The organism is Neobacillus sp. NPDC097160, from assembly GCF_044762155.1.
Lineage (GTDB): Bacteria > Bacillota > Bacilli > Bacillales > Cytobacillaceae > Neobacillus.
The window spans coordinates 255,562-369,801 of record NZ_JBIWDU010000003.1; the positions used below are offsets into that span (position 1 = coordinate 255,562).

The 114,240-nt window shown below is 39.0% G+C and carries 123 protein-coding genes, 2 tRNA genes and 2 other annotated features (1 of these 127 only partly in view); of the genes, 97 read left to right on the forward strand and 28 right to left on the reverse strand.

The window, feature by feature from the left end; all coding sequences use genetic code 11:
- The first annotated feature begins 50 nt into the window (after positions 1-50).
- The 12 genes from ACIQXV_RS05660 (at position 51) to ACIQXV_RS05715 (ending at position 11,981) form a co-directional block, all read left to right on the forward strand.
- Positions 51-830 carry a TerC family protein gene (locus ACIQXV_RS05660; protein ID WP_402956821.1) on the forward strand — a complete coding sequence of 260 codons (780 nt, stop codon included), beginning with the start codon at positions 51-53 and terminating at the stop codon, positions 828-830.
- A gap of 75 nt (positions 831-905) precedes the next feature.
- Positions 906-2,093: an HpcH/HpaI aldolase/citrate lyase family protein gene (locus ACIQXV_RS05665; protein ID WP_402956823.1), complete on the forward strand. Its 1,188-nt coding sequence runs from the start codon at positions 906-908 to the stop codon at positions 2,091-2,093.
- Positions 2,044-3,399, forward strand: coding sequence for a phosphoribosyltransferase family protein (locus ACIQXV_RS05670; protein ID WP_402956825.1), 1,356 nt, complete (start codon positions 2,044-2,046; stop codon positions 3,397-3,399). The genes ACIQXV_RS05665 and ACIQXV_RS05670 overlap by 50 nt, the downstream gene beginning before the upstream one ends.
- 1 nt (position 3,400) lies before the next feature.
- A complete protein-coding gene (locus ACIQXV_RS05675; RefSeq protein ID WP_402956827.1) occupies positions 3,401-4,522 on the forward strand; it encodes a cysteine protease StiP family protein in 1,122 nt (373 codons plus the stop codon).
- Positions 4,519-5,331 (forward strand): HAD family hydrolase, encoded by an 813-nt coding sequence (locus tag ACIQXV_RS05680; protein WP_402956829.1) that lies wholly within the window; start codon positions 4,519-4,521, stop codon positions 5,329-5,331. The genes ACIQXV_RS05675 and ACIQXV_RS05680 overlap by 4 nt, the downstream gene beginning before the upstream one ends.
- Positions 5,332-5,787: 456 nt before the next feature.
- Positions 5,788-7,428, forward strand: a complete 1,641-nt coding sequence (locus ACIQXV_RS05685) for a YceG family protein (RefSeq protein ID WP_402956831.1) — start codon at positions 5,788-5,790, stop codon at positions 7,426-7,428.
- A 3-nt stretch (positions 7,429-7,431) separates the two neighbouring features.
- Positions 7,432-8,535, forward strand: a complete 1,104-nt coding sequence (locus tag ACIQXV_RS05690) for a toxic anion resistance protein (RefSeq protein WP_402956833.1) — start codon at positions 7,432-7,434, stop codon at positions 8,533-8,535.
- 46 nt (positions 8,536-8,581) lie between these two features.
- Positions 8,582-9,193, forward strand: a complete 612-nt coding sequence (locus ACIQXV_RS05695; RefSeq protein ID WP_402956835.1) for a TerD family protein — start codon at positions 8,582-8,584, stop codon at positions 9,191-9,193.
- 32 nt (positions 9,194-9,225) lie between these two features.
- Positions 9,226-9,804: a TerD family protein gene (locus tag ACIQXV_RS05700; protein ID WP_402956837.1), complete on the forward strand. Its 579-nt coding sequence runs from the start codon at positions 9,226-9,228 to the stop codon at positions 9,802-9,804.
- A 138-nt stretch (positions 9,805-9,942) separates the two neighbouring features.
- Positions 9,943-10,644, forward strand: coding sequence for an anthrax toxin lethal factor-related metalloendopeptidase (locus ACIQXV_RS05705; RefSeq protein WP_402956839.1), 702 nt, complete (start codon positions 9,943-9,945; stop codon positions 10,642-10,644).
- A gap of 57 nt (positions 10,645-10,701) precedes the next feature.
- Positions 10,702-11,496, forward strand: a complete 795-nt coding sequence (locus tag ACIQXV_RS05710; RefSeq protein ID WP_402956841.1) for a thymidylate synthase — start codon at positions 10,702-10,704, stop codon at positions 11,494-11,496.
- The gene (locus ACIQXV_RS05715; RefSeq protein WP_402956842.1) at positions 11,493-11,981 is read left to right on the forward strand and encodes a dihydrofolate reductase; all 489 of its coding nucleotides are present in this window, start codon (positions 11,493-11,495) and stop codon (positions 11,979-11,981) included. The genes ACIQXV_RS05710 and ACIQXV_RS05715 overlap by 4 nt, the downstream gene beginning before the upstream one ends.
- A gap of 54 nt (positions 11,982-12,035) precedes the next feature.
- On the opposite strand, the gene ACIQXV_RS05720 is transcribed toward ACIQXV_RS05715, so the two are convergent.
- A complete protein-coding gene (locus ACIQXV_RS05720) occupies positions 12,036-12,275 on the reverse strand; it encodes a hypothetical protein (RefSeq protein WP_402956844.1) in 240 nt (79 codons plus the stop codon).
- Positions 12,276-12,583: 308 nt separating this feature from the next.
- Here ACIQXV_RS05720 and ACIQXV_RS05725 point away from each other — a divergent pair, with 308 nt between their 5' ends.
- The 13 genes from ACIQXV_RS05725 to hypE all read left to right on the forward strand — a co-directional run bounded on the left by ACIQXV_RS05725 (position 12,584) and on the right by hypE (position 24,030).
- Positions 12,584-12,778: a twin-arginine translocase TatA/TatE family subunit gene (locus ACIQXV_RS05725; RefSeq protein ID WP_149870705.1), complete on the forward strand. Its 195-nt coding sequence runs from the start codon at positions 12,584-12,586 to the stop codon at positions 12,776-12,778.
- Positions 12,779-12,935: 157 nt separating this feature from the next.
- A complete protein-coding gene (gene tatC, locus ACIQXV_RS05730; RefSeq protein WP_402956846.1) occupies positions 12,936-13,688 on the forward strand; it encodes a twin-arginine translocase subunit TatC in 753 nt (250 codons plus the stop codon).
- A 225-nt stretch (positions 13,689-13,913) separates the two neighbouring features.
- Positions 13,914-14,993: a hydrogenase small subunit gene (locus ACIQXV_RS05735; protein ID WP_402956848.1), complete on the forward strand. Its 1,080-nt coding sequence runs from the start codon at positions 13,914-13,916 to the stop codon at positions 14,991-14,993.
- Positions 14,986-16,707 carry a nickel-dependent hydrogenase large subunit gene (locus ACIQXV_RS05740; RefSeq protein ID WP_402956850.1) on the forward strand — a complete coding sequence of 574 codons (1,722 nt, stop codon included), beginning with the start codon at positions 14,986-14,988 and terminating at the stop codon, positions 16,705-16,707. The genes ACIQXV_RS05735 and ACIQXV_RS05740 overlap by 8 nt, the downstream gene beginning before the upstream one ends.
- A 119-nt stretch (positions 16,708-16,826) precedes the next feature.
- Positions 16,827-17,510 (forward strand): Ni/Fe-hydrogenase, b-type cytochrome subunit, encoded by a 684-nt coding sequence (gene cybH, locus ACIQXV_RS05745; protein ID WP_402957146.1) that lies wholly within the window; start codon positions 16,827-16,829, stop codon positions 17,508-17,510.
- Positions 17,500-17,988: a HyaD/HybD family hydrogenase maturation endopeptidase gene (locus tag ACIQXV_RS05750; protein ID WP_402956851.1), complete on the forward strand. Its 489-nt coding sequence runs from the start codon at positions 17,500-17,502 to the stop codon at positions 17,986-17,988. The genes cybH and ACIQXV_RS05750 overlap by 11 nt, the downstream gene beginning before the upstream one ends.
- Positions 17,985-18,428 carry a hypothetical protein gene (locus ACIQXV_RS05755; protein WP_402956853.1) on the forward strand — a complete coding sequence of 148 codons (444 nt, stop codon included), beginning with the start codon at positions 17,985-17,987 and terminating at the stop codon, positions 18,426-18,428. The genes ACIQXV_RS05750 and ACIQXV_RS05755 overlap by 4 nt, the downstream gene beginning before the upstream one ends.
- Complete coding sequence (locus ACIQXV_RS05760) at positions 18,418-18,780, forward strand: hydrogenase maturation nickel metallochaperone HypA/HybF (protein ID WP_402956854.1); 363 nt, start codon at positions 18,418-18,420, stop codon at positions 18,778-18,780. Before ACIQXV_RS05755 ends, ACIQXV_RS05760 begins: the two co-directional genes overlap by 11 nt.
- A complete protein-coding gene (hypB, locus tag ACIQXV_RS05765; protein ID WP_402956856.1) occupies positions 18,777-19,436 on the forward strand; it encodes a hydrogenase nickel incorporation protein HypB in 660 nt (219 codons plus the stop codon). The genes ACIQXV_RS05760 and hypB overlap by 4 nt, the downstream gene beginning before the upstream one ends.
- Positions 19,421-21,733: a carbamoyltransferase HypF gene (hypF, locus tag ACIQXV_RS05770; protein ID WP_402956858.1), complete on the forward strand. Its 2,313-nt coding sequence runs from the start codon at positions 19,421-19,423 to the stop codon at positions 21,731-21,733. The genes hypB and hypF overlap by 16 nt, the downstream gene beginning before the upstream one ends.
- Positions 21,703-21,939, forward strand: coding sequence for a HypC/HybG/HupF family hydrogenase formation chaperone (locus ACIQXV_RS05775; protein WP_402956860.1), 237 nt, complete (start codon positions 21,703-21,705; stop codon positions 21,937-21,939). Before hypF ends, ACIQXV_RS05775 begins: the two co-directional genes overlap by 31 nt.
- Positions 21,911-23,023 carry a hydrogenase formation protein HypD gene (gene hypD, locus ACIQXV_RS05780; RefSeq protein ID WP_402956862.1) on the forward strand — a complete coding sequence of 371 codons (1,113 nt, stop codon included), beginning with the start codon at positions 21,911-21,913 and terminating at the stop codon, positions 23,021-23,023. The genes ACIQXV_RS05775 and hypD overlap by 29 nt, the downstream gene beginning before the upstream one ends.
- Positions 23,023-24,030, forward strand: a complete 1,008-nt coding sequence (hypE, locus tag ACIQXV_RS05785) for a hydrogenase expression/formation protein HypE (RefSeq protein ID WP_402956864.1) — start codon at positions 23,023-23,025, stop codon at positions 24,028-24,030. The genes hypD and hypE overlap by 1 nt, the downstream gene beginning before the upstream one ends.
- 83 nt (positions 24,031-24,113) lie before the next feature.
- Here the strand turns inward: hypE and ACIQXV_RS05790 are convergent, their stop codons facing one another.
- Positions 24,114-24,296: a hypothetical protein gene (locus tag ACIQXV_RS05790; protein WP_402956866.1), complete on the reverse strand. Its 183-nt coding sequence runs from the start codon at positions 24,294-24,296 to the stop codon at positions 24,114-24,116.
- Between the two features lie 218 nt (positions 24,297-24,514).
- Between ACIQXV_RS05790 and ACIQXV_RS05795 the strand changes: the two genes are divergently transcribed.
- Together ACIQXV_RS05795 and ACIQXV_RS05800 are read left to right on the forward strand one after the other, a co-directional pair.
- Positions 24,515-24,766, forward strand: a complete 252-nt coding sequence (locus tag ACIQXV_RS05795) for a DUF2535 family protein (RefSeq protein ID WP_402956868.1) — start codon at positions 24,515-24,517, stop codon at positions 24,764-24,766.
- A gap of 112 nt (positions 24,767-24,878) precedes the next feature.
- Positions 24,879-25,721 (forward strand): DegV family protein, encoded by an 843-nt coding sequence (locus tag ACIQXV_RS05800; RefSeq protein WP_402956870.1) that lies wholly within the window; start codon positions 24,879-24,881, stop codon positions 25,719-25,721.
- A 36-nt stretch (positions 25,722-25,757) separates the two neighbouring features.
- On the opposite strand, the gene ACIQXV_RS05805 is transcribed toward ACIQXV_RS05800, so the two are convergent.
- Entirely contained in the window at positions 25,758-26,648 is an 891-nt protein-coding gene (locus ACIQXV_RS05805; RefSeq protein ID WP_402956872.1) for an MBL fold metallo-hydrolase, read from the reverse strand.
- 212 nt (positions 26,649-26,860) lie between these two features.
- Between ACIQXV_RS05805 and ACIQXV_RS05810 the strand changes: the two genes are divergently transcribed.
- The 6 genes from ACIQXV_RS05810 to ACIQXV_RS05835 all read left to right on the forward strand — a co-directional run bounded on the left by ACIQXV_RS05810 (position 26,861) and on the right by ACIQXV_RS05835 (position 32,818).
- Positions 26,861-28,375 carry a spore germination protein gene (locus ACIQXV_RS05810; RefSeq protein WP_402956874.1) on the forward strand — a complete coding sequence of 505 codons (1,515 nt, stop codon included), beginning with the start codon at positions 26,861-26,863 and terminating at the stop codon, positions 28,373-28,375.
- An 11-nt stretch (positions 28,376-28,386) separates the two neighbouring features.
- Positions 28,387-29,508, forward strand: a complete 1,122-nt coding sequence (locus ACIQXV_RS05815; RefSeq protein WP_402956876.1) for a GerAB/ArcD/ProY family transporter — start codon at positions 28,387-28,389, stop codon at positions 29,506-29,508.
- On the forward strand, positions 29,492-30,649 hold the full coding sequence (locus tag ACIQXV_RS05820) for a Ger(x)C family spore germination protein (protein ID WP_402956878.1): 1,158 nt from the start codon (positions 29,492-29,494) through the stop codon (positions 30,647-30,649). The genes ACIQXV_RS05815 and ACIQXV_RS05820 overlap by 17 nt, the downstream gene beginning before the upstream one ends.
- 79 nt (positions 30,650-30,728) lie before the next feature.
- Entirely contained in the window at positions 30,729-31,304 is a 576-nt protein-coding gene (locus ACIQXV_RS05825) for an SCO family protein (RefSeq protein WP_402956880.1), read from the forward strand.
- A gap of 110 nt (positions 31,305-31,414) precedes the next feature.
- Positions 31,415-32,239, forward strand: a complete 825-nt coding sequence (locus ACIQXV_RS05830; protein WP_402956882.1) for an SGNH/GDSL hydrolase family protein — start codon at positions 31,415-31,417, stop codon at positions 32,237-32,239.
- Positions 32,240-32,818, forward strand: a complete 579-nt coding sequence (locus ACIQXV_RS05835; protein WP_402956884.1) for a YpmS family protein — start codon at positions 32,240-32,242, stop codon at positions 32,816-32,818.
- A 28-nt stretch (positions 32,819-32,846) separates the two neighbouring features.
- Here ACIQXV_RS05835 and ACIQXV_RS05840 read toward each other — a convergent pair whose 3' ends face one another.
- Positions 32,847-33,599: a DUF4397 domain-containing protein gene (locus ACIQXV_RS05840; protein ID WP_402956886.1), complete on the reverse strand. Its 753-nt coding sequence runs from the start codon at positions 33,597-33,599 to the stop codon at positions 32,847-32,849.
- A 334-nt stretch (positions 33,600-33,933) separates the two neighbouring features.
- Between ACIQXV_RS05840 and rsgA the strand changes: the two genes are divergently transcribed.
- The 3 genes from rsgA (at position 33,934) to msrB (ending at position 36,079) form a co-directional block, all read left to right on the forward strand.
- Positions 33,934-35,001: a ribosome small subunit-dependent GTPase A gene (gene rsgA / locus ACIQXV_RS05845; RefSeq protein ID WP_402956888.1), complete on the forward strand. Its 1,068-nt coding sequence runs from the start codon at positions 33,934-33,936 to the stop codon at positions 34,999-35,001.
- A 114-nt stretch (positions 35,002-35,115) separates the two neighbouring features.
- On the forward strand, positions 35,116-35,658 hold the full coding sequence (msrA, locus tag ACIQXV_RS05850) for a peptide-methionine (S)-S-oxide reductase MsrA (RefSeq protein ID WP_402956890.1): 543 nt from the start codon (positions 35,116-35,118) through the stop codon (positions 35,656-35,658).
- On the forward strand, positions 35,648-36,079 hold the full coding sequence (msrB, locus tag ACIQXV_RS05855) for a peptide-methionine (R)-S-oxide reductase MsrB (RefSeq protein ID WP_402956892.1): 432 nt from the start codon (positions 35,648-35,650) through the stop codon (positions 36,077-36,079). The genes msrA and msrB overlap by 11 nt, the downstream gene beginning before the upstream one ends.
- Before the next feature lie 26 nt (positions 36,080-36,105).
- Here the strand turns inward: msrB and ACIQXV_RS05860 are convergent, their stop codons facing one another.
- A complete protein-coding gene (locus tag ACIQXV_RS05860; protein WP_402956894.1) occupies positions 36,106-36,702 on the reverse strand; it encodes a DUF502 domain-containing protein in 597 nt (198 codons plus the stop codon).
- A 119-nt stretch (positions 36,703-36,821) separates the two neighbouring features.
- Between ACIQXV_RS05860 and ACIQXV_RS05865 the strand changes: the two genes are divergently transcribed.
- A complete protein-coding gene (locus ACIQXV_RS05865) occupies positions 36,822-36,995 on the forward strand; it encodes a YjcZ family sporulation protein (protein WP_402956896.1) in 174 nt (57 codons plus the stop codon).
- A 61-nt stretch (positions 36,996-37,056) separates the two neighbouring features.
- On the opposite strand, the gene ACIQXV_RS05870 is transcribed toward ACIQXV_RS05865, so the two are convergent.
- The gene (locus ACIQXV_RS05870) at positions 37,057-38,418 is read right to left on the reverse strand and encodes a TrkH family potassium uptake protein (protein ID WP_402956898.1); all 1,362 of its coding nucleotides are present in this window, start codon (positions 38,416-38,418) and stop codon (positions 37,057-37,059) included.
- A gap of 188 nt (positions 38,419-38,606) precedes the next feature.
- Here ACIQXV_RS05870 and ACIQXV_RS05875 point away from each other — a divergent pair, with 188 nt between their 5' ends.
- The 10 genes from ACIQXV_RS05875 to ACIQXV_RS05920 all read left to right on the forward strand — a co-directional run bounded on the left by ACIQXV_RS05875 (position 38,607) and on the right by ACIQXV_RS05920 (position 48,116).
- A complete protein-coding gene (locus ACIQXV_RS05875; RefSeq protein ID WP_402956900.1) occupies positions 38,607-39,962 on the forward strand; it encodes an aspartate aminotransferase family protein in 1,356 nt (451 codons plus the stop codon).
- Positions 39,963-40,655 (forward strand): CoA transferase subunit A, encoded by a 693-nt coding sequence (locus tag ACIQXV_RS05880; RefSeq protein WP_402956902.1) that lies wholly within the window; start codon positions 39,963-39,965, stop codon positions 40,653-40,655.
- Entirely contained in the window at positions 40,640-41,305 is a 666-nt protein-coding gene (locus tag ACIQXV_RS05885) for a 3-oxoacid CoA-transferase subunit B (protein ID WP_402956904.1), read from the forward strand. Before ACIQXV_RS05880 ends, ACIQXV_RS05885 begins: the two co-directional genes overlap by 16 nt.
- A gap of 29 nt (positions 41,306-41,334) precedes the next feature.
- Positions 41,335-42,603 carry a peptidase gene (locus tag ACIQXV_RS05890; RefSeq protein ID WP_402956906.1) on the forward strand — a complete coding sequence of 423 codons (1,269 nt, stop codon included), beginning with the start codon at positions 41,335-41,337 and terminating at the stop codon, positions 42,601-42,603.
- A gap of 165 nt (positions 42,604-42,768) precedes the next feature.
- Positions 42,769-43,623: a putative beta-lysine N-acetyltransferase gene (gene ablB, locus ACIQXV_RS05895; RefSeq protein WP_402956908.1), complete on the forward strand. Its 855-nt coding sequence runs from the start codon at positions 42,769-42,771 to the stop codon at positions 43,621-43,623.
- A 64-nt stretch (positions 43,624-43,687) separates the two neighbouring features.
- Positions 43,688-45,082 carry a sigma-54 interaction domain-containing protein gene (locus ACIQXV_RS05900; RefSeq protein WP_402957147.1) on the forward strand — a complete coding sequence of 465 codons (1,395 nt, stop codon included), beginning with the start codon at positions 43,688-43,690 and terminating at the stop codon, positions 45,080-45,082.
- A gap of 144 nt (positions 45,083-45,226) precedes the next feature.
- Complete coding sequence (gene kamA / locus ACIQXV_RS05905) at positions 45,227-46,657, forward strand: lysine 2,3-aminomutase (RefSeq protein WP_402956910.1); 1,431 nt, start codon at positions 45,227-45,229, stop codon at positions 46,655-46,657.
- A gap of 11 nt (positions 46,658-46,668) precedes the next feature.
- On the forward strand, positions 46,669-46,953 hold the full coding sequence (locus ACIQXV_RS05910) for a YokU family protein (protein WP_402956912.1): 285 nt from the start codon (positions 46,669-46,671) through the stop codon (positions 46,951-46,953).
- 108 nt (positions 46,954-47,061) lie between these two features.
- Positions 47,062-47,283 carry a YozE family protein gene (locus tag ACIQXV_RS05915; RefSeq protein ID WP_402956914.1) on the forward strand — a complete coding sequence of 74 codons (222 nt, stop codon included), beginning with the start codon at positions 47,062-47,064 and terminating at the stop codon, positions 47,281-47,283.
- A 137-nt stretch (positions 47,284-47,420) separates the two neighbouring features.
- Positions 47,421-48,116, forward strand: a complete 696-nt coding sequence (locus ACIQXV_RS05920; RefSeq protein ID WP_402956916.1) for a hypothetical protein — start codon at positions 47,421-47,423, stop codon at positions 48,114-48,116.
- Here the strand turns inward: ACIQXV_RS05920 and ACIQXV_RS05925 are convergent, their stop codons facing one another.
- The gene (locus ACIQXV_RS05925) at positions 48,117-48,284 is read right to left on the reverse strand and encodes a hypothetical protein (protein WP_402956918.1); all 168 of its coding nucleotides are present in this window, start codon (positions 48,282-48,284) and stop codon (positions 48,117-48,119) included.
- Between the two features lie 190 nt (positions 48,285-48,474).
- On the opposite strand from ACIQXV_RS05925, the gene ACIQXV_RS05930 reads away from it, so the two are divergent.
- Positions 48,475-48,648, forward strand: coding sequence for a YozD family protein (locus ACIQXV_RS05930; RefSeq protein ID WP_402956920.1), 174 nt, complete (start codon positions 48,475-48,477; stop codon positions 48,646-48,648).
- A gap of 253 nt (positions 48,649-48,901) precedes the next feature.
- On the forward strand, positions 48,902-49,210 hold the full coding sequence (locus ACIQXV_RS05935) for a YodL domain-containing protein (RefSeq protein WP_402956922.1): 309 nt from the start codon (positions 48,902-48,904) through the stop codon (positions 49,208-49,210).
- A gap of 50 nt (positions 49,211-49,260) precedes the next feature.
- On the opposite strand, the gene ACIQXV_RS05940 is transcribed toward ACIQXV_RS05935, so the two are convergent.
- Positions 49,261-49,389 carry a hypothetical protein gene (locus ACIQXV_RS05940; RefSeq protein WP_402956924.1) on the reverse strand — a complete coding sequence of 43 codons (129 nt, stop codon included), beginning with the start codon at positions 49,387-49,389 and terminating at the stop codon, positions 49,261-49,263.
- 153 nt (positions 49,390-49,542) lie between these two features.
- Here ACIQXV_RS05940 and deoD point away from each other — a divergent pair, with 153 nt between their 5' ends.
- From deoD to ACIQXV_RS05965, 5 genes are all read left to right on the forward strand, one after another.
- Positions 49,543-50,247 (forward strand): purine-nucleoside phosphorylase, encoded by a 705-nt coding sequence (deoD, locus tag ACIQXV_RS05945; protein ID WP_402956926.1) that lies wholly within the window; start codon positions 49,543-49,545, stop codon positions 50,245-50,247.
- Positions 50,248-50,381: 134 nt separating this feature from the next.
- Entirely contained in the window at positions 50,382-52,574 is a 2,193-nt protein-coding gene (locus tag ACIQXV_RS05950) for a heavy metal translocating P-type ATPase (protein WP_402957148.1), read from the forward strand.
- Positions 52,575-52,819: 245 nt separating this feature from the next.
- The gene (locus ACIQXV_RS05955; protein ID WP_402956927.1) at positions 52,820-54,331 is read left to right on the forward strand and encodes a lmo1851 family serine protease; all 1,512 of its coding nucleotides are present in this window, start codon (positions 52,820-52,822) and stop codon (positions 54,329-54,331) included.
- Between the two features lie 66 nt (positions 54,332-54,397).
- Positions 54,398-55,312, forward strand: coding sequence for a CobW family GTP-binding protein (locus ACIQXV_RS05960; protein WP_402956928.1), 915 nt, complete (start codon positions 54,398-54,400; stop codon positions 55,310-55,312).
- Positions 55,313-55,376: 64 nt separating this feature from the next.
- Positions 55,377-56,198, forward strand: coding sequence for a hypothetical protein (locus ACIQXV_RS05965; protein WP_402956930.1), 822 nt, complete (start codon positions 55,377-55,379; stop codon positions 56,196-56,198).
- 58 nt (positions 56,199-56,256) lie between these two features.
- On the opposite strand, the gene ACIQXV_RS05970 is transcribed toward ACIQXV_RS05965, so the two are convergent.
- Positions 56,257-56,499 carry a DNA alkylation repair protein gene (locus tag ACIQXV_RS05970; RefSeq protein WP_402956932.1) on the reverse strand — a complete coding sequence of 81 codons (243 nt, stop codon included), beginning with the start codon at positions 56,497-56,499 and terminating at the stop codon, positions 56,257-56,259.
- A 95-nt stretch (positions 56,500-56,594) separates the two neighbouring features.
- Between ACIQXV_RS05970 and ACIQXV_RS05975 the strand changes: the two genes are divergently transcribed.
- Positions 56,595-56,873, forward strand: a complete 279-nt coding sequence (locus tag ACIQXV_RS05975; protein WP_402956934.1) for a hypothetical protein — start codon at positions 56,595-56,597, stop codon at positions 56,871-56,873.
- 12 nt (positions 56,874-56,885) lie between these two features.
- Positions 56,886-57,359 carry a FixH family protein gene (locus ACIQXV_RS05980; protein WP_402956936.1) on the forward strand — a complete coding sequence of 158 codons (474 nt, stop codon included), beginning with the start codon at positions 56,886-56,888 and terminating at the stop codon, positions 57,357-57,359.
- Positions 57,360-57,416: 57 nt separating this feature from the next.
- Here the strand turns inward: ACIQXV_RS05980 and ACIQXV_RS05985 are convergent, their stop codons facing one another.
- Together ACIQXV_RS05985 and ACIQXV_RS05990 are read right to left on the reverse strand one after the other, a co-directional pair.
- Complete coding sequence (locus tag ACIQXV_RS05985; RefSeq protein ID WP_402956938.1) at positions 57,417-57,893, reverse strand: Hsp20/alpha crystallin family protein; 477 nt, start codon at positions 57,891-57,893, stop codon at positions 57,417-57,419.
- A gap of 74 nt (positions 57,894-57,967) precedes the next feature.
- A complete protein-coding gene (locus ACIQXV_RS05990; protein ID WP_402956940.1) occupies positions 57,968-58,444 on the reverse strand; it encodes an Hsp20/alpha crystallin family protein in 477 nt (158 codons plus the stop codon).
- A gap of 211 nt (positions 58,445-58,655) precedes the next feature.
- Between ACIQXV_RS05990 and ACIQXV_RS05995 the strand changes: the two genes are divergently transcribed.
- A complete protein-coding gene (locus tag ACIQXV_RS05995; RefSeq protein WP_402956942.1) occupies positions 58,656-59,429 on the forward strand; it encodes an SDR family oxidoreductase in 774 nt (257 codons plus the stop codon).
- Between the two features lie 118 nt (positions 59,430-59,547).
- Positions 59,548-59,706: a hypothetical protein gene (locus ACIQXV_RS06000; RefSeq protein WP_402956944.1), complete on the forward strand. Its 159-nt coding sequence runs from the start codon at positions 59,548-59,550 to the stop codon at positions 59,704-59,706.
- Between the two features lie 56 nt (positions 59,707-59,762).
- On the opposite strand, the gene ACIQXV_RS06005 is transcribed toward ACIQXV_RS06000, so the two are convergent.
- A complete protein-coding gene (locus tag ACIQXV_RS06005) occupies positions 59,763-60,323 on the reverse strand; it encodes a GNAT family N-acetyltransferase (protein ID WP_402956946.1) in 561 nt (186 codons plus the stop codon).
- 306 nt (positions 60,324-60,629) lie between these two features.
- Positions 60,630-61,757 (reverse strand): amidohydrolase, encoded by a 1,128-nt coding sequence (locus ACIQXV_RS06010; protein WP_402956948.1) that lies wholly within the window; start codon positions 61,755-61,757, stop codon positions 60,630-60,632.
- A 190-nt stretch (positions 61,758-61,947) separates the two neighbouring features.
- Here ACIQXV_RS06010 and ACIQXV_RS06015 point away from each other — a divergent pair, with 190 nt between their 5' ends.
- The 7 genes from ACIQXV_RS06015 to dapF all read left to right on the forward strand — a co-directional run bounded on the left by ACIQXV_RS06015 (position 61,948) and on the right by dapF (position 67,204).
- Positions 61,948-62,271, forward strand: a complete 324-nt coding sequence (locus ACIQXV_RS06015; protein ID WP_402956950.1) for a DUF4870 domain-containing protein — start codon at positions 61,948-61,950, stop codon at positions 62,269-62,271.
- Positions 62,272-62,373: 102 nt separating this feature from the next.
- Positions 62,374-62,571, forward strand: coding sequence for a PLD nuclease N-terminal domain-containing protein (locus ACIQXV_RS06020; RefSeq protein ID WP_402956952.1), 198 nt, complete (start codon positions 62,374-62,376; stop codon positions 62,569-62,571).
- Positions 62,571-63,479, forward strand: coding sequence for an ABC transporter ATP-binding protein (locus tag ACIQXV_RS06025; protein ID WP_402956954.1), 909 nt, complete (start codon positions 62,571-62,573; stop codon positions 63,477-63,479). The genes ACIQXV_RS06020 and ACIQXV_RS06025 overlap by 1 nt, the downstream gene beginning before the upstream one ends.
- Positions 63,476-64,255, forward strand: a complete 780-nt coding sequence (locus ACIQXV_RS06030; RefSeq protein ID WP_402956956.1) for an ABC transporter permease — start codon at positions 63,476-63,478, stop codon at positions 64,253-64,255. Before ACIQXV_RS06025 ends, ACIQXV_RS06030 begins: the two co-directional genes overlap by 4 nt.
- Before the next feature lie 135 nt (positions 64,256-64,390).
- A complete protein-coding gene (locus tag ACIQXV_RS06035) occupies positions 64,391-65,245 on the forward strand; it encodes a patatin-like phospholipase family protein (protein ID WP_402956958.1) in 855 nt (284 codons plus the stop codon).
- A 116-nt stretch (positions 65,246-65,361) separates the two neighbouring features.
- The gene (locus ACIQXV_RS06040; RefSeq protein WP_402956960.1) at positions 65,362-66,147 is read left to right on the forward strand and encodes a hypothetical protein; all 786 of its coding nucleotides are present in this window, start codon (positions 65,362-65,364) and stop codon (positions 66,145-66,147) included.
- A 73-nt stretch (positions 66,148-66,220) separates the two neighbouring features.
- The gene (dapF, locus tag ACIQXV_RS06045) at positions 66,221-67,204 is read left to right on the forward strand and encodes a diaminopimelate epimerase (protein ID WP_402956962.1); all 984 of its coding nucleotides are present in this window, start codon (positions 66,221-66,223) and stop codon (positions 67,202-67,204) included.
- 17 nt (positions 67,205-67,221) lie between these two features.
- Here dapF and ACIQXV_RS06050 read toward each other — a convergent pair whose 3' ends face one another.
- Entirely contained in the window at positions 67,222-69,051 is a 1,830-nt protein-coding gene (locus tag ACIQXV_RS06050; protein ID WP_402957149.1) for a DNA ligase D, read from the reverse strand.
- A 131-nt stretch (positions 69,052-69,182) separates the two neighbouring features.
- Between ACIQXV_RS06050 and ku the strand changes: the two genes are divergently transcribed.
- The 4 genes from ku (at position 69,183) to ACIQXV_RS06070 (ending at position 71,899) form a co-directional block, all read left to right on the forward strand.
- Positions 69,183-70,013, forward strand: a complete 831-nt coding sequence (gene ku, locus ACIQXV_RS06055; RefSeq protein ID WP_402956964.1) for a non-homologous end joining protein Ku — start codon at positions 69,183-69,185, stop codon at positions 70,011-70,013.
- Positions 70,014-70,139: 126 nt separating this feature from the next.
- Positions 70,140-71,102, forward strand: a complete 963-nt coding sequence (locus tag ACIQXV_RS06060; RefSeq protein WP_402956966.1) for a nucleoside hydrolase — start codon at positions 70,140-70,142, stop codon at positions 71,100-71,102.
- A gap of 254 nt (positions 71,103-71,356) precedes the next feature.
- Entirely contained in the window at positions 71,357-71,557 is a 201-nt protein-coding gene (locus tag ACIQXV_RS06065) for a cold-shock protein (RefSeq protein ID WP_402956968.1), read from the forward strand.
- Between the two features lie 138 nt (positions 71,558-71,695).
- Positions 71,696-71,899: a cold-shock protein gene (locus ACIQXV_RS06070; RefSeq protein WP_402956970.1), complete on the forward strand. Its 204-nt coding sequence runs from the start codon at positions 71,696-71,698 to the stop codon at positions 71,897-71,899.
- 43 nt (positions 71,900-71,942) lie between these two features.
- Here ACIQXV_RS06070 and ACIQXV_RS06075 read toward each other — a convergent pair whose 3' ends face one another.
- Positions 71,943-72,227: a DUF6509 family protein gene (locus tag ACIQXV_RS06075; protein WP_402956972.1), complete on the reverse strand. Its 285-nt coding sequence runs from the start codon at positions 72,225-72,227 to the stop codon at positions 71,943-71,945.
- A 249-nt stretch (positions 72,228-72,476) separates the two neighbouring features.
- Here ACIQXV_RS06075 and ACIQXV_RS06080 point away from each other — a divergent pair, with 249 nt between their 5' ends.
- The 4 genes from ACIQXV_RS06080 to ACIQXV_RS06095 are packed head-to-tail and all read left to right on the forward strand — an operon-like array spanning position 72,477 to position 77,051.
- Positions 72,477-73,142 (forward strand): TorD/DmsD family molecular chaperone, encoded by a 666-nt coding sequence (locus ACIQXV_RS06080; RefSeq protein WP_402956974.1) that lies wholly within the window; start codon positions 72,477-72,479, stop codon positions 73,140-73,142.
- Positions 73,135-75,528 carry a DMSO/selenate family reductase complex A subunit gene (locus tag ACIQXV_RS06085; protein WP_402956976.1) on the forward strand — a complete coding sequence of 798 codons (2,394 nt, stop codon included), beginning with the start codon at positions 73,135-73,137 and terminating at the stop codon, positions 75,526-75,528. Before ACIQXV_RS06080 ends, ACIQXV_RS06085 begins: the two co-directional genes overlap by 8 nt.
- 12 nt (positions 75,529-75,540) lie before the next feature.
- On the forward strand, positions 75,541-76,128 hold the full coding sequence (locus tag ACIQXV_RS06090; protein ID WP_402956978.1) for a DMSO/selenate family reductase complex B subunit: 588 nt from the start codon (positions 75,541-75,543) through the stop codon (positions 76,126-76,128).
- 17 nt (positions 76,129-76,145) lie between these two features.
- Positions 76,146-77,051, forward strand: a complete 906-nt coding sequence (locus tag ACIQXV_RS06095) for a 4Fe-4S dicluster domain-containing protein (RefSeq protein WP_402956979.1) — start codon at positions 76,146-76,148, stop codon at positions 77,049-77,051.
- A 62-nt stretch (positions 77,052-77,113) separates the two neighbouring features.
- Here ACIQXV_RS06095 and ACIQXV_RS06100 read toward each other — a convergent pair.
- Together ACIQXV_RS06100 and ACIQXV_RS06105 are read right to left on the reverse strand one after the other, a co-directional pair.
- A tRNA-Ser gene (locus ACIQXV_RS06100) sits at positions 77,114-77,202 on the reverse strand.
- 4 nt (positions 77,203-77,206) lie between these two features.
- Positions 77,207-77,280, reverse strand: a tRNA-Gly gene (locus tag ACIQXV_RS06105).
- Positions 77,281-77,501: 221 nt separating this feature from the next.
- Between ACIQXV_RS06105 and ACIQXV_RS06110 the strand changes: the two genes are divergently transcribed.
- From ACIQXV_RS06110 to ACIQXV_RS06120, 3 genes are read left to right on the forward strand one after another with little or no spacing between them, the layout of a single operon-like run.
- Positions 77,502-78,254, forward strand: coding sequence for a DeoR/GlpR family DNA-binding transcription regulator (locus ACIQXV_RS06110; protein ID WP_402956980.1), 753 nt, complete (start codon positions 77,502-77,504; stop codon positions 78,252-78,254).
- Positions 78,251-79,165 carry a 1-phosphofructokinase gene (pfkB, locus tag ACIQXV_RS06115; protein ID WP_402956981.1) on the forward strand — a complete coding sequence of 305 codons (915 nt, stop codon included), beginning with the start codon at positions 78,251-78,253 and terminating at the stop codon, positions 79,163-79,165. Before ACIQXV_RS06110 ends, pfkB begins: the two co-directional genes overlap by 4 nt.
- A 13-nt stretch (positions 79,166-79,178) precedes the next feature.
- Entirely contained in the window at positions 79,179-81,047 is a 1,869-nt protein-coding gene (locus tag ACIQXV_RS06120; protein ID WP_402956982.1) for a PTS fructose transporter subunit IIABC, read from the forward strand.
- A gap of 46 nt (positions 81,048-81,093) precedes the next feature.
- Here the strand turns inward: ACIQXV_RS06120 and bcbE are convergent, their stop codons facing one another.
- Positions 81,094-82,371, reverse strand: a complete 1,278-nt coding sequence (gene bcbE / locus ACIQXV_RS06125; RefSeq protein ID WP_402956983.1) for a bacillibactin exporter BcbE — start codon at positions 82,369-82,371, stop codon at positions 81,094-81,096.
- Positions 82,372-82,625: 254 nt separating this feature from the next.
- Positions 82,626-82,878 (forward strand) — a binding site (T-box leader).
- A 38-nt stretch (positions 82,879-82,916) separates the two neighbouring features.
- Positions 82,917-83,174, forward strand: a binding site (T-box leader).
- A gap of 60 nt (positions 83,175-83,234) precedes the next feature.
- Here bcbE and trpE point away from each other — a divergent pair.
- From trpE to odhB, 10 genes are all read left to right on the forward strand, one after another.
- Complete coding sequence (gene trpE, locus ACIQXV_RS06130; protein WP_402956984.1) at positions 83,235-84,623, forward strand: anthranilate synthase component I; 1,389 nt, start codon at positions 83,235-83,237, stop codon at positions 84,621-84,623.
- Positions 84,620-85,231 (forward strand): anthranilate synthase component II, encoded by a 612-nt coding sequence (locus ACIQXV_RS06135; protein WP_402956986.1) that lies wholly within the window; start codon positions 84,620-84,622, stop codon positions 85,229-85,231. Before trpE ends, ACIQXV_RS06135 begins: the two co-directional genes overlap by 4 nt.
- Entirely contained in the window at positions 85,203-86,228 is a 1,026-nt protein-coding gene (gene trpD, locus ACIQXV_RS06140; protein WP_402956987.1) for an anthranilate phosphoribosyltransferase, read from the forward strand. Before ACIQXV_RS06135 ends, trpD begins: the two co-directional genes overlap by 29 nt.
- Positions 86,229-87,017, forward strand: a complete 789-nt coding sequence (gene trpC, locus ACIQXV_RS06145; RefSeq protein WP_402956989.1) for an indole-3-glycerol phosphate synthase TrpC — start codon at positions 86,229-86,231, stop codon at positions 87,015-87,017. It begins immediately after the preceding gene.
- The gene (locus ACIQXV_RS06150) at positions 87,017-87,658 is read left to right on the forward strand and encodes a phosphoribosylanthranilate isomerase (protein WP_402956991.1); all 642 of its coding nucleotides are present in this window, start codon (positions 87,017-87,019) and stop codon (positions 87,656-87,658) included. The genes trpC and ACIQXV_RS06150 overlap by 1 nt, the downstream gene beginning before the upstream one ends.
- Positions 87,633-88,838, forward strand: coding sequence for a tryptophan synthase subunit beta (trpB, locus tag ACIQXV_RS06155; RefSeq protein ID WP_402956993.1), 1,206 nt, complete (start codon positions 87,633-87,635; stop codon positions 88,836-88,838). The genes ACIQXV_RS06150 and trpB overlap by 26 nt, the downstream gene beginning before the upstream one ends.
- Entirely contained in the window at positions 88,835-89,620 is a 786-nt protein-coding gene (trpA, locus tag ACIQXV_RS06160; RefSeq protein WP_402956995.1) for a tryptophan synthase subunit alpha, read from the forward strand. Before trpB ends, trpA begins: the two co-directional genes overlap by 4 nt.
- A gap of 253 nt (positions 89,621-89,873) precedes the next feature.
- Positions 89,874-90,947, forward strand: coding sequence for a tRNA 2-selenouridine(34) synthase MnmH (gene mnmH / locus ACIQXV_RS06165; RefSeq protein WP_402956997.1), 1,074 nt, complete (start codon positions 89,874-89,876; stop codon positions 90,945-90,947).
- Positions 90,948-91,102: 155 nt separating this feature from the next.
- A complete protein-coding gene (locus ACIQXV_RS06170) occupies positions 91,103-93,952 on the forward strand; it encodes a 2-oxoglutarate dehydrogenase E1 component (RefSeq protein WP_402956999.1) in 2,850 nt (949 codons plus the stop codon).
- Entirely contained in the window at positions 93,945-95,198 is a 1,254-nt protein-coding gene (odhB, locus tag ACIQXV_RS06175) for a 2-oxoglutarate dehydrogenase complex dihydrolipoyllysine-residue succinyltransferase (RefSeq protein ID WP_402957001.1), read from the forward strand. Before ACIQXV_RS06170 ends, odhB begins: the two co-directional genes overlap by 8 nt.
- Positions 95,199-95,289: 91 nt before the next feature.
- Here odhB and sda read toward each other — a convergent pair whose 3' ends face one another.
- Entirely contained in the window at positions 95,290-95,418 is a 129-nt protein-coding gene (gene sda, locus ACIQXV_RS06180) for a sporulation histidine kinase inhibitor Sda (protein WP_402957150.1), read from the reverse strand.
- Positions 95,419-95,651: 233 nt separating this feature from the next.
- Here sda and ACIQXV_RS06185 point away from each other — a divergent pair, with 233 nt between their 5' ends.
- Positions 95,652-97,289, forward strand: a complete 1,638-nt coding sequence (locus ACIQXV_RS06185; RefSeq protein ID WP_402957003.1) for an AMP-binding protein — start codon at positions 95,652-95,654, stop codon at positions 97,287-97,289.
- Positions 97,290-97,389: 100 nt separating this feature from the next.
- Positions 97,390-97,593, forward strand: coding sequence for a DUF6501 family protein (locus tag ACIQXV_RS06190; protein WP_402957151.1), 204 nt, complete (start codon positions 97,390-97,392; stop codon positions 97,591-97,593).
- A 71-nt stretch (positions 97,594-97,664) separates the two neighbouring features.
- Here the strand turns inward: ACIQXV_RS06190 and ACIQXV_RS06195 are convergent, their stop codons facing one another.
- Positions 97,665-98,249, reverse strand: a complete 585-nt coding sequence (locus ACIQXV_RS06195) for a YhcN/YlaJ family sporulation lipoprotein (protein ID WP_402957005.1) — start codon at positions 98,247-98,249, stop codon at positions 97,665-97,667.
- A 145-nt stretch (positions 98,250-98,394) separates the two neighbouring features.
- Here ACIQXV_RS06195 and crcB point away from each other — a divergent pair, with 145 nt between their 5' ends.
- Together crcB and ACIQXV_RS06205 are read left to right on the forward strand one after the other, a co-directional pair.
- Positions 98,395-98,784 (forward strand): fluoride efflux transporter CrcB, encoded by a 390-nt coding sequence (gene crcB, locus ACIQXV_RS06200; RefSeq protein WP_402957007.1) that lies wholly within the window; start codon positions 98,395-98,397, stop codon positions 98,782-98,784.
- Positions 98,781-99,140 (forward strand): fluoride efflux transporter FluC, encoded by a 360-nt coding sequence (locus ACIQXV_RS06205; RefSeq protein ID WP_402957009.1) that lies wholly within the window; start codon positions 98,781-98,783, stop codon positions 99,138-99,140. The genes crcB and ACIQXV_RS06205 overlap by 4 nt, the downstream gene beginning before the upstream one ends.
- A gap of 41 nt (positions 99,141-99,181) precedes the next feature.
- Here the strand turns inward: ACIQXV_RS06205 and yidC are convergent, their stop codons facing one another.
- The 5 genes from yidC to ACIQXV_RS06230 form a co-directional block, all read right to left on the reverse strand.
- Positions 99,182-99,976 carry a membrane protein insertase YidC gene (gene yidC / locus ACIQXV_RS06210; RefSeq protein ID WP_402957011.1) on the reverse strand — a complete coding sequence of 265 codons (795 nt, stop codon included), beginning with the start codon at positions 99,974-99,976 and terminating at the stop codon, positions 99,182-99,184.
- Between the two features lie 30 nt (positions 99,977-100,006).
- Positions 100,007-100,297, reverse strand: a complete 291-nt coding sequence (locus tag ACIQXV_RS06215; protein ID WP_402957013.1) for a hypothetical protein — start codon at positions 100,295-100,297, stop codon at positions 100,007-100,009.
- A gap of 144 nt (positions 100,298-100,441) precedes the next feature.
- On the reverse strand, positions 100,442-101,191 hold the full coding sequence (gene pflA / locus ACIQXV_RS06220; protein ID WP_402957015.1) for a pyruvate formate-lyase-activating protein: 750 nt from the start codon (positions 101,189-101,191) through the stop codon (positions 100,442-100,444).
- Positions 101,192-101,258: 67 nt separating this feature from the next.
- Positions 101,259-103,484 (reverse strand): formate C-acetyltransferase, encoded by a 2,226-nt coding sequence (pflB, locus tag ACIQXV_RS06225; RefSeq protein WP_402957017.1) that lies wholly within the window; start codon positions 103,482-103,484, stop codon positions 101,259-101,261.
- Positions 103,485-103,818: 334 nt separating this feature from the next.
- Positions 103,819-104,271: a cupredoxin domain-containing protein gene (locus ACIQXV_RS06230; protein ID WP_402957152.1), complete on the reverse strand. Its 453-nt coding sequence runs from the start codon at positions 104,269-104,271 to the stop codon at positions 103,819-103,821.
- A 253-nt stretch (positions 104,272-104,524) separates the two neighbouring features.
- On the opposite strand from ACIQXV_RS06230, the gene mprF reads away from it, so the two are divergent.
- Positions 104,525-107,053: a bifunctional lysylphosphatidylglycerol flippase/synthetase MprF gene (mprF, locus tag ACIQXV_RS06235; protein WP_402957019.1), complete on the forward strand. Its 2,529-nt coding sequence runs from the start codon at positions 104,525-104,527 to the stop codon at positions 107,051-107,053.
- 180 nt (positions 107,054-107,233) lie between these two features.
- Positions 107,234-108,400, forward strand: coding sequence for a D-alanyl-D-alanine carboxypeptidase family protein (locus ACIQXV_RS06240; protein ID WP_402957021.1), 1,167 nt, complete (start codon positions 107,234-107,236; stop codon positions 108,398-108,400).
- A gap of 336 nt (positions 108,401-108,736) precedes the next feature.
- Here the strand turns inward: ACIQXV_RS06240 and ACIQXV_RS06245 are convergent, their stop codons facing one another.
- On the reverse strand, positions 108,737-108,979 hold the full coding sequence (locus tag ACIQXV_RS06245; RefSeq protein ID WP_402957023.1) for a YkuS family protein: 243 nt from the start codon (positions 108,977-108,979) through the stop codon (positions 108,737-108,739).
- Positions 108,980-109,079: 100 nt separating this feature from the next.
- On the opposite strand from ACIQXV_RS06245, the gene ACIQXV_RS06250 reads away from it, so the two are divergent.
- The gene (locus ACIQXV_RS06250) at positions 109,080-109,220 is read left to right on the forward strand and encodes a YuzL family protein (protein ID WP_149870610.1); all 141 of its coding nucleotides are present in this window, start codon (positions 109,080-109,082) and stop codon (positions 109,218-109,220) included.
- A gap of 56 nt (positions 109,221-109,276) precedes the next feature.
- Here ACIQXV_RS06250 and ACIQXV_RS06255 read toward each other — a convergent pair whose 3' ends face one another.
- Entirely contained in the window at positions 109,277-110,902 is a 1,626-nt protein-coding gene (locus tag ACIQXV_RS06255) for an ABC-F family ATP-binding cassette domain-containing protein (RefSeq protein WP_402957026.1), read from the reverse strand.
- A gap of 181 nt (positions 110,903-111,083) precedes the next feature.
- Here ACIQXV_RS06255 and ACIQXV_RS06260 point away from each other — a divergent pair, with 181 nt between their 5' ends.
- Positions 111,084-111,218 carry a hypothetical protein gene (locus ACIQXV_RS06260; RefSeq protein WP_402957028.1) on the forward strand — a complete coding sequence of 45 codons (135 nt, stop codon included), beginning with the start codon at positions 111,084-111,086 and terminating at the stop codon, positions 111,216-111,218.
- 56 nt (positions 111,219-111,274) lie between these two features.
- On the opposite strand, the gene ACIQXV_RS06265 is transcribed toward ACIQXV_RS06260, so the two are convergent.
- The gene (locus tag ACIQXV_RS06265; protein ID WP_402957030.1) at positions 111,275-111,877 is read right to left on the reverse strand and encodes an SCO family protein; all 603 of its coding nucleotides are present in this window, start codon (positions 111,875-111,877) and stop codon (positions 111,275-111,277) included.
- Between the two features lie 165 nt (positions 111,878-112,042).
- Between ACIQXV_RS06265 and ACIQXV_RS06270 the strand changes: the two genes are divergently transcribed.
- The 3 genes from ACIQXV_RS06270 to ACIQXV_RS06280 all read left to right on the forward strand — a co-directional run.
- A complete protein-coding gene (locus tag ACIQXV_RS06270; protein WP_402957032.1) occupies positions 112,043-112,435 on the forward strand; it encodes a CidA/LrgA family protein in 393 nt (130 codons plus the stop codon).
- Positions 112,419-113,096 (forward strand): LrgB family protein, encoded by a 678-nt coding sequence (locus ACIQXV_RS06275; protein WP_402957034.1) that lies wholly within the window; start codon positions 112,419-112,421, stop codon positions 113,094-113,096. The genes ACIQXV_RS06270 and ACIQXV_RS06275 overlap by 17 nt, the downstream gene beginning before the upstream one ends.
- A 371-nt stretch (positions 113,097-113,467) precedes the next feature.
- On the forward strand, positions 113,468-114,240 hold the 5' end (the start) of the coding sequence (locus ACIQXV_RS06280; RefSeq protein WP_402957036.1) for an endonuclease MutS2. Its footprint extends 1,153 nt past the window's final position; only the first 773 of its 1,926 coding nucleotides appear in the window; it begins with the start codon at positions 113,468-113,470; its stop codon lies off the right edge, out of view.

Here is a 114,240-nt window from a genome sequence, read left to right on the forward strand (position 1 = left end):
GAAGTGAGGGTCTTTTTGAAAAAGGAACCATTCTAGGAGGAATTCAGTTAATGACGGTTTTACAACATATTATAGATACGTATGCCCAGTTTTTTAATTGGGAAATGTGGGGAGAAGTGTTATCAAACCCGGTAAGCTGGGGGCTGATTGGTACCCTGGTAATTCTTGAAGGATTACTTTCCGCGGATAATGCGCTTGTTTTGGCGGTTATGGTTAAACATTTGCCGCCGGAAAAACGGAAGAAAGCCCTTTTCTATGGCTTATTAGGTGCCTATATTTTCCGATTTATTGCGATCGGAATTGGTGTTTTCCTCATCAAACTTTGGTGGGTGAAAATATTGGGGGCAGGATACCTCGCATGGCTGTCCATCAAGTACTTCTTAGATAAGCGAAAAGCTGCTGGAAATGATGATGATGAACATGCTGAAGGAATGAATCAAAGTGGATTGCTGATCCGGTTATTTGGAACCTTCTGGGGAACCGTTGCAGCTGTTGAATTAATGGATATTGCCTTCTCAGTAGATAGTGTTCTTGCAGCATTTGGTGTGAGCGAAGAGGTTTGGGTTTTATTAATTGGCGGTATGCTCGGTGTGTTAATGATGCGTGGTGTTGCAGGTGTGTTCTTGACATTAATTGATCGTGTACCTGAGTTGGAAACAACGGCCTATATTTTAATCCTAATTATTGCTTTAAAAATGCTACTTGCCGTAGCCGGAATTGATATGGGACATGTGACTTTCTTTATTATTCTATTAGTTACATTTGGAGCTACTTTTATTGTTCACTATATGAACAAGAAAAAGGAAGGCAGCAAGGAAAGTAATTTATAATATGTATCAAAAAAATGGGGAGCTGACGAGAGTCCGTCTCCTCTATTTTTTACCTTAAAAGAGGGGAACCTTATTATGGAGTTATTTACATATTTTTACGAGGATGAAATCAAGCGATTTTTCTATCAAAAGCCACAAAATTTCAATAAATATTCCAATCATGAGTTGTTGTCATATGGTTTAGGAGCGACACTCTATATGCCTGCCACACGCCCAAATATTCATCAGGAAATCCTCTCAAAGAAGCATGAAGGTTTAACCTCGCTAGTCATTGATCTTGAAGATGCGGTCGGCGACAATGAAGTTTATCGAGCTGAAGAACTGCTTATCAAGGAATTGTTAAAATTATTCGGAGAGTTGAATAAGGGATTTTTAAGTTTTGGCGATTTACCGCTCCTGTTTATCCGGATTCGTAACTTGGATCAGCTGAAGCGGGTAACAGGACTATTAGGCGATGCCACTACACTAATGACAGGGGTAGTCCTGCCAAAGTTTTGTGCCGATAATGGCGAGGAATTATTAGAAATGGTGCGCCAAATTCACACGCAGGAGCATCCGTTTTATGCGATGCCGATTTTAGAATCCGCAAGTGTTATCCAGAAAGAAACAAGAATGGAAGAATTAATAAAGATCAAGCTGCTTCTCGATCATTATAAGGAGCAAATTCTGAATGTTCGAATAGGGGCGACTGACTTTTGCGGTTTGTACGGGATTCGCCGGAGCGCGGACACCACCGTATATGAGATTGCTGTTTTAAGAGATTGTATCGCTGATATTATCAATGTCTTTCAACGGTTTGATAGTCCCTATGTCGTTTCAGGACCTGTTTGGGAATATTTTTCCACGAAAAACAGGATGTTAAAGCCACAGCTCCGTCAAACTCCATTTCGCGATCGATATGGGGATGAAGGGCTGAAATGGAGAGCAAAATTAATTGATGAAAATATGGATGGGTTGATTCGCGAGATTCTTATGGATATTGCTAATGGTTTGACGGGAAAAACAATTATCCATCCTTCACATATTAAAATCGTTCAGGCACTTAATGTCGTTTCCTATGAGGAATATATTGATGCCAGCAATATTGTAAAATCCGCAACTGGAGAGATTGGGGTTATGAAGAGTATGTTTGCGAACAAAATGAATGAAATTAAGCCCCATTATTTTTGGGCAAAGAAAATTCTCTTAAAATCGCAGCTTTACGGGGTGTTACATGAAGACTTTACAAACATTGACCTTATCAAAAAAGAAGTATACGTTTAATATCCTTGATTCCATTGAAACAGAGATAGATGTAGCAGAAAATCCGTATGAACTCCCAATCGAAGAGTTATTTACGATGGCAGCACGAATCAATAAGAAACGCTCATTTTTGTTTGTCAGTAAAGTATTAGGCAAGCATTTGCCGATTGATCCGAGTAAAGGGCTACTTACAGCTGCCCTTTTAGCTGCAAGATATTTAGAATCGGTAAAGAGCTTGGAATGTGTGGAAAAAGAAAGACTGTTGTCCACCTTTCTTGGGGGAGGTTCCTTTAATGGCTATGCCTTCGTTCCGGCTTCCATTAATCCCGTTGTAATTGGTTTTGCTGAAACGGCAACTGCTCTCGGACATGCTTTCTTCGATTGTTTTCAAACTGCTGAGTATTTCCACACAACCAGGGAAGAACTCTTGAATGAAAAACCTGTGATTACCTTCGAAGAAGAGCATTCCCATGCAACATCGCACCGTTGTTATATACCATTAGAGATGATTCATAATGACCGGGAAATCATTCTAGTAGACGATGAAATGACAACGGGAAAAACTGCGTTAAATATCATCCAATCCATTCATGCTAAATTTCCAAGACGGGAATATACAGTAGTAAGTATCTTGGATTGGCGTTCACCAGTACATAAACAAAATTTTTCAAAGCTTGAAGAGTGTCTCGAGATAAAAATCCATGTCGTCAGCCTGTTATCCGGTCATGTGCAGGTGCGGCAATTAAAAGAAATCGGGATTCAAGCTGTAGAAAATGAAGCGAAAGAGAATCGGGAACCGTCTGTAGAAATTCTGCAGCTTTCGTCCCAGTTTACTGCCACTGGATTTTCCTCTGCAAATCCTTTGACCAAGGCAGTATTTATTGCAGAGACTGGAAGATTCGGCTCGATGAGCCTTGGAAATCCTCCACTAAATAAAAGGGTTTCTGCTGCTGCATCATTCTTAAAGCAAAAAAGAAGTGGGGAAAAGACTCTATGCCTTGGAACCGGAGAATTCATGTACTTGCCAATGAAAATAGCGGCTGAAATGGGCAGTGGAGTGTATTATCAATCCACAACAAGAAGCCCGATTTATATCGAAAATAAAGAGGGCTATGGGGCGAGGTACGGGGTGAACTTCCCCAATCCTGAGGATCAGGAAGTTTCTCACTTTGTATATAATATTCCACAAGGTCATTACGATGAATTATTTATCTTTTTCGAAAGAGAAGTAGAATTTGAGAATCTACTGCCAATGCTGAAAGAATTGGGTAAAGCAGCCATTAAATCAATAAAGATTGTCTTTTTTTCGAAAGTCAGAGGTGAATAACATGCAAAAAGCAGTCAACAAACCGGCAAAAATCGGAAGCTATCATGATGACGACGTGCTTTTTTTATTAAAGGATTTAAGTGAAATAAAGCTGGAAGATTCTGCAATAAACCGGGAATCGAAGATCCAATCGGGAGGACATTATAGTGAATCCTTGCCGATTGAGTACCAGCCGCCGATAGAGTATGTCAATTTATTCTGGAAAACACTCCATGAATACAAACAAAAAGTGGCTTTGTGTGTAGGGATTGTTGCAGAACAAATCTACCAAGTAAAAGGAAATAACGCCATCCTCGTTTCGCTTGCGCGAGCAGGTACACCCGTGGGGATTTTAATCAAAAGATATATTAAGATGCGCTACGATGTTTCCTTAACGCATTACAGTATTTCGATCATCCGTGATCGCGGGATTGACGAGAATGCACTTTTCTATATTCGTAGTGAACACCCTGATGGGAACATTCAATTTGTAGACGGCTGGACAGGCAAAGGTGCTATTTCGATGGAATTAACAAAGGCATGTGCTTATTTTAAACAAAAATATGGGATTCCGCTGGATGACACACTTGCCGTCATTGCAGACCCCGGTTACTGTACCACCTTATTTGGGACAAGAGAGGACTTTTTAATCCCGAGCGCTTGTTTAAACTCGACTGTTTCAGGGCTTGTGAGCCGGACGGTTTTAAATGAACAATATATCGGCAAGGATGATTTTCATGGGGCTAAATATTACCGGGATTTGCTTGCTGAGGACGTCTCGAATGAATTCATTGATGTAATTTCTCAAGAATTTGAGCATGTTTGGGTAGAAGCAGCGGCGGCCGCTTTTCAAAAGAACCATGAGAAAATTGAAACAGGATTTTTGGGAATGGCGGATGTGAAGAGAATTCAAGCAGAATTTGCAATCGAAAGCCCTCATTATATTAAGCCTGGAGTAGGGGAGACGACGAGGGTTCTTCTTCGCAGGATTCCATGGAAAATTTTAATGCGTGACCCTTCAAGTCCATTTGTTAAACATATCCTCATGCTTGCGGAAGAAAAAGGGGTTGAAGTCGTGCCATATCCAAATTTGAATTATTTATGCTGCGGCTTGATTAAGTCGGTAAAGGAGATGCAAAAATGATTTTTGCATCTGACCTTGACCGCACATTGATGTATTCTAAACGAGCAATTGAAGAACTTGGAGTACCAAAAGAATCCACACTTAAACCCGTTGAACAAAAGGATGGCAGGTGGGTTGGCTTTATGACAGAAGCCTCCTATTGGGCATTAAAAGAGCTTTCCCTTCATAGTTTATTTGTACCGGTGACAACGAGGACAACAGAGCAATTTAACCGATTTGTCATTTTTTCGCAAGATATTTCGATTAAATACGCGATTACCGCTAATGGTGCAAACATCCTCTATCGCGGCGTAAGGATGGAGGAATGGTCAAACCATATTCTTAATCGTTTGCACTCGGAGTCGGTTTCACAAGCTGAATTACTGTCTATTTTGCAACGAGAAGGTTTCCATCTTGATGGGGAAAAGAAGCAGGCAGAGAATCTATTTTTCTATTACATATTATACCGCCTCCCAGCTGCTTCTGATAAAGTATTGATTCATGATTTAGCTGAAAAATATGGCTGGAGGATTTCCTTACAAGGGCGGAAGCTTTATTTTATTCCACATGCGATTAGTAAAGGAAGCGCACTTGAATATATTTGTAACCGTGAAGGGGTGAAAGCGATTGCGGGTGCGGGGGACTCCATCCTTGATTGGGACTTTCTGCAGAACTGCCACTATCGATTCGTTCCTAACCACGGAGAACTTGCAAAAGTGCTAGCAGGGGTGTCAGGCACCAGTAACCATATTCTTACCAAAAAACATGGGGTAAACGCAGGAGAAGAGATTCTCCAGCAGTTTCTTAAACTATTACCATTAAAAATCTAACCTTTTTCCTTGATTCGACTAAACAAAAAATAGTAAAGGCATGAAAATATAATATAGCTAGCAATGAAGAATAGAATGGACAGGGCTAATGAATTTATTTTTGTCGATAACAGCATCGTAAAGATAAAGCTGAATACAAATAAATCCAGATAGACAAATAGATCGGAAACCATTACGTCCATAAGTGTATTTAATTCCTCTTGAACGTGTTCTATCCTTGGCCGTTTATATAAAAATCTCATTCGAGTCACCTACTTTAGTGTCGTACTCATTAGTATGTAGGGACAGAGAAAAAGGTGAAAAATGAGTATACACCCCAAAATGTTGAAACATTTTTTTAAGACTTTCGTATAAACAAATGAACCAATTAATTAACTGTGTTATGATGATATAGTAACCTTACATAATTTGCTAAACGGAAAAAAAGCTTTCGCTTTTAGAGGGAAGGGATTATGAATGTATCCACTATTAAATCAATTGAACGTCCGCCCTATTAGCTCCCTCTCATATGAAAATTGGCACGGCTTGCTGAACAAAGCATTGCCGGAAAGGCCAAATTATTCAATAGAAAATGGAGCAATTCAAATTGGGCAAGTACTTGGGAAGTTTTTTGGAGTACCAATTGACGCGGATGAATATTATAACCAGTTATTTGATTACGTCAATAATAAGGAATGGAACCTGCAGCTGCTAAGTGAGGAGTCACTTGATAAAACGATTAATAATGCTCATTTCCAATCTATTCAAAAAGTGATCAATATTAATAATGAACAAAAGCTGTCGATCAACCGGTTTACTGCATTTCTCGATGGAGAGCAGCTACTGTTGAAGTCAAGTGTACCTGTGATCCATCGCAAACTAAGAGAAGCAATGATTGCCACGCTTGAGTTGTATTCGAAATTTGAACCTTCAGGGCTAAAAAACCACGAACTTAGAAGGATTCTCGTGGATATTGTTAAGTGGTCCATCAACCATTTACAGCCAGAACTGGAGTATGCTGACCCGCAAAAAGCGATGCCTAAATTCCTGTGGTATGGAGACTTTAAAAGAAGTCATCAATATTTTTTATATTATTTAATTAAGCTTGGCTGTGATCTCGTTATTTTTCATCCAGAAGGCAACGATATGTTAGCCGGGCTTATGGACGAACCAATCTTCACCCATCAATTTCAAAATAAACAGCTTGCAGAGCCTTTTCCGAAAGAAAAACGCACCAGGAAAACAACAGTTGCATACCGAGCGTCAAAAGAAATTGAGACGATTTTAAACCAGGAAGGCTCCGGCCTGTACAAACCATGGCAATTAAGGGATTATACGCCTTCCTCGATTACGTTGAAAACGACCTATGACGAGCTTTTTATTCTTAGTAAAGAAATAGCGATGATTCGCCCAGATTTTGTTGTCGAGAACGGACAAGTTAAAATCCCTTCTATTTTTGCTAAAGTACAGGGCGTAAGTAAAAATCGTAAAGAATACTGGGATCGACTGCAATCTCTGAGTCAATTGGAACATAGTTTACTGATTCGAAAGCTTCCATATACGATTCCAAGCCACAGTGATTTTCGCTTTCATTATCGAAACGCACTCGGCAAGGATGGCTTAATTGTTCCCGAAAAAATAATGCAATCACACTACTGGCCATATTCTTTTTTAGCAACAGGTCTGCAAAAAGGAATTGCAAATGCTATTAGCAGAATCTGCGATAAACCGGGTTTAAAGCCTATACAGATGGAAAGTCCCGATGATGTAAAGATGTATTTGTTTACACAGGCAATGTTTATGCCCAAAAATATCATTCAATTGATGGAGAGGTTTGATTATTCTCAGCATGTTCCGAAACTAATCATATACAATAACGAAGCAACCGGACCCCTTTCAAGGTCAGATGCGGCACTGCTGCTGCTTCTTAATCAATTCGGAATTGATATCATCTTGTATAATCCGCCAGGGCATAATGACATCGAAAATTATCTTGATGAACGATTATTTGATAAACACTGGCTCGATGACGTTGTGTTTGATCAAGAATTCAAAGAGCCATCACTTTTCAAAAAAGGGCTTTTTCAAGGAATCTTAAAAAATTTAAGGGGAGATTAAACAGTGAATCTATCACCAAATCCATCCAGCGGTTTAACACCTGCGAATGCCGAGGATGTCCTTACAGAAACAAAAGTATCCGATATAAAACTGGCACTTCGCAAAGAACCTGAAATTCAAAACTTAGCCCGCACCATCGATGAACGCGACCAGATTCAAATATTGGAGTTTGGGAAAGAGCCGGCCGTGCAAATATCTCGTTTCTCTGATCAAATCTTAAGCAATATGCGGACAACAAAAGTGGAAGATTCGGGTGAACTTCTGAAGCATCTTGGCCGGATTATGGATAAATTTGATGCTAAGGATTTCCAAAAGACTTCTGGGGGCATCTTTGGCAAGCTCTTTAAAAAGGGCGAGAAAATGGTGGAAAAGCTATTTGGGAAGTACCAGACCATGGGTTCCGAGATTGATAAAGTATATGTAGAAATTTCGAAATATCAGCATGAAATGGTCGATTCCACAAACATGCTTGAGCAAATGTATGAACAAAACTACCAATATTATTTAACCTTGGAAAAATATATTGTTGCTGGTGAATTAAAGGTAGAAGAACTGAACAATAACCAACTGCCGCAACTTGAAGCCCGTGTTGCATCAGGTGATCAGCTTGCCTCCATGCAACTGGACTCATTGAAAAATGCGATTGAGCTGCTAGAGCAGAGAATTTATGATTTAGAAATGGCTAAAATGGTTTCGTTGCAAACAGCACCGCAAATCCGCTTATTGCAAAGAGGGAATACAAAGCTAATTGGAAAAATCAATTCTGCTTTTGTTACGACAATTCCTATTTTTAAAAATGGCTTAATTCAAGCCGTTGCGGCGAAAAGACAAAAGCTTGTCGCTGATTCCATGAGTGAGCTTGACCGCAGAACAAATGAGATGCTCCTTAAAAATGCCCAGAACATTTCACAGCAAAGCACAGATATCGCAAGGCTTGCTGGCGGCCCAAGCATTAAAATTGAGACGATTGAGGAATCTTGGAATATTATCATCAAGGGGATGCAGGAAACAAGAGCGATTGAAGAAGAGAATAAACGAATGCGTATCGAGGGTACAAAACGTTTAGAGCAATTGCAAGACAACTTTAAAAAATTGAAACAATCATAGTAACAATATTGAAGAAATTCAAAAATTTTTAATTGGAGTGATTGGCATGGCTATTAATTTACAAAAGGGTCAACGTGTTGATTTAACGAAGGGTAATCCAGGGCTTTCTAAAATCTTGGTAGGCTTAGGCTGGGATCCTGTCCAAAGCAGCGGTGGCGGCGGTTTGTTCGGCGGTTTATTCGGCGGCGGTGGGGCTGCTAATATCGACTGTGATGCTTCTGTGATTATGTTAGGTGCGAACGATAAGCTGCAAAACAATAAAGATGTTGTTTATTTTGGGAACTTAAAAAGTAATGACGGCAGTGTCCAGCACTCTGGAGATAACTTGACAGGCGATGGGGATGGCGATGACGAGCAAATTATGGTGGATCTAAGCAGAGTACCATCCCATATCCAAAAACTTGTTTTCGTTGTAAATATCTATGATTGTATAAAACGAAAACAACACTTTGGCATGATTCAAAATGCATTTATTAGAATCGTAAATCCTAGTAACAATCAAGTGTTAATTCACTACAATCTAAGCGATAATTATGGTGGGCTTACCTGTCTTGTGACGGGCGAACTTTATCGACATGGCAATGAGTGGAAGTTCGCTGCAATCGGCAGCGGTACAAATGCAGCGAGCCTTAGTGAAGTTGTTCGTTCTTATAGCTAATAGGAAAAATTGTTCTTGATGAGGTGATTTTATTGGGTATCAATTTAGCAAAGGGACAAAGAATTGATCTAACAAAAACAAACCCTGGGTTAACAAAGGTTATTGTTGGCCTTGGTTGGGATACGAACCGCTATCACGGTGGTCAGGACTTTGATTTGGATGCTTCTGCTTTTTTAACAGATGCAAACAGTCGAGTGACTCAGGATTTGGATTTTATTTTTTATAATAACTTAGTCCACTCCTCAGGAGCGGTCGAACATACAGGAGATAACCGCACGGGTGAAGGGGACGGCGATGATGAGCAGATCAAGATTGATTTCAGTAAAGTCCCTTCCCATGTGAACCGGATTGCGATTTCGGTTACAATTCATGATGCCGAAGCAAGGAGCCAAAATTTTGGCCAAGTCTCCAATGCCTTCGTTCGTTTAGTTGACGAGGAAACAGGTGGAGAAGTCCTAAGATATGATCTTGGTGAGGACTTTTCCGTTGAAACGGCTGTTGTTATTTGTGAGCTTTACCGCCATAATGGTGACTGGAAATTCAATGCTGTCGGAAGCGGTTTTGCAGGCGGTTTAGCCGCGCTTTGCCGGAATTTTGGGTTAGAAGTTTAAATGTATTGTATGGAGAGGCTGCCGATGTCGTCAGCTTCTTTATTTGTATAATCTTCCATTATTACCTTGAATACTCCAAAATTTCTGCTATTTCCTATGTTATAATTCTATTAAATATAGACAAAAATGGGGAATAGTATGCGGAAATGGGTCGTTTCTATTATCATAACTGGTTTGTTCTTATCATCAATAACAACATCACAAGCCTCTTTTGACGGTACAATGCTAGGAGATTTTCCAAGCAATTCTGTCCTCTATCAATCTTTTAAAGATAACAAATCGAGACAATTGTTAAATCAAATCATTATATTGCCAAAGCAATCTTTCAATCAAAAAGAAGCTGCCGCAATGATTTCACGAATTGGTTCATTATCAAGTTCTCTATTGGAAAAAGTTAATCAAAATGGAATAAATGTAAAGCTTTTTACAGGAAAGCTGACGGATAATCCAACGGCCAGTCAATTAGCTGGACAAGTTCCAAGAGGGTATCAAGCTAACATAACCTGGGATGACGTCCCTGGTATTGGAGGTTCAAAGGTTGTACTTGCTAAAATTGGTTCAAGTGCACAAGGAAAAGGACATGGCTCCGTGAATTTAGAATTACATGAACTGGCACATTCTATCGACCGCTATGTGTTTGGTGACATAAGTGGGTCGGAAGAATTTCACAGAGTGTGGGAGAAAGAGCATGAACAGCTGTTTCCTGGGAATGGTTATTTCCTTTTTCCAGAGGAATATTTTGCTGAGGCCTTTGCAATGTATCATTTAAATAAAGATACAAAAGAACAATTACTTTTGAAAGCACCTTTAACATATAAATTCATTAAAAGCCTTCACTAAGCTCTCGGTGATTGTTAAAATAGTATGATATGAATGGCTGCAAAGGGAGTGTCCAAAGTGAAGCAATATTTAGAATTATGTGAGCATGTGCTTATAAATGGTACTAAAAAAGGTGACCGTACTGGAACAGGTACCATCAGTACCTTTGGTTATCAAATGAGATTTAATTTAGAAGAAGGTTTTCCACTGTTAACAACCAAAAAATTGCACCTAAAATCGATTATCTATGAATTGCTTTGGTTTTTGAAAGGTGATACGAATGTTCGTTACCTGCAGGAGAATGGTGTGCGGATTTGGAATGAATGGGCCGATGAGAATGGAGAACTAGGGCCTGTTTACGGTCATCAATGGCGTTCATGGACTGGTGCCGATGGAAAAACAGTGGATCAAATCAGCGAATTAATAGAACAGATAAAGACAAATCCAAGTTCACGAAGATTGCTTGTCAATGCCTGGAATGTAGCCGAGATTGATAATATGGCACTGCCGCCATGCCATTGCATGTTCCAATTTTATGTAGCGGATGGAAAGCTGAGCTGTCAGCTATACCAGCGCTCGGCGGATGTGTTTCTCGGTGTACCGTTTAATATTGCTTCCTATGCACTATTAACATGTATGATTGCACAGGTGTGTGATTTAAAACCGGGAGAATTTATTCATACTTTTGGGGATGTTCATATTTATCAAAACCATCTTGAACAAATAAAGCTGCAAATGGAAAGAGAGCCGCGTGCGTTGCCAGTCCTTAAAATCAATCCGAATGTAAAAGATATTTACTCATTCGAATATGAAGATTTCACTTTAGAAGAATATGATCCACATCCACACATTAAAGGAGTGGTCAGTGTATGATTTCCTTTATCGTTGCAATGGATGAAAACCGCGCGATAGGCAAGAACAATCAATTGCCATGGCATTTGCCGGAAGACTTAAAATTTTTTAAAAGAGTGACAATGGGTCACCCGATTGCCATGGGTAGAAAGACGCATGAATCGATTGGCCGTGTACTACCGGGCCGAGAAAATATCATCATTACCCGCCAGCACGATTACAAAAGCGACGAATGCACTATATTTAATTCAGTTGAGGAATTTGTAAGGTATTGCCAAAGAAAGGACGATGAAATTTTTGTTATTGGCGGGGCGGAAATTTTTAAAGCGACATTTCCTTATGCAGATCGGTTATACATAACCTATATTTATAAATCATTTGATGGAGACACCTTTTTTCCAGAATTCAATTTAGACAAGTGGGAATTAAACTCCTCTGAAAAAGGAATCAAGGATGAAAAAAATCCTTACGATTATGAATTTAGGATATATGATCGAAAGGCTTAGCATATTGAAAGAAGCACCAGCAGACACTGGTGCCTCTTTACGTAAAACTTACTATTATAAATATGAGCCATTTAATTCATATTCTGCCATTTTTGCTAGCATACCCCTGAATTCATGTGGATGGCAAAATTCTTCCTCATGGAAATGAGTTTTCACCCAGGCAATTAATTCAATTGGACTGTTGAAATATTCTCCACTCCGATCGCTCTTACGAATGGTGTATCTCCCGTTGTCATCATCAATTGTTACCTCAACAGGGAGGGCTCCATCAAAACTGCATAGTGAAAATTCCATCCTCATCACATCCAATCCGTTGGTTTAATAATTTTCATTAGTATATGTTCCTAATGTTCAAATTATATGCAAAAAAAAGACAGTTGTCAAAATATTTTAAAAATTTCATCAAAAAATTGGACATTGACTTTAGAAATAGTAATTGTTAAATTGTCTATAGTGATTTAAAATGCTAAAAATCACTTTGAAGGTATTTTTATTAGATTTTGTGAAATTACTATGAATTATTGAAGATAATTAACGCAAAAGGGTTTTTCAATACTATAATCATAGTAGAAATACACAACATTTGAAGGGGATGTAAATCCATGTTTTCTAATATCGGAGTACCCGGATTAATTTTAATTTTAACACTTGCGCTGATCATTTTTGGGCCTAAGAAACTGCCGGAAATCGGAAAAGCTTTTGGACAAACTTTAAAGGAATTTAAAAAGTCAACCCGTGAACTTACGGATGATGTAATGGAAGACATCAAGGAAGAAAAGAAAAACTTGACTAAATAAGGTGTAAGATTAATGTCTTGCACCTTTTTCTTCTCGGTGTTTTTAACTTAAGGATGCGTGAAATCATGTTTATCTCCCAAACGAGCATTCTTTTTGCTGTTGGGAGATACATACACGCACCCATTTTTTCAACCTTTGAAATTGGCAGGGGAAGTAAATGGAAGATAAAGAACTAAATTTAGTTGATCATTTAGAAGAATTGCGCAAACGGATTATCATTTCGGCTCTGGCATTTGTTGCTTTTTTTATCGTCGGTTTTATTTATGTTGATGATATTTATCGCTGGTTTGTAGGCGATACAAAACTGATGGTTCTTGGGCCAAGTGATATTATGTGGATCTATTTCATGCTTGCAACTGTTGTTGCTGTTGCAGGAACCATCCCTGTCTTAGCGTTGCAAATTTGGCTATTTGTAAAGCCGGCGTTAAGACCAATCGAGAGAAAAATTACCCTATCATATGTACCGGCTTTATTTTTCTTATTTATTAGTGGCCTTGCTTTCGGATACTTTGCCATTTTTCCAATGGTATTGAACTTTTTGGTAAACATTGGTCAAGATATGTTTGTTACTAACTTCACTGCCGAAAGGTATTTTAGCTTCATCATGAACATGACTCTTCCATTCGGAGTGTTATTTGAACTTCCGGTGGTCGTTATGTTTTTAACTTCACTGGGAATTATTAATCCGTTTGTTTTATCTAAAATTCGTAAATATGCCTACTTTGTTCTGATTATTATTGCCGTTGTGATTACACCGCCAGACTTTATGTCTGACTTTGTCGTAACATTACCACTCTTGCTCCTGTATGAAGTTAGTATTAATTTATCGAAATTCGTTTACCGGAAACGGTTAAAGAAGCAGCAAGAAGCAGAGCAGGATGAAGAAAAGGAAGAAGCAGTAGAAGTATAATGGTAAATGGAAAGGCCTTAAGGGATTAAACAATCTCTTAAGGCCTTTTTGTTATGTTTATAAAATATTATTTTCAACGTATTTAAAGAAAATATCGTAAAAATGCAGTTAAGGATTCTTTGTGTACTTTTTGGAAATTTCAGGACGAATGACCCGCCAATATACTACAATTTTCTTGAAATCAAGTTTTTTACTTATTTATTTGATAAGTGGAGGGGTTAGCGGATGAAGAGACAGAAAACAGTATATGAAGCCGCAATCGATCATGGTTTTAGCCGTCGTGACTTCCTGAAAATGTGTACGGCATTAGCTGCCACACTAGGGTTTGAATTTACACAGTCGGATCAAGTTGTTAAAGCCATGGAAACGAAGACAAGGGTACCAGTTGTATGGCTGCAATTCCAGGATTGCACCGGTTGCTCCGAATCATTTATTCGTTCATCACAACCAAAGACAGAAAGTGTTTTACTAGAAATGATTTCACTAGAATATTCTGAAGTCCTTTCCGCACCATTGGGCCATCAGGCAGAAGTTTCTATGAAACAAGTATTAAAGGATTATAAAGGAGAATATGTGCTTGCAGTAGAAGGAAGCATCCCTGATGATGATGCCTTTTTAACGGTGGGAGGCCAATCGGCAAAGGAAACCTTCCTGGAAATGGCTGCCGGAGCCATGGCAATTGTCGCCTATGGCTCTTGTTCATCTTGGGGTGGAATTGCTGCTGCACACCCGAATCCAACAGGTGCTAAACCGGTCACAAGCTTTGTGAAAAATACACCAACAATACTAGTTCCCGGCTGCCCGCCAATAGCAGAGGTTATGACTGGTGTGATAGCTCATATCATTACATTTGGGAAAATTCCGGAATTAGACCAATATGGCCGGCCAAAGGCTTTTTATCGACACCGAATCCATGATAAATGTAACCGCCGTGCCTATTTTGATGCAGGTTTATTCGTTGAAAATTTTGATGATGATGGTGCAAAACACGGTTATTGCTTATATAAGGTTGGCTGTAAGGGTCCGACAACATATAACTCATGTGCTGAAATGCGCTGGAACGGTGGGGTAAGCTATCCAATCCAATCCGGTAACCCATGTTTCGGCTGTGCCGAAAAAGACTTTTGGGACAACGGTCCGTTTTATACCAGAAGGGCAAAGATTCCCGGAACGCAAACAACAATTAATCCAGATGGTATCGGCTTAGCTGTTGTTGGCTTAGCCTCAGCAGGTGTTGCAGTTCATGCTGTAGGTACAGTAATCAAGAAAAAGATAGATGACAAACGAGGTGAAGAACATGAGTGAACGCATTGTAGTTGATCCAATAACAAGAATTGAAGGGCACCTGCGTGTAGAAGTGGATGTAGATGAGCAAGGTGTCATTAAAGAAGCATTTAGCTCTGGAACATCTGTCCGCGGACTAGAGTTGATTGTCAAAGACCGTGACCCGAGGGATGTTTGGGCATATGTACAGAGAATATGCGGTGTATGTACAACGGTACATGCGCTCACTTCGATTCGAGCAGTAGAAGATGCATTAAAAATAAAAATTCCGAGAAATGCTCATTTAATTCGTGACATTATGAACGAAGCCCAATTTGTCCATGACCATGTCGTCCATTTTTACCATTTGCACGCTTTGGATTGGGTCGATGTTCTCAGTGCCATCAGTGCAAATCCGGCAGAGACCTCCAAACTGGCACAGTCCATTTCAAGCTGGCCCAAATCATCTCCTGGTTATTTCACAGATGTCCAAAATAAAGTGCAGAAGTTGGTACAAAGCGGACAGCTGGGAATTTTCGCAAATGGCTATTGGGGCCATAAAGCCTACAAACTTCCACCTGAGGTAAACTTACTTGCTGTTGCCCATTACTTGGAAGCATTAGATTGGCAGAAGGAAATTGTCAAAATCCATACTATTTTTGGTGGGAAAAACCCTCATCCGCATTATGTTGTCGGCGGAATGGCCACACCGCTTGATATTAACAGCGACAATGGGGTGCACGCAGAAAGATTAATGCATGTATCACAGCTCATCGATCAGGCGAGGGAGTTTGTTACTCAGGTATATATTCCTGATTTACTCGCAATTGGTTCATTCTATAAAGATTGGACATATGGCGGCGGTTTAAATAATTACTTATGCTATGGAGATTTTTCAACCGGTGATATTTATGATACAAAGCTTTATCGGATGCCGCGCGGAATTGTCTTAAATGGCAACCTAAAAGAGGTGTTAGATGTTGACCTTAAGGACCCTAAACATGTTCAAGAGTTTATTGAGCATTCCTGGTACACCTATGATGGAAAAGAGGGCGGCAAAGGGAAGCATCCATTTGATGGAGAAACCACACTTAAATACACGGGTCCAAAAGCACCGTTTAAAACATTGGATACTGACAAACAGTATAGCTGGTTAAAAGCTCCACGCTGGAAGGAGCACCCGATGGAAACAGGTCCTCTCGCTAGGATGATTGTCGGCTATGCAGCAGGAAAAGAAGAGATTGTTACGATCGTGGACGATACCTTGAAAAAGCTTGACCTGCCAATTACTGCATTGCAATCAGCTCTAGGCCGTACCGTTGCCCGCGGTCTTGAAACCGTTTTAATTTCAGGCTGGCTACGTAATGACATGGATGAACTTTTGAAAAATGTGAAGAGCGGCAACCAAACGACATTTGACCGCTCAAAATGGGAACCAAGCACATGGCCTGAACGTGCTAAAGGTGTTGGCTGGATGGAAGCACCACGCGGGGCGCTCGGGCATTGGATTGATATTAAGGATGGGAAAACACATAACTATCAAGCTGTTGTACCATCAACTTGGAACGCATCACCGCGCGATCATAATAATAAAATCGGTGCATATGAGGCAGCTCTTAAAGGGACCCCAATGTTAAATAAAGAACAACCGCTGGAAATCATGCGGATTATTCATTCTTTTGACCCATGTCTTGCCTGTGCCGTTCACTTAACCGATTTGGAAACAAATAAAACGACTGAAATTCGTTTAGGTTAGGAGTTGAAAAAATGGGTGCGCCTAAATTACCGACTCAAACGCCAGGCCTGTTCCCTGAAAACCCGGTGATCAACAGCGAGAACTCGTATCATAAGGATGAGCCAATCATTTATTCAACTATGGAAAATGATGTAAAAGCATATGTGTGGGAATTGCCGGTCAGAATTTACCATTGGGTAAATGCCGTGGCAATTGTCATCTTAATGGTGACGGGTATCTATATTGGAAAACCTTTCGCCGGAGCAGGAATACCCGAGGAAGCCTATTATTCCAACCTGATGGGCTGGGTAAGATACATTCACTTCTTTACTGCATTCGTCTTTACTGCAAGTTTTATCTATCGAATGTATTGGTGCTTTGTTGGAAATAAGTTTGCTAAATTTAATCCATTTCGCTGGGTATTTTGGAAGGATACATTCCATACGGTTAAGTTCTACCTGTTTTTAAAAAATAAAAAGCCACACTTCGTGGGACATAATCCGCTGGCACTGTTAAGTTATTGGATCTTTAATTATCTTGGTTCAGTAATTGTAATCCTTACCGGTTTCTTTATGTATTTTGAGCCACAGAAAGAAACTATTTGGGCAAAATTGTTTGCATGGGTTCCTTATCTTTTCGGGGATAGCTTTATGATGCGTTCATGGCATCACTTGACTGCTTGGGCCTTCATGATCTTTATTGTACTCCATGTTTACTTAGCATTCCGTGATGATTATCTTGAACGCTGCGGTTCCATTTCATCTATGTTTACGGGTTATAAAACAGAACCGAAAAAGGCAGTTGGTGAAAAAAATGATAAATAAGGATAACGTACAAAAGATTACTATTTTAGGTATTGGCAACACCCTCTTCTCTGATGAGGGTGTTGGCATTCACCTTTTGCCCTTACTTGAGGAAACATTAAAAGACTATGAAAATATCGAAATTGTGGAAGGATTAACAGACGGGATGAAATTGCTCGGACCAGTTGAAGATGCAGAAAATCTCATTATCATTGATGCGATTAATGCAGGAAAGGCAGGCGGAACTATCATTACCTTGAAGGGGGATGAGATCCCAGCCTATTTTGGTATTAAAATGTCCATCCACCAGCTTGGTTTCCAAGAGGTATTATTAGCCGCGAAAATGCGAGAACGATATCCAAAGCAAATTGTGATGTTCGGGATGCAGCCAACATCGCTGGAGTTAGGCATCGGACTGACAGAGATGAATCAAAGTAAGCTCGAAGAACTTGCTAAAACGGTAGTGGATCAAGTTAATCAGTGGAGAATTGTTTCATGAGACGGGGCGATTTTTTAAGAGAAATGGCAGGGGGCCTTTTCCAAACGGTTAAATCTGCATATGAGCCTTTTTTAAGCGAGGATTTGGAAAAGGTAGAAGCCGCCGCAGATCGAGCTCTGGGAATTACATGGCATCCTTTTTTAAAAGAACATGAGCATTACAGCAATCTTGAAATGAAGTTTATTGGCGGAAAACCCGTAATAGTTACACACAACGGAACGAACATACAGGCATTTGATGGAGTGTGTCCTGGGTGTTCGAATATTATTATCGTAACAACGCTATATTCAAGTGGGAAATGTTTGAATTGTCAAAAAGAATACAATTTTAAGACACAATCAGGAGATTTACAGCTCAACTCAAACCCAATAAAACGAAAAGAAGACTCGTATTTTATTGGGTTTCAGAAGTATATGAAACAGGGTGATCATGATGCATGAAATGTCATTGATGGGGGATATTCTTCAGCTTGTACAGGAAGATGCGGCCGTTAATGGAATCCAAAAAATAGAAAAGGTTGAATTAATTGTTGGGGAAATCGCAAACGCCATGCCTGATGCTTTAAAAATGGCCTTTGATATTTTTAGCAATCAAAATTTGCATCTTTTTTCAGAAAATGCGGAACTGGTGATTCATCTTGAGGAAGCAAAAGCAAAGTGTATCCTTTGTGGCGAAGAGTACAGACCAGATCAAAAAATTGCATTATGTCCTATCTGTCACGTTCCTTCAGGCCAGCTGCTGACTGGAGAAACATTTCAGGTTTTATCATACGAAGGGAGTTATGGAAGATGAAAGTGACATTAAGAACAGATGTGTTAACAAATAACAACAAGGCTGCAGACTTCAATCGAGAACTGTTCCACAACACCAAAACCTTGGTGATTAATCTTATGAGTTCTCCGGGAGCAGGTAAGACGACCTTATTAGAAGAAACGGTCAGAGAACTATCAGGAAAATATCGAATTACCGTCATCGAAGGGGATTTAGCGACGGAAAGGGACGCAGTCCGGATTCGAGCCATGGGTGCTAAAGCAGTCCAAATAAATACCCATGGGGGCTGCCACCTTGATGCCCGTATGATTGCAGCTGCATTAGGAGAATTCGATTTGGATGCTATCGACATTCTTTTCATCGAAAATGTCGGTAATCTCGTTTGTCCATCAGGATACGACCTTGGTCAGCAGCATAAAGTTGCCGTATTAAGTGTCCCTGAAGGTAATGATAAAATCCCGAAATACCCGCAAATGTTTATGCGTACGGAACTTGTTTTATTAAATAAAATTGATTTATTGCCATATCTCGATTTTAGTGTCGAGGAAGCAAGAAAGGATCTCTCTGAAATCAATCCCGAGTCCAATTTATTCCCACTCTCTGCCCGTACACAGGAAGGACTGCATGAATGGTTTTCTTGGATTGAAGGAGCATTTCTGAAATGTGTACAGCAGTAAAGGTTGCCGTTCGCGGCAGGGTCCAGGGGGTCGGTTTCCGGCCATTCGTCTTTCAGCTTGCCGACAAATACAAGCTAAACGGCACCGTTCAGAATAACATGGACGGTGTCAAAATCCACCTTGAAGGGAATTTAGAGTCGGTTCAAGCCTTTTTATCGGACTTGAACAACAGGGCTCCAAGACTTTCAAAAACTCATGAGATATTGATCGAGGAAACGGTACCTCAAAATGTAACTGAGTTTACGATCATTCCGAGTGAACGAAGCGGAACATCGATGCTCGTCATTCCGATTGATTCGGCTGTTTGTGACGATTGTCTAAATGAAATGAATGACCCGAATAATTTTCGCTATCAATACCCGTTTATCAATTGCACCCAGTGCGGTCCACGCTACACGATAATCGAGGAGCTGCCGTATGATCGGCCCTATACATCGATGAAAAGTTTTCCGATGTGTGATGATTGCAGGAGGGAATATGAAGACCCGACCAACCGACGCCATCATGCCCAGCCAATTGCCTGTCCGATATGCGGCCCAAAGGTGCAGTTGCTTGATAAAAATGGGACCGAAACAGATTCAGAGAATCCGATTAAGACAACGATAAAATTATTAAAGGATGGCAGGATTTTAGCGATAAAAGGAATTGGGGGCTATCATTTTTGCTGCGATGCTCGTAATGAACAGGCAGTGGCAGAATTGCGAAAAAGGAAAAACCGGCCACTAAGGCCGCTGGCGGTGATGGCGGCATCCATTTCCGCAGTAGAAGGTATTGCTAAAGCGGATAAGGATGAACGTGACCTTTTAAAAAGTCCGGAATCACCAATTGTGATCGTAAAGAAGCATGAACAAAATTCACTCGCTGAGAGTGTGGCGCCGGAAATGAGTACGATTGGGGTGATGCTGCCATACACACCGCTCCATCACTTACTTTTTACAGATACCGATCTATCTTGTCTGGTGATGACCAGCGCCAACCCATCAGGCATGCCGATTCTTTATAAGGACGAGGAAGCTTTTCATTATTTAGCGGGTATTGCTGATTTTTATCTCATTCATAACCGGGAGATTCTCCATCCTGTTGATGATTCCGTTGTTCAAATAAATGATGGAATGCTCGATTTCCTGCGCAGGTCAAGGGGATACGTCCCTGACCCATTTTCGACAAGTCACGATGTGACAGGAATCGTCGCTTTCGGCGGTCAACAAAAGACAACATTTACGATTGGTCGAAATGAGCAGATTTTTGTCGGTCCACACATCGGAGATTTGGAAAATATTGAGACAATTGACTATTACAAACAAGAATTAGAACACTTGTTAAAATGGATTGATATACCAAAAAACATAGCTGTCATCGATGCCCATCCTGGCTATAATGTTCAAAAGATGGTAAAAGAGTACGCGTTTGCAGAAATAATTGAAGTCCAGCACCATCATGCCCATATGGCGGCCTGTATCGAAGAACACCAAATCCCCGGGAAGGCATTTGGAATTATCTTGGACGGTACGGGGTATGGTCTTGACGGTAACATATGGGGTTTTGAAATCTTCTATGGTGATGCCGGAGAATTTGAACGCATGGCCCATTTACACTATACTCCCCTTCCAGGAAGTGAAAAGTGTATTCGTGAACCATGGAGGAATGCTGCTGCCATGCTCATCTCGCTATATGATGATGAGGGTTTGGCCATTGCCAAGGCAATTTTTGCAGACAAAGTTTCAGAGATTGATTTATTAAAAATTATGATTGAAAAGAATGTGAATACCATTTATGCCGGAACATGCGGCAGGCTGTTCGACGCTGTTAGTGCCATGTGCGGTATTACTCAAGTGTCAAGCTATGACGGCGAAGCGGCGATCCGGTTAGCGGAACTGGCGGACGATCGCTGCATCTTTGAGCCATATTCCTATGAATTAATAGACAAAGAGATTTTAACGATTAATTTTTCTACAATGTTGAAGGAAATTGCTTTCGATGTTTTGGCGGGCAAAGATGTTCATTTAGTAAGTGGAAGATTCCATGAAACAGTAGTCCAAGCGATTGTCTGTGCCATGGTGGATTTGAATAATAAAAATCCAGATGCAGAAAAAAAGGTAGTTTTATCTGGGGGAAGTATCCATAACCGTTATGTTAGAAAAAGACTTGCAGCTGAATTGAGGGAAAAGTCTTTTGATGTACTTGTTCCAGAGCAGGTACCATGTAATGACGGAGGATTATCTTTTGGGCAATTAGTGGTTGCCGCAGCAAAAAGGAGTGCAAACCAATGTGTGTTGGAGTACCAGCAAAAGTTGTGAAAAAGATGGAATATAGTGCGGTCGTCGATGTCTTGGGTTCTCAGACGACAGTTGGAACCATTTTTGTTCCTGAAGTCAAGCTTGGTCAATATGTGATCGTACATGCCGGTCAGGCGATGAGTATTGTCGATGAAACCTATGCATGGCAGAGTGTGGAAGAATGGAGGAAGCTCGTCGATGCTCGAAATGCAGAAACAGTCAAATAACCCGGAAATTTGTAAACCGCTTGTCGAAGCCGTTATTGAAAAAGCAAATGAATTCCAGCAAAAGTTTGGAAGGAAGCCTGCATTTATGGAGGTATGCGGCTCCCATACCATGTCACTTGCCCGCACAGGGGTTAAGCAATGCTTGAAGAATGACGTGAATCTCATTTCCGGCCCGGGTTGTCCCGTCTGTGTAACAGACCAGCGATCGATCGATGCTATGATTGCCTTAGCTGAAAGTGAGAACCGGATTATTTGTACCTTTGGCGACATGATGAGGGTGCCGGGTTCAAGCAAAACGCTGCTGGATTCCAAGATTGCCGGAAAAGATATCCGCGTTTTATATGCACCTGTTGATGCAGTGAAGATTGCGGAAGAAAATCCTGACAAAGAAGTGATTTTTCTTGGCGTCGGTTTTGAAACAACGATTCCGATTCTGACCTTAATGGTTGGGGAAGCGGAAACACGTGGGATCAAGAATTTTTCCATTTGGATGACAACTAAACTTGTCGAACCGGTACTCCGCTTTTTATTAGATGCCGGTGAAGTCCAAATGGACGGCTTTTTGCTTCCTGGTCACGTCTCTATTGTTTTGGGAGAAGATTCCTATCAGTATTTAGTCGATGAATACTGCATTTCCGGCGTAATTACAGGCTTTGAGACAGCAGAATTACTCTCCGGGATTTATAAATTAATCGATATGGCATTGACAGGCAGGGTAGCGATTGAAAATAACCATCCTGCCGTTGTCACTAAGACAGGGAATCAAGTCATCCATCAGTGGATTAAACATTATTTAACAGAATGTGATGAGGCATGGCGCGGCATGGGAGTCATTTCCAAAAGCGGTCTAGATCTTAAACCTGAATTTGAACAATATAATGCGAAAAAAAGGTTTACGGTGGAAGTCGGAGAGACTAAAAAAACAAAATGCCGCTGCGGCGAAGTGATACGCGGCCTGATCTCACCGAATGACTGCCCGCTGTTTGGAAAAGCCTGTCATCCAATGAACCCAATTGGACCATGTATGGTCTCGGCAGAAGGCAGCTGTGCCGCCTATTATCAATACATGAGGGAGAGCTTTTAATGGAGAAATATATCAGTCTAGCACATGGTGATGGCGGGGAATTAAGCCATCAATTAATCAAGGACGTTTTCATTGAAGCTTTTGGTGATGGAAATGCGGCACTGTTTGATGCGGCAGCGATTACAATGACAACGCACAGGATTGCTGTGACAACTGATTCGTTTGTCATCAAACCGATTTTCTTCCCAGGCGGTTCGATTGGTAAATTGGCAATCGCAGGGACTGTCAATGATTTGGCCGTAAGTGGGGCGAACCCGGCATTTTTAACATGCGGCTTTGTCATTGAAGAAGGATTTCCAATTTCCGATTTAAAGCGAATCGTAACAGACATGGCAGACGAAGCGAAGAAAACAGGCGTAACCATTGTGGCCGGTGACACGAAGGTTGTCGAACGAGGTAGTGCTGATGGCGTATACATCAATACGACCGGAATTGGTATCTATGAAGATACGCGCGGTTGCAGCCTTGAATTTGAAGAAGGTGATGCCATCATCGTCTCTGGTACGATTGGAGATCACGGGATTGCTGTTCTTGCGGCGAGAGGTGAACTGGGAATAACAGTGCCAATAAATAGCGACTGTGCCTCATTGAATAAAATGCTGTCAGAGGTTCTCAGGTCTACTGATGGTGTTCGGATTATGCGCGACCCAACGAGAGGGGGCATTGCTACCACCCTCGTGGAAATTGCTGAAGATTTTCATTTGACGATGAAAATTAATGAGCTCGATTTGCCGATTAGAGAAGAGGTTCATGGGGTTTGCGATATATTAGGATTTGATCCGCTTTTTCTCGCCAATGAAGGAAAAGCAATTATTGTCGTTGCTGATCGAGAAAAAGAAAAAGAAAAAGTAATCGATATTTTACGAGAGTTCCCTGAAGGGAGAGATGCGGCTGTCATTGGTTCCATCATCGGAAAAGGAAAAGGCCAATTATTATTAGAAACCCCACTAGGCTCCAAACGCTTATTAACCAGATTATCAGGAACGATGTTTCCAAGAATATGCTAGAACAAAAGACCCTCATTCCGCTTGTGGATGAGGGTCTTTTAAATCTCCCTCTTGCATAACTTGTATAGTAGAAAAGCTTTTTACTACAAAAACAGGAGTTGTGAAATATGTACAAAAAGCTCTGCCCAAACTGCCAAAAGCCATCCTTCAGCAGCTGTGATACCGGAAAGTGGATCTGCCCCAATTGCAATCAAAACCTCACCTACGCTAAACTCCACGATGCTGAAAGCCGCAACCCAGATCATCCTCACTTGTTTCTTGTCCAAAAACGTTATTCCCTACACAACCCTAAATCGCTACCACTGGTCAGACCTTACATTTTCAAATCATATGATTGACATAACAGGCCATTACATGAAATTCATGACTTATTTTTGTTGCAAATATTTCACAAATATTTTTCTAAACCAAGCATAATTAGACACCTTTCGAGTTCTAATAGGTGTATAATATAGTCAAACGGGTGAAAAAGAGGATTGATATTTTGTTATTCAAAAGCCTAGAGTTCAAAAATGATGTTGGACAGAAGGTTAAAGTCATGGATATTCCTGTATTGGAGGAAGATAGTACTTATAAATTTATGATCCAAGTCCGTTTACAGACGTTTCTTGCGTCCATTGATCAAGAAAGAAAGCCAAAGAGATGCTACTCATTTAAAGAATATTTGAAAAAGGTCATGAAATGGCCGGATTATGAGCAGCTTTTTAAAGTGGGAGAATTAAAAAATAACGCTTAATTTCATTCGAGCATCGGGCGACCGTTGCTCTTTTATTTTTTCAATATAATATATTTCATTCAAATCATGAAACCTGTATAATACATAGCAGTAATGGTAGGGATGTGACGTTATGAGCAAAATAAAAATTGTAACCGATTCAACTTTGGATATATCAAATGAAATGGCTGCCAAGCTTGGTATTATTATTGTACCTTTGACTATAACGATAAATGGAGAAACTTTTTTAGATCGGGTAGAAATGAATCCGGTTGAATTTATTGAAAATATGAGTGGTTCTAAAGAATTACCGAAAAGCTCACAGCCTTCCACAGGAGCCTTTCTTGAAGTCTATGACCGGCTTGGGGCAGAAGGTTATGAAGTATTATCCATTCATATGACCGGAAAAATGAGTGGTACAGTGCGCTCGGCCGAAAGCGCTGCCCAAATGACGGAGACAAAAGTTACTGTTGTTGATTCCAAATTTATTTCGAAAGCCCTTTCCTTTCAAGTAAGGGAAGCTGCCGAAATGGCAAAACAGGGGAAGAGTAGCGAGGAAATTCTTGAGCGTCTTGAGGCAATTCGTGAGCATACTAAATTATACATTATGGTTGACACGTTAGAAAATCTTGTAAAGGGCGGAAGAATCGGGAAAGGAAAGGCGTTTATCGGTTCCCTTTTAAATATCAAACCGATTGCCTCACTTGAAGGTGCTGAATATACACCCGTGACAAAGGTCCGCAGCCATTCACAGGTTGTTAAGTTTATGGCTAAGCAGTTTGCAGAAGATGTAAAGGGGAAGACCATCCGTGGTGTTGGAATTGCCCATGCGGAGGCACATGAGCTGGCTGTGAAAATTAAAGACAGTATTTTTGAATTAACCGGATTTCAAGATGTGGAAATAGATTATACCGGACCCATTGTCAGTACACATACCGGGCCTGGTGCACTTGCATTGATGTATTATGTTGAATAGTGAAGAAGATAAAAAGGATGGGGCCTTGACCCCATCCTATTTTGCCTTGACAAGTTCCCCTGTGGATTCTGGTAATGAAATTCCAAGACGGTGTAAATGCTTTCGAATACCGCTTCGCTCCCAAGTTGTTAAGATCGGGTTTTCCAAACTTTTTCTCGGATAAAAAATCCCGATATTAGTGATTTCCTCAAAAGTCAGCCCTTGGCGGACACACTGTTCAATCGTTTCATCTCTGCGATCGATGATATCGAGAAATTTTTTCATCGCTTCACCGAATTGCTGCTTGGAGAAGATGCCTTTTTGGTGTCCCGTAATATAGATGTCCGCATCAAGTGTTAGCAGCCGTTTGCCTGAGGCAATAAAATCTTCAATATCACCATCAGTGCCGTTATACCATGGACCAAATGAAGTCATGTCGTAATCGCCAACAAAGACAACGCCTTCGTCCGGAAAATATGGGCATGAAAGTCCGCTCGTGTGTCCCGGGGTGTGTAAAAATATTACCTTTACATCACCAAATGAATAGTCTGTTTCATACTCATATGTTCCTGAAATTTCCCCCAGATTTTGGACCCATTCTTGCGGTAGTGATTGCTTCCACTGTTTAAAACCGAGAGGTTCCAATTCCTGATAGACCCCATTTGCCCGGGCAACCCCTTCTAGAGTTCTTGCCGTTTCAAATTCAATCGGATTAATCCATTTTTTTGCATCCTTAAATAGGTAGTTATGACGGGTATGGTCAGGATGATAATGGGTATTGATGATTAAGTTAATCCCATATTCCTGATTCATTTCTAACAGGATATTGGCGTCCGCCCCGCTATCAATTAACACTTTTTCGGGACAATCGATGAACAGACTGCGCGAATAGGGTACCTTACTGTGCTTTGGACCTTCTAAAATCATAATGGGGCCAATTTGCTCCATTGTCATCACCTCTGCCTTTCAGCTCATAATCGAACTTCAGAATATTCATAAATTTAACTCTTGAGTGAATACACATTCATAATACCATATTAGTTTGGTACGAGGAAAAGCTTTATTTGATTAAAAAACAGGATGGGCACCATCCATTTTTATGGGTAATAACTGGTATTTTGGAAAAGATAAGGAAAATTGAATCGTAAAAGGTGTTGCGAATGTTCAAATGGTTAGCTGGAAAGAAGTCCACTGAAGAATCGAAACCACATAGTTTAACTATAGATGGATTAAAGGAACAGATCAAAAGTCAACTCAATGTGGGTTCCGACCTAGCATTTAGAAACTTAAAACGTGATGGACAAAAACTTGTTTTATGTTATATGCATAGCTTAATTGATAAAAATGCCCTTGATGAATTTATTTTAGCGCCCATTCAAGAAAATACCCAAACCGAGTGGACATGCGATGCAATTGCGCAAATCCTTTCTATTTCCGATTTATCCGCTCAAAATCAACTAGATGATGTTGTTGAAGGAATAAATGTAGGAAAGGTATACATTTACGTGGAAGGGCAGCCTTATGGCATACTCGGTAATGTAAGTAAAACGGTAGAAAGAGGAATTGAAAAGGCTGAAACCGAGTCACTTGTTTATGGGCCCAAAATCGCTTTTACCGAATCCCTTAGCGGCAATTTAAATATTTTAAGACAAAACATAAAAGATATAAACTTATGCATGGAAGATTTGACGGTTGGAACAAGAACAAAAGCAGAGGCAAAGCTTATCTATATAAAAGACATAGCGGCTGAAGAACATGTTAATGCTTTTCGAGAAAGAATCAATCAATTAGAGATAGACCATGTTGCTGGCACCACGGTCCTTGGTCAATTAATTGAAAATAATAGTTGGACTGTTTTTCCACAATTAGTGACAACAGAGCTTCCTGATCGAGTCTCGATTGCATTGATGAGAGGGAAAGTTGTTGTGTTAATGGACAGGAGTCCTGATGCTTTATATGGACCAACTCCATTTTTTACCTTTTTTGAGTCCACCGAAGATGTGTATATGCGCTGGAACATGGGGCTTGCTCTAAGATTTTTACGGTTGCTGGCAGCTTTTATGTCCGTTCTTCTTACACCTGCCTATGTAGCCGTTTTGACCTATCATTATGAAGTCATTCCATCGGCATTGCTGGTTTCATTGGGACAATCTAGAGCGAACGTACCATTTCCACCTATGTTTGAGGCACTTTTGCTTGAATTTTTTATTGAGCTATTACGAGAGGCGGGAGCTAGGCTGCCAACGAAGGTTGGTCAAACAATGGGTATCGTTGGCGGTATTGTCGTTGGTCAGGCAGCGGTGGATGCCGGTTTTACGAGTAATATTTTAATTATTATCATTGCCCTGAGTGCGCTTGGCTCATTTACCACTCCTAGTTATATAATGAGTACGGCAATTCGGATGATACGGTTTCCAATCATTCTGCTAGCGGGCTTTTGGGGAGGAATCGGGATCATGGTCGCTTTTTGTTTTTTCCTCATTCACCTATTAAAATTGGACACGATGGGAGGATCCTATCTTTCACCTGTCTATCCGTTAAGGTGGAGGGATTTAGGATACAGTTTCTTCCGCGTTCCAACTCAATATCTTTCAAAGCGGCCAATAACGAACCACCCAATCGATGTGCAGCGGTTTTCCGCGCAAAAAGCGAAAAAAAAGGATGTAGATGAATAGGAGCGAACAAAATGAAGGTGAATTTACATCCAAAGAAAAATATCTTGTTTAATGCTTTTTTTCTCATATTTATTATTTACTCAGTGCAAGCTGGAGTGGGGGTTGTCGGGCTGCCTAGAATCGTTTATCTAGAGGCAAAGCATGATGCCTGGATCTCTGTGTTACTAGGCGGGGTTTTCGTTTCCATTGTTTTGTGGTTTGTGATGATGATGCTAAAACAATATGATAGTGCTGATTTATACGGGATTCATGTGGATGTATTCGGAAAATGGCTGGGTAATTTTCTGAGTACTCTTTACATGCTCTATATGTCCGCCGCTTTTTTTATTATTATGATGAATTATATTGAAATTGTTCAGGTATGGATCTTCCCCAATTTACCCACTTGGCCGCTTGCTTTCGTTCTGATACTTATCGCCGTTTATGCTGTTTATGGTGGAATTAGAGTGATTGTTGGGGTGGCTTTTTTATCCGTTATAGGAACGGTGTGGCTGATTTTGATTCAAATTGTAGCATTACGGTATTCGGACATTGCGCATATTTTTCCGATTATGAATGTGGATATAAAACACCTGCTAAAAGGCGTTAAAAGTACTACTTACTCGATGATGGGCTTTGAATTAATCTTATTTGTCTATCCCTTCATTAAGGAAAAACGGAAAGCCCATCTTTATGTCCAGCTTGGAAATGCTTTTACGACCATCACATTTACGATTCTTACATTCATTTCAATTATCTTTTTTGCAGAAGACAGCCTTAAAAATGTTATATGGCCTGTGATTTCGATGTTTAAAGTTGTCAAGCTTCCCAATTTAGAAAGGTTTGAGTTTATTGTTGTTTCCTTTTGGATGCTGGTGATATTACCTAATTTGTGTACTTACCTATGGGCGGCCTCAAAAGGTTTTTCAAGAATTTTAAAACGAAAGCAAAAATGGGGGGTATGGATCATTGCCTTACTTGCTTTTAGTACCACTTTTTTCATAAAAGCAAGATATCAAGAGAATGAGGTTACAGATTTAATTGCAAAAATAGGGTTTTATGCGGCTTATTGTTACCCAATTGTTCTTTCCATTATAGTTTTCGTGAAAAAGCGACTATCAAGGAGGAAAAAATCACATGCAGAAGTGCCCTAAGTGGAACCTGCTGGTTGCTCTACTTTCTTGTGTCATTTTTTTATCGGGATGTGTAGAGCGTAAACAGTTGGAAAAGTTAGGATTAATGACGGCTGTGGGGTATGATTTGGAACAGGAAAATCGGATTAAGGGTACTGCAGTTGTCCATAAATTTGATCCGTTAGCAAAAAATCTAACGAAAATCATAACAGTTGATGGCAATACAAGTAAGGCAATCCGGCAAGAGCAAAATCTTGAAACAGACCAAAGACTAGTCATGGGACAGCTTCGCTGTGTAATCTACAGCAGGGAATTAGCAAAACGTGGAATTATTCAGCTTGTAGATGCCCTGAATCGCGATCCAAGCATTGGAAATACGGTTTACTTAACGGTTGCTGATGGTGATGCTTCATCCATTTTTAATACCGAACAGAAGAATCTTAAAACTGACCTTGGGACGTATTTATATAATTTAATAAAACAAAATGTTGAAAGTGAACAGCTCCTTTCTCCCACACTTCATGACTTTAATCATTTCTTTAGTGATCATGGAAAGGATCCAGTCTTGCCCATTTTAACAATAAAGAATGGGACCATTATCATATCGGGGATTGCCCTTTTTAAGGAAGACAGGATGGTTGATACACTTAATAGTGACGAACTTTTTTACTTAAAAGTCTTATCAGATAAATATCAATCCGGGTCATTCGAACTTGGATTTACCCGATCCCGATTTAAAAAAGTCATCAGGAAAGAAGAAGGTATTGCTTATCGAACAGTTTACAATAAATTTTATCTTAATCTTGATAATATTCGCAGTCACTCTAAAATTAAATTAGTCGACAAACAAAACCTTCGTTATAAGATAGAAATAGACTTGGCATCAATATTGTTGGAAGCGACAGAGCCATTAGATTTGTCTACTCCAGAGAATATTAAGTATATTGAAAAAGAAGCAAATAGGGAAATGGAAAAGGAGATAAAAAAATTACTCCTAGGTTTTCAAAAAAATGGTGTGGATCCTGTAGGATTTGGGGAAAAATATATCGCCAGGACACGGGGGAAAAGGATTTCTAAAAAAGGATGGAAAGAAAAATACAAAAATGCAAAATTTGAAGTTCAAGTGAAAAATACGATAACTAAGACCGGTTCTATTGATTAAAGCCCATTTACTTTCTTCTTTTTCAATTCTTTGTTACACTATTCACGTTATGGAATAGAAAAAGGTTGCAGGTGATATCATGAAGGCTCGGTTTTTGTTAGTATTTTTAGTGATTAGTACGTTGTTAATGGCCGCATGTGGGAAGAAAGAAATAGAAAATGCCGTGAATTGGCCGATAAAGAATTTTACGGCGACAACCCAGGAAAACAAGCCAATAAGCTTAAAGGATTTAAAGGGTAAGATATGGATTTCTAACTTTATGTTTACCAGCTGTCCAGATGTGTGCCCGCCGATGACTTCCAATATGGTGAAATTACAAAAAATGGTGAAGGATGAAGAATTAAAAAATGTCGAATTTGTTTCCTTCAGTGTGGATCCTAAAGTAGATACACCAGAGGTTTTAACACGCTATGCTACGCAATTTGGTGTTGATTTTAAAAATTGGAACTTTCTAACTGGCTATTCTCAAGAATTTATTGAAGAATATGGACCGAAAAACTTTAAAACAATTGTTAAAAAGATGTCAGAGGGTAATGTCTTGCACCAACCGTATTTTTATCTAGTAGATCAGGATGGGAACATAAAAAAAACCTATAAAGGGGACCAAGAAGTTCCGTTTGATGAAATCATCAACGATATTAAAACATTGCAATAGACCTTTACATAGGTCTATTTTTTTGCCAGGAATAGGATATATTACATATTTGTTTTGAATGAATAGAGTCGTGGTATAATAAAATTACTTTAGAAGGCAGGTGAATAAAAATGAAAAAGTATTTCACCCCTCTAATTCTCTCGGTATTATTATTAGGTTCATGCAGTCAATCTAAACCTTTAGTGCTCCATCAGGAAAAGAAGGTGGCAACACAGGTTTTTGCACAAATCCCCGCCGATTTTTACCCGCGAAAATTGACGGTTCTATCTGCTGGTGATTCCTTAACGCAAGGCGTTGGCGACAGTACGGAGCGAGGCGGATACTTACCTTACTTAAAAACAATGCTAGAAAAAGAAAAAGGAATCCAAGAAGTTGATTTCTATAATTTTGGGGTAAAGGGTAATCGGACAACTCAGCTGTTAAAAAGACTCAAAACCCCGGAAATGAAGGAAGTAATACAGAAATCGAATTTGGTGGTTCTAACCATTGGCGGCAACGATATTATGAAGGTCGTAAAGGACAATATTTCAAACCTTCAAATATCTGATTTTATCAAGGAAAAAGAAACCTATCGTACCCATTTAACACAAATTATGGAGGCGATTGTCCAAGAAAATCCAAACGCGTCCATCGTGCTTGTTGGCTTGTACAATCCATTTTCGAAGTTGTTTTCTGATATAAAAGAGATGGATCAAATAGTTGCCGACTGGAATCAAGCTGGTCAAAGTGTGATTGCCAATTATCCCAATGCCTATTTTGTTGAAATCGAAGACGTGTTTTTGAATGCAGCTGAAGAACTTTTGTATACCGATCATTTCCATCCAAATGACAAGGGATACGAACTGATTGCTGGAAGGTTGAACGAGACCTTGGGTGAGCGAGTAATACCTGACCTGGAGAAATCGTCCTATACGGTCAGTACAGAGGAGAATTAGATGAAAAATAAATGGAAATTTGGGTTCCTTCTTTTGCTAGGACTCAACCTTTTGTTCGCAATTATTATTTTATCGCTACTATTGGCTCCGTCGGATAGCAACGAAATCAGCAAATTGAATAGTCCAACAGGTGACCATGTTTCCTTCCATGTAAATTCAAATAAGTATGATTTAAATAGGCTTATTAACCATTATCTAAAAGAGGAAGCAGCTGATTCTCCGATTGATTATCGGGTCATATTAGGGGATGAAGTTGAATTATATGGGACATTGCCATTTTTTAGTGAAAAATTAAATTTAAAATTGACCTTTGAACCAATCGCGCAAAAAAATGGTGATTTGATCTTAGAGCAAAAATCAATGGCGGTCGGAAAGTTACATCTTCCAATTTCATACGTTCTTAACTTTATTAGTGAAAACTACAAGCTTCCAAAAGGAGTCGATATTAGACCGAATGATCATCTTGTTTATATCCACATGCAGCAATTAAAACTGAAAAGTAATCTAAAAATCAAAGCCGATAAATTTGATTTAAAGAATGATGATATCGCTTTTACTATATTAGTACCAGTAAAATAGGTGCCTAGTCCGGGCACCTATTTTTGGGTTAGTCCTTAATGGTGATAAATTGAAATTCTGGTGTGCCTTTTGATAAGCCGAGAAATACAATCGTGTAACTCTCATTTGCCTTAAACTGTACTTTTGGCATTGGCAAAAGTACATCTTTACTTCCTGCAGCTCTTCCTTCTAGGTCTACTGTCATCGGTGTTAATCCTAAATAATTGGTGGTTTGTTTATAGGAAACTTTAGGGAAAATCACATCTCGACCCTTCACGGCGATATCAAGTGGCGGGGTATCTGGAGATAAGTGAATAAAGCGTACTTTTGCTTCATTTAAAGGTACACCTTGCTCGTTCAAAAACACAAGCAGGCGCATCTTTTTAACAGAATCAATCGTTGTCAGTGTATACGATTTTCCCGCCTCCACCGTTACATTTTTATTTAAGACACTGTCAACCATATTCCCGGATGGATATATATCAATATGGTACTTCCCAGGATTTAAGGAAAGTTCCAGACTGACATGCATATATGACAGATCCTTTATGACCTTTTTTCCATTTATATAAACATCAACATTGGGGGAATCATGGGAGGTGTGAAGCAGGCGGACTTTTGCTTCTCCTTGTTGTAATTGAGAATTCGTACGCATGATGTTCATAGCTTTATTGATGTTTTTATAATGTTTTAAATAGAAATGAATGTGTAAATTGGGGTTTGTGTATTTATAATATTGGGCTAACAAATTATACATGGCAGCTTTTTGAAGATAATTGGCTTGGTTTCTTGTCTCGGACATTTTATCAACTCCTAACTAGTGGATTACACTATAAATTATTCAATCTGAAATAGGTAGGTGTCTACATTCCGTTTGCGAAAATTGGCATTTTTGTTTACAAGTGGATAAATTTTGCATATACTATTATTAAATATGTTGGAAAGTGGGTGACGTGCAATGTTAATTGAAACGATGAGAGTAACAGCTAAGATGAATATTGTTTGCACAGCCCAAAGATTTTTCGATTAGGCAGGGTCTTTTTGATCCCCCCTTATTTGACGATGCGAATCAACCATGGGCTGTGTGTCTATGGTTTTTTATTTTTTAAAAAAATAAATTCGCTGGAGGAATATGGATGAATTTAGTAACAATGGGTTTAACTGAAAAGGTAAAGAATGATTTTAATACTATAAAAACAAGTGATGATGTGATTATTGGCCGCGTGGCCCTTGAGCACAAGAGGATGTACCGGGTATGGACAGAGCAGGGTGAATTATTATCTGAGGTTTCGGGTAAGTTTAGTTTTCAGGCTCACTCAAGAGAGGATTTTCCTGCGGTGGGTGATTGGGTCTCTCTGAAACCAAGGTTTGAGGAAGGAAAGGGAACGATTTTTGCAGTCTTGCCGCGAAATAGTAAGTTCTCTAGAAAATCAGCTGGTGGCACCGCTGAAGAACAAATAGTTGCCGCAAACGTTGATACTGTTTTCCTTGTCAACTCATTAAATGAAGATTTAAATTTACGAAGGATTGAACGCTATCTTTTGCTTACATGGGAAAGTGGGGCAAATCCTGTTATTGTTCTAAGTAAAGCAGACCTTTGTCAAGATCTGGTGGAGAAGTTAGCTGAAATCGAAGCCATTGCTTATGGTGGTGTCCCTGTTATACCGATTAGTTCCGAGACCATGAGTGGTTTTGAAAAATTAGATGCTTTTTTGCAGCCAGGCAAAACGATTGCTTTACTTGGGTCATCTGGGGTCGGGAAATCAACGTTAACAAATCGGTTATTAGGGGAAGAAAAGCAATTGGTTCAAGAGATTCGTGCGGACGATGCGAAAGGAAGACATACGACAACCCACAGAGAACTGATTTTATTGCCAAATGGCAGTATTTTAATCGACACTCCGGGCATGAGAGAATTGCAGCTATGGGAAAGTGCTGATGGATTAACTGAAACCTTTTCAGAAATTGACGAACTTTCTTCCCAGTGCCGCTTCCGTGATTGCCAGCATAAGGATGAACCGGGATGTGCAGTCGTGAAGGCAATTGAAGAAGGTTTCGTGGCGGCTGAACGGCTGTATAGCTATAACAAGCTGCAAAAAGAGCTGGCGTTCATTGAACGAAAAGCTGACAAACGAGCACAGTCGGAGGAACGAAAACACTGGAAAAATTTAAACAAACAAATGAATCAGTGGAAAAGCCGATAAGTATGGAGTGCCGAACCGGGAGGAACTGGTTCGGCTTTCTTTATGTAGGTTCCAATATTTTATTTTGAAGCAAACATTTGTTATACTTTTAGTAAGACGAAAAGGGGTGGGAACATGGAAGAGAAACATCAATTAGCAACATTTGCGGGCGGCTGTTTTTGGTGCATGGTGAAGCCGTTTGATGAACAGCCGGGCATAATAAGTGTTTTGTCCGGATATACCGGGGGAACAGTCGAAAACCCGACCTATCAGCAGGTCTGCACAGATACCACCGGACATTATGAAGCCGTTCAAATCACTTATAATCCGAACATTTTCCCGTATGAAAAATTAGTTGAGTTATTTTGGCAGCAAATCGACCCTACAGACGCAGGCGGCCAGTTTCATGACCGGGGCCAATCATATCAAACAGCAATTTTTTACCATGATGAAACACAAAAGAGGATTGCTGAAGAGTCTAAGCAAAAGCTGCAAGAAAGCGGCCGGTTTAACAAGCCAATCGTGACACCAATTTTGCCAGCGCAACCCTTTTATCCTGCTGAAGAATATCATCAACACTACTATAAGAAAAACAGTGCCCATTATCAGTCCTATCATGTCGGGTCAGGCAGGGCTGGTTTTATTGAGAGGAATTGGGGGAATCATCATGGGAAATAAAGATTTGAAAAAGGAATTAACACCCATCCAGTATGAAGTGACACAAAATAATGGTACGGAGCCGCCGTTTCGCAATGAATATTGGAATGAAACCCGAGAAGGGATATATGTCGACATTGTTTCCGGTAAGCCGTTATTCAGTTCTCTTGATAAATTTGATGCCGGCTGCGGCTGGCCGAGCTTTACGAAACCGATTGAAGACGAAGAAGTGTTGGAAAAAGCAGATCATAGCCATTTTATGGTGAGGACAGAGGTAAGAAGTAAATCAGCGGATTCTCACCTAGGTCATGTATTTAATGATGGCCCAGACCCAACAGGCTTGCGCTATTGTATCAACTCCGCCGCATTACGGTTTATCCCGAAAGAAAAGCTTGAAGAAGAAGGGTACGGAGAATTTACAAAACTATTTGATAAAAAATAAAAGCCGCCAATTTGCGGCTTTTTATTTTATGAATGTTTCCCCTTTTGTTTTGAAGTAGATGTCATTCCGCCTGAGAGGACAAACTTCATTGCATCTTCGGCCTTAACATCGATAATCTCAACTTGCTCCTTTGGGATTAAAAAGGTAAATCCTGCTACCTGGAATGTTTGCGGAATATAGACCGCAACATGATCCTTTAAGGGACTATAAAAATCCTCTAATTGCTCCGAAGTAATAAAGCCGATACTGCGCATTTCAGTACCTGGAATGACAACTAATGCCACCTTGGAAAACGATTTCTTATCGCCTAGGAAGGATTGAACCGTATCCTTAATGACGGAATAAATCGTTTTTACTACCGGGATTTTTTCAAGAAGACGATCAATTAGTTTAATGATTTTCCCCATTACATATTTTGTGGACAGCCATCCTAAAATTGTAATCAAAACAATGGTTGTTAATAAGCCGATTCCAGGTATGTAATCTTCCCTCAGGTAAGGTCTCAATATATTGCCTAATAACCCGTCCAAAAATAAAAACGTTTTATAAATGACATAGATTACAAGAATAATCGGCACAATCGTTAAAATACCATTAATAAAATTCTTTAAAATTGCTTTCATCCTATCACCCACAAATTTATCATTGTCTCTCATAATATAGGCGAATGCACATACAGGTCAAGTACCAAGTACATAAAGTAACATGGAATAGATACAATTTATCGAGGAGTGAAGCGTGTATGTATGGAGGATATGGTGGATGTGGATATGGATATGGATATGGATATGATGGCTGCTGCGGTTATCCGGCATACCCTGTAGGTGGATGCGGAGGCTTTGGCTTTGGAGGCTTTGCTTTAATCGTTGTCTTGTTTATTTTGTTAATCATAATCGGTGCAAGCTGGAACTTTTAATAAAAGAAAAGGGGCTGACTCACAAAGACGAGTCAGCTTTTTCTTTGCTAAGGTAGAAATATTATCCAATTGTTACCTTTTCCTTTGGATAATTGAATTTCTCCTTGCTGCCTTTGCCTCGTAAGATGAGTAAACATGTTACAATGCCAACTCTTCCGATAAACATTAAGCTAATGATAAGGATCTTTCCAAAAGTTGTTAATCTAGATGTTAACCCCATTGATAATCCATTTGTACCGAAGGCAGAAGAGACTTCAAAGATAACCTCAATTAATGTGCCTTGCTCTGTAATGGATAAAACGATGATTGAGCTCAAACAGAGGAAGGCAGCAGTTGTTAGCACAATAAATGATTTAAGCACATCTTCGCTATGAAGTTCCCGCCTAAATATTTTGATTGAGCTTTTTCCTTGAGCATAAAAAATAATCGATAATATCACTATGGCGAAGGTAGTTGTCCTGATCCCTCCGCTTGCACTGCTGGGCGAGCCGCCAATAAACATCAAAATTGACAGGAACAGCTGGTTGCTTGGAGTAAAATCATTGATATCCATTGTCGTTAATCCAGCGCTTTTGGTTGTTGCTGAATGAAAAAGGGAGTAAAAAAACGATTCATGCCATGCCTTATTTACAAAAAAGTGATGACTGTCTAAAAGATAAATAACAATCGCGCCAACTACAGTAAGAATGACAAAGGTTAACGTTGTTAATTTCGTAAACAAGGTAAAATGAAATCTTTTCTTCCGCTTTAGACTTAAAAAGAATTCATAAATCTCCACCATTACAGGGAAACCAATGGCACCAACAATCATTAAAAAGATAATTACCGTTTGAACAAAGTAATCATGACTAAAAGGACTAAGAGACTCATCCGTAATATCAAATCCTGCATTGGTTGTGGCGCTAATGGAAGCAAAAAATCCATGTTTAAAGGCAGTAAAAGGGCTATCGTAATAACCCTTGAACCAAAAGCCTAAAATAAGACCGCCTATTAATTCAAATGAAACAAAAATAATTAAGATCCGTTTTGCCAACTGGACCAATCCTGCAAGATTTGATTGATTTTGGTCAATCATGATCAGCTGTCTTTCTTTCAAACCCACTTTTTTCCCCAGCATAATCCATAAGAAAGTACTTAAGGACATGACGCCTAGTCCGCCTAATTGCAGAATCAAGCATAAAAGAAAGATTCCAAAGTTACTAAATGTATCTTTTAAGGAGATGACGCTCAATCCTGTTACACTGATGGCGCTAGCTGAAGTGAACATGGCATCAATAAAACTTAACGAAACATTTTCACGATGGGCTAGAGGAATTTTTAATAAGAGTGTAGAAGCGATTAATGCAGACAAATAAAAAATCACGATCAACTGTATAGTGGATAGTTCTTTCGTTTTTAATTGAATTTTTTTTATTGTGTTCATATGACCCTTTCCTTCTGTAATCTACAGTCATTCTATAATACCCTTGCCAAAAAGTAAAAGAGAGATTACTAAGAATGCATTTTATAATTTCTTCGTTATAACCTTACCAAATCAGATGATAGAATGAAAAATCACTTCATATAATGACATAAGGGACTGACCTATTTTGATAAAGAAAGTGGTGTCATATGGAAAAATCTTTTTTAATCAAACCTTTGCTCGATGAACTATACCCTGTCATTGATTATGGCAAAGGGGTTTATCTTTTTGATAAAGAAGGGAACAAATACCTTGATGCGGCTTCAGGTGCTGTTACAGCCAATATCGGTCATGGCACAACCGAAATCATTGAGGCGATGCAGGAACAGGCAAAAAAAGTTTCCTTTGTGTATCGGTCCCAATTTACAAGCGAAGCAGCTGAAAAGCTAGCTAAAAAAATTGCCGAATGGACACCGGGCGAACTAAACTGGAGTTTCTTTGTGAATAGTGGCTCTGAAGCTACTGAGACGGCAATGAAAATGGCGATTCAATATTGGCAGGAGCAAGGGATTCAATCAAAGACGAAAGTTTTATCAAGATGGGTCAGTTATCATGGAATAACATTGGGAGCGCTTTCGATGTCTGGTCATACAGGAAGAAGGGCTAGATTTGTTCCGCTTTTAGAAGACTTTCCAGTCATCAACCCGCCATATTGCTACCGCTGTCCATACAGTCTTGAGGCACCGTCCTGCGGTTATATGTGTGCCAATGAATTGGAAACGGCAATTAAGCGGATTGGAGCTGACCAAATCGCTGCATTTATTGCTGAACCCGTTATTGGGGCTGCTGGCGGGGCGATTGCACCTCCAAAAGGTTATTTTAAAACCATTAAAAAAATCTGTGAGGACAACAATCTTCTCTTCATAGCGGATGAAGTCATGACAGGTTTTGGACGGACTGGAACGGTTCTTGCATGTGAGCAATGGGACGTTGTACCTGATATTGTTGCATTTGGAAAAGGGATGGGTGCAGGATATGCACCGATTGCTGCAGCAGTTGCGAGTGAAAAGGTAATGGCGCCGATTTTGGCCGGAACAAAGTCAGTAATGAGCGGACATACATTGAGCGCCAATCCCCAATCATGTGCCGTGTCTTTAGCTGTTCTGGAATACTTAGAAAAAAACGAGATAATAAAAGAAGTAGAATGGAAGGGAGTTTATTTGAAAAATCAGCTTGAAATACTAAAAGGACAATTTTCGTTTATCGGTGATGTTCGCGGCAAAGGCTTGCTGCTCGGTATCGAATTTGTGGAGGTACGCGAAACGAAAACGCCATTCCCGAGGCAAGCCATGATTACACAAAAAATAGTAGCGCTTGCTAAGGAAAAAGGGCTCCTATTATACCCTGCAGGTGCTGGAATTGATGGGGTGAACGGTGATGCAATCATTGTCTCTCCACCATTAACGATTACAAAAAGAGAGATTGAGAGCCTAGTATTTTTATTGAAGGAAACATTTGCAGCCTTTTCAAACCAAATGAATGTAGGAACGGTGGGTGATAGTTAAATGGAAAATTCATTCGGAAAAATAACCACCTTAGAGGCGGTTCTGGAATTTTTTCATAACGGTATGACAATCATGTTTGGCGGTTTTGGCGGGGTCGGATCTCCTCCGACATTGATTGATGGAATTTTGGAGAAAGGCATTCGTGAGCTCACCTTGATTGGAAACGATACAGGATTTCCGCATATTGGTATTGGGAAACTAATCAGCAAGGATCTGGCCAAGAAGGTCATTGCCTCACATATTGGCTCCAACCCGATAGCAGGACAGCTTATGCATGATGGAAAGCTGGAGGTAGAGTTTTCTCCACAGGGCATTTTAGCAGAAAGAATCCGTGCCGGTGGTGTCGGTCTGCCAGCTTTTCTTTCAGATATCGGCATGGATAATGAAATGGTGGCGAAAAATAAACCACTTTTTGCGATTGACGGAAAAAATTATCTTGTTGAAACTGCCTTAACAGCAGAGGTTTCCATCATTTATGCGAAAAAAGCGGATGAGTATGGCAATTTAGTTTATGACAAAAGTGCTCGGAATACGAATCCACTCGTTGCGATGGCAGGGGATATAACGATTGCAGAGGTAGAAGAGATTGTTCCAATGGGAAGCCTGAACCCTGATGAAATTATTACACCTGGAGTGTTCGTTGATTATCTCATTCCATCGAAGGGAGTGAATTGGAAATGGGCATGGGAGTAGATGTTCGCAACCAAATGGCGAAAAGGGCTGCGGAAGAAATTCAAAATGGAATGGTGGTCAATCTTGGCATTGGGATCCCTTCACTTGTTCCAAACCATTTGTCAAAAGAGACAATGGTGATGTTTCATGCGGAAAATGGGATTACCGGGATGGGACCGAGTCCTGAAAAAGGGAAAGAGGATGAAAATTTATGCAATGCCGGCGGATTTCCAGTCACACTAAACAACGGTGGCTCTTATTGTGACAGCGCCATTGCGTTCGGAATGATTCGCCGTGGCAGGGTTGATATCACCATATTAGGCTCCCTTCAGGTAAGTCAATATGGCGACCTTGCAAACTGGATAGTTCCTGGGAAAAAGGTTCCAGGCATGGGAGGGGCGATGGAACTCGCACAAAAAGCGAAAAAAGTCATTGTCGTGATGAATCATTGTGACAAACATGGTCATCCGAAAATTGTTCAATCATGCTCATTACCATTAACATCGGCGCGCTGCGTCGATCTAATTGTCACCGATTTAGCTGTGTTTATGGTAACTGAAGCTGGTTTGCTATTGATAGAGCTGTTTGCACCATACAGTTTAGATGATGTGGTAAATAAAACCGGGTGTGAATTTAAAGTAGCTGAAACTGTTCGGAAAATCCCGTATTAAGCGTAAATCTGCCTGGAGGAGTGAATCAATTGAAAAAATATGAAAACCAAATAAAGCAGTGGCTAAAAGAGAATCGTGCTCGAGGGGCAAGACTGTTACAAATCCTTGTTCGTGAAAATAGCACGCGGGGAAACGAAAGCAGCACCCAAGCGCTTGTGATTGAAAAATGTCGTCAGCTTGGGTTAGCACTTGATATTTGGGAACTTAATGGTGTTGAATTAAAAAAACACCCTGCTTATTGCTGCGACCGTCAAAGCTTCGATGGGAATCCCAACCTTGTTGCGGTGTTAAAAGGCACAGGCGGAGGTAAATCCATCATTTTAAACGGACACATTGATGTCGTTCCAGTTGGGAAGGAGTCGAGCTGGGAACATGATCCATTTAGCGGAATAATTGAGTGCGGCAAGCTGTATGGCAGGGGTGCAACAGATATGAAAGGCGGGAATGTTGCACTGCTAATGGCAATTGAATCGTTGGTTGCCAATGGAATTAAGTTAAAAGGCGATGTTATTTTTCAAAGTGTAATTGAAGAGGAAAGCGGCGGAGCCGGTACCCTTGCTGCAGTTTTAAGAGGGTATCATGCAGATGGGGCCATTATTCCCGAACCAACCAATTTGAAGATGTTTCCGAAACAACAAGGGTCGATGTGGTTTAGAATTACCGTGAATGGTAAAGCGGCACACGGCGGAACAAGGTACGAGGGTGTCAGCGCCATCGAGAAATCTCTCCTAGTGATTCAACGATTACAACATTTTGAGAAAGACAGAAATGCTAATATCTCGGATCCTCTCTATGAAAAGATCCCTATCCCGATTCCGATTAACATTGGCAAGATTACAAGCGGCGAATGGCCATCATCAGTGCCTGACACTGCTGTTATCGAAGGAAGAATGGGTGTTTCGCCGGAAGAAACGATACAATCAGCACAGTTCGAAATGGAAAATTGCTTGCATGAATTGACAAAAAATGATGTGTGGCTGCAGGAGCATCCTCTTAAGCTAGAATGGTTTGGCGGCAGGTGGCTGCCAGGAAGTCTTGAAAGTGACCATCCTTTGATGAATGAACTGACAAAAAGTTTTGTAGAGGTGAAGGGGGCACACCCTGTTGTCGAAGCAAGTCCGTGGGGAACTGATGGCGGTATTCTTTCTACTGTAGGAAATACCCCCGTGGTTGTTTTTGGGCCTGGTATAACCGAAACAGCTCACGATGCTAATGAGCATATCAATTTGGATGATATGTTTATTGCCAGTGAAATCATTGCTTTAACACTATTGAAATGGTGCGAGGTGGATGTGTAGGGTAATTTAATGATGTTATTGACAAGGAAGGAATCAAATATGTCAATGATGAAATAAAGGAACTATAGATATTTTAATGCGGGATGAAATGTCTGGCTTTATTCGAGGCCAGACATTTTTTCAAATAACCTTAATTGCGAATATTGTCGTAAAGGAGTGACCTGGATGAATCAAATGGCATCTACAATTTTTCTAGAGGAGAGCAGCTATTTCCTCGAAGTGTATCTTGACCCGTTTAATAAGCGAATTCGCGTTGATGATTATCGTGGGAATACGAGATTACTGCTTGAAAAAGCGGAAGAGCTCGTACTGGAGCACCAAGCGGAAAAGCTAATTATGAAAGCCCGCAGTGAAGATTTTCATCTGTTTTTTGAAAAAGGACTTCAGCCGGAAGCGGTGGTCGACCGCTATTTTCTTGGTTCCGATGCCCATTTCTTTTCTAAATTCTATACACCGGACCGCAAACGAAATGACCATTGGATTACCGAAGATGGAATGATTCATAGTATATATCAATTAAACACTACAGTGGAAAAAACGTACCCACCAAAAGAATACGAATTAAAAAAGGCTGATGAAAGCTGTGCCGTGGAGCTTTCCACCCTATATAAGCAAGTATTTCAAATCTATCCAACCCCATTGCATGATCCGGAATATGTAAAAAAGACGATGCAAGAGGGAACCATCTATTACGTCTTTTTCCATCAAGGGAAAATTGTCAGTGCCGCATCTGCCGAAATCAATACCTTTTATAAAAATGCCGAATTAACGGATTGTGCCACATTAACGGAACATAGGAAATATGGACTTATGAAGATTATTCTACAGGAGCTTGAAGGTGAATTGAAACGTAATGGAATCTTTTGTGCTTATTCGATCGCGAGGGCTTTATCCTTCGGCATGAATGCCGTTTTATTTCAACTTGGATACTCGTACAGGGGTAGGTTTGTAAATAATTGCTATATTTATGACAAGCTCGAAAACATGAATATGTGGGTAAAGAATCTGGCAAGCTGCTAAAATTTCGGCTTAAGATGCCAATTTTTCGGCACCTAACATGATGGCAGAAGGGCAGGTGAAAGAAATGGTTCATTTAACAGCTTTAACGCAAGAAGTTCTGACAGCCATACTTAAGAGCATTGATGAAGGAATCCATGTTGTCAATACAGAAGGAAGAACGATTTTTTATAATGAAGTAGCAGCAAAGCATGATGGCATGGAGGTGAAGGAGGTGCAGGGGAAGCATTTAATTGACGCATTCCCCTCCCTGACAGAAGAATCTAGTACGCTTTTAAAAGTAATAAAATCAGGGAAACCCATTTACAATCAAACACAGGTGTATCTAAATTTACATGGGACTAGAATTGATACAATCAATACCACGCTTCCAATCTTTCTTGGGGATGAGATTATCGGTGCGGTCGAAATTGCAAAAGATTATTCGCGGATGAAGCTGCTGGCAGAAAGACTTTTAGATTTACAAAAAGGCTTCAATAACAGTAGAAAGAAAAAAACTGTAAAGCAAGTAAACTATACGTTAAGTGATTTAATGACGGTTAGCCCTGATTTTATAAGGTTGATTGACGAGGCAAGGAAACTGGCAAAATCAGATTCTCCCATTCTCGTCTATGGCGAGTCCGGGACGGGGAAGGAACTATTTGTTCAAGGTATTCATCATGAATCGCTTCGTTCAGGTGGTGCCTTTATTGCCCAAAATTGTGCGGCCATACCGGAAACTTTGCTGGAAAGTATCCTTTTTGGCACCGCTAAGGGCAGCTATACAGGGGCAGTTGACCGCAAAGGGTTATTTGAACTTGCTGACGGCGGCACCCTTTTCCTTGATGAACTACATACAATGCCGATTGAACTTCAGGCAAAACTTTTACGGGTTTTAGAGGACGGGATGGTGCGAAGAGTTGGAGGCTCGCAAAATATTTCCGTTGATGTACGTGTTATCGCAGCGATGAATGTCCACCCAACCATGGCCCTTCAGGAGCAGAAGCTACGCTCCGACCTCTATTATCGCTTAAATGTATTCACTTTTTCCCTCCTTCCCTTAAGGAGCCGGAAAGAGGATATTTTGTTTTTAACGGATTCCTTCATTCAAGAATTTAATAAAAAACTAAAAAAGAGCATTCAAGGTGTAGAAAAGAAGCTTGAAATATTCTTTATGGACTATCAATGGCCTGGGAATGTTCGGGAACTTAAACATACGGTTGAATATATGATGAATGTTTGTGGGGAAATGCACTTGAGGTATGAGGATTTACCAATCATGCTGCGGCAGCATCCTGCTGCATCAAAAGGAAGGAGTACTCCTCTTAAAGGGTTATCATTAAGGGAAAATCTCGAAACTATAGAGAAAACACTGATCACCGAGGCCCTTGACCAAAGCGCGGGGAATATTAACCAAGCAGCAAAGCTATTAGAGATTCCGAGGCAGACATTACAATATAAATTGAAAAAAATGATTGAGTAAGCCGCCGGGTTTTCGGCGCCTTTTTTATGCAAATTTTTATAAAGATTGTGAATTTTCCACTAAAACCAATTCTAAAGCCGTTTCGAGATGTTGGCGTGATTCTTGCATGATAGATAACTAAAGCAAGATTAGGAGGAATGGGTGATGAAGCAATTTTTATATAAGCCTAAAAGACATTGGCAGGATATAGAGCTATGGAAGGATGTTACTGAAGAGCAGTGGAATGATTGGCTCTGGCAATTAACCAATACTATCCGGACCTTAGATGACCTAAAAAAGGTTATTAACCTAACCCCTGATGAAGAAGAGGGCGTAAGGATCTCGACAAAAACGATTCCCTTAAATATTACTCCTTATTATGCTTCCTTAATGAATCCTGACGATCCAAGGTGTCCAATCAGAATGCAATCCGTGCCAATATCAAAGGAAATTTATAAAACCAAATATGACCTTGAGGATCCCTTGTATGAGGATGAGGATTCCCCTGTGCCAGGGCTGACGCACCGCTATCCTGACCGTGTCCTTTTCCTAGTTACCAATCAATGCTCGATGTATTGCCGCTATTGTACAAGAAGACGTTTCTCAGGGCAGATTGGGATGGGTGTGCCGAAGAAACAGCTAGATGCTGCAATCTCGTATATAAAGCAGACTCCACAGGTTCGGGATGTGTTAATTTCCGGTGGTGATGGGCTACTAATCAATGATAATATTTTGGAATATATCTTAAAAAATTTGCGGGAAATTGACCATGTGGAAATCATCCGTATCGGAACAAGGGCACCTGTTGTGTTCCCGCAGAGAATCACAGAAAACCTCTGCAATATTCTGAAAAAATACCATCCTGTGTGGCTGAATACTCATTTTAATACTTCCATTGAAATTACCGAAGATTCTAAAAGGGCATGTGAAATGCTGGCAAATGCCGGTGTTCCGGTTGGGAACCAGTCTGTTATTCTGGCAGGAATTAATGACAGCGTCCCAATCATGAAAAGGTTGATGCATGACCTTGTGAAAATTCGTGTCCGGCCATACTATATATATCAATGTGACCTGTCTGAAGGTATTGGCCATTTCCGGGCGCCTGTTTCTAAAGGACTCGAAATTATCGAGGGCCTACGCGGACATACCAGTGGATATGCTGTTCCAACTTTTGTCGTTGATGCCCCTGGCGGCGGTGGGAAAATTGCCCTGCAGCCGAACTATTTAATTTCCCAAAGCCCAGAAAAAGTGGTTCTCCGCAACTTTGAAGGCGTTATTACTTCCTATCCGGAACCTGAAAATTATCTACCAGGCAGGGCGGAAGGTTATTTTCAAGAAATTTATCCTGAAATGGAAGCGAAGAGATCGCTTGCCGGGATCGCGGGAATCATGAATGATCAACATTTCAATCTTGTTCCGGAAGGTATCACAAGACTTAATCGCCGCAGTAATTATAGTCAGGATCCTGCCCACACATCGTTAAAGGATAAGCGGAGTAAACGAGATGAGTTAAAGGAAAAGAAGTTACAAGCCTTGATTGAGAAGGAAAAGGGTAGTCAAGATGCTAACAATACAGCAGAGACAATTAAGGAATAGGGGGAGTATTCTTGAAAAGTAAATGTGAATGGTGCAGCCGTACCAATCTAGAACAAACTGCGGATTCCGTTTTTTGGGAATTGCCGGACGGCTCAAGGGCGATTGAAATCGCCGCAACCCCCACATATCGGTGCCCTGACTGTGACATGAGTTATCAGAGCGAGGTGGTTGTAAAAGAAATCGAGAATCATTTGTATTTAATTGATTGTAAGCAAATTGGGAAAGTGATTACATTTGATGAATTAATGGGAATTCCAAGATTATTGAAAAAAAACTACTTTGATTTTTCGTCATAATTAAGGGCAGTCTGAAAACTCAGGCTGTTTTTTTCTATTGTACTTCTGGACGATATCTGCTGAATCCGCTATAGTATGTCATATAAAAAATAAGAAGGGTATTCAAATATGAGGAAATCATTTTATCATTTTTTAATGAAATATAGACATCCAACCCCAAAGGATGCGATTAGTTCGTTTGCTAACGCAGCATATTTGGATCATGGCTTTCCGAAAACAGCGGAGGATTATCATGAGCTCAGTTCATATCTGGAGCTAAATGGTCATTATTTAAATTCAATGACGGTTTTTGATGAAGCGTGGCAGCTATATCTTACTTCTGAAGGTTGAATAATGCTGAAAATATCGTCGCCTCTACTTTGGAGGCGATTTTTTCATTTTGTAAATGACGTGCGCGATATCGATTGCCACGCATATACTATTGTAATCAAAATTTTCGACTAATCCAATTGAGGGGATGGGAGGACATGGCAAAGAGAAAAAAACCGAAGTATCAGATCGGTGATACGGTCGTGATTACAATTTATGGGACAGTCGGCAAGATTACAGATGTTAAATGGCTTGATGGAAATTATGTATATGAAGTAAATAAGAGTGATGGGCTGTTCATTGAGGAAGCCTTACAATTACTCTCGGAATATGATGGAACAGTTATGGAGCAAGAACAAATCGATATTGAATATAAGTTTTTTTTCGGAGATTTAGTCCAAGTAAGTGGATATGGTGCCGATTTATTTAAAGTAGTTGGTGTTCGAACAGAAATTTGGCGCTACAAAGAGGATGCCTGGGAAGATGTCATTTATGAGCTATCAAGAGTCAGTGATGGGGAATGGCTTGAAGCAGGTGAAGAGGAATTGACACTTGTTGCCGATGCAGAGAATGCGGATACGTTCATTCAAAAACTAGGTCTCCTATACTTAGTAAATAAGCAGGAAAAAGCAGAAAAAAATCCAAAAATTCAGAATATGGTAAGAAAAGCAGAATTTGAAGAAATTGAGAAAAAGAAAGAAAAAAAGGAATTAATCGACAATTTATTGGACATTTTTAATGATTACCGAATTTTATATGAAATGTTCCATGACCAAGAATACTATCAAGTGATGCGGGTAATCCTCAGGAAATTAGAAAGTTTGGGAAGTAACGATGGCAAAAGCCATGTATAGCTACCAGCTCGTAATCTGAAATAATAAATACAAAACAAACGGAATCCCTGCACATTTAATCAGGAAAAACAATGTGCTAGTAATCTTCTCAAATAAATGGAGGGTGAGACCATCCTCACGGTTAACGTCTTCTATAAACGCCTCTAATTTCAATTGTAAATTTGACATTTGATCACCTCATAATGTTCTTTTCATCATCCTATGCTTGTCCAATCAAAAAAAGACATGCTCTCTTTTTATAAATTATTTTTTTTTTCAATATATGTTTATTGGTTAAATCAAATGGCAATGGTATATCAAAGTAAATAGCATGAAAAAGCCATGTACATCATACATTCTGTAAAAAGGGGGCGATGCTATGAGAGAAATTGAAGTATTTATTGATACAGAAGAGATTGCCGAATTTTTCTTTCATGAGCTTGTAAAAAGGGGATACGTTCCTAGCGAAGAAGAATTGGAAGAACTTGCAGACATAACCTTCGAATATTTAATTGAAAAGAGCATTATCGATGAAGAGGAACAGAATGAATAATACTAATCAATTAAGGTGAGGAGAAAACCTTCTCCAATTATGATAAATGAACACGAAAGACAAGCATTCGATGCCAACTTTTTGATTTACAGCTAAATATTGACCATAATTTTCTAAATTTCTCCAAGTATCCTTTCATCATTTAAATAAAAATGAAAATCGACAAAAATAGTGCGATTCCTATGGAGGAATCGACAATGTCCATCGCTAATTATTAGAATAGACAATTAATTCTAATAATTGGGGTGATTTGATGATCAAAATGTTAACAAAAAGGGCATGTATTCATTATGATGTGACGATCTTTCAGACTCCAAAGTACCGTGAACATAAGGGCTATAAGGAGGTTTATCGAATCACTATTCCCGCTGCTAACCGTGAACATTGTTTAAAGGAGACCTTTAGCCGCTTTAATGTAACCGACAGAATTCCTACAAATTATAAAGGGAGATTCCTTGCAACTGGAGACATTATATTAATTGACGAAGACCGCGGCGGACAATATTATTATCAATTAAAACCCGGAGGCTGGTCTCCTATAAATCGAATCGTACTTCGCTAACAAAACGAATAAATAAACCTAAGGGCTTTTCCTTAGGTTTATTTCCAGGTTTATCTTTTTCTCCCGCCGGTTGCGTTATGTTCTTTTGCATGTGCTTCATGTTCAGCCACAATTGCTTCAGCAGGGATGTGATTATTTTTCTTTTGTCCATTAATCCGGCTGCGGTGTTTTTTTCCCATCCTTAATCCCTCCTTTTTGTCTAGAAATAGCTTCCCTCAAATTTGAAAAAACATGTCCAAATCATGATACGATTTTAATTAAAATACGTTTGTGATATAGTGTCTATGGTACAGATTTATACCTGTCCTTACTTTTTGATTGGAGGTTTATTTATGAGTGTACATATTGGTGCGAAAGAAAATGAAATTGCAGAGACGGTATTGCTTCCAGGAGACCCGCTTCGAGCTAAATATATTGCAGAGACATTTTTGGAGGATGCTAAATGTTATAACGAAGTTCGAAATATGTTTGGTTATACCGGAACATATAAGGGAAAGAGAATTTCTGTTCAAGGGACAGGAATGGGTGTTCCCTCAATTTCTATATACGTAAATGAATTAATGCAAAGCTATAATGTCCAGAATTTAATCCGTGTTGGTACTTGTGGAGCAATCCAAAAGGATGTAAAAGTACGTGATGTCATTTTAGCCATGACCAGTTCTACAGATTCAAACATGAACCGTCTAACCTTTGGCCATGTTGATTTCGCTCCAACTGCCAACTTTGATTTACTCAGAAAGGCTTATGATGCAGGGATTGCCAAGGGCCTTCATTTAAAAGTAGGTAATATTTTCACGGCAGATTCTTTCTATAATGATAATGCCGAACTTGAGAAATGGGCTAAATATCAAATTCTTGCGATTGAAATGGAAACAACGGCACTTTATACGTTAGCAGCGAAATTTGGCAGAAATGCCCTTTCTGTCCTAACGGTTAGTGACCACATCTTAACAGGTGAAGAAACAACAGCTGAAGAACGGCAATTAACTTTTAACGACATGATTGAAGTAGCATTAGAAGCTGCGACAAAGGAATAATGACGCTCAAGGCCTTTTCCATAATTGGAAGAGGTTTTTCTTTTTCGAAAAAGAAAAGGAACTATGGCACACCATGGAGAATTATTAAAGACAATTGCAATGATGTGTGGTTGAAGGTTAGAGAGGTGAATGAAATGAAGGAGCAGCTCAAATTGGATATTACCGGTATGACCTGCGCTGCCTGTTCAACGAGAATTGAAAAAGTGCTGAATAAAATGGATGGCGTCGAAGCAAATGTTAATTTGGCGATGGAAAGTGCGGCCATTTCCTACGATAACGAATTCGTATCTAGCAGCGATATTGTCATGAAGATTGAAAAACTTGGTTATGGTGCCAGAGAGAAAGTGTTAAGGGCAACGAAACAGCAATTAAAAGAGGAAGAAATAAACCAGAAAAAGCGGAAATTTTTTCTTTCAGTCATTTTGTCCCTGCCACTTTTGTATACCATGCTTGCCCATTTACCCGTTGATTTTGGCTTCCCAATGCCGCGGGTTTTCATGAACCCGTGGTTTCAACTGCTCTTATCCACCCCTGTACAGTTTTACATTGGCGGCCAGTTTTACATAGGAGCCTATAAAGCCCTTAAAAATAAAAGTGCAAATATGGATGTCCTTGTTGCATTAGGAACTTCAGCTGCTTATTTCTATAGTCTTGCCGAGGGCATGAAAACAATTGGAAATCCTTTTTACACGCCGCATCTTTATTTTGAAACGAGTGCAGTTCTTATTACCTTGATCCTTTTAGGTAAATTATTTGAAACGATGGCAAAAGGAAGGACAACAATTGCGATATCTAAACTGTTAAACCTTCAGGCAAAGGAAGCTACTCTAATAGGAGAAGGAAAGGAACTTCAAATCCCAATCGAAGAGGTAAAGGTAGCTGATCGATTACTTGTGAAGCCAGGAGAAAAAATTCCTGTAGATGGCCTGGTCCTATTAGGAAAATCTTCTGTGGATGAATCAATGATCACTGGTGAATCGATACCGGTGGAAAAATCCGTTGGTGATATTTTAATTGGTTCAACGATTAATAAAAATGGAACTTTGACAATGAAAGCGACGAAGGTTGGGAAAGACACTGCACTTGCAGGCATTATTAAGATTGTTGAGGAGGCTCAAGGAAGTAAAGCACCAATTCAACGACTTGCGGATACCATTTCAGGTTACTTTGTCCCTGTTGTTGCCTCCATATCTTTAATAACATTTTTTATTTGGTGTTTATTTGTCAATCCTGGCGATTTTCCTTTAGCGTTAGAAACAGCGATTGCGGTTCTTGTGATTGCTTGTCCTTGTTCTCTGGGTCTTGCAACACCAACATCCATAATGGTAGGTACTGGCAAAGGGGCCGAAATGGGTATACTTTTTAAAGGTGGAGAGCATTTGGAGACTGCCCACAAAATAAATGTGATTGTCCTGGATAAAACTGGCACGATTACACAGGGACAACCTATTGTCACTGATTTTATCGCTTATCAGGAAGAGAAAAAAGTTCTCCAATACTTAGTTTCGGCTGAGAAGTCATCGGAACATCCGCTTGCAGATGCTATTGTACGGTATGGGATGGAAAAAAGATCGAGTACTCTTCCGGTAAAACGGTTTAATGCCATACCTGGATACGGGATTGAGGCGAAAATTGGGAATGACGAAATATATGTTGGAACTCGTAAGCTGATGGAGTTAAAGTGTATTGACTACGCTGAGATTGAAAAAGACCTGCTTCGCTTTGAAACTGAAGGGAAGACAGCTATGTATATTGCGATAAATTCTATCATCGTGGGAATTGTGGCTGTGGCTGATACTGTAAAAGAAAATACTAAGCTGGCGGTACAGCAATTAGCTCAACTGGGTATTGATGTGTATATGCTTACTGGGGATAATGAACGTACTGCTAAAGCAATCGCTGCCCAGGTTGGTATAAAAAATGTTATTGCTGAAGTCCTCCCGGAAGAAAAAGCTAATCATGTCAAGGAACTACAGCTTAAAGGGATGGTCGTCGCAATGGTCGGTGATGGAATTAACGATGCACCAGCACTTGCTGTTGCAGATATAGGCATTGCCATTGGCACGGGGACAGATGTTGCCATTGAAGCGGCTGACATTACGATTCTTGGCGGTGAACTAACTTTAATCCCGAAAGCAATCGCTTTAAGTAAAAAAACGATGCAGAACATCCGTCAAAACCTTTTTTGGGCACTCATTTACAATTCCGGCGGGATACCGATTGCTGCCCTCGGACTGTTGGCTCCATGGGTGGCAGGTGCGGCCATGGCCTTTAGTTCCGTATCCGTTGTGACGAATTCGCTTCGGTTGAAGCGGGTAAAAATATAAAAACTAAAAGTAAAATATATGCGGCACTTACCTTATTAGGGAGGTGCCGTTTAAACTTAAAAGCAATTTCGATGCTTTCTTATTATTTTCACTAACTTTTCTTTGTTAATTTTATTAAAAAGATGTTATTCTAATCACTAAGGGTTTACTTTTTAAAGTATCTGAAAATAGCTTTTGAAAATGATGAGAACAATCTAGCTGTTAAGATTTTTTTAATGATTGTACAATTCATATTTTTATGGTGAATGAAAGTGGTGAAGGCTTTGGATGAAAAGAATGTGGAACAAAAGAAAGATGACGAAGTTAAGGTAGAACAAGAGCAAATGATAGAAAACAAATCCGGTTATATACGCTTAAAAAAGTTTCACTTTATTATGCTGTTATTTTTGCTTGTATTTCTATCAGCGGGAATTACTACCTTTGCTCTCGCATTTGGAAAAGAAAAAATAGTAACAGTAGCGCCTGAAAGGTCAGAATTCAATAAACTATACGAAGCATTTGATACATTGAAAAAAGGTTACTACAAAGATGTGAACCAACAAAAACTCGTTAATGGAGCAATTGATGGAATGGTCGCTTCACTTGATGACCCATATTCTGACTACATGAGTAATGATGAAGCGAAAAGCTTTCACAGTAGTATCTCTTCTTCGTTTGAAGGCATTGGTGCTGAAATTCAGGAAAAAGAAGGCCACATCATAATTGTTTCTCCTATTAAAGGGTCTCCCGCGGAAAAAGCAGGGTTAAAACCAAATGATATGATTATATCTGTAGATGGAAAAAGTCTGCAGGGAATGAATTCGACTCAAGCAGTTACATTAATCAGAGGCAAAAAGGGAACAAAGGTGGAGTTAACGATTCAAAGACCGGGAACGGATGCACCGATGACAGTACCAATTGTTCGGGATACAATCCCAATCGAAACTGTTTATGGTGAAATGCTCGATGACTCTATTGCAAAAGTTCAAATTACCAGTTTTTCCACTAATACGTCTAAAGAGCTTGTGTCCACATTGAATGATTTACAGAAAAAGGGCATGAAGGGTCTTGTCTTAGACTTGCGTCAAAATCCGGGGGGATTATTAGACCAAGCAGTCAGCATTACGAGCATGTTTGTTCCAAAAGGAAAAATCATTGTTAAAGAAGAAGACAGGAACGGAAAAATTAAGGAAATCGCTTCGCAGAATACTGGAAGTCCAGATCTTCCATTGGTTGTTTTAATTGATAAGGGAAGTGCGAGTGCGTCAGAAATTTTCGCTGCTGCAGTAAAAGAATCGGCTGGCGTGCCGCTTGTCGGCGAGAAATCATTTGGGAAAGGCACGGTGCAAACCGCAGCAGATTTCAAAGACGGCTCAAACCTTAAATATACAATAGCAAAATGGTTGACACCAAATGGGAATTGGATTCATAAAAAAGGAATCGTACCGGATGTAGAGGTTTCCCTTCCGGATTATGCAACATTACCGATTATTAATCCGGATAAGGAACTAGTATTAGCTACCTCGTCGACGGAAGTGCAAACAGCACAAAAGATGTTAAAAGCTGTTGGGTATGACCCGGGACGTGAAGACGGATTTTTTGATGAAAATACAAAAGAAGCGGTTATCGCCTTCCAAAATGCACAAGGTCTACCTGCTGATGGGGTGTTAAAAGGTGATACCACCATGAAACTCATGGATCTTTTACGAGAAAAAATCAAAAATAGTGATACCCAAGTACAAAAGGCCGTTGAGGTTTTAAAAGGAAAAATGAAATAGTCAATGAACCCGATTCCGTAAGGAGTCGGGTCAACTTTTTTTGACTATTAAAAGAGGGAATAGAAGATGAAAAAAGCGGAAGTTTATATTTTATCAGGATTTTTAGGTAGTGGAAAAACCACTTTGTTAAAACGATTGCTAGAGGATGAACGACGTGTTGGCAGAAGAGTAGCGGTCATGATGAATGAATTAGGGAAGGTATCGATTGACTCTGATGCCATCAATGATGATGTTGCATTGAAAGAACTGTTAGGTGGGTGTATTTGCTGTTCGATTCAGGACAAACTGGAAGCACAGCTTCAAGGTTTATTAATAGATGAGCAGCCAGATGTTATCTATATTGAAACCACAGGAGCGGCCCATCCCGTTGAGGTATTGGATGCCATTCTTTCCCCTTTAATTGCAGATAAACTAGTGATTAAAGGCATTATTACAACGGTCGATGGTATGAGGTGGAAAGAGCGAAAATCGTTAAGTCCGCAGCTGCAGCAATTGATTTTAGAGCAGGTAAGACACGCGGATTTCATTATTATAAACAAAATGAACGAATTAAAAGATTTGGAACAGGCAAATATCACTTTTGAAATTCAGGGGATCAATCCGCAGGCAAGGTGCTTGCTGACAAATTATTCAAACCTGTCGATTGCCCAGCTTAGAAAACTATCTGTATCATTTGAGAAAGAATCACAAAAGATTGATTTGAATTTAACAACCTTTGTATACAGATTTGAGAAAGCAATCAACTCTTTGCGATTCGAGGAGTTTTTAAAAGAACTGCCTGTTACTATTTACCGGATTAAGGGATATGTGAAGTTTGATTATTCGGAGCTGCCATTTTTATTTCAATATTCCTATGGGATGCCGCTATACATGAAGGAAGATATGAATATGCCGTTAAACCTTGTATTTATCGGCGAAAATATTGATTGGATTGTAATCCAAGAAAAACTTGCCAATCTCGAAAAAATCAGTCTTGAATGAATGATAATTCTCTCTTCAGGTAACTCTTTTAATGTAGCAAAAATCCATTAAAAGGGGGTCTTAAATGAAAAGGGCAGCTAGTTTCATCATTTTAATTCATTTCCTCCTTTATGGGCAAGGGGTTAAGGCTGCATCAGATATCAGTTATAAAATTGAAATGCTGGAATGGAAAGAAGTGAATCATGTATTACCAAAGTACACCAAATTCACGGTTTTGGATGTGGAAACAGGAAAGCGATTCAAGGTTCAAAGAAGAGCTGGAAGTCATCATGCTGATGTTCAGCCATTAACTGCTAAAGACACAAAAATAATGAAAAAAATATACAGTGGGAAGTGGAGCTGGAAACGCCGGGCTATTATTGTTATTCACAAAGACATTTGGATTGCGGCATCGATGCACGGGATGCCCCATGGTGCAGGCGCACTGCAAAATAATTTTCCCGGGCATTTCTGCATTCATTTCTATGGGAGCACAACCCATCGCACCAATTCAATGGATCTATCCCATATGCTCATGGTTCTGAAGGCTTCAGGTAAATTAGATGATTATCTCGGTAAGGCAAACCCCTACGAGGTGATAAACGCTTATGTTGCCGGCTTTAAGCAGCAGGATGCCCGGATTACTTCCCAGGTTTCTTTGCAAAAAATAAAATGGAAGCCTATTTTGGGGAAGGTTGAAAATGTTAATATAGCGCGAATAGAGCTTTTGCCCCCGGAGGATTTAACCGAAGAAATTAGTTTGGATGTTCCTGCTGTGATCGATTGGTACATAGAAGACAGGGGCAGTCAATCCTTTAGAGGGGACATTCATTTGGTTAGATTTTCACCTAATGATGCTTGGAAAGTGGATTCGTTGGATTTTTTAAAAGAAAATCATCTACCATAAGAAAAAAACACCTTTATATGAGGATTCTCTCATGAATAAAGGTGTTTTTGTAGCGTATTTATGCTTGTTCTCCGAATTTGATAAAGGTTCGTTCATCTTCAATTAAGCCGCAGGCACCGCATTGAATTCGATAATCCGGTCCATTGTAGGGCAGGTGAAAGGGTTCCAACTCATTTTCATCATACTCCCGGACAACAACCCCTGATTGAGGGTCAAGCTTAACAGATTGTGATACTTGTTGAATGATATTAAACCGGCTGCGATTTGTTTTGCAATTTGGACATTTGTATGGAGTGGACATAGATTTCTCCTTTTGTAATATGGTTAACATCTATTTTTTGCAATAATGTTAGGAAATATGTAACAATGCATGTGAAGGGTAAAGGGGGGATTTGTTTGGAGAAAGAAAATGTAAATTATAAGGTTTTATTAGAGGAATACCGCTCGATTTGGAACAACCGATTATTACCAGCGGAGGATCTAACGAGTGAAGAGACGTTAACCATGGCGATAAAACGGGAACTTTTGGATGAAAATTCCCATCCAAGAATCAGAAAAAATAAATACGAAAAATATTATTCAGCAGTAAAGAGGGTATTGGATTCACCACTCTCTCTTGAAGCTAAGGTACTTTTAATAAACATACATATAGAAATCATGGAAGAAATTAGTTAGGAGAGAATGACTATGAAGAAGTTTTTATCTATTTTTTTAACTGTCCTATTTCTGAGCATTGCCGTATCTTGTGATCAGCAGCAAAAAGAAAATGCAGGTAAACCACCTGAAATGATAGATGTAGTCTTGTCAGTTAAACCCTCGACAGAAGAGTTAAATAAACCCATTACCTTTGAAGCGAAGGTAACACAGGGAAATGAAAATGTAAATGATGCGGATGCAGTAATTTTTGAGATTTGGCGTGCAAAGGATGAGAAACACGAAAAGATAGAAATTAAACATGCGGAAAATGGGGTTTACCGACTCGAAAAGACTTTCCAGCAAGAAGGAACATATTATATTATTTCACATGTAACGGCAAGAGATATGCATAATATGCCGAAAAAGGAATTTATCGTTGGGACGCCAAGTGAACCGGAAGATCCTAAAGCAAAAGATTCGATGGATGATATGAACATGGATGATCATTCAATTGAGGGGCAATAATTAAAAAGACAGCCGTGGCGGCTGTCTTAACTTTGACTTTTTTTCATGTAAAATTACCTATTCAGAAACTATTTGCTTAAATGCAATAGGGATATTTTCAATATCGTCTTGATGAAAGGGCATAAAAATGTATAAGACACCTTGGCGCATTTCCGATTTGACATTATTAATCTGGATAGGATAGGGGAGTGTTAATTCTTTTTTAAACTGTCGATTGGTACGTTCCTTTAGAAAATATTGACGATTCTGATTTAAGGATTTAAATTCACCTGTGATTGTCAAAAGCTGCTGTTGAACGGATAGGTGAAGATCTTCTTTAGTCAATCCGGGAATTTCAGCCTCAACCACAAGCACTTGTTCCACTTCGTATAAATCACATTTTGGAAAAAGTTCTTTAACTGTTGTTAGGGGATTTAGGGAGAATTGTTTGTCTGAACTATTTTTACTATTTTCATCAAAAATTTGATTCCAAAATTTATCTGATTGAAATTGTTGGGCCACATTCAGCCATTTTTTTAGTTTATCTACTTCCATCTCATCCACCCCTTATGTGAATCCCTATTGTCATCATATTTTTTAATATGAGAAACATGCAAAAAAAACGACGCTCACATTATTTCTGTCACGTCAATTTGTGAAAACTGCATATCAACATTTTTGGGGATTTTTACTTCGAGCATGCCGTCTTTAAAGTTTGCCGTTGCTCCTTTCTTTTTGACAATCGCCGGAAGGGTAATAGTGTGTTTATCCTCTTGCTGCGGGATATGTTCCACGATCAGTTGATTGGATGTATGATAGATACGGATTTGTCTGATCCATTCCTCATTTTTTATCGGGATCCTCACAAAAACAAAGTCGTGGGTTTCAAAGGCCGTTGAACTCAAAATACCTGTTTCTGACTGCTGCTTTGATACCGAAGATTGAAAACCGCCGAACATATCCTGTGGGTTCATCATTCCTCTCATGTTTGAAGGCATGATTTTGCCCATGATGTCCTGTACATATTTGTCTATTTCCTCTGGCTTCATGTTTTGCATTGTATCCTTCATATCCTTATTAAAGGGGAATAAATTCCAAGGGAACATCAACTTTCATCCTTTCACGAAGCTAAAATTGATACGCTATTTGATATCTCATCATATGCAAATTCTTGCCCATCCGTTATTAAAACTTCCGATAGCCGTTTCCTGAGACAATTTTATCAATAGTTCGTTTTATTTAAAATTTGCATATATAAACAATTCTTTTTAACATATAGTAAAGAGAGAATTTTTAATTTTAGAGAGGTAATGATTTGTGAATAAGAAAACGGCTTTGATTACAGGAGGAGCTTCTGGTATCGGCAGAAAAACCGCAATACAGCTTGCAGAAAATGGGTATCAGATTGTGATCAACTATCGAAATAGTGAATCAGAAGCGGTTTTCCTAGCAAAGCAATTGGATGATTGTTTTGGTACGAAAAATATTACCGTTCAAGGGGATGTGGCCAACCAGGAAGATTGTTTCCGCATTGTTAATGAGGTCCTTATGGCTTATTCAACCGTCGATGTTTTAGTTCATAATGCCGGCCCGTACATGCATGAAAGAAAAAAATTAATAGACTACACATTTGAAGAATGGAATTACTTAATTCAAGGAAATTTATCGGCTGTTTTCTATTTGTCAAAGCTCATCATTCCGATAATGCGGAAACAAAAATGGGGCAGAATCATTACACTTGGTTATGACAGGGTTGAAACTGCACCAGGGTGGATTTATCGCTCAGCCTTTGCTGCAGCGAAGACAGGACTCGCTTCACTAACTCGAACTATTTCAATCGAAGAAGCAGAACATGGAATCACGGCTAATATGGTCTGTCCCGGTGATATAACAAACGAGTGGAAGGAAAGAAATATTGAGGAGTCTTTCGAAGCAAATAACGGAAATCTTTCGTTTGGAAGACAGGGTACGGGTGAGGACATTGCCCGAGTGATTACCTTTCTTACAGAGGAGAAATCAGACTTTATTACAGGGAGCATTATTCCGGTAACAGGGGGAGTAGATGTGCTCGGAAAGGCATTTAAAATCTAGCTTAAAGGTGGTCAAAAAGTAATCATTTATCATTTTTCAAACTATTCGATTTTCAGGAATGAAATCTGTTCCTTTTGTGGATAATAGAAAGTAATCATCTATGAAAGGAGCAAAGAGAATGAGTTTTAACATGAACAGAATCAATCCAAATCAAACCCAGGTTTTTTTTCATGATGGCCGCTTTGAAACATTAACAAATGAGGAATTAGAAGATTTTTTGCTCCAAATGGGTCTAAGCGATGTTAATGAAACATTTGAACAAAATGTATTGGAATAACTGGAATTATTTTTATAGTCATAAATAAAAGCAATCGGCATGATGCCGATTGCTTTTTAAGCTTCTAATAATTGTGAAGAATCTGTTTGGTGTGAGCCATTCCGCAACAAATGGAAAGTGTATAAATCTTTTGGGATTTCATATAAATCGTAAATTTCACCATTTGCATTCAATTGCTCATAAACAGATTTCCGCGTCTCATTTGCTTTCACAACATATGGCAGTTTTTCTGCAGCTTTGATGGAACGAATATTTACTTTTCGAATCCGCATAAAAACTGTTTCAATCCCCACTTCGTAAAATAGCTCTTGAAAAAAGGCATCTTTAGCAGGGCTGTTATAGCCTTTGCCATGATAGGATTTTCCCAGCCAAGTTCCTAAAAATCCGGCATTGTCTTCAATATCATACAGATTTATCGTACCAATTGGAGCACCCCATTCATCGAGAATCGTCCGTGAAATTAATTCACCGCGCTCTTCCGCTTCAATGGTTTGTTTTGTAATAAAAATGAATTCTTCATAGGAATCAGCTTTTTGACGTACAAAAGGGAAGACATCAGGGTGTGTCATTAATTCGTACAATGTGTGGCTGTCTTGAAGATCACGTTTCTTCAGCATGAATATCCCTCCATTAGGGCATACCGATCCCGTTATCTTAAGAAGCGGCCCACCCTCGAAATTTTTTATAAAGTTGCGTAAAAAATTTCGGGGTGGGAATCGAACCCACTAGAACCAGTAAAACTGGTGGCGCACCATTTGCCTTCCCTATATCATTTTTTTGTTATCAGAATATGTCCTTAAACCCCCAAATTTTTCAGGTCTAAAACAGTTTCATCTAGAGTATGATACAAGAAAAAAAGAAAAAAATAAATAGTTTTTTTGTTGGTTTTTCGATAATATTTTTTACCAATTTTCAACAAAATTCTACTCTTCGGTGTAGACGATCTCGCCCCCAATCATCGTCCATTTTGGCTTTGCTAAGTAATGGAAAGGGTGATGGCTCCAAAGTACTAAATCCGCATCTTTTCCTACTTCAATACTACCAACATTTTTGTCTATTTTTAAGTTTCTTGCCGGAAGGATGGTTATTCCTTCAAGAGCTTTTTGTTCCGGTAATCCTTCACGAACGGCAATGCCGGCACATATATTCAGGTATTGAATTGGCGTGTAGGGATGATCTGTTGTAATCGATACTTCGACACCGTGATTTGTCAATTCCTGATACGTCTTCCATGTTTTATTTTTTAATTCGACTTTGGATCTTCTGGTCAATGTGGGCCCAACGGAAACCTTTAAATCCATTCTGGTTAACTCACTGGAAATTAAATGTCCTTCTGTACAATGTTCAATTCGTAGATCAAGATTAAACTCCTCAGCGAACCTAAGGGCAGAAATGATATCATCGGCACGGTGGGCATGGATTCTTACCGGAATTTCTCTTTTTAATGCCATCACAATTGGAGTAATCCTTAGTTCCTCAGGGTTATCAGCATGAATGGCTTGGTAGAATGCTTCCCTGAGCATCCCCATAATCCCCATCCTTGTAATCGAATCACTATTGCCATTACTGTGAATTCTCTTTGGATTTTCCCCTAATGCGATTTTTAATCCGGCAATCTCCTGGACAATCATTTTTTTAATGTTTTTTCCCGTCGTTTTGATTACAGAAGTAGTTCCCCCAATCACATTAGCACTTCCTGGCATAATGTGAACAGTGGTTATCCCACTTTTTACTGCATCAGTGAAGGCAGGATCCAATGGATAAACCCCATCCATTGCCCGAATATGAGGTGTAAGGGCTTCAGCGGTTTCATTGGCATCATTTCCGGCCCAGCCAGTGCCTTCATCATAAAGTCCTAAATGGGTATGAACATCAATAAAGCCCGGAAAAAGGGCTAATTCCCAACAATCGATGATTTTAACAGTTAAATCGGTCGTGAGATTTCTTCCGATTTTTTTGATTTTTCCATCTTCAATTAGAACATCGGTATTTTTTAGCGGTTTAGATGTTACCGGATATATAGTAGCATTTTTTAAAAGTATTTTTGTCATAATAAAACCTTTCTATATGTTGTTAATTGTATTTTATCTATTTTAGCAACATATGTGCCTAAGGAATAGTAAGAAATCTGTTCGTTTTCAAAATTATTTTGCGGAATTTTTTGTAATTTATGAAACCTTTATAGGGACATTGAGTAAATAGTATGGTATGGAAAAAATATTTCCAATGGGGGAAATGATCATGATAAAAAGTGAAGAAAGGTTAATGGGTGCAGGTATTTACGTTTTAAGCTTATTTTTTCCAATTTTAGCACCACTGATAATTTGGTTAATAAAGAAGGATGAGTCATCTTTTATAGATTATCATGGGAAAGAATATTTTAATTTCTTTATTTCATATTTCGTATATTCAATCGTAGCGGGAATCTTAACCATTGTCATTATTGGTATTTTTCTATTGTGGGCACTTGGGATTGCAGCACTTATTTTTAGTATTATCGCAGCCGTTAGGGCATACGAGGGGGAAGAATATCAATTTCCCTGGATTTTTAGGTTAATTAAATAAAAACCCTTATTGAAACCCGGCAAAAAAAATTTGCCGGGTTTTTGAACGTTTATCTGGTTCAAACGTCATATAAATGTAAAAACAAACAAAGGGGGAAAAAATATGGATTCTTTAGCAAGTTATATGCCAATTATCGCTCCAATTCTTATTATTCAGCTTATTTTATTAATTGTAGCCATCATTGATCTCGTCAAAATAGAGAAAACGAATGGTCCTAAATGGTTATGGGTACTGATTATACTTTTCATTAACATCATTGGGCCGATTCTTTATTTTGTCATTGGAAGGAGAAGTAACTGATGTCCCTTATTCAAATAAAAGATTTAAAAAAGAATTTCCAAAGGACAGAAGTAATAAAGGGGCTTGATTTTACATTGGAAAAAGGGCGATGTATTGCTCTATTAGGTCCGAATGGTGCGGGGAAAACTACCACACTTAGGATGCTCTCTGGACTAATGAATCCGACGAGTGGAAGCATTATTTTTACTGATGCTAAAAAAGGTGAGGATATCCGCGAATTAATCGGTTACCTGCCACAATTTCCTGTGTTTTACGAATGGATGTCGGGCCTAGAATTTTTATCTTATGTTGGCAGATTAGCTGGATTATCAGGCAAGAAAGCAAAAGAACGATCACTGGAACTACTGCATCTTGTTGGAATTTTAGAGGCGAAAAATAGGAAGGTTGGTAAATATTCAGGTGGGATGAAACAAAGGCTAGGTATTGCCCAAGCCCTTATCCATCGTCCACAGCTAATCATGCTGGATGAGCCCGTTTCTGCCTTGGATCCAATTGGCAGAAGGGAAGTCTTGGATCTTCTTGAAGGATTAAAAAAAGAAACCACCATTCTCTTCTCAACACATATTTTAAGTGATGCTGAAGAAGTTTGTGATGAAATTCTGTTTTTACATAAAGGAGATATTGTTGAATCGGGGACGATGACAGAACTCCGTGAACGGCACCAACAAGCCAAAATTGACTTGTACTTTAGTGGGAAAGCAGATGCCTATATTCCATTCTTCTCTTCCCATGAACTAACAAATTCCTTAATGAAGGATGGAAATCGAGTTAGTATTTATGTTGAGGATATCGCTTTGGCAAGACAGTCATTCCTTAAGTGGATCTCCGAACAAAATTTGCCGCTGGAGAAATTTGAAATTAGCAGTATGACCCTTGAAGATGTGTTTATGAAGGTGGTGGGGAAATGAGCCAATGGATGACATTACTGCAAAAAGAAATAGTAGAAATGTGGAGAAATTTTAAATGGATTTGGGTGCCGATAACCTTCATTTTAATTGGAGTTCAGCAGCCAATTACGACGTATTACATGCCGCAAATTCTTGATTTAGCTGGAGGACTGCCTGAAGGGGCAGTTATCAAAATCCCTACGCCATCCGCTGGAGAAGTGTTGATTCAAGGCCTTGGACAATATACTACTCTCGGTGTATTAATTATTGTCCTCTCAACGATGGGGATATTAGCTGCGGAAAGAAAAAGCGGTGTCGCTGCGATGATTTTAGTAAAACCTGTTTCCTATCGTTCCTTCGTAACCGCAAAATGGGCGGGAGGGGTGTTGTTAGTATGGTTTTCCTTTTTGATCGGCTATCTTGCTACATGGTATTATACAGGTATTTTATTTGAATGGATTCCTATTGAGGACTTTTTTCAATCTTTCTTTTTTTATGGTTTATGGCTTACGGTTATCTTAACGATTACCATATTTTTTAGTGCGTCACTTTTAACACCAGGAATAGCGGGATTTAGTTCATTAGCGGTTGTTATTGTTGTTAATCTAGTAAGCAGTACCATTTCAAATCTGCTTGAATGGAGTCCGTCACAGCTAACTGGATATGCAGGTGAAATACTTTTAGGTAAGGGAATTTCGGATGATACCCTGCCGGCTAGTATTATAGCTGCTGGCTGCATAGTAATTTTGCTGGCATTAAGTGTGGTCATTTTTAAGAAAAAAGAACTAGCGTCCTAGATTAGTGCGCTTCATTGCACGGCTATAATCAGTGATCTGCCCCGAAAAGTCTTTTCGTTTTGCAAATTATTAAGGGTATTTTATAATGATTATTATGTATTTTTGCAAAGGTTAAGATAGAGAGGACGAGGCAGTGTGATTGATCAAGTCGGATTGGTATTAGAAGGCGGCGGGATGCGCGGTGTTTATACTGCAGGGATCCTTGAATATTTTTTAGAACGAGACTTATTTTTCCCATATGTAATTGGTGTTTCTGCAGGTGCTTGTAACGCTGCTTCCTATTTGTCAAAGCAAAAAGGAAGAAATAAAATTGTCACGATTGAATATGCTTCAGATCAAAGATATATTTCATGGAAGAACTATTTTAAAAATCGGCAATTTTTTGGAATGGATTTCATTTTTGATGAAATTCCCAATAAACATGTACCATACCATTATGATGAGTTTTATAATAGTCCTTCAGAATTTGTCGTCGGGACGACAGATTGTCTGACAGGAGAGCCTGTTTATTTTAAAAAGCAAGATTATGAGAAGGATCTTCTAACCGTTTTACGAGCATCGAGCTCATTGCCGTTTATTGCTCCGGAAATTCGGTATAAGGACAAAATTTTACTAGATGGCGGTATTAGTGATCCAATTCCCATCAAAAAAGCACAAATGGATGGTTTTAAAAAAAATATCGTCATTTTAACAAGGAATGAAGGGTATTTGAAAAAACCTTCTAAATTTCAGTTTCTTGTTGGTCGGAAATATCCTGAATATAAAGGCTTGCAACAGTCACTTAGGAAAAGATACCAAACTTACAATGAAACAGTTGCTTACTTGGAAGAAGAAGAGAAATCCGGAAATGCCCTTATTATTCGTCCGACAGAGCCGTTACAGGTCGGAAGAATGGAAAGAAATCCGAAAAGGTTAGATGACTTGTATAATCAAGGTTATGAGGATGCGAAAAACTCGATTTCGTCCATCCTTAACTATATTAATGCATAAGAGAAGAGCCTCAAATGAGTTTCTTCTTTTTTTGTTTGGAATCAGAAAAATTCTATCATTTTTTTAATTACTAGAAAATAAACTGATAGTAGAGGAATTGATAAGGAGTTTTATGGATGAAAATAAATGAATATTACCGGGATACAGCTAATTTGAACTTAAATGGTAGTATTGCAGCACTAGTTCCGACAATCATGATAGTGGCTTTAAATCTTTCTATTATTAAGCATAGGGACATCATGCTATTTACCATTCCATTTCTTATTTTTAGCATGATCAATTTTCAACTCTATCTGTTTAGAATGAAACAATCGATAGGAATAAGCAGGAATATCGTTAAATCAGAGAGCTGCAAGCAGTCAATATTTGAAGCACGACATCTTTTGTTGATGTATATGAACACCCAATCCTCACGGTTACATTTCTATTTTCCAAACGGTCATTTGGCGGGGATGGTAAAAAAGTACCGTGGAAGCGGTTGGGAACGGTTAAAGCCTTCGAGCACATTTGCCCTTTACAATATTAATAATGAAGTACTTGGGTTCTTTAAAGTTAAAGGGAAAAAATCTATGAAGATTGAAGTATTCGGTCGTAATAGATTTTTGTTGGGCAGATTTGAAAAAAAGAGTCAGGGATGGAGAAAAGCCCAAAAGGAATTGTTCGACGGCTTTGGACGGTATGTTGGTTCTATAGAAGGATCTTCTGTTTTTATGGATGAAAAGGTGCTGGATCACCGTCATCAAGATATAGGACGGCTTCGCAGGGGATGGATGCCGTTGGAATGGGATCCGCTGTTTCCAGAACCAAATACGCCCGTCCTTTCATTTAGTGATGTCTTATCTGAAGAGGACAAGCTCCTCCGAATGTCATTTCTCATTAACGAATATTTTATCGAAAGATAGCGGATTGGATAGTTCCCCTCAATAGCAATGTTTGATATGATGATAAATAAAACAATATTGTGGGGGTTTTACTGTGCAAATCGACTTAATAAAAGGTCATGGTTCAGGAAATGATTTTCTAATCATTGATGAAATAAAGAATGATTATTCTTTTTCTGATGACGATCGATCACAACTTGCTCGATTGTTATGTAATCGGAATGCTGATTTGGGTGCCGACGGGATTCTTTTTGTAATGAAGAGCGATCACGCCGATGGAAGAATGCGTGTATTTAACGCTGACGGCTCAGAGGCATCCATGTGTGGTAATGGACTCCGCCTTGTGGCAAGATATGTTTGTGAACATCAAGGATTAAATGAAGCAGTGATTGAAACCATGAAAGCAAATCTTAAGGTAAGTAAACAAATTGACCTCTTCCAAGATGTCCATACTTATCAAGTGGAAATTTCTCCGGTACAATTTGAATTAAAGGCGTTACCATTAAATTTACATAAACCAACGCTATTCAATGAAAGAATTACTGAACTGTCCGAAGAATTAAGATTTACGGCGCTTGCGGTACCGAATCCTCATTTAATTGCGATTGTAGAAGCCAATCAGCTGCAAATTGATCTTCAACAACAACTTAGTGAAAAAGTAAATGGACCTAATGACTTATTCCCGGATGGCGTAAATGTAAGCTTTGTAAAACCGCTGCAGGATGGCCCTATCTATGTTAAAACCTATGAACGTGGTGTAGGTTTTACAAATGCATGTGGTACAGCCATGTCAGCTTCCTCGCTTGTTACTTGTTTAACAGGACTTAATGAATTTGAGAAGACAATAGATGTATATAATAATGGTGGCAGAGTTCAATGTGTTGTCCATAAATATGAGGGGACCTATTCAATTGATCTAATTGGAAATGCTACCTATCTTTATCAAGCTTCAATCGTGGTTAACCTTGATGAGGAATCATATAGTCTAGACTCGAAAAATGATTTTACTGAACAGCAAACATATGAGCTGCTGCAGTCAGAGGCACAGCAAGTAATCGAAAAGATGATGAAAGGATAAGGCTTGCCTTATCCTTTTTAACCTTTTTTTAAAATTTCTAGAACGGGTGCAAACGGTTGGATTTGTTTTGTTTGAAAATAATTCCTAAATGGATCACCCTGATCGCGAATTCGCTTGAGGGCATTTTCCATATTAAACGAAACAAGCTCCAGTTTTTCATCCACCTCATCCCAATAAAGCGGGGTGGCAACACCAGCATGTTCATTTCCCCGTAATGAGTAAGGGGCAACAATTGTTTTTCCTTCACTATGTTGTACATAATCAACATATAACCTTTTCCCGCGATTTTTTTTCATTCGTTCAATTGTAAAAGAATCAGGGTCCTTGGATATTAAATACTCTGCAACAAAGCTTGTAAAAAGCCTTGTATCCTCATAGGAGTAAACATTTTCCGGGAGAGGAAGGTAAATTTGCAGCCCTTTATTACCGGATGTTTTGATGAACCCGATTAAATTCAATTGGTCAAGTACTTCCTTTATTAAAAGTGCTGCTTTTATTGCCAATTTGAATGCCTCCTTTGAGGGAGGATCCAAGTCAAAAACAATCTCGCTTGGTCCCTTACTGTTAATGGTTTGAAAGGGAACATGGAATTCAATCGCCAGTTGGTTCCCCAGCCAAACGAGTGTCTTCAAATTATTGCACAGGATAAAATCAATTCCATCAGCCAGGTATGTCTGAATAAATTCTGGTGCATAATCGGGACAATTTTTTTGATAAAAGGCCTCGCCAAACATTCCATGCGGATAACGAATGACGGTTAATAAGCGATTCGTTAAAAAAGGCAGCATGTAAGGAGAAATTTCGCGCAGATACAGAATATAATCCGCTTTCTGAATGGCAAGTTTTTCCCATAACGGTTTATCAGGATGGGTAATTTCCAAGTCCTTAGGCAGGTTTTTCTGTGCAAACACAAAGTGGTCATATGTACATTCAGCTGGCTCCAATTCAAAGCGGAAGCGGTCAAAATGGGGCTCACGCAGCTGGTTATCATATAGCTCTAAATATTTCACTTCGAGGCAGATTCCAGGATTCACATAAATAAATTGGGTATCCTCGCCTATCTGATTTTGTTTAATCGTTTGCTTTAGTGCATCCTTTTCTTCAGGTTTAAAGCCGAATAGAACTTGACCAATTGGAAAGATCTTCTTTTCTTTATACACCCCAAGGTGAAAATAGCCATTGGTTTTCTCAAAGGAAGTAATGAAACAGCTGACATATTTCCAATTCTTATACTTTAGCCAGTGTAACGTGCGTTTACCTTCCTCCCAAAGACTGTTTTTAGATTTGGCAATTATGCCTTCTCCATCATATAGTACCACTTTTTCCCATAGCTTATTAAAATCCTCAGAGGCTGAAACAAACTGGAGCAGCTGGTCACTATAGGGATCAGGGTCCAATTTAAACCCAATCGTCTTAAAAAAATTACTAAGTTCAGCTTTTCGTTTATGAAAGGCCAGGGAATGGAGCGGTTTCCCTTTTAACAATAGTAAGTCAAAAACCATAAGGCGGCAGGGAGAATGGGTTGCCTGCTCGATAATTTTTTTGGCGGACTTTAACCTGCCTCGTACCTGGATGGCAGAGAAATTCGCTTTGTATGTGTTTTCAAGGGATACTAGCTCTCCATCAAGCTGCAGTGGCCAAAATGGTTTTAAATGTTTTTCATGTTTGGATAAAAACTCTTTTAATTCAGGGAACTGTGGAAAAAGCTCTTTTCCGTTTCTGCTTGTTAATTCGATCCCCTTGGAATTCCAGGTTAATATGGCTCTAAATCCATCATATTTAACCTCGTACAACCGATCAGGCCGGACAGGCACATCAAAGGTTAAACTTGGCAGCATCGGCTTCATTGATTTTTTATCCTTCCTTTTTTCAATATTTTGCTTCATTATGGACGACTTCATCCACTTCCAATTGTTTTTAGGAATGTATCTGATGGAAGAATCACAAAATAAAAAACAAAAAGATTGGAGAATTTCCTATGCATACGATGTGGAAAGGAAGTATCAGCTTTGGACTTGTAAACATCCCTATCAAACTTCATACGGCGACAGAAGATAAAGATATAAAACTAAGGACCCTGCATAACAAATGCCATGCACCAATTAAGTATGAAAAAATTTGCTCTGTTTGTGAGGAAGAGGTTAAACCAGAAGATATCGTCAAGGCGTACGAGTATACAAAAGGAAAATTTGTTGTACTTGATCAGGAAGATTTAGAAAAGCTGCGGAAGGAAAATGAAGAAAAGGCAGTAGAAATCATTGATTTTGTCAAAATTGAAGAAATTGATCCGATTTACTTTGATCGGAGCTATTATATGTCTCCCAACGATGGCGGAGGAAAAGCTTATTCGTTGTTACGCAAGGCGTTACAGGAATCCCAGAAGGTTGGTCTAGCTAAAATCATCATCCGTTCTAAGGAACAGATGGCTGTCATCCGTGTGTATGAAAATACTTTAGTCATGGAAACTATTCATTATCCTGACGAGGTTCGCAAAGCCGGGGATGTCCCAAATGTTCCTGCAGAGGATAAAGTAACGAAAAGAGAATTAGATACGGCCATATTATTGATTGACCAGCTAACAACCGAATTTGAGCCTGAAAAATATACAGATGAATACAGGACTGCACTGCTTGAACTTATTGAATCGAAACGCAGCGGCAAAGAAACAGTGACTGCTGCAACAAAGGAACCTGCTTCAAATGTCACTGATTTAATGGCAGCATTGCAGGCATCAATCGACCGAACCAAGCCCAAAAAAGCAGCGGCACCAAGAAAAAAGGCAGCTCCAAAGATAAAAAAAGAAGCATAATTAAATAAAGCTCAGAGCCGATTCGAATTGCTCACGAATCGGTTTTTCCTTTTCGTCATGTTCTTTCATTAACGTTTTTTTCATAATGTTAACAAGGAAATGATAAAAAATAATGGAGGATGGGAAATGGCCTATAATGTACTTATGATTGCAGACCCTGGTATCGATGATTCGTTTGCAATCATGTATGCCTTACTTAATCCGAAAATAAATTTAGTGGGTATTGTCAGTGGCTATGGAAATACGCCCAAAGAGCAATCTGTAAAGAATACAGCTTATTTATTAAGGTTAGGTAAAAGAGAGGATATTCCGATTATTGCCGGTACAGCAGGCCCTTTATCTGGTGAATCAATCCAGTATTATCCAGAGATTCATGGTAAGGAAGGTTTGGGCCCCATTAAGCCGCCGGATACGATAAAAAATGTCAACGTTTATGATATCAACAAAATTCTTGAAATTGTTAATCAATATAAAGGAGATCTTGTGATCGTTTCTGTTGGAAGATTAACAGAGTTAGCATTGATGTTTATCTTATATGGGAATAACGCCTTAAAAGATGTCGCCGCTTTTTATATCATGGGAGGGGCATTTCTAGTGCCCGGGAATATTACCGCTGAAGCGGAGGCAAACTTTTATATAGACCCGATTGCAGCAAATACCGTAATGGAAAAAGCACACAATATCTATTTACATCCGTTAAATATTACGAATAAAGCCATCATTACACCGGATATTATTAATTTTCTTAGCGAAAACAGCCCAACTCCATTTAAACCCTTATTAAAACCGGCTTTTGATTATTATTTTAAGGCATATCAAAAAAATGTTCCAGGAATTCATGGAGCACCACTGCATGATGTTCTCCCTCTCATGGCTTTAACCATCCCTGATCTCGTTAAATATTTTCCCCGTCGTGTCACAGTAGAGGAATTTGGCAATGCCAAAGGCAAAAGTATTGCTGATTTTCGCCCAAAACCTGATAAAGAGCCGCCGGAAAGTTTAGATTACATTGGTATGGAGGCAGACATACAAAAATTTATCGTCAATTTTATGGAGATCTTTTTGCAAGGGGATTTTCACAAAAAATGAAACCCAATATGGTTTCATCTTTTTTAATACAAAATATTTTCAGTATTTCCTAGTTTTAGAAATTCAATTGACTTTAGAAGCAAATTACGATAAAATAGAGTTACGCTTTAATGTACGTTAATATTTATTGTGTTAAGTTCGTAACTGCACGAACATGTGGGTGATATCCTTTACCCAATCGTGTAATTACGTCTTTTTTATTATTTTAAATAGACGATTAACTTAAAGTGAACAAATTGTTGGGGGTAAAATCCATGAATAACGGTAAAGTAAAATGGTTTAATGCAGAAAAAGGTTTCGGATTTATTGAAGCTGATGGCGGTCAAGATGTATTCGTTCACTTCTCAGCTATTCAATCAGAAGGCTTCAAAACATTAGAAGAAGGCCAATCGGTTTCTTTTGAAATCGTTGAAGGCGCTCGTGGACCACAAGCAGCTAACGTAAAAACAGTTTAATTTTCTTAAAATAAATGGGTGATGCATAAATGAAGGCATCACTTTTTTATCTATATAATGATTTCTAGATTAATAGAATCAGAACTTACAAACAAAGTGTTCAAAAACAGTCATAACTAATTATAAGGAGTGATCGTTTTGGCGTTTGGTAGAAAAAATGATGAAGAAATCAAATTGGAAGAGACTAAGATTTGGGTATGTAATTCAGAGAATTGTAAGTGCTGGGTTCGTGATAATTTTAAAAGCAGTGAAGTTCCCCTTTGTCCCATTTGCAAAAGTGAAATGAGTCAATCAACTAAAGAACTTCAGGTTATTCATAATCATAGTAAGAATTTTATGTAATGAAATATGTTAGCAGGGAGTATCCAAACTCCCTGCTTTTTCATTATTCTTCTCGATGCTGACAGCAATAGGTCAGAACTAGTACTTCCTCGTCTTCTTCAAGCGCGAAATCAAAAACCTTCTCGCTCCCGCGTTCATAAAAATAATAGTTGGTAATTTTGTCACCACTGTCATCACTGACGTAAATCACTTTTAAGCCAACACCTTTTTCAGAGTAAAGTTCATCCTCCGCGTCAATTTCAAGTTCGAGGAAAAATTCATAGCGGTCACCTGATAATAAACCAAATGGGTCTTCTAGTTTTTCAACTTCATGGCCAATAATATTCATGGGGATCATCCTTTGCTGTTTAGTAGACCCTCCTATTATACACATTTTCTTTATAACTGAAAAAATTCTTCTCCATTATACTCATCCTCCGGATTATGACTATAATGTGAATAATTGCACAAAGTGATTCCAACTTTGGCAAAATGAGGTAAGATAAAAATATAAGGTCTATCTGAAGTAATTAGGAAAAGTGGTGAAAAAAATTTGAATAATTATGTGAAATATTTCACAATCGAGGGGAATGAGGGCATGGCGACAACAACTGAACCTTTACATAATCAATTACATCCATTTTTATTATCGAGGAAAAAACTTTATCAATTCCTCCATCTGATATTTTTACCACCAACAAATATGTTATTAGGAGAAATTCGGAATAGCGCTAATTTCCATGAATTAGAAGAAGTTTATGAGGGTGGAAAAATTCTTTGCCACTTTTTTGACCATCTATCTACTGAACAAATTAAAAAGGAGAATGAAGAATATCAAAGGCTATTCGTTGGTCCAGGGCCATTTACGGCACCCCCTTGGGAGTCTTATTACAGGAGTAAGGATCAGCTGTTATTCGAAGAATGGATGTATCAAATCAGAGAGCAATACCATCAATTTGGTCTTCAAAATATAAAAGAAAATAATGAGCCTGATGACCACTTATTACTTGAATTGGAATTTATGATCTTTCTTACGGATTTAAGCTTGCAAGAGACCAAGCCTGAAAGGATCCTGGAATTAATCGCCAGCCAAATTCATTTTCTGGAAAAACATCTAACTGTCTGGATTCCATTCTTTTGTGAAAGAGTCATTGAGAATACCAAAAGTCATTTATATTTGGGGGCAGCAATGCTTCTCGAAGACTATTTAATCCAAGATTTAACATACTTAGTGGAAATAAGGGAGGTATTGACCGGTGACTGAAAATAACCATTTAACGAACTTTTTAACGAATAAAATGCAGCGGCGGACTTTTTTGAAATGGTCCGGGGCTATTGGGATTCCCGTTATCGCTGGGGGAATTGGCACAAAGATGCTTGTGGAACGTAAAGAAGAAACGAAGATTGTGAGTGCCAAGGACACCGAAAAAATTATTTCAACCTGCAGTATTAATAATTGTGGGGGCCGCTGTGTCATTAAAGCTCATGTGAAGGATGGCGTGGTGGTTCGTGTCAGTACAGATACACAGGAAAGCGGTGATTTATCTACACCGCCCTTAAGAGCCTGTGTAAGAGGTAGAAATTATCGAAGTATGCTCTATCACCCTGACCGCCTTAAATATCCGATGAAACGAGTAGGTAAACGTGGTGAAGGGAAATTTACGCGCATTTCATGGGATGAGGCAATCGAAACCATTGCATCCGAGGTAAAGCGAATTGGTGATCAATACGGTCCAGAGTCTAGATATGTCAACTATGCATCAGGGCAAAGCTGGGGTTTACATGGAGGTAAGAATGCCGCTAGGAAACTATTATCACTTGCAGGGGGCTATTTAAATTATAGTAATGACTATAGTTCTGGGGCGGGAAATGTAGCCACGCCATATACATACGGGACGAATAATTCCGGAAGCAGCTTTGATTCTCTTTTACACTCGAAATATATCATTTTGTGGGGACAAAATCCGTCAGAGATGATTTTTTCGACACCGTACCGTGAATATTTGATGCAAGCAAAGAAAAATGGTGCAAAAATCATTGTGATTGATCCCCGATATACGGATACTGCAATTGCGTTTGCCGATGAATGGATTCCGATTCTCCCCACGACTGATAATGCGTTGATGGATGCAATGGGGTATGTCATTATTACGGAGAAATTACATGATCAAGCATTTCTTGATAAATACTGTATTGGCTTTGATGGAGAGCATATGCCTGATGGGGTAGCGGGGGAAGAGTCTTTAAAAAGCTACTTATTAGGTGTTAGTGATGGCTTTGCCAAAACACCCGAATGGGCTGAAAAGATTTGCCGTGTACCAGCAGATAAGATTCGTGAAATTGCCCGAGAATATGCGAAAACGAAGCCTGCAGCACTTATTCAGGGTTGGGCGGCACAACGGCAGGCATATGGTGAGCAATTCATGCGCGGTGGTGCCCAGCTTGCCTGTTTGACAGGAAATGTGGGGAAGCTTGGGGGCTGGGCAGCAGCAACTGGCTATTGGAGCCGTTCAGATATTGTTTATCCGTTTTCATACGAAAATCCAGTCAAGGCATCCATCCCTTGTTTCCTTTGGACGAAGGCAGTGGAGAAAGGGACAGAAATGACAGCAGCAGATGGGTTAGTCGGCACAGAAAGATTAACAACAAATATTAAATGTATTTTTAATATGGCTGGAAATATGCTGATCAATCAGCATGCTGATATCAATAAAACGGTTAAGCTGCTTGAGGATGAAAGCAAGGTTGAATTTATTGTTGTCAGTGATCTCTTTATGACGCCAAGTGCCAAGTTTGCCGATATTTTATTACCTGGTACAACGTTCTTTGAACGCTATGATATTGGTGTCCCATGGTGTTTTGGCGACTATGTTGTTTTTGGCGATAAAACAATTGACCCACTCTATGAATGCCGTGATGAATATGATGTGTTTGCAGAAGTGGCAGGAAAATTAGGAGTAAAGGAAAAATTTACAGAGGGAAAAACAACCCTTGATTTGGTTAAAGAAAGTGTGGAAAGGACGAAAAAAGAGCTGGATCCAAACTTCCCGATTTTTGAGGACTTCCGTAAGAAGGGGGTACATCACTTTAAATATGATGCACCACTTGTCGCTTTTAAGGAACAAATCGATGATCTTGAAAATCACCCATTTGAAACTCCATCGGGAAAAATCGAATTATTCTCAAAGACATTATGGGACATGAATAGGCATGACGAAATTCCGGCGATCGCGAAATATATTTCTTCCTGGGAAGGACCAGAGGATCCATTAAAAGAGAAGTACCCATTACAGTTAATAAGCTGGCATTATAAGAGGAGATGTCACTCAACCTATGATAATCAGCCGTGGCTGGAGGAAGCGGCAAAACAAGAAATGTGGATGAATCCAAAGGATGCAGAAAAACGGGGGATTAAGAATGGTGACCGTGTCCAGGTCCAAAATGAGCGTGGATCTCTATTTATTGAGTTAAAGGTAACGTCACGTATCACTCCCGGAGTTGTGGGGATTCCTCAAGGTGCATGGTACACACCTGATAAAGATGGGCTGGATCAACGGGGGTCGGTAAATGTACTTACGTCGCAGCGGCCAACACCGCTTGCCAAGGCAAATCCACAGCTTACAAACCTTGTTGATGTGAAAAAAGCATAAGGAGTGAGGTAGTTGACCCAGTTAGGATTTTATATTAATCAAAGTCTTTGTACAGGTTGTAAAGCTTGCACCGTTTCATGTAAGGATAAAAATAATCTTGATATTGGTGTAAATTTCCGTAGGGTTTACACCTATGAGCAAGGGAACTTCATTCAGCAGCCTGCAGGAGGGATTGTCCAAAATGTGAAATCCTTTTACTTTAGCATTGCTTGTAATCATTGTACACAACCGAAATGTATACCTAGCTGCCCAGTAGGGGCGATAAGTAAAAATAAAGAAAATGGTGTGGTAACAATTGATCAAGAGGTTTGTCGAGGTACGCAATTATGCGTGAAGGCGTGTCCTTACGGGGCACCACAATATAATAAAAAGGTATTTAAATCGGACAAATGTGATTTTTGTATCAATCTTCAAGCTAAGGGTGAAGTTCCGGTTTGTGTTTCAACATGTCCGATGAGAGCAATTGAATTCGGTCCAATAAAAGATCTGCGGAAAATGTATGGAAATGTCAGCCAAATAAAAGGGATGCCAAGTGATTCGATTACACATCCAAATATTGTGATCGCACCACATAAGGATGCAAAATTGTCCAGTAGTTAAAAATTGTAGGTGGTTATATGACTATGCTTGTCAACTGGCTTGAAAGCCTGCATGTCGATGTTACTATAACAAACAAATGCTCAAGAAAGAGAAATCTTCGTTCAACCTGCCGTATTTGTTTAGATGTATGTAAATATGAAGCACTATCCATCAATCAACAATCGATTGAAATAAACTCAGAGTGCTGCACTTCCTGCGGGGATTGTATGATCTCCTGCCCATTGTCAGCCATTGAAGGAATACCTGCTTTGAGGGAAATTGACAAGGGGAGTTTAATTTATCATGATGGCTATACTCCATTTGTAAAAGAACTACTGATTTATAAAAAAAGAGGAATAAACTCGATTAAATTGAATGGGAACCCTATAAATCAAAAGTGGGATACCGTCATTATTGAAGCCAATACTAAACTAAAGTTCCTGGGTCAAAGACCAATTGAGATGATCCAGAAGGTGAAGGAGGAAACACTTTCACGAAGAGAATTCTTTTCTTCCTTCCGAAAAGAAGGGAAGCAGCTTGCAAAAAGCATGGCACCAGCTATATGGAAAATAGAAGCAGATGAATGGAATGTTAACAACTATTATTCGGACTTTCAATTTTACACAGTAATGATTGACGAAAATAAATGTACCCTGTGCCGGGCATGTTCTTCTTTTTGTTCACAAGAAGTATTTATTTTAACGGATTCTTTTTTGCAAATTGAAAATGAAAAGTGTGTAAATTGCACGGATTGCACGGATATTTGTCCGGAGCATGCCATTCAAATTAAGTCGGATTTTAAGAAAAAAGGCAATATCCATGCAGCATTTCATATAAAGGAATGCGGGGATTGTGGGCAGTCTTTTCATACCTTTCAACCAAGAATGGAGAAATGCCATATTTGCAAAGATAGGAACCCTGAATGGTTAAGCCCGTATCAATAAAAAAACGCCAGATCTGGCGTTTTTTTATGTATTAGCAGTGTTTTTTGACAGAATAAGGATGAAGGAGAAGATGAGATTCGAACTCACGCAACGGTTGCCCGTCCTAACGCATTTCGAGTGCGCCCCCTTATAACCACTTGGGTACTTCTCCAAAATGGAGCGGGTGAGGGGAATCGAACCCCCGCCGTCAGCTTGGGAAGCTGAAATTCTACCATTAAACCACACCCGCGTATCACAACTGAAACGAAACTATTATAGCATAATATTGATCTTTTTTGTACTAAAAATTTGGCTGGCTAGTGCAGCTTTTAATGTCTAATTTACCAAAAGGGTTTCAAAAAAACATTCAAAATCAATCATAATTTGATTGTTTTTGAAAGAAAATGATTGATTGTTGCAATCGGTTTCAGTATACTATAATCAAGAAAAAAAATTCTAGGTGGTGATGACTTGTTAACTCTTGAACGTCATCGAATCATTCTTCAATTATTAAAAGATAAAAATATCGTGAAAATCCAGGAAATTATGGAGTTGACTAACAGCTCAGAATCAACAATTAGACGAGATTTATCACAATTGGAGGAACAAAAGTTTTTAAAAAGGATTCACGGTGGTGCCCAAAGATTGCAAGGGAAATTACAAGAGCCCAGCATGATTGAGAAATCATCCAAAAACCTTCAAGAAAAGCGATTGATTGCTAAATATGCGGCAAGTTTAGTAGAAACGGGAGATTGTATTTATCTTGATGCAGGCTCAACCGTGATTGAAATGATTGAGTATCTTCCAATAAAAGATATTGTGGTAGTAACAAACGGTCTAATGCATGTTACACCCTTATTAAATAAAGGGATCTCCACATATATCATTGGCGGGTTAACAAAGCCAAAAACAAATGCCATTATCGGGCGAGGGGCATTAGCAAGCCTTGACATCTACCGATTTGATAAAAGCTTTATAGGGGTAAATGGCATTCATCCACAGTTCGGCTTCACTACACCGGATCAAGAGGAAGCAATGGTAAAGCAAAAGGCGATTTCGCTTGCAAGAGAGGCTTATGTTTTGGCGGATAATACGAAATTTACTGAAATCTCATTCGCGAAAATTGCTGAAATCCATGAAGCTTCCGTTATCACAAATGAAATAGAGGATGAAACAGAGAAGCAATACGTAAATAGAACATCAATTAAGGTTGTGACATCATGATTTATACATTAACGTTAAATCCCTCTATTGACTATATTGTCCAGTTGGAACGCTTTCACGTAGGAGAGTTAAATCGTACAGTAAATGAAACTAAGTTTCCGGGTGGTAAAGGAATTAATGTATCAAGGGTTTTAAACCAGTTTGGAACTAATAGTAAAGCACTTGGATTTGTTGGAGGCTTTACGGGAACATATGTTGAACAATTCCTTCAAAACGAACAAATTGATACAGATTTCGTCCAGGTCGAGGAGGATACTCGGATAAATATAAAACTAAAAACGGGCAAGGAGTCAGAAATCAATGCAAACGGCCCCAAAATTGCTGAACACCATTTCATTCTCCTAAAAGAAAAAATACACCAGTTAGGTCCAGAGGACTTACTTGTGCTTGCGGGCAGTATTCCTGCAACATTACCGGCAACAACCTATGAGGAACTAGTTTTAATCTGCCGTGAATGTGGAGCTAATTTTGTTGTTGATGCAGAAGGTGAGCTGCTCAAAAAAGTTCTTCCCTACGAACCGTTTTTAATCAAACCAAATCATCATGAGCTGGGGGAACTATTTGAAACAACTATTTCTAGTGTTGAGGAAGTAATTCCATATGGTAAAAAGCTCATAGAAATGGGTGCTAAAAATGTTATTGTCTCTCTTGCGGACAAAGGGGCAGTATTAATAAACGAAAACACTTCCTTAATGGCAAAGGTTCCAAAGGGTGAGGTTAAAAACTCAGTTGGAGCAGGTGATTCCATGGTGGCAGGTTTCCTAGCTGCCTATAAAAAAACGTTAAATATCGAAGAAGCCTTTCGTTATAGCGTGGCCGCCGGCAGTGCCACTGCATTCTCACTTGGTCTTTGTACAAAAGAAAGAGTAGAAGAACTTTTACCTCAAGTTAAATTAAAGGAATTATTTTAAGGGAGAGAAAGTCATGAAAATTACTGAATTGTTAACTGAGGATACAATTCTTTTAAATATAGAAGGCAATCAAAAAGAAGATACGATTGATCAACTTGTTGATGTATTATTTCACGCAGATAAGATATCTGATAGCGGGGAATTTAAAGCAGCTATTCTTAAACGTGAAGAGCAAAGTACAACAGGCATTGGGGATGGGATCGCGATTCCTCATGCGAAAACAAAAGCGGTTAAGGAAGCAGCAATTGTTTTTGGGAAATCATCAGCCGGTGTTAACTACGAATCATTAGACGGGAAACCAGCTCATTTATTCTTTATGATTGCAGCACCAGATGGGGCTAATAATACACATTTAGAAGCTTTGGCCCGGTTGTCAGGATTATTGATGATAGTGGAGGTACGATACGAGCTTTTAATGGCAGCGACGAAGGAAGAAATTATTACGATTATTAATCGCTTTGACAAAGAAGATGAAGAAGCACCAGTCATAGAAAATAAGAAGCATACCGTTGTAGCTGTTACAGGTTGTCCTACAGGCATCGCCCACACTTACATGGCGGCAGATTCACTTAAAGCAAAGGCGAAAGAAATGGGTGTGGACATTAAGGTTGAAACCAATGGTTCAGGCGGAGCAAAAAATGTTTTAACAAAAGATGAAATTGAAAATGCGACAGCTGTTATCGTTGCGGCAGATATCAATATTGAAATGGAACGTTTTAAGGGGAAACACGTTATTCAAGCGGCTGTTGCCGAGGGAATTCGCCGTCCTGAGCAACTGATTGATAAAGCCATAAAACAGGATGCCCCTGTTTATAACGGAAATGGAAGTAAAAGCGCACAAGAGTCAGACCAAAAAGGCGCACGTACAGGCTTTTATAAACATTTAATGAATGGTGTATCCAACATGCTCCCATTCGTTGTTGGCGGCGGTATTTTAATCGCCATTAGCTTTATGTTCGGCTATAACTCTGCAAACCCTGAAGATCCATCCTACAATCCGATTGCCGCTGTAATCAAAGCAATTGGTGGTGATAATGCATTTGCACTTATAGTCCCTGTCCTTGCCGGATTTATTGCCCTCAGCATTGCTGACCGTCCAGGTTTCGCTCCAGGGATGGTTGGCGGGATGATGGCCGCAAGCGGCGGTGCAGGCTTCCTGGGCGGGTTGGTTGCCGGTTTCCTTGCCGGTTACATTGTACTTCTGTTAAAGAAAGTATTTGCAGGACTTCCACGCTCACTTGAGGGTATTAAAAGTATTTTACTTTATCCACTTTTAGGAATTGCCATAACGGGATTTTTGATGCATTATGTTATTAACAATCCGGCAGCATGGATAAATAAGGAAATTGCGGATTGGTTAACAGGTCTTGGAACAGGTAATGCGGTGTTATTAGGTATTGTACTTGGACTTATGATGTCCTTTGATATGGGTGGCCCTATTAACAAGGCAGCCTATGTTTTTGGAACAGGTTTGTTAGCAAGTGGTGTGTATGCTCCAATGGCAGCCATTATGGCAGCAGGAATGGTGCCGCCGCTAGCGATTGCTATTGCGACTACAGTGTTTAAGAATAAGTTTAACGAGCAGGATAAAGATGCAGGAAAAGCTTGTTATGTCATGGGATTATCATTCATAACAGAAGGTGCAATACCATTTGCGGCAGCAGACCCACTCCGTGTCATTCCATCTGTTATGGCTGGTTCAGCCATCGCAGGAGCTTTGTCAATGGCATTCGGGATTGGCCTCCGGGCACCGCATGGAGGAATCTTCGTTGTACCATTGGTTGAGGGTGGAGCATTAATGTACGCTTTGGCAATTATCATTGGTTCAGTTGTTTCAGCATTATTAATCGGTTTCCTTAAGAAACCTGTAAAATCCGTATAAAACATAACAAAAAAAGCGCTGAGGGATTTTTGCCTCAGCACTTTTTTTAAGTTTCTGCTTGTGGCTTGATCGAAATGAATGCCACAATAGCTGCAACAACACTAAGGCTGCTCAGTAATATAAATATCCAATGATTGGAATATTTCATTAACACAGCAATAATCGGAGGACCTGCAGCGACTCCGATGAATCTCATTGAACTGTAGACTGATGTAATGGTGCCCCGTTCTTTCTTCTCAATTCCTTCGGTAATTAAGGCATCCAAACATGGGAGGCCTAAACCTATTCCAATCCCGCTAATTAGAAACATGGCAATCATATACCATAGTTTAATGGAAAACCATAATGCCGCAATGGATAATGCTGCTGCCACTATTCCGCCAAAAGTTAACCATTTCATAAGCACTTTATTTTTCTTAATTACTTTTCCGCTTATAAAGGACGATAAACATAGTGCACCCAGCGGTAGGGCTAAAAAGAATCCTTTTTTGATATCTTTTATGCCATATTCTTTTTCAAATATTTCCGAAAGATAAAACAATATGCCAAACAGGACTAGCATGAGAATGCCGCCAATAAAAAAGATGGCATACAGCCAACGGCCTTTTTCAGTAAAGGTTCGCTTTACATTCACAAAAAAATCTTTAAATGGTATTGGTTCCTCAGTGGTTTTGGGACACTTTACCAGAAAGACCATCATAATAACAGAAATGGCACAAAATATCGGAAAGGAGAAAAAGGGTAAAAACCAGATGAATCCGGCTAAAAAAGCCCCTAAAATTGGGCTTAATACTTTTCCGAAAGTATTGGATGTTTCAATCAAGCCTAAACAACTACTAACGTCATCATCGTTTTTAAACATGTCCCCAACAAGTGGCATGACAATAGGTGCTGCCCCTGCTGCGCCAACCCCTTGGAGAGCACGGCCAGTTAAAATAAGCCAATAGGCATCATCCAGCTTCCATGCGGCCCATCCAGAGACAATTCCGCCAATTCCGGCAATGATAAGGCTTGGAATAATCACCTTTTTTCTGCCGATATGATCTGATAAATAACCTGCCACGGGAATTAAAAAAATCGCAACGATCGAATAAACGGTAATAATCATACTTGTTTGAAAGGAGGAGACCGATAATTTTTTTTCCATTGATGGCAAAACAGGAATCAACATCGAATTGCCTAACGTCATGACCAAGGGAATGGAAGACAGCGAGAATATTGCCCACTTTTGCTTTGATACCTCATTCGATCGCTTATGACCCGCTGCAGACTGTTTCTTTTTTGCAGACTGTGGATGTTGGCTTAATTGTTCAATATGTTCCATGAATCTTCAATCCCGCCTTCATTTATGCTGTCGAGCGGAAGCCCATCGCTGCTTTCGCTTTATTTATTCGCTACTGTTACTATTCGCTTGTTCGCTTGAAAATAACAAAGTATAAGGTATCCTTTAAATGGAAGCAGGAAAATTACTCGCTGATTAAAGAAACTGTAAGCTATCATTAGATTTCGAATTTTAGGGAAATAAATACTTGACATGAATGAAAAAGTTGTTTAGGATTAAAATCAATAAATAAATCGTATTGGGCATTGACGAAGAGTAGTAACTTTTACGGATTCTTTAGAGAGCTGATGGATGGTGCAAATCAGTGTAGACGTAAAAGTGAATGGACTTCCGAGCCTCCAAACTGAACCTTCCTAAACGGAATAGTAGGCTTTGGCGAAGATCTCATCGTTACAAGAGACAGATATTAAAAGCTATTTGCTTCGATATCGGTAAAGTGAGCTGATTTTTAGCTAATGAAGGTGGCACCACGGGTCTTCCGTCCTTTTTGGATGGAGGGCCCTTTTTGTTTTTAAAAAAATTAATACAATAAATCGTTGAGCAAGAGTAGTAAACAGATTTGATTCTTTCCAGAGAGTCGGGGCAGGTGGGAGCCGATAAGAATGGATTTGTGGAATGGACTTGCGAGAGGGATCTTGAACCTGTAATAGGGAGTAGGGATGCACGGAGTTCCACCGTTAAAAGGATAGGATATCGAACAAAACCAGTTCTGTATCTGAAAGAGGAAGCCGATTTTTTTCGGCTTCAAATGGAGGTGGCACCACGATCAGAGAATCGTCCTCTATATGCGTAATTTGTTTGCGCATATAGAGGACGATTTTTTTTTATTTAGAAAGGAGTCAAACATGAAAACAAAAGTTGACTATATCATGCAAGAAATTAAAGGAGATACATTGACCCCCATCTCCATTTTGACAAAGATTAGCGGAAACAAAAAATTCCTATTAGAAAGTTCTCATAAGTACAATGACTCGGGCCGTTATTCTTTCATCGGTGCAGATCCTGCCTTTGAACTTATCTCCAGAGGGAATCTGAATGAACTGGTAAATCGAGATGGTGAAAAGAAGCTGTTGAAAGGAAACCCTTTAGAGGTCATGAAGGAGCTTTTGCCGGCAAGGTGCTTTGAAGATCCTGTTTTTCCCTTCATAGGGGGTGCTATCGGATATGTTGGCTACGACATCATCAGACAGTTTGAAATCATTGGAGAGGAATATCCCAACGGCTTAGATATGCCTGATGTGCACTTAATGTTTTATGAAGAGGTAATTGTGTTTGATCATCTTGAAGAGAAAGTAATGATTTGCGGGATGCAACTTTCGGAAACGAGCAATGAAAAAGCAATTGAAAAACGGGTAATGCAAAGGATTGAAGAACTGAAACAACCTGATTATTACCATGAAGAGGAGCCTCTTTATTTTTCCGGTTTTGAAGCAGAAACGACGAAAGAAGAGTTTATAAAAAATGTTGAAATAGCAAAGGAGCATATCATTAAGGGTGATATTTTTCAAGTGGTGCTCTCAAGACGGATGAAATCTACATTTCAAGGAACGCCTTTGTCACTTTATCGAAGGCATCGAAGCCATAATCCAACCCCGTATATGTTCTATCTCGATTTTGAAGGATATACAGTAATCGGTTCATCCCCGGAAAGCTTGATAAAAACGAGAGATAATACGGTGATTTCAAATCCCATTGCCGGTACAAAACGGAGGGGGAAAACCAGTAATGAAGATCAGCTGATTGAAAGGGAACTGGTGAATGATGAAAAGGAACTGGCAGAGCATCGCATGCTTGTTGATCTTGGGAGGAATGATCTTGGGAAGGTTTGCGAATTTGGTTCAGTACAAATAGAGAAGTATATGGTGGTAGAGAAATTCCGTCATGTGATGCATCTAGTGTCAGAAATTAGCGGAAAGCTTCATTCTGAAAAGACAGCACTAGATGCCCTTGCCTCCTGCCTTCCAGCTGGAACGGTTTCAGGGGCGCCAAAGGTGAGGGCGATGGAGATTATCAATTCTCTCGAAAAATCAAAACGCGGTCTCTATTCGGGGGCAGTTGGATATGTATCGGCAAATGGAAATATGGATTTCGCCCTTGCTATTCGAACGATGATTATAAAAGATGGAACAGCATATATTCAGGCAGGTGCAGGAATTGTCCACGATTCTAATCCTGAGTCAGAGTATGAAGAAACACTAAATAAATTAAAATCCTTTCTGGAGGGTGGGCGATGATATTACTGATTGATAATTTTGACTCATTTACATTTAATCTATATCAATATTTAGGTGAATTAGGAGAAAAGGTAATCGTTTATCGAAACAATCAGCTGAATATGGAACAAATCAAAAAAATGGGCCCTAAAGCCATTATCCTCTCACCTGGGCCGGGAAGACCGGAAGATGCAGGTATATGCATGGAATTGATTCAAACCTTTTACAAGGAGATCCCAATATTAGGCATTTGTCTCGGTCATCAGGCCATTGGTGCTGCCTTCGGAAGTGATATAAGGAGGGCATATTTTATAAAACATGGAAAAACATCGTTTATCACACATCAATGTAATGGATTGTTTTCTAACCTTGCCTCCCCATTAGAGGTGATGCGATACCATTCCTTGTCAATTGAAAAAAGCAGTATGGAGCCACAGTTACAAGTCACCGCCTATTCAAACGATGATAATGAAGTGATGGCGATTAAACATCAAAATTATCCGGTTTATGGATTGCAATTTCATCCGGAATCAATTGGAACCCCTGCAGGGAAACAAATTTTGAAAAACTTTATACTTGAAATAGAAAGGGAGAGGACAAATGAAGAATTATTTACTCCAGTTGGCTGAAAAACAATCGTTTTCTGAAAAGCAAATGAAAGAAGCAGTAGATTTTATCTTAGGTGAAGAAGTTTCCGAATCAGAAATTGCTGCCTTTATCATGGGATTAAAATCAAAAGGTGAAACAGTGGAAGAAATTGCCGGAATAGTGAAGGCGTTGAAGGATAATACAATGACATTTAATCGGAAATTTCCGAATGTTCTAGATAATTGTGGGACAGGTGGAGATGGTTCATCAAGCTTTAATGTCAGTACTACTTCAGCTTTTGTTATTGCTGGTGCAGGGATTCCAGTAGCAAAGCATGGAAATAGGAGTATCTCGAGTAAAACGGGAAGTGCAGATGTGCTTGAGCATTTGGGGATTAATTTAAATTTATCAGCTGAAAGAACAGAGGAAATTCTTCAGGATATCGGTATAGCCTTTTTATTCGCACCACATGTTCATCCAAAATTGAAAAAGGTGATGGCTGTCCGCAAACAATTGAAGATACCAACGATTTTTAATTTTATCGGTCCTTTAACTAACCCAATCGACTTGGATTATCAATTACTGGGTGTTTATCGAAGGGATTTATTGAATGTGTTTGCAGAAGTTCTGCTAAAGCTTGGCCGTAAAAGGGCAGTTGTGATTAATGGAGCAGGCTTTATGGACGAAGCCTCCCTTCAAGGGGAAAATTTCTATACTCTTTTAGAGGATGGAAATATTACAAATCATTCATTTTACCCAGAAGAAATGAACCTCACACGATATGATAACAACTGTATTAAGGGCGGGGATTCAAAAGAAAATGGTGAAATCCTCGTTAAAGTATTAAAAGGGGAACAAGGAGCCCATCGGGATACGGTTGTACTCAATGCAGGAATCGGAATTTTTACGGCAGGGAAGGCGGATTCCATAAAAGATGGAATTGAAATAGCAAAAGAAATCATTGATACAGGTGAAGCATACGAAAAATTAACAGTGCTCATTGAAAAATCACGAGCTGGCAGGAGAGAGGCGATATAAATGGAAACAATCCTTGAACGAATCATTGAACAGAAGAAGAAAGAGGTTATTCTTCTTCAAGAAGGTAAACAAAGGATCCCACAAACAGCATATCGAAAAAGGTCTTTTATTCAGAAGCTGCAAGACGCAAATGAACTATCAGTTATAGCTGAATTTAAACGCGCTTCTCCGTCAAAAGGGCTCATCAACAACGGCGTGGAACCTGCCCGGCAGGCTTCCATTTACGAAGAATATGGTGCTTCGGCCATTTCGGTTTTAACCGATCAAAGCTTTTTTAAAGGATCATTTTCTGATTTACAAAAAGTCCGTGAGACAGTGGATCTGCCTTTACTTTGTAAAGACTTCATTATCGATCCGTTGCAAATTGATTTAGCTGCAGCAAATGGAGCCGATCTGATTTTGTTAATTGTAGCGGCACTGGATGAAAAACGATTAAGTGAGCTATTCCAATATGCGAAAGCGAAAGACTTGGAGGTTTTGGTAGAGGTTCATAATCAGGAGGAACTTGAAAAGGCACTAAAAACAAAGGCAATGTTAATTGGCGTCAATAATCGTGATTTAAAGACCTTCCAAGTATCACTAGATGTAACCGAAACATTAGCATCTACAGTAAAAAAATCTGGTGCCTATCTGATTAGTGAGAGCGGCATCCATCATAAACAGGATGCTGAGCGAGTTAGAAATGCCGGTGCAAATGGAATTTTAGTAGGAGAAGCCTTTATGACTAGTCCTGATGTAAAAAAGGCATTTTTTGATCTTCGCTTGCCACTTCAAGAGGGGGCAAAATAATGAATGTGAAAATTTGTGGAATTACCGACGTTAATTCAGCGGTTGCTGCGGCCGAATTTGGCGCAGATGCCATCGGGTTTGTGTTTGCTGAAAGTAAGCGAAAGGTTTCTCCCGTAATAGTAAAAGAAATCATTTCTTGTTTACCGCCTAAAGTGTTTAAAGTGGGAGTATTTGTAAATGAATCAAGGGATGAAATTGAAAGGATTGCCTCGATTGCCGGATTAACACATATCCAATTACACGGTGACGAACCCGCTTCATTTAGTGAGTCGCTTTCATTACCTGTTATAAAAGCAATAAGCTTTCAAGGGAATGATGGTTTAGCGGATTTTAATCGATTTCCATCTGAGTATATTTTACTCGATGGACCAAAGGGAAAATACCGAGGGGGAAATGGTACAGCATTTGATTGGAATGAGGTAAATACAGCACTTTTAGAACGGAAAAAAGTCATTCTAGCAGGTGGTCTACATGTGAACAATGTGGAACAGGCAATAAAAATAATTAAACCTTTCATGGTGGACGTAAGCTCTGGTGTTGAAACCAATGGAGTTAAGGATCTAGAAAAAATAAAAGAATTTATTGAAAAGGTGAAAAAATTAGGGGGAATCGAAAATGAGCACTTATACACTACCAAATGAGAGAGGTCATTTCGGCATTTTTGGGGGAAGATTTGTTCCTGAAACGTTAATGAAGGCCGTTATTGAGTTAAATGAAGCATATAATACAGCCAAAAAGGATCCTTCCTTTCAAGCGGAGATTGCAAGATTGTTAAAAGACTATGTTGGGAGAGAGACCCCTTTATATTTTGCGGAAAATCTGACGAAACATGCCGGCGGGGCAAACATTTTTCTGAAAAGAGAAGATTTAAACCATACCGGTGCCCATAAAATCAATAATGCAATTGGTCAGGCATTGCTTGCGGTTAGGATGGGGAAGCGAAGAATCGTTGCCGAAACCGGTGCAGGTCAGCATGGCGTTGCAACTGCAACCGTTTGTGCCTTATTAAATCTAGATTGCATCATATTTATGGGCGAGGAAGACATCAAACGGCAGGCATTAAATGTATTTCGAATGGAATTACTCGGCGCTAAAGTTGTTGGAGTGACGTCAGGGAGTGCTACATTAAAAGATGCGGTTAACGAAGCACTACGATACTGGGTTGCGAATGTGGATGATACCCACTATCTATTAGGCTCTGTCATGGGTCCACATCCTTTTCCTGTTATGGTAAGAGACTTTCAAAGTGTGATTGGCAAGGAAACAAGGAAACAATTTCTATTGATGGAAGGCTGCCTCCCAGACGCTGTTGTTGCTTGTATCGGCGGCGGGAGCAATGCGATGGGGATGTTTTACCCGTTTATTGAGGATGAAGAAGTTCAATTACATGGGGTTGAAGCGGCTGGTGCTGGAGTCGATACCGATTTTCATGCTGCCTCCTTAACAAAAGGTAGGCCAGGAGTTTTACATGGCGCCTTAATGTATTTATTGCAAAGTGAAGATGGTCAAATTCAAGAGGCCCATTCCATTTCCGCGGGACTTGATTATCCCGGTGTTGGACCGGAACATAGCCATTTAAAAGATAGTGGAAGAGCAAACTATTTTTCGATTACGGATGATGAAGCCTTGGATGCTTTTCAACTTTTATCAAAGCTCGAAGGAATCATTCCAGCACTTGAAAGTGCCCATGCTGTTGCATATGCGATTAAACTGGCAGCTAGATTGAAAAATTCAGAAAATATCGTTGTTTGTTTATCCGGACGTGGTGATAAGGATGTAGATACTGTTAAAGCAAGGTTTGAGGGGAGGAATAAAAAATGAATCGGATTGAAAAAAGCTTTACAATATTAAAAGAAAATAACAAGAAGGCCTTTATTCCTTACATAATGGCAGGGGATGGAGGGTTAGAGGGTTTGGTTGACCAGCTGTCATTGCTTGAAAGGTTTGGTGCAACCGCTATTGAGATCGGTGTTCCATTTTCTGACCCCGTTGCTGACGGACCTACCATTCAACGGGCAGGACTTAGAGCTCTCGAAAATGGTACGACATTAAGAGGGATCATTGCAGAACTGGAAAAGGCAAGGGAGATTATTTCTATTCCAATCATCCTCATGACCTATTTAAATCCTATTTATTCTTATGGAATAGAAGAATTTGTTCGGGATATTCGAAAAGTTGGGGTAGATGGCTGTATTATTCCCGATCTCCCGATTGAGGAGGAAGATATCATTACGTCACAGCTCGAGGAAGCACAGGTGGAACTCATTCGCCTCGTTACACTTACAACACCTCTTGAGCGAATCAGAACAATCTCGAGTAAAGGGAGAGGATTTTTATACACTGTTACTGTTAAAGGGATTACAGGGGCGAGAAATGAATACGATGCTAATTTACATCAATTTTTAAAAACGGTAAAAGAGGTAAGCTCTATTCCTGTAATGGCTGGATTCGGTATTTCAACAAAAGATCAAATTACGGATTTAACAAAGCACTGTGACGGGGTCATTGTTGGCAGTAAAATTGTTGATTTATTTGAGCAGAATCGTCTTAGAGAAATGGAAGAATTAATGTCTAGTTTCAAGCAGGAAACAAAAATGGTTTAATGGTAAAAGTCTACTTCAACCTATTGGAGTAGACTTTTTAGTGTTAAATGATGACAACGATTTTCATTTTCTTGATATAAACGGTTAACTTCTTTATAATATGTATATACTTATCATGTAAAAAAACGCATGAACCTAGTTTTTCCATTGTGAATTAACTTTGTATGAAACTTCCATTAGTGGAAGTTTTGTTTGTTTTTTATAGATATTTATTCTTCAAGGATTCGATTATTTTTTCTAGGGGCGTAGTAATATGAAGGAAATAACTGTTGAAGAACTTTTTAAATTAAAGGAATCAATTATCATTGATATACGCTCACCAATTGAGTTTAAGGACGGTGCTATTCCAGGAGCGATCAATGTTCCTTTATTTTCAGATGAAGAGCGTCAAGTAATTGGAACGATTTATAAACACGAAGGGCAGGCGGCAGCGAAGTGGAAAGCGATGGAATTTGTTTCTCCAAAAATTCCTGTTCTTCTGAAGACAATAAAATCCTATCATACGGATGGAGAGTTAGTCATCCACTGTTGGCGCGGCGGGATGCGCAGTAAAGCGGTAGTCACCTTTTTAGAATTTGCCGGTATTTACGCATGGCGTTTACTTGGTGGGTATAAGGCATATCGTCATCATATCCTTGAAAAAATTCCAACTAATATACCTAATCATGCGGTTGTCCTTCATGGGATGACAGGTGTTGGCAAAACAGAGGTTTTGAAGGTTTTGGAAAAGAAGGGCTATCCAGTCCTTGACCTTGAAGAAATGGCAGGACATCGGGGGTCAATTTTTGGAACGATTGGACTTGGTGAAGGTCATAACCAAAAGAGCTTTGATTCCTTTTTATTTAAGGGATTGCAGGAAATACGGGGAAGTGATTATTTTCTTGTTGAGGCAGAAAGCAAACGAATTGGCAAAGCGGTTCAGCCTGAAGAATTGATGGATGTTAAATTTAAAGGGATTAATATTTATATTCATTCATCACTTGAACAAAGGGTTAAGCAGCTTGTTTCTGAATATGTGCTTCCGTACGAACAGGAACCGTGGTATTATGAAAAAATCTCTTTGGGAATTGAAAAGGTTCTAAAACGTGTGAAAGATTTAGCGATTAGAAATAGACTAATGGAATCACTTCATGAAAAAAATTATCGAGAAATGATCCTAATTTTACTCGAACACTATTATGATCCTCGTTATGATCATGCAAGGCAGGAGTATGAAGGAGAGTTTTTTGACATTTATGCAGAAAATCCTCTTGACGCAGCAGCAAAGATTGCCGCCAAACTTGATGATCTTTCTCTCTTACCAATATTATCAGTCAATAAATATTAATTGATTTCATGTGAAATAAAGATGTCAAAAGGGTATACCCTTTATGGACATCTTTTTTTTTTTGATTTACATCAATTTCAGGTTCGTTTTATTGTGAAATGATAATAGTAATAAAGATGGTTTACAGAAACATACGGTTTAAGGGGGTTCGATGAATGAAAAGAAAAAGTATAGAAAAAGGAGACTTTCTAAATGATTTTTCAGGTCCCAATCTTGGGTATTTGATTGATCAATTCGAAAGGTATAAACTGGAGCCATTATCGGTTGAAGAAGAAATGAGAGTGCTTTTTGAGGAAATGAATGAAGCCGACTTTTCCGATTTCTCAAAAACCGCTCCAACAGTTTCAGAACCTGATTTTGCCCAGCAGAAAAAAATGATATCGGCAGTAAAACTTGCTGATAATATTCGTACCTATGGTCATCTTGCAGCCAAGATTTATCCACTTGGAAATCATAAACTAGATCAAACCCATTTTGAACTAGGGAAATATGGACTAAATGAAAAGGATTTAGAAAGGTTACCAGCTGAAATTCTTAGTTCAAATAGTGCTTTGGCGATGAAAACGGCTTTAGAAGCCTATCGATTTTTAAAAGAAGTTTACACGCAATCCATTGCCTATGAGCTGGATCATGTTCATGCTGTGGAAGAGAAAAATTGGTTGATTGAGAAAATTGAAGCTAACAGAAATAAAACTTCGATAACCGAGATTAAAAGGGTAAAAACATTAAAACGTCTGTATGAAGTAGAAGAATTTGAAAGATTTCTTCATAAAACGTTTGTGGGTCAAAAGCGTTTTTCGATTGAAGGACTTGACATGATGGTGCCAATTATCGATGAAATTATTTCTGATGCCGTTCTTAATGGTGCAGAATATTTAAATATTGGGATGGCACACAGGGGTAGATTAAATGTCCTTGCCCATGTGCTTGGAAAACCATATGAAATGATTTTTGCGGAGTTTCAGCATGCACCTAATAAAGAACTTGTGCCTTCAGAGGGTTCCATTGGAATTAATTTTGGCTGGACCGGAGATGTCAAATACCATCTTGGCTTAAATAGACAGCTCACAGGTGAAAATGCAGTAAATGCAAAGGTTTCGCTGGCCAATAATCCAAGCCATCTTGAATATGTTGGGGCTGTTGTTGAAGGATTTACAAGGGCTGTCCAAGATGAAAGGAATAATCCTGGTTATCCTGTAGAAAACAATAAATCAGCGCTTGCCATATTAATTCATGGTGATGCGGCATTTCCCGGTGAAGGAATTGTGCCCGAAACACTCAATTTAAGCCGCTTAAAGGGATATCGAACAGGTGGAACCATTCATATAATTGCGAACAATACAATAGGGTTTACGACAGAATCAGAAGATTCTAGATCCACTCGATATGCCAGTGATTTGGCAAAAGGGTTTGAGATTCCCATTATACATGTTAATGCAGATGACCCTGATGCCTGTCTGCAAGCTGCCTCTTTAGCGGCTGAATATCGAGCTGTTTTTCAAAAGGATTTCCTCATTGATTTAGTTGGATACCGAAGATTCGGCCATAATGAGATGGATGAGCCCATGTCGACGGGTCCGCAAATGTATACAATCATTCAGCAGCATGCAACAGTTAAAGAAATTTACGTGAAAAGTCTGGAAAAGGAAGGGATTGTAAGCGCCGGTGATTTATTGGAGATTGAAAAGGAAATCCATGAAAAACTTGAGGCTGCAATCCGGAAGGTTTCAATGATATCGAAGGATTCCGAAATTAAGATACCGGAACCTCCAGTATTCAAAAAGGAAGAGGCGTCAGTGATCACGAAAGTGCCTCTAGAAAAGCTTCAAAAAATAAACAAGGAATTACTAGAGTGGCCAAAGGATTTCAACGTGTTTAACAAACTGGAAAAAATCTTAAACAGAAGAGCTGAAGCACTTAATGAAAAGGGAAAAGTGGACTGGGCGTTAGCGGAGACACTCGCGTTTGGAACATTGTTAACCGATGGGACACCAATTCGACTTTCAGGGCAAGACTCTGAGCGAGGTACTTTTGCTCAACGTAATTTGGTGCTCCATGATTACAAAACAGGAGCAACATTTTCTCCTCTTCACCAAATATCAGATGCAAAAGCTTCATTCGCCGTTTATAACAGCCCATTAACAGAAGCAGCAGTAGTGGGTTTTGAATATGGGTACACAGTATTTTCCCCGGAGACATTAGTTATTTGGGAGGCACAATACGGTGACTTTGCAAATGCTGCTCAAGTTATTTTTGATCAGTTTATCGCGGCAGGGATGGCGAAATGGGGACAAAAATCTGGGCTTGTTTTATTGCTTCCACATGGGTATGAAGGGCAAGGACCAGAGCACTCAAGTGGAAGGCTGGAGCGATTTTTACAATCAGCCGCAGAAAAAAACTGGACGATTGCCAACCTGACAAGTGCTGCACAATATTTTCATATTTTGCGGCGTCAGGCAGCAATGCTAACAAAAGAGGAAGTGCGGCCGCTCATTATTATGTCACCCAAAAGCCTATTAAGGAATCCACTCGTAGCTTCAGCAGGTACTGAATTGAGTGAAGGAGAATTTAAACCAATATTGGAACAATTCACAACATCAAGGAATTGCGATAAAGTAGAGCGGATTGTCCTTTGTTCAGGAAAAATAGCGATCGATATTGCGGAGCAAATAAAAGATGAGAGTCAATTTGAATGGCTTCAAGTATTAAGATTAGAGGAAATCTACCCATTTCCAACAAATATTCTTAAAGAAATGTTCCAACAATGTAGAAATGTGAAAGAAATTTTCTGGGTTCAGGAGGAGCCAAAAAATATGGGTGCCTGGAATTTTGTTGAACCACGAATCAACGGAATATCTCCAAATGGAATTAGGGTTGACTATGTGGGCCGCCGCCGCCGCTCTAGCCCTGCTGAAGGAGAGCCAAATGTCCATAAACTCGGTCAAGCTAAAATTCTCAATGCTGTACTAACAAGGGATGAAAAAGGAGGCGTCAAGAATGGCTGAAATAAAAGTGCCAGAATTAGCAGAATCAATTTCGGAGGGTACCATTGCTAAATGGTTAAAGAATATTGGGGATGATGTCGAAAAGGGTGATTACCTTGTTGAATTAGAAACAGATAAGGTGAATATCGAAATCATATCTGATTATTCCGGGAAAATTACCGAACAGAAATTCTCAGAAGGGGATATTGTTAGGGTTGGTGAGACGATCGCTGTAGTAGATGAGAGCGGAAAAAATACCATGCCTGCAGCAGAAAATAAACAAGAAAAACCATTACCTGAAACGAAAGAATTGGAACCTAAAGCAAATTCCGATGAAATAGCTGATTCCGTTCAAAAGGTGGATAAAAGCAGCCAAAGACCAATCGCATCGCCTGCTGCCCGCAGGCTAGCTCGTGAAAAAGGGGTAGATCTAAATGAAATACCTGCTGTGGATCCACTCGGAAGAATCCGAAAACAGGATGTAGCATCTTTTCAGCAAGAGAATAAAAATACCCAAGAATCCCGTCCTAGAAACGAAACTATTCCTGTGAATAGCGATGAATCTAAACCAATTATTTATGAGCGGATGTCCAGACGCCGGCAAACGATCGCTAAACGCCTTGTCGAAGTCCAGCAAACCGCCGCAATGCTTACAACCTTTAATGAAATTGATTTAACCGCGGTAATGGATCTTAGAAAACGAAGAAAGGACAAATTTTTCGAAGACCATGATGTTCGTCTTGGTTTTATGTCCTTTTTTACAAAAGCAGCAGTGGCAGCATTAAAGAAATTCCCGTATTTAAATGCTGAAATTCAGGGTGATCAACTGCTGATCAAAAAATTCTACGATATTGGGATTGCCGTCGCAGCAGAAGAAGGGCTGGTAGTCCCAGTTGTAAGAGATGCAAACCGAAAATCCTTTGCGGAAATTGAAATGGATATTATAAAGCTTGCAGAAAAAGCAAAAACAAATAAATTGGCATTAAAGGACTTACAAGGAGGAACCTTTACAATCACAAACGGGGGTGTGTTTGGGTCTTTACTATCGACACCAATATTAAATGGCCCGCAGGTTGCCATTCTTGGAATGCACAAAATTCAACTTAGACCAGTAGCGATTGATAAAGAAAGAATGGAAAACCGTCCAATGATGTATGTGGCCCTTTCCTATGACCACCGAATTGTCGATGGGAAGGAGGCAGTTAGTTTTCTAAGTAAAATAAAAGAATTGCTTGAGGATCCAGAAAACCTGCTTCTTGAAGGATAAGAGCGGCAGCTGCTTGAAGCCCGAAAATTAATAATTCTTATAATAAGAAAAACCGCTGAACTTTTCTCAGCGGTTTCTTAATGATCTTTTCCTAGGTACGATTCTTAAACGGCCTTAATCCACGACGCGTGATTTCATCTTTTAAAATCTTAATCCATTCCTTTTCCTTTCCAGTCTTTAATGCATCCCGATACGAAACAACCAACTGCTCGTTACTCATAATTTTCAATTTGAGAATGACCTCCTTGGAAAATGGATTAAATATTCAGTTTTTACTATTGTAATGGTTTTCAAAGATTTTGAGAACCCTTATTTAACATATTTAAAAAAAGGTTCACAAATCGTTGTTATAAGTTATATTTTATGAATATTGAATATTCACATAAATGTGATAACATATTTTTGTAAGTGTTTAAACTTATTTATATTTCTTGTATCTAAGGGGGATAAGGAATGTCGTCATTATTAAATATTACCATTGGAAAGCTTTTGGAAGAAAAAGCTGAATTAAACCCAAAGCATCCTGCTGTTATTTATTCAGACCGAAACATTCGATGGACGTATCGTGAATTTGATGATATTTGCCGAAAGGCTGCTAAAGGTTTTATGAAGCTTGGTATTGACAAAGGAGAACAACTCGCTGCTTGGTCGACTAACACCCCTGAATGGCTGATTACCCAATTTGCTACGGGTAAAATGGGTGCAGTTCTCGTAACAGTTAACACAAATTATCGTACTGCCGAACTTGAATATCTTTTAAAACAATCTGACGCAACTACGATTATTTTAATGGATACCTGGAAGGATGCCTCTTATATTGATATGATTTATGAAATTGTGCCAGAATTAAAGACATCGGAACCTGGAATGCTGAAAAGCAGCCGGCTGCCATTTCTAAAAAATATCATTGTCCTAGGTGATAAAAGGTATCCCGGAACATTTTCTTGGGACGACATTGTAAAGCTTGGAGAAACAGTTTCGGATGAGAAATTAAATGAGCGAATGGATTCCCTCGAACCAAATGATGTCATCAATATGCAGTATACCTCCGGGACAACTGGTTTCCCAAAAGGGGTCATGCTCACTCATAACAATATCGTAAATAATGGCTTTAATATAGCGGGCTGTATGAAGCTGACAACGGCTGACAGGCTTTGTATTCCTGTTCCGTTTTTTCATTGCTTTGGATGTGTCCTTGGAACGATGGCGTGTGTCTCAGTTGGGGCTACAATGGTTCCGGTGCAGGAATTCAATCCGAAAAGAGCATTAAAAACTGTTCAGGATGAAAAATGTACAGGGCTTCATGGTGTTCCAACGATGTTTATTGCCGAATTAAATGATCCCGATTTTGAAAAATATGACCTTTCAACGTTACGAACAGGAATCATGGCAGGGTCAAATTGTCCAATTGAGGTCATGAAGGCAGTCATCGAGAAAATGGGGGCTACAGAAATAACGATTGCTTATGGTCAAACAGAATCGTCACCAGTTATCACGCAAACTAGGACAGATGACCCGATTGAGTTACGAGTTGAAACAGTAGGAAAGGCACTGCCAAACGTGGAAGTGAAAATTGTAGAACCCGGAACAGATATAGAAGTCGCTCGGGGTGTGCAGGGGGAGCTTTGTACACGAGGATACCATGTAATGAAAGGATATTATAAAAATACGCTGGCCACAAGCGAGGCCATTGATGCAAAAGGGTGGCTGCATACAGGTGATTTAGCGATAATGGATGAAAACGGGTATTGCAAAGTCACCGGCCGGTTAAAAGATATGATTATTCGAGGCGGAGAAAATATATATCCTCGTGAACTCGAAGAATTTCTCTACTCCCATCCGAAAATTCTTGATATCCAGGTAATTGGAATCCCGGACCAAGTATACGGGGAGGAAGTAATGGCGTGGATTATCTTAAAAGAAGGAGAAACGGCTGATGCCGATGAGATTAGGGAATTTTGCACAGGGAAAATTTCCAAACATAAGATTCCCCGTTACATTGAATTTACTGATGCCTATCCCATGACTGCGTCAGGAAAAATACAAAAATTTCGTCTAAGAGAAAAAGCGTTAAAGTTGGTTAAAAATTAATCATTACTTCAACTGAGGAAGCCGATAGATATTGTTGCATAACACTAGCGGTATTGATTATACTAGAACATGGATAATACCGAAAGGAACGGTGGCAGCAATGATTCACTTAACATGGCGGGAACGTGCAACAGTAAAAAAAGTAAAATGCATTCATACAGATGCGAAAAAATTCCTTGTAAATAATGCCTTAACAGTCGGGAACATTTATGATGTAAAAAACGAAACAGATGAGTTTTATTACATAATTGATAATACCGGAAAAGTAGGTGGATTTTACAAGGAATATTTCCAAGCTGTTTAATTCAAAAAGACTTAAAGGGTCAGATCCTATAAAAGGAATCTGACCCTTTGATTTTGACAGGTTCTTTTCAATTAACGAGCATTCGGGAATATTCTTCGAATGGTATCAGAAAACTCATTCATGAAACCGGAAATCGGTCTGCCATTTCGAATATCGCCAGCATAGGTATTCATTCGATCATAGAAATCTGGGTTAACGGATACATAAACATTGTCGATATCGGAGTCGACAGATTTAACGGCTCGAGAAATTTTATTCTCAATAGTTGATGTCAATTCATTACGTGATGAAGGATCCAACTTTGCGGCAACATAGGCGTTATTATCGGTTACTAAGATGTTCGCATGGTCAACTTCAGGTAAGTCAGTAACTTTATCAGCCGCTTTATCAGCAATTCTTATTTTCGATTGATTGTTTCCAATATTATCATTACGTACATTCGTAATATTGTTTCGATTTCGATCAAGTCCTCGGTTGCTTGTATCAACACCTGTGATGGCAGGGCCGCCGTTATTTGGGTTATTATAATTTACTCTAGTTGGTTCCATTGTATTTCGGTTGCGGTAGGCGACGTCATTATTGACATTATTTTTTGCACAACCAGATAAATACAAACTAAATATAAGGGTTCCAATAACAAATAAACTTTTTTTCATGATGCTTATACACTCCTTTAATCTTAGTTGTACAAAAATAGGTTGCCTAAATTAACAAAAAACTATCCAACCAACATTTGGGTTAATAATAAAAATGTTATGATAAAATAAATTCAATTTGAATCATTCATTAGAGGTGTTAAGATTGGTTTACTTTTTTGTTGGATTAGGCGGTATAGCGGGCAGTTTGCTCCGATATTTATTATCAATTTTGGCCGTGCATTTTTGGGGAAATGAATTTCCAATTGGCACACTTTTCATCAATCTTACTGGATCCTTTTTCCTTGGTTGGATGACAACCGCATTGGTGATTCCAAAAAAACTGCATCCTTATTTATTAACAGCACTTACAACAGGTGTAATTGGTTCGTATACGACCTTTTCCACTTTCTGCTACGAAACGGTTCATTTATTCGAAACAAAAGAATACTTATTTGGATTCCTTTATATGTTCATCAGCTTGATTGGCGGGCTTTTTTTTGTTAGGGCAGGGAGGAAAATAAGTGAAAGACAGAAGAAGGAGGAGGTTCTATGAACGAAATCCTGTTGGTTTCAGCCGGCGGTTTTTTGGGAGCTATTAGCCGGTTCGTTGCCAGTAAACAAATTCAGACTTGGAATAAGACGAGTTTCCCTGCAGGAACGTTAGCAGTTAATTTAATTGGATCCTTTTTATTAGGGCTGTTAGTCGGGATGCAAGTAAAGGGAGAGCTGTATGCTTTGTTTGGAATAGGATATATGGGGGCATTTACAACTTTTTCCACAATGATGCTCGAGTCTGAGCAATTAATTCATACTAAAAAGAATAAACTATTTTACAGTTACATGATCATCAGTTACATAATCGGAATAGCGCTTGCTTTTTGCGGTCTGATAATAGGGAAAATGGTATAAAAAAGAAGCATTCATCAAGAAATGCTTCTTTTTATGTTAACCTATTTTTGTTTTACTGGTGTTGTATTTACAGGTTTTGATGATTTATATAATTTGTGGCTAATCATGGTTTGTAAGGTTAAAAATGTCCCACCAACTACCCAATAGAGCGGCAGAGCGGCTGGGGCACTAAAGGAAAACATCACAATCATCAATGGTGACATCAATCCCATGATTTTCATTTGCTGCTGCTGTGCAGTCGGCATATTCGATTGCGAAACTTTAAATTGGAAGTAGTAAACAAGACCCGCGATAATTGTGATAATGATATCAGGATGTCCTAAATTAAACCACAAGAATTGATGGGCTGCAATTTCCTTTGAACCGCGAATGGCATAATAGAAGGCTGTTAAAATTGGCATCTGAATCAGGATTGGTAAACAACCCATATTCAGTGGATTAACACCATGTTTTTGATAAAGACCCATCATTTCTGCTTGAAGCTCTTGCTTCTTCTTAGGGTCCTTTTCAGTCTTCATTTTCTTTTGAATGACATCCATTTCAGGCTTTAAAACATCCATTTTTTCCTTCATCGCCATTTGATTTTTGTATTGTTTTAACATTAACGGCATTAGGACAAGTCTGATAATCAACGTGACGATAATGATCGCTAAACCATAGTTTCCATTGAAAAGTTCAGCTGTTGTATGAATAATGGTCGAGAATGGATGGACAAAGTAAGTTTGAAAAAATCCATGACTATTACCATTATTTGTTTGTGATGAGCACGCCGATAATAATAATGTTGGTAAGATTAAAAGTACTGCTAGCATGATTGAAGAACGTTTCGTTTTCATATTTCCTCCTAAAAATGTTGTCTGAATTGTTTAAGTTAATAGGAAGGAAATCGGTTCTTCAGAATCATCCTGTGAGCATTGTTTTCTACGAATATATTTAACAATTCTTTTCAAAATAATGTCGCCTGTTAGACAGCTTCTTTTGCGGTAAAAAACCACCGGGTGAATAATTTTTGTGTTTGCAGGATCAGATAGGGATCCTAAGAATGAATATTCTACACCCCATGCCCATAAAAATTTTAATGTGATACCTAAGTAAATGCTCACATAAAGTGCGTTTAAGGCATTTATATCTGAAATATCAATAAGCAATTGAAACAAAAATTATCACCTCACTTAAATATCAATGATATGAGTATATAGGAGAAATGGCAAAGAATCAATTTTATCTCTGCTAATATCCCAAATTATGAAGACATTACTAATAGTTTTATATGGTTAAAAAACACTAATTCCAAAATGAAATTAGTGTTTGGCTGTATTATTCCAATGGGCTGTCAGCATTTGATTCGCAAATTCCACTTTATCCTCGGTTGGCGGCTCGACATGTTTTAACGGGTATTCGTGACCAAGCGCTTCCCATTTGTAAACACCTAGTTTGTGGTATGGTAGTATTTCAATCTTTTTCACATTTTCAAGCGTCCCAATGAATTCTCCAAGCGTTTTTAGATCATCAGGATCATCTGTAACCGTTGGCACTAGAACGTGCCGTACCCAAATAGGGACTTTCCGATCGGATATATATTTTGCAAATTCAAGAATGTGATCGTTCGCCATGCCTGTCAGCTTGATATGCTTTTTCCGATTTATATGTTTTAAATCAAGAAGCACGAGGTCGGTAAAGTGCAAAAGTTCATCGAGCTGTTCAATAAAAAGCTTTGAATGGGAGAAACACCCGCCTGATGAATCAATTGTGGTATGGATCCCTTTCTTTTTACATTCCTTGAACAATTCCGTTAGGAAAGGAATTTGTAGTAACGGTTCACCGCCACTCACAGTAATTCCGCCTCCTGAAGCTTGAATGAAAGGAAGATAGCTCAGTAGATCATCCATGATTTCGGAAACGGTCATTTGCTTGCCTGTGCCGATTTCCCATGTATCCGCATTATGGCAAAACTGGCACCGCAATAGGCAGCCTTGAGTAAAAATAACATAGCGTATCCCTGGTCCGTCAACTGTCCCTAATGTTTCGATAGAATGAATATTTCCGTTCATGATGATGATCCCCTTTCATTAATAAGGCAGGAGCCCCTCAGGAAGAGGGGAGCTCCAAAGAATTTATTTAAAGTGATTCATGGAAAGTACGATTAATAACGTCAAGTTGTTGTTCTTTTGTTAGTTTAATAAAGTTTACTGCATATCCAGAAACACGAATCGTTAATTGTGGAAAGAGTTCTGGATGTTCCATCGCATCAATCAGTGTTTCGCGATTAAAGACGTTCACGTTTAGATGGTGTCCTGTTTTCATTGCATAGCCATCCAAGATAGAGACCAAGTTGCGAATTTGGCTTTCTTCTTCTTTTCCAAGTGCTTTTGGTACAATGGAGAAAGTATTTGAAATTCCGTCCATTGCATAGCTATATGGAAGCTTTGCAACAGAAGACAATGAAGCTAATGTTCCTTTAGTATCTCGGCCATGCATAGGGTTGGCACCTGGTGCAAATGGTTCACCGGCACGACGTCCATCAGGTGTGTTACCTGTTTTCTTACCATATACCACGTTTGATGTAATCGTAAGTATTGATAAAGTATGCACTGAGTTACGATAGGTTTGGTGTTTGCGCAGCTTTTTCATAAAGCTTTCGACAATTTCTACAGCTAGACTGTCAACGCGATCATCGTTGTTTCCATATTTAGGGTAGTCACCGTTCACTTCAAAATCAACGGCAATACCGTTTTCATCACGGATTACTTTCACTTCACCATACTTAATGGCACTTAATGAGTCAGCAACAACACTTAAGCCGGCAATTCCTGTTGCCATTGTCCGAAGAATCTCTGTGTCATGTAAAGCCATTTCAATTCGTTCGTAACTGTACTTGTCATGCATGTAGTGGATAATATTCAAGGTGTTAATATAAAGTCCAGCAAGCCAATCCATCATTTTATCGAATTTTTGCATGACTTCATCGTAATTTAATACTTCTGCGGTAATCGGCTGATACTCTGGCCCAACTTGAATTTTTAATTTTTCATCGACACCGCCGTTGATAGAGTAGAGTAATGCTTTAGCAAGGTTGGCACGAGCGCCGAAGAATTGCATTTGTTTACCGATTTCCATCGCAGATACACAGCAAGCAATTCCGTAGTCATCGCCATATTCCGGACGCATGATCTCGTCATTTTCATATTGAATAGAGCTGGTTTTGATTGACATTTTTGCACAATATTTTTTGAAATTCTCAGGCAGCTGTGTTGACCATAAAACAGTTAGGTTTGGCTCTGGAGCTGGGCCTAAATTATCTAATGTATGAAGGAAACGGTAAGAATTCTTCGTTACTAGCGAACGTCCGTCTAATGCCATACCGCCAATGGATTCTGTTACCCATGTTGGATCACCACTAAATAATTCATTATAATCAGGTGTACGTGCGAATTTTACAAGTCGCAGCTTCATGACAAAATGGTCGACTAGTTCTTGTGCATCCAGCTCAGTTAGTCTGCCATTCAATAAGTCTCTTTCCATATAAATATCTAGGAATGTTGACACGCGGCCAAGGCTCATCGCTGCCCCGTTTTGCTCCTTAATGGCTGCCAAGTATCCAAGGTAAACCCATTGGAATGCTTCTTGTGCAGTTTCCGCTGGGCGGGAAATATCAAATCCATAACTATTTGCAAGTTCTTTCAGTTCTTTTAGTGCACGATATTGTTCGGAAAGTTCTTCGCGTAAGCGAATATTATCCTCTGTCATGACACTGCTTGTATTTTTATAATCTTTTTGTTTTTCTTTCATTAAGAAATCTACACCATATAAAGCAACACGGCGATAATCTCCGATAATACGACCTCGGCCGTAGGCATCTGGAAGTCCGGTAATGATTCCAGCTTTACGAGCCTTTAGCATTTCTCCTGTATATGCATCAAAGACACCTTGATTATGAGTTTTACGGAACTCGGTAAAAATCTTTTCAATTTCAGGGTTTAATTCGTAGCCGTAAGCTTCACAGGCAGCTTTGGCCATCCGAATTCCACCAAAAGGCTGCATCGAACGATTAAAAGGTTTATCTGTTTGCACACCGACTACTTTTTCAAGCTCTTCATCAAGATATCCTGGTCCATGTGAAGTGATCGTAGAAACAGTTTCCGTATCCATTTCAAGGACACCGCCATTTTCACGTTCTTGCTTTGTTAACTCCATTACTTGCTCCCATAATTTGTTTGTAGCGTCAGTAGCACTGGTTAAGAAGGAATCGTCACCCTCATAAGGATTATAGTTTTTCAAAATAAAGTCACGTACGTTAACTTCTCTAGTCCATGTTCCTTTAATAAATCCTTGCCATTGTTCCATGATTTATCACCTCTTAGATTTTTAAGAAAACATATAACAGATTTACTATTTAAATCTTAATATAAGTATAACAGGTTGAATGTGAAAGATGTCACATGAAATGAGGTGAAATTGTTAAGATATTGTGAAGTGCCATTATAATGGGGTTTTTGAGGACCAATTTTGAAAACTATGTGAACATGATGATAACTTTAATTAAAACTGTACTATAAAAAAGTTAGTATTTGATAAAACTGTTATACAAGAAAACACTATTAATATCAACGTATTAATAGTGTTAACTAACGAAACAGGGCCTTTTATAAATGAAAAAAGCAGGGAATGAATCCTGCTTTTAATCCACTACAATATAGGCAATCATCGGGCCATTGTGGGTTCTGTCAGAATGAACCTCACATATTAAACGATAGGTCCCCTCTTTGTTGAATTGAAGAGGAACAATTGTTTCCTCACCTTTTTTTACAGTCCCTCTAATAGTAGTTCCTTCGATATAAAAAGGGTGCTTTTCCCCGTTAATACCGCTAATAAACAGATTTACTTTTTCACCTTTTTCGAGGATCAATGTGCTGGGATCCCAGCGGTACGATTCTATTTCTTTCCCATCCTTTGTCGTGGTCTTGAATTCTCCTGTAACCATATGAATTTCGCGAATTTCCTTATCTTTTTGCTGGTTAAATACTGTTGTATCTCCGGCTTTTAACATAAACCAAGCTGAAAGGCTGGCAATTACAATACCTACCGCTAAAAAGAAAAGGAGTGTTTCCTTTTTAAAGACTAAGAACTTCATCATATCCCCCCATAATTTGTCCTAATTAATACTTATGCTAGGTGGGTTAAAAAACTTGTCTATTTTTTAAAGTTTTATTACTTTGATTACACGGATAGAAATATAATATTGAAGGGATTGGCTAAGGGTTGAACCCTAAAAAATATGTCTACAATAAAACTATGCAATGATCCATGATGGAATATATTTCTTTGTTTTTCCTGGTGAACAGTTTATAGTAAAATCAGGAATGAAAAAATAGGTGGTTATTTTGTTGGGGATTAGAAAAGAGAAGGTATTAAAAGCTGCAAAATTTATTTTTCCGCTGTTTTTGTTAATTTTCGCTATAATTGAGATTAAAAAATTTACCGGTAATTTGAATATCCAATTACTTAAAAATGAAATAAATCAACTGAATATCTGGAGTTTATTATTAATCTTGGCAGTTACCTTTGCAGCCGTTTTACCTATGCTGCTCTACGATGTTATCTTAGTAAGGGTTTTAAGGTTAAAGGTATCAAAAAGAGAATTGCTGGAACAATCGTTTATCGCCAATTCCTTTTCTAATTTAATCGGTTTTGGCGGGTTAATCGGTGCCATGCTAAGAACTTACTTTTTTCATAAGCTCGAACAGGACAAGCGGAGACTCCTTGGAGTCATTGCTTCTGTTTCACTTTTTTATCTAACGGGAATTTCATTCCTAACCTGGATTGTAACGACCCGCTACCGGCATTTTCCGCTGTTTGTTGATACAAAATGGCTCTACTTCGCTGTTTTAGGTGTAGGTTTATACTTACCTGTTTTTTTAATTATACATATGATTAAGTCTAAAAAAGACAATCAAACATTAATTACTACTAGTGTGAGTGTTAGACTGGTCATTGTTTCTGTTATAGAATGGTTCGCCGTGTTTGCAGCTATTTTAGTTTTAAGCAGGATCCTCGGAATCTCGATCTCTTTCGAAAATCTTTTTCCTGTCTATATTGTTGCTGCATGTGCCGGGATTATTAGTATGATTCCAGGCGGGCTCGGCTCGTTTGATTTAGTATTTATTTGGGGAATGCAGGATTTACATGTTCCCGAAGAAAAAGTTCTTGTTCTGCTCTTGTTTTACCGAGTGGGGTATTACTTCATCCCGTTTTTGATCAGTCTAGTCTTTTTTGTCAAGCTTTATTGGGAAAGGTGGAACCAATCCTGGAATTACCTCCCTAAAGCGATAATTCAAGGAGTAAGTCATGTCATTTTAACTATTCTTGTTTTTTTATCAGGGTTAGTTCTTCTTTTATCTGCTAGTGTTCCTGGAATCATGTCAAGGTTAAAGATTGCCCAAGAGCTGTTGTCTTTTCCGATTATTAATGTGTCACATCAGCTTTCGGTCGCGGCAGGCTTTTTACTGTTAGGTTTATCACGCGGCATTGAATATAGTGTGAAAAGAACATATGATTTAACAATGCTCGCACTAATTCTTGCAGCATTGTTCTCGATTTTCAAAGGAATTGATTATGAAGAAGCAATCTTTTTAATCATTGTTGCTCTATTACTGAGAATATCAAAGGGACAATTTTATCGTGAAAGCTATGTTCTCACATGGGGAAAAACTATTTTTGATGTCACCGTCATTCTGATCATTACTTCGATGTATATATTGATTGGGTATTTGAATTTACCTATCGCAAAATTAACGATTCCGGCAAAATTTTTACCGTATGTCATTGTAGATTATCGTGATTTGTTTAAGAGTGCTGCAATCGGTCTTGTGATTGCATTACTAATATTGTTTACGGGTTATTTGATCAGTCTGCCTAAAAAATGGAAATTGGAGAAATCAATTGGACAAGAAAAGGAAATTATTGATCATGTAACAAAGTATAAAGGAAAGGTATTAACCCATTTAATCTTTTTGCATGATAAATATATTTTTTGGAACAGTCAAAAAAACGTTTTAATTTCATTCCAAAAATATGCTGATAAATTGGTCATTCTGGGAGATCCGATTGGGGAGAAAACGGAATTATCAAACGCCATCGAGGAATTTCAAGAAATCGCTGACCTATATGGTTTTACGCCTGTTTTTTATCAGGTAAGTGATGACATGCTTCCATATCTTCACGGACATGGCTTTGCATTTTTTAAATTGGGCGAGGAGGCATTTGTTGATCTTAAGACATTCTCCCTTACCGGAAACAAAATGAAGGGCTTAAGGGCATTAAAAAATAAATTTTTCCGCGAAAGCTTTTATTTTGAATTAGTCGAGCCTCCATTTGCATTAGGGCTGTTAAAAGAATTAAGTGAAATATCAAATGAGTGGCTTTTCGGGAGAAAAGAAAAAGGCTTTTCGCTCGGTTTTTTTGATGAAGATTATTTGAATAAGGCACCAATTGCTATTGTAAGAGATGAAAATAATCGTATCCTTGGCTTCATGAGCATTATGCATGTTTATGATAATGACCAAACCATTTCGGTTGATTTAATGAGAGTCAGACCGGAGGCACCATCGGGCACCATTGATTATCTTTTTCTTTCATTAATTGACTGGGCAAAGGAACAGGGCTATAACCGTTTTAATATGGGGATGGCACCTTTAGCGAATGTAGGACTTTCAAGATTTTCCTTTTTAAGCGAGAAAATTGCTGCCCAAATCTTTCTCCATGGCCATTTTATTTACCACTTTCAGGGCTTGAGAAAATTTAAGCAAAAATATACAAACATTTGGGAGCCCAAATACTTAGCGTATAGAAGAAAATCCTCATTGCCAATTATAATGGCACAGATTACTTTGTTAATTTCAAAAAAGAGGGCTTAGATTTTGACCGGCGGGGTTGTTCCCTTGCCGGTTTTATTTAAAGAATGTATAAATTTCGACTTTGAGAATTGTCTAGCTCCAGCGCCCTAGCGCTTTTATTTTTTAAATTCTCTTTATTTTTTCAAAAAATCTGTTAAAATCAAATAGGGATTAAATGTAAGAGAGTAAGGGTGTTAACTATTGAAAAAATTCGTTTCTGTTATCATAATCATACTATTCATATTTACTAGTCAACTACATACCTATGCTGAAGATACAATACAGATGGATTTAAAAAGTGAGGCTGCGGTTCTGTTAGATTCCGATACAGGTGCTATCCTTTATGACAAAAATGCCAATGAAAAAATGTACCCTGCAAGTGTTACGAAAATTGCAACTGCCATTTATGCGATTGATAAAGGCAATTTAGATAGTATCGCGACAGTCAGCGGCAATGCTGTTAGACAAGACGGAACGCGAGTGTATTTAGTTGAAGGGGAACAAGTACCATTAAAGAAGCTGATTCAAGGGATGCTGATTAATTCAGGTAATGATGCAGCTGTAGCAATCGCTGAACATTTGGACGGAACGGTTGAGCAGTTTGCTGAAAATCTGAATCTTTATTTGAAAACGAAGATTGGTGTAAATAATACTTATTTCACCAATCCGAGTGGTTTGTTTGATGAGAATCATTACACAACTGCTATGGATTTGGCGTTAATAACCAATTACGCTATTAAGAATCCGGTTTTTGCTGAAATCTTTGGAACTAAAGTACTTGAGTGGAAGGGGCAGTCTTGGGAGACTACACTTCTAACCCATCACCGCATGTTGAAAGGTGAGCTTCCATATCCAGAAGTAACAGGCGGAAAAACTGGTTATACAAGTGAAACAAAACAGACATTGGCGACAACAGCTGATAATGGAAAAATCCGGCTGACTGCGGTTGTGCTGAAATCAGAACTTAAAAATGATAAATATAATGATACTGCGCAATTGTTTGATTATGGTTTTAACGCTTATCAACATGCGACAATCAAGCAGGGAGAAATTTATACCACTGAAAATAAAGATTTTTATCCTGAAAATGATATTCTAATTACGGAGAATATTAATGGTTGTATTAAAAAGGTAAATAATGAAGGAATCATGACGATTGAAAATCAAGATGGTCAGGTACTCCAGTCTATTCAGTTAAAATTAAAGGAGCTGCCGAAGCCGAAGCCGAAGGTCGTTGCTGCAAAAAGTGTAATACCGAAAGAAAATAAACAACAGCTGCTCCAAGTAAATGTCATCTTTGGATTCATGATCATTGCATTTGCCGGTGCACTTATCGGGTTCCGAAAGAAATTTCTTAGAAAATATTAATAGAATAGATGAAAAAAAGCCATCGATTCGATGGCTTTTTCATGTTTGCTTATCAAATGTAATAGGACGAGAGTCAAAGGAGGAGGGGGGGACTTCTGGAACAATATTTTCGATCAAGATTTCGCCAAGCAATTTATGAATGACCAACAGGGCAGCCAGCCTTTTACAAGCCCCGAGGGACAGGGACAAAACGCACGAGAAGAAAAAAATTCACGAACATTCCCCTGATAACGGCCCGAAGGTTAATATTTATTCGAAAAAGGAAAATTAAAAAGACTAAAGTTGGAATCCTTTAGTCTTTTTGGAAAAGGGGTGGAGCGGTGCAAAAGTATGTAGTTATTGCAACCTGCTCTCAACCTGCTGGCATACTTCATCAGCTGACATTCCATTTGCATCAATGACAGAGCCTTTTGTAACGGTATCCTGCATACCCATCACGTTTGAATCAAGGCCTGTAACCACACAACAGTCACAATTTTGCGCATCTGACTCCTGCTTTAATTCAACCACGTCGTAACCTTTTTCCCTTAGTGCTTGTTGAATATTTGTAAGAGATTGTTCTACTCCAACTTTTGCCATACAAAACACCTCCTCAATAAATTATCATGCCTAAGTTTACGGTAAATATTCCGTATAAGGAGAGATAAATTTCCAAAAGATAATACGGGAGGTGTGCCAAATGGGAAAAAGAAGTAAACGAAAAGCTGATCCATCCACAATTGGGCTTAGCTCACCACAAGTAGAAGGTCAAGGGACAACAACTACAGAAACAGGTTCAAGAGAAGAACCATCTTCAAGGCGAAAACAAAAGAGATACTAAAACAAAAAAAGAGGATGTCCTCAGGAGGGAATTAAGCCCCCGAGACATCCTCGTATTTATGCTTCTTTATACATTTCCGTTACTTGCTTTTGTACTTCCTCGTTTTCAAGGTATTCATCATAGGTCATTTGCTTATCCACTAACCCATTTGGTGTAAATTCAAAAATTCGATTAGCAATGGTCTGAATAAACTGATGATCATGTGAAGCGAACAGCATTGATCCCTTGAAATTGATTAATCCATTATTTAGTGCTGTGATTGATTCTAAGTCTAAGTGGTTTGTTGGCTCATCAAGCAGCAATACGTTAGCCCCATTTAGCATCATCTTAGAGAGCATACAGCGGACTTTTTCTCCACCGGAAAGAACACTTGATTTCTTTAAAACTTCTTCCCCGGAAAATAACATTCTTCCTAAAAATCCCCGCAAGAAGCTTTCACTATCATCTTTTGGAGAGAATTGACGAAGCCAATCCACAAGGTTTAGTTCACTGTTCTCAAAATACTCGGAGTTATCCTTTGGGAAATAGGCTTGTGACGTGGTGATGCCCCACTTAAATGTTCCACTGTCCGCTTCCATTTCACCCATTAATATTTTAAACAGAGTCGTTTTTGCGACTTCATTCGTTCCTACAAGGGCAATTTTATCTCCCTTATTCATAAAGAAGTTTATGTTATCAAGAACCTTTACACCGTCAATAGTTTTGGTTAAACCTTCTACCCGTAACAGGTCATTGCCGATTTCGCGTTCAGGTGTAAACCCAACGAATGGGTACCGGCGGGATGATGGTCTGATATCATCAAGGGTGATCTTATCTAGTAGCTTTTTCCGAGATGTTGCCTGCTTAGATTTGGAGGCATTTGCACTAAATCGGGCAATGAAGCTTTGCAGCTCTTTAATTTTTTCTTCTTTCTTTTTGTTAGCGTCCGATGCCATTCTTGATGCCAATTGACTTGATTCATACCAAAAATCATAGTTTCCTACATAGATTTGAATTTTACTAAAATCCAAATCAGCAATATGTGTACAAACTTTATTTAAGAAGTGGCGGTCATGGGAAACGACAATAACGGTATTTTCAAAGTTAATTAAGAAATCCTCAAGCCATTGAATGGCTTTAATGTCTAAGTGGTTTGTCGGCTCGTCCAATAGTAAAACATCAGGTCTGCCGAACAATGCCTGTGCCAGCAATACCTTCACTTTTTCAGATCCTGTTAATTCAGCCATTTTTTTATCATGAAGGTCTTCGCCAATCCCAAGTCCTTTTAACAAAATGGCTGCTTCAGGCTCTGCTTCCCAACCGTTCAATTCAGCAAATTCGCCTTCTAGTTCAGCGGCCTTCATACCATCTTCATCTGTAAAGTTTTCTTTCATGTAAATGGCGTCTTTTTCCTGCATAACTTCAAACAGTCTTGAGTGACCCATAATGACAGTTTTTAATACTTCAAATTCCTCATATTCAAAGTGGTTTTGTTTTAATACAGCCATCCGTTCATTTGGCCCAAGTTGAACTGTTCCTGTTTGAGCTTCAATCTCACCGGATAAAATTTTTAAAAAAGTTGATTTTCCGGCCCCATTTGCGCCGATTAACCCATAACAATTACCTGGTGTGAATTTGATGTTCACATCTTCAAATAATTTCCGGTCACCATATCTTAAACTTACGTTACTTACAGTAATCATATTTGAAATCCTCCAAAACAAAATATCTATTTATTATATCATTAATCTGGGGGAAGAGCGAATTCTTTAAGATGATGAAAAATCGAAGAAAAATTCCTTTAAAAAAATTTTTCCATATTCACACTTTATTCATATTTTTGTTGTAGAATTGGGTTAAGAAGTTTTAAAGAGGGTGAAAAGTATGGCGAAAAAGCAGCTTGCTGAACTCGTTAACAAGTTGAAAAAAGCTGGAATTAAAGCAAGTCTAACCAAACCAAAGTCCAATTACCTTTTATCATTGCAGCCAATTAAAAAATATCCTTCATCCGTGAATTAAATAAGAAAAATTGGCATTGAAAAGCGATTAATCCAGGGGACTAACCGCTTTTTTTATTACTCCGTTTTATCGATGATTTTATCAAAAACCTCTTGTTTATTAAATTCTTCCCCCATTGGAAACTTTGCGATAAATTTGTTGTTTTCATCAACTAAATAAGTGAAGGTTGAGTGAACAAATTGACCATTTCCAGGATCTTTGAATTGAAATTGCAAAGCATCTGTCACTTTTCTAATTTCCTTTTGAACATTTTTCATATTTTGCTTATCCCCGGTAAGGAATACCCAATTCTTATCATCCTTTATTCCAAACCCTTGCATATAGCCTTGTAATATCTCCGGGGTGTCGCGATAAGGATCAATTGTAATCGTGACGAATTCAATGTCCTTACCGTAAACACCTTTATTAACTAAATCCTTTTTCAATTCGACCATCTTTTTGGTGGTAGTTGGACAGACATCGGGACAATGGGTGTAAATAAATTCAATAAGCTTTAATTTCTTTTTATCCTTGCCAAATTTATATGTATCCCCATTTTGGTTAGTCAACGTCACATCTGCTGGAATTGCCGCATTTGCATCTCGAATAAGAAAAAAAGAAATTCCTCCTGCTATTCCAAGGAACACGGCAAGACTGCAAATTAGATAGATTTTTTTCATCACAAACCCTCCTACATCTAAAATAAAGAAGTTTTCCAAAAAAAGAAATGGATATTTTGTGAACAAAAGAGGATGCGGCAAGATGGTTATTCATTTATACTGTAATATTATTAGGTGTTTTTGAAGAATCAGAATTTTTTAATTGGGAAGATAGGTGTTTTTAAGATGAAAAAGGTTTGGAAATTTACTGTGCAAGTATTCATTCTAATCGTGATCTATCAGATTGGGAATTGGATGGCTCGGATTTTTCATTTACCGATTCCCGGAAATGTCATTGGGATTATTCTTTTGTTCATGTTGCTTTGGCTTAAGGTGATTAAGCTTGAACAAATTGATTTGGCTTCTGGGGGGTTGTTGAAACATCTTGGCTTCTTTTTTATTCCCATCTCAGTTGGTCTCATGACACTAGGAGATATTTTTATCACAAAAGGCTTGTCGTTCTTCTTTGTCCTTATTGTCAGTGCCTTTATCGGCCTATTTTTTGCAGGGAAAGTGACCCAAACCGTTATGATGAAAAATGAGAAGGAAAAAGTAAACTATCATGATCACGCTTTATAATATTTTCATAACTGTTTCTGTCTATTTATTTGCTCGATTTCTAGCAAATAAATATTCTTCTCCATTAACGAATCCAGTTTTCTTAAGTACGTTGATTATTATTTGTCTATTATTTGTCTCAAATATTTCTTTTGATGAATACATGCCTGCCAAAACAATCATGACTTATTTACTCGGCCCGGCAACGGTTGCCCTTGCCGTACCAATTTATAAAAATCGGGACTTGTTTGCAAAATACTTCGGTGCAGCCTTTTTAGGATTATCCATCGGGATTGTGACCACTATTACATCGGCTATTTGTTTAGCCAGGTTGCTAAAGCTTTCGAACATGTTCATCCTTGCGCTAACCGTTAAATCTGTTACTGTACCGGTAGCAACGGAAATAGGGCGAATCATACATGGGAATATCTCACTTATTGCTGCCTATGTGATCATAACGGGAATGATTGGGGCGATGTTTGGGGCTAAGCTTATGGACTTATTTAATATTAACCATCCATTTGCCCGGGGATTAGCTACTGGAACAATTGCACATGGCATCGGAACAGCTGAGGCGGTGAAAGAAGGTGAGGTACAAGGCGCTGTAGCGGGGGCGGCAATGGGTATTGCAGCCGTTTTAACTTCGATTATCATCCCGTATATTATCCCTTACATTATTTAAAATAGGTTTGATGCCTGTTGACAAATGTTTCTATTTACCGTAATCTTTAGAAGAATTAAATTTTATTAAAAAGGGAGTATGTTTTATGTTAGGTGTCGTTCTTAACTAATCCAATCAATTGGATAGATTCATTCCGGTTATCCTCGTTCATTTCAAGTCGAATTGAGGGCTTATTTAGCTATGGAATGAAGTTAAGAACAATGGGCAAGCATAAGCATACATCTTTTTCCAATGTAGCTGTGTACACTCGTGTAGGCAGTTTTTATTTTGGTTAATTTTGGTATGAGCCATGAGTGGAGATTCCACTCATCACCTTTGGCCGCAATGACATTGTTCATTGCGGCAATTTTTATTTTTAGGAGGCAAATAAAGTGAATCAACATACTTTTGACACATTAGATTTCAAGCAAATTAAGGAGACGATTGCTACTTTTACGTTAACAAAAGAAGGCAAAGGGAAAATCGAATCTCTAACGCCATCAACCAATAAAAAACAAATTGAAGCCTGGCTTGATGAGGTTACCGAGGCAGTTGAAATTTTGAAAAAAAGTGCTAGTGTTCCTGTTCATGGATTAGATGGGATGGATACACTGTTAAAAAACATGAATAAGGGAGTTGCACTGAGGGCGGATCAACTAGCAAAGCTTTCTGATTTTTTGGATTGCTGTGGAAAAATGCGGAGATATATGAAGGATAAAGAATTTTATGCTCCACGCGTATCCGCTTATGTCGAGGGAATTGCCGAACTGCCCGATCTTGCGGCTGAAATTATTCGTTGTATCCGCAATGGCCAGGTGGATGATTATGCGAGCAAGGATTTATTAAAGATAAGAAAACAACTCGCGATACAAGAGGAACGGCTAAAGGAAAAAACACTTCAGTTGATCAGGTCGAATAAGTATAAAACTTATTTGCAGGAGCAGGTGGTAAGTCAAAGAAATGGCAGATATGTTATCCCGATTAAAAAGGAATATCGGAATAAAATTAAGGGAACTGTTTTAGATACTTCTGCTTCAGGTTCAACGCTTTTTATCGAGCCTGAAGAAATGGCTATATTTCAGGATCAATTATCATGGCTGCTCGCTGATGAAGAGATTGAGGTGCAGAAGGTCCTGAACTATCTTACAGGGCTGGTAGAAGAAAA

Excerpts from the sequence above, each read along its gene's own strand:
- ACIQXV_RS05660 (WP_402956821.1), top strand. The coding sequence starts at position 51 with ATGACGGTTTTACAACATATTATAGATACGTATGCCCAGTTTTTTAAT.
- ACIQXV_RS05665 (WP_402956823.1), top strand. The coding sequence starts at position 906 with ATGGAGTTATTTACATATTTTTACGAGGATGAAATCAAGCGATTTTTC.
- ACIQXV_RS05670 (WP_402956825.1), top strand. The coding sequence starts at position 2,044 with ATGAAGACTTTACAAACATTGACCTTATCAAAAAAGAAGTATACGTTT.
- ACIQXV_RS05675 (WP_402956827.1), top strand. The coding sequence starts at position 3,401 with ATGCAAAAAGCAGTCAACAAACCGGCAAAAATCGGAAGCTATCATGAT.
- ACIQXV_RS05680 (WP_402956829.1), top strand. The coding sequence starts at position 4,519 with ATGATTTTTGCATCTGACCTTGACCGCACATTGATGTATTCTAAACGA.
- ACIQXV_RS05685 (WP_402956831.1), top strand. The coding sequence starts at position 5,788 with ATGTATCCACTATTAAATCAATTGAACGTCCGCCCTATTAGCTCCCTC.
- ACIQXV_RS05695 (WP_402956835.1), top strand. The coding sequence starts at position 8,582 with ATGGCTATTAATTTACAAAAGGGTCAACGTGTTGATTTAACGAAGGGT.
- ACIQXV_RS05705 (WP_402956839.1), top strand. The coding sequence starts at position 9,943 with ATGCGGAAATGGGTCGTTTCTATTATCATAACTGGTTTGTTCTTATCA.
- ACIQXV_RS05715 (WP_402956842.1), top strand. The coding sequence starts at position 11,493 with ATGATTTCCTTTATCGTTGCAATGGATGAAAACCGCGCGATAGGCAAG.
- ACIQXV_RS05720 (WP_402956844.1), bottom strand. The coding sequence starts at position 12,275 with ATGGAATTTTCACTATGCAGTTTTGATGGAGCCCTCCCTGTTGAGGTA.
- ACIQXV_RS05725 (WP_149870705.1), top strand. The coding sequence starts at position 12,584 with ATGTTTTCTAATATCGGAGTACCCGGATTAATTTTAATTTTAACACTT.
- tatC (WP_402956846.1), top strand. The coding sequence starts at position 12,936 with ATGGAAGATAAAGAACTAAATTTAGTTGATCATTTAGAAGAATTGCGC.
- ACIQXV_RS05735 (WP_402956848.1), top strand. The coding sequence starts at position 13,914 with ATGAAGAGACAGAAAACAGTATATGAAGCCGCAATCGATCATGGTTTT.
- ACIQXV_RS05740 (WP_402956850.1), top strand. The coding sequence starts at position 14,986 with ATGAGTGAACGCATTGTAGTTGATCCAATAACAAGAATTGAAGGGCAC.
- cybH (WP_402957146.1), top strand. The coding sequence starts at position 16,827 with ATGGAAAATGATGTAAAAGCATATGTGTGGGAATTGCCGGTCAGAATT.
- ACIQXV_RS05750 (WP_402956851.1), top strand. The coding sequence starts at position 17,500 with ATGATAAATAAGGATAACGTACAAAAGATTACTATTTTAGGTATTGGC.
- ACIQXV_RS05755 (WP_402956853.1), top strand. The coding sequence starts at position 17,985 with ATGAGACGGGGCGATTTTTTAAGAGAAATGGCAGGGGGCCTTTTCCAA.
- ACIQXV_RS05760 (WP_402956854.1), top strand. The coding sequence starts at position 18,418 with ATGATGCATGAAATGTCATTGATGGGGGATATTCTTCAGCTTGTACAG.
- hypB (WP_402956856.1), top strand. The coding sequence starts at position 18,777 with ATGAAAGTGACATTAAGAACAGATGTGTTAACAAATAACAACAAGGCT.
- hypF (WP_402956858.1), top strand. The coding sequence starts at position 19,421 with ATGTGTACAGCAGTAAAGGTTGCCGTTCGCGGCAGGGTCCAGGGGGTC.
- ACIQXV_RS05775 (WP_402956860.1), top strand. The coding sequence starts at position 21,703 with ATGTGTGTTGGAGTACCAGCAAAAGTTGTGAAAAAGATGGAATATAGT.
- hypD (WP_402956862.1), top strand. The coding sequence starts at position 21,911 with ATGCTCGAAATGCAGAAACAGTCAAATAACCCGGAAATTTGTAAACCG.
- hypE (WP_402956864.1), top strand. The coding sequence starts at position 23,023 with ATGGAGAAATATATCAGTCTAGCACATGGTGATGGCGGGGAATTAAGC.
- ACIQXV_RS05800 (WP_402956870.1), top strand. The coding sequence starts at position 24,879 with ATGAGCAAAATAAAAATTGTAACCGATTCAACTTTGGATATATCAAAT.
- ACIQXV_RS05805 (WP_402956872.1), bottom strand. The coding sequence starts at position 26,648 with ATGGAGCAAATTGGCCCCATTATGATTTTAGAAGGTCCAAAGCACAGT.
- ACIQXV_RS05810 (WP_402956874.1), top strand. The coding sequence starts at position 26,861 with ATGTTCAAATGGTTAGCTGGAAAGAAGTCCACTGAAGAATCGAAACCA.
- ACIQXV_RS05815 (WP_402956876.1), top strand. The coding sequence starts at position 28,387 with ATGAAGGTGAATTTACATCCAAAGAAAAATATCTTGTTTAATGCTTTT.
- ACIQXV_RS05820 (WP_402956878.1), top strand. The coding sequence starts at position 29,492 with ATGCAGAAGTGCCCTAAGTGGAACCTGCTGGTTGCTCTACTTTCTTGT.
- ACIQXV_RS05825 (WP_402956880.1), top strand. The coding sequence starts at position 30,729 with ATGAAGGCTCGGTTTTTGTTAGTATTTTTAGTGATTAGTACGTTGTTA.
- ACIQXV_RS05830 (WP_402956882.1), top strand. The coding sequence starts at position 31,415 with ATGAAAAAGTATTTCACCCCTCTAATTCTCTCGGTATTATTATTAGGT.
- ACIQXV_RS05835 (WP_402956884.1), top strand. The coding sequence starts at position 32,240 with ATGAAAAATAAATGGAAATTTGGGTTCCTTCTTTTGCTAGGACTCAAC.
- ACIQXV_RS05840 (WP_402956886.1), bottom strand. The coding sequence starts at position 33,599 with ATGTCCGAGACAAGAAACCAAGCCAATTATCTTCAAAAAGCTGCCATG.
- rsgA (WP_402956888.1), top strand. The coding sequence starts at position 33,934 with ATGAATTTAGTAACAATGGGTTTAACTGAAAAGGTAAAGAATGATTTT.
- msrA (WP_402956890.1), top strand. The coding sequence starts at position 35,116 with ATGGAAGAGAAACATCAATTAGCAACATTTGCGGGCGGCTGTTTTTGG.
- msrB (WP_402956892.1), top strand. The coding sequence starts at position 35,648 with ATGGGAAATAAAGATTTGAAAAAGGAATTAACACCCATCCAGTATGAA.
- ACIQXV_RS05860 (WP_402956894.1), bottom strand. The coding sequence starts at position 36,702 with ATGAAAGCAATTTTAAAGAATTTTATTAATGGTATTTTAACGATTGTG.
- ACIQXV_RS05865 (WP_402956896.1), top strand. The coding sequence starts at position 36,822 with ATGTATGGAGGATATGGTGGATGTGGATATGGATATGGATATGGATAT.
- ACIQXV_RS05870 (WP_402956898.1), bottom strand. The coding sequence starts at position 38,418 with ATGAACACAATAAAAAAAATTCAATTAAAAACGAAAGAACTATCCACT.
- ACIQXV_RS05875 (WP_402956900.1), top strand. The coding sequence starts at position 38,607 with ATGGAAAAATCTTTTTTAATCAAACCTTTGCTCGATGAACTATACCCT.
- ACIQXV_RS05880 (WP_402956902.1), top strand. The coding sequence starts at position 39,963 with ATGGAAAATTCATTCGGAAAAATAACCACCTTAGAGGCGGTTCTGGAA.
- ACIQXV_RS05885 (WP_402956904.1), top strand. The coding sequence starts at position 40,640 with ATGGGCATGGGAGTAGATGTTCGCAACCAAATGGCGAAAAGGGCTGCG.
- ablB (WP_402956908.1), top strand. The coding sequence starts at position 42,769 with ATGAATCAAATGGCATCTACAATTTTTCTAGAGGAGAGCAGCTATTTC.
- ACIQXV_RS05900 (WP_402957147.1), top strand. The coding sequence starts at position 43,688 with ATGGTTCATTTAACAGCTTTAACGCAAGAAGTTCTGACAGCCATACTT.
- kamA (WP_402956910.1), top strand. The coding sequence starts at position 45,227 with ATGAAGCAATTTTTATATAAGCCTAAAAGACATTGGCAGGATATAGAG.
- ACIQXV_RS05915 (WP_402956914.1), top strand. The coding sequence starts at position 47,062 with ATGAGGAAATCATTTTATCATTTTTTAATGAAATATAGACATCCAACC.
- ACIQXV_RS05920 (WP_402956916.1), top strand. The coding sequence starts at position 47,421 with ATGGCAAAGAGAAAAAAACCGAAGTATCAGATCGGTGATACGGTCGTG.
- ACIQXV_RS05925 (WP_402956918.1), bottom strand. The coding sequence starts at position 48,284 with ATGTCAAATTTACAATTGAAATTAGAGGCGTTTATAGAAGACGTTAAC.
- ACIQXV_RS05930 (WP_402956920.1), top strand. The coding sequence starts at position 48,475 with ATGAGAGAAATTGAAGTATTTATTGATACAGAAGAGATTGCCGAATTT.
- ACIQXV_RS05935 (WP_402956922.1), top strand. The coding sequence starts at position 48,902 with ATGATCAAAATGTTAACAAAAAGGGCATGTATTCATTATGATGTGACG.
- ACIQXV_RS05940 (WP_402956924.1), bottom strand. The coding sequence starts at position 49,389 with ATGGGAAAAAAACACCGCAGCCGGATTAATGGACAAAAGAAAAATAAT.
- deoD (WP_402956926.1), top strand. The coding sequence starts at position 49,543 with ATGAGTGTACATATTGGTGCGAAAGAAAATGAAATTGCAGAGACGGTA.
- ACIQXV_RS05950 (WP_402957148.1), top strand. The coding sequence starts at position 50,382 with ATGAAGGAGCAGCTCAAATTGGATATTACCGGTATGACCTGCGCTGCC.
- ACIQXV_RS05955 (WP_402956927.1), top strand. The coding sequence starts at position 52,820 with ATGAAAGTGGTGAAGGCTTTGGATGAAAAGAATGTGGAACAAAAGAAA.
- ACIQXV_RS05960 (WP_402956928.1), top strand. The coding sequence starts at position 54,398 with ATGAAAAAAGCGGAAGTTTATATTTTATCAGGATTTTTAGGTAGTGGA.
- ACIQXV_RS05965 (WP_402956930.1), top strand. The coding sequence starts at position 55,377 with ATGAAAAGGGCAGCTAGTTTCATCATTTTAATTCATTTCCTCCTTTAT.
- ACIQXV_RS05970 (WP_402956932.1), bottom strand. The coding sequence starts at position 56,499 with ATGTCCACTCCATACAAATGTCCAAATTGCAAAACAAATCGCAGCCGG.
- ACIQXV_RS05980 (WP_402956936.1), top strand. The coding sequence starts at position 56,886 with ATGAAGAAGTTTTTATCTATTTTTTTAACTGTCCTATTTCTGAGCATT.
- ACIQXV_RS05985 (WP_402956938.1), bottom strand. The coding sequence starts at position 57,893 with ATGGAAGTAGATAAACTAAAAAAATGGCTGAATGTGGCCCAACAATTT.
- ACIQXV_RS05990 (WP_402956940.1), bottom strand. The coding sequence starts at position 58,444 with ATGTTCCCTTGGAATTTATTCCCCTTTAATAAGGATATGAAGGATACA.
- ACIQXV_RS06000 (WP_402956944.1), top strand. The coding sequence starts at position 59,548 with ATGAGTTTTAACATGAACAGAATCAATCCAAATCAAACCCAGGTTTTT.
- ACIQXV_RS06005 (WP_402956946.1), bottom strand. The coding sequence starts at position 60,323 with ATGCTGAAGAAACGTGATCTTCAAGACAGCCACACATTGTACGAATTA.
- ACIQXV_RS06010 (WP_402956948.1), bottom strand. The coding sequence starts at position 61,757 with ATGACAAAAATACTTTTAAAAAATGCTACTATATATCCGGTAACATCT.
- ACIQXV_RS06015 (WP_402956950.1), top strand. The coding sequence starts at position 61,948 with ATGATAAAAAGTGAAGAAAGGTTAATGGGTGCAGGTATTTACGTTTTA.
- ACIQXV_RS06020 (WP_402956952.1), top strand. The coding sequence starts at position 62,374 with ATGGATTCTTTAGCAAGTTATATGCCAATTATCGCTCCAATTCTTATT.
- ACIQXV_RS06025 (WP_402956954.1), top strand. The coding sequence starts at position 62,571 with ATGTCCCTTATTCAAATAAAAGATTTAAAAAAGAATTTCCAAAGGACA.
- ACIQXV_RS06030 (WP_402956956.1), top strand. The coding sequence starts at position 63,476 with ATGAGCCAATGGATGACATTACTGCAAAAAGAAATAGTAGAAATGTGG.
- ACIQXV_RS06040 (WP_402956960.1), top strand. The coding sequence starts at position 65,362 with ATGAAAATAAATGAATATTACCGGGATACAGCTAATTTGAACTTAAAT.
- ACIQXV_RS06050 (WP_402957149.1), bottom strand. The coding sequence starts at position 69,051 with ATGAAGCCGATGCTGCCAAGTTTAACCTTTGATGTGCCTGTCCGGCCT.
- ku (WP_402956964.1), top strand. The coding sequence starts at position 69,183 with ATGCATACGATGTGGAAAGGAAGTATCAGCTTTGGACTTGTAAACATC.
- ACIQXV_RS06060 (WP_402956966.1), top strand. The coding sequence starts at position 70,140 with ATGGCCTATAATGTACTTATGATTGCAGACCCTGGTATCGATGATTCG.
- ACIQXV_RS06065 (WP_402956968.1), top strand. The coding sequence starts at position 71,357 with ATGAATAACGGTAAAGTAAAATGGTTTAATGCAGAAAAAGGTTTCGGA.
- ACIQXV_RS06075 (WP_402956972.1), bottom strand. The coding sequence starts at position 72,227 with ATGAATATTATTGGCCATGAAGTTGAAAAACTAGAAGACCCATTTGGT.
- ACIQXV_RS06080 (WP_402956974.1), top strand. The coding sequence starts at position 72,477 with ATGGCGACAACAACTGAACCTTTACATAATCAATTACATCCATTTTTA.
- ACIQXV_RS06095 (WP_402956979.1), top strand. The coding sequence starts at position 76,146 with ATGACTATGCTTGTCAACTGGCTTGAAAGCCTGCATGTCGATGTTACT.
- pfkB (WP_402956981.1), top strand. The coding sequence starts at position 78,251 with ATGATTTATACATTAACGTTAAATCCCTCTATTGACTATATTGTCCAG.
- ACIQXV_RS06120 (WP_402956982.1), top strand. The coding sequence starts at position 79,179 with ATGAAAATTACTGAATTGTTAACTGAGGATACAATTCTTTTAAATATA.
- bcbE (WP_402956983.1), bottom strand. The coding sequence starts at position 82,371 with ATGGAACATATTGAACAATTAAGCCAACATCCACAGTCTGCAAAAAAG.
- trpE (WP_402956984.1), top strand. The coding sequence starts at position 83,235 with ATGAAAACAAAAGTTGACTATATCATGCAAGAAATTAAAGGAGATACA.
- ACIQXV_RS06135 (WP_402956986.1), top strand. The coding sequence starts at position 84,620 with ATGATATTACTGATTGATAATTTTGACTCATTTACATTTAATCTATAT.
- trpD (WP_402956987.1), top strand. The coding sequence starts at position 85,203 with ATGAAGAATTATTTACTCCAGTTGGCTGAAAAACAATCGTTTTCTGAA.
- trpC (WP_402956989.1), top strand. The coding sequence starts at position 86,229 with ATGGAAACAATCCTTGAACGAATCATTGAACAGAAGAAGAAAGAGGTT.
- ACIQXV_RS06150 (WP_402956991.1), top strand. The coding sequence starts at position 87,017 with ATGAATGTGAAAATTTGTGGAATTACCGACGTTAATTCAGCGGTTGCT.
- trpB (WP_402956993.1), top strand. The coding sequence starts at position 87,633 with ATGAGCACTTATACACTACCAAATGAGAGAGGTCATTTCGGCATTTTT.
- trpA (WP_402956995.1), top strand. The coding sequence starts at position 88,835 with ATGAATCGGATTGAAAAAAGCTTTACAATATTAAAAGAAAATAACAAG.
- mnmH (WP_402956997.1), top strand. The coding sequence starts at position 89,874 with ATGAAGGAAATAACTGTTGAAGAACTTTTTAAATTAAAGGAATCAATT.
- ACIQXV_RS06170 (WP_402956999.1), top strand. The coding sequence starts at position 91,103 with ATGAAAAGAAAAAGTATAGAAAAAGGAGACTTTCTAAATGATTTTTCA.
- odhB (WP_402957001.1), top strand. The coding sequence starts at position 93,945 with ATGGCTGAAATAAAAGTGCCAGAATTAGCAGAATCAATTTCGGAGGGT.
- sda (WP_402957150.1), bottom strand. The coding sequence starts at position 95,418 with ATGAGTAACGAGCAGTTGGTTGTTTCGTATCGGGATGCATTAAAGACT.
- ACIQXV_RS06185 (WP_402957003.1), top strand. The coding sequence starts at position 95,652 with ATGTCGTCATTATTAAATATTACCATTGGAAAGCTTTTGGAAGAAAAA.
- ACIQXV_RS06190 (WP_402957151.1), top strand. The coding sequence starts at position 97,390 with ATGATTCACTTAACATGGCGGGAACGTGCAACAGTAAAAAAAGTAAAA.
- ACIQXV_RS06195 (WP_402957005.1), bottom strand. The coding sequence starts at position 98,249 with ATGAAAAAAAGTTTATTTGTTATTGGAACCCTTATATTTAGTTTGTAT.
- ACIQXV_RS06205 (WP_402957009.1), top strand. The coding sequence starts at position 98,781 with ATGAACGAAATCCTGTTGGTTTCAGCCGGCGGTTTTTTGGGAGCTATT.
- yidC (WP_402957011.1), bottom strand. The coding sequence starts at position 99,976 with ATGAAAACGAAACGTTCTTCAATCATGCTAGCAGTACTTTTAATCTTA.
- pflA (WP_402957015.1), bottom strand. The coding sequence starts at position 101,191 with ATGAACGGAAATATTCATTCTATCGAAACATTAGGGACAGTTGACGGA.
- pflB (WP_402957017.1), bottom strand. The coding sequence starts at position 103,484 with ATGGAACAATGGCAAGGATTTATTAAAGGAACATGGACTAGAGAAGTT.
- ACIQXV_RS06230 (WP_402957152.1), bottom strand. The coding sequence starts at position 104,271 with ATGAAGTTCTTAGTCTTTAAAAAGGAAACACTCCTTTTCTTTTTAGCG.
- ACIQXV_RS06245 (WP_402957023.1), bottom strand. The coding sequence starts at position 108,979 with ATGGCAAAAGTTGGAGTAGAACAATCTCTTACAAATATTCAACAAGCA.
- ACIQXV_RS06250 (WP_149870610.1), top strand. The coding sequence starts at position 109,080 with ATGGGAAAAAGAAGTAAACGAAAAGCTGATCCATCCACAATTGGGCTT.
- ACIQXV_RS06255 (WP_402957026.1), bottom strand. The coding sequence starts at position 110,902 with ATGATTACTGTAAGTAACGTAAGTTTAAGATATGGTGACCGGAAATTA.
- ACIQXV_RS06260 (WP_402957028.1), top strand. The coding sequence starts at position 111,084 with ATGGCGAAAAAGCAGCTTGCTGAACTCGTTAACAAGTTGAAAAAAGCT.
- ACIQXV_RS06265 (WP_402957030.1), bottom strand. The coding sequence starts at position 111,877 with ATGAAAAAAATCTATCTAATTTGCAGTCTTGCCGTGTTCCTTGGAATA.
- ACIQXV_RS06270 (WP_402957032.1), top strand. The coding sequence starts at position 112,043 with ATGAAAAAGGTTTGGAAATTTACTGTGCAAGTATTCATTCTAATCGTG.
- ACIQXV_RS06275 (WP_402957034.1), top strand. The coding sequence starts at position 112,419 with ATGATCACGCTTTATAATATTTTCATAACTGTTTCTGTCTATTTATTT.